This window comes from Pseudomonas sp. Van50 (assembly GCF_055390755.1).
Genome location: NZ_AP024343.1, coordinates 403,211 through 518,553 on the forward strand (window position 1 = coordinate 403,211; position 115,343 = coordinate 518,553).

Annotated in this window: 99 protein-coding genes, 2 tRNA genes and 5 pseudogenes (1 of these 106 cut by a window edge); 51 read left to right on the forward strand and 55 right to left on the reverse strand. The window is 61.8% G+C overall.

The annotated features are described in order from the left end of the window. Positions 1-297: 297 nt before the first annotated feature. The 7 genes from ACZ5M5_RS01725 to ACZ5M5_RS01755 form a co-directional block, all read right to left on the reverse strand. A tRNA-Thr gene (locus ACZ5M5_RS01725) sits at positions 298-373 on the reverse strand. Between the two features lie 75 nt (positions 374-448). Continuing rightward, positions 449-1,273 carry an FkbM family methyltransferase gene (locus ACZ5M5_RS01730; protein ID WP_464738496.1) on the reverse strand — a complete coding sequence of 275 codons (825 nt, stop codon included), beginning with the start codon at positions 1,271-1,273 and terminating at the stop codon, positions 449-451. 331 nt (positions 1,274-1,604) lie between these two features. Continuing rightward, positions 1,605-2,837: a methyltransferase gene (locus ACZ5M5_RS01735; protein WP_464738497.1), complete on the reverse strand. Its 1,233-nt coding sequence runs from the start codon at positions 2,835-2,837 to the stop codon at positions 1,605-1,607. Next, on the reverse strand, positions 2,818-3,507 hold the full coding sequence (locus ACZ5M5_RS01740; RefSeq protein ID WP_060739629.1) for an ABC transporter permease: 690 nt from the start codon (positions 3,505-3,507) through the stop codon (positions 2,818-2,820). The genes ACZ5M5_RS01735 and ACZ5M5_RS01740 overlap by 20 nt, the downstream gene beginning before the upstream one ends. Next, on the reverse strand, positions 3,504-4,199 hold the full coding sequence (locus ACZ5M5_RS01745; RefSeq protein WP_103310089.1) for an ABC transporter permease: 696 nt from the start codon (positions 4,197-4,199) through the stop codon (positions 3,504-3,506). Before ACZ5M5_RS01745 ends, ACZ5M5_RS01740 begins: the two co-directional genes overlap by 4 nt. Before the next feature lie 78 nt (positions 4,200-4,277). Then, positions 4,278-5,033: an ABC transporter substrate-binding protein gene (locus ACZ5M5_RS01750; RefSeq protein WP_060739627.1), complete on the reverse strand. Its 756-nt coding sequence runs from the start codon at positions 5,031-5,033 to the stop codon at positions 4,278-4,280. 13 nt (positions 5,034-5,046) lie between these two features. Beyond that, complete coding sequence (locus ACZ5M5_RS01755; protein ID WP_014336086.1) at positions 5,047-5,820, reverse strand: ABC transporter ATP-binding protein; 774 nt, start codon at positions 5,818-5,820, stop codon at positions 5,047-5,049. Between the two features lie 396 nt (positions 5,821-6,216). Between ACZ5M5_RS01755 and ACZ5M5_RS01760 the strand changes: the two genes are divergently transcribed. Beyond that, a complete protein-coding gene (locus ACZ5M5_RS01760) occupies positions 6,217-6,666 on the forward strand; it encodes a hypothetical protein (RefSeq protein ID WP_092173350.1) in 450 nt (149 codons plus the stop codon). 9 nt (positions 6,667-6,675) lie between these two features. Here the strand turns inward: ACZ5M5_RS01760 and ACZ5M5_RS01765 are convergent, their stop codons facing one another. From ACZ5M5_RS01765 to ACZ5M5_RS01810, 10 genes and pseudogenes are all read right to left on the reverse strand, one after another. Then, complete coding sequence (locus ACZ5M5_RS01765) at positions 6,676-7,122, reverse strand: hypothetical protein (RefSeq protein WP_192262078.1); 447 nt, start codon at positions 7,120-7,122, stop codon at positions 6,676-6,678. Between the two features lie 40 nt (positions 7,123-7,162). Then, positions 7,163-9,397, reverse strand: coding sequence for an ATP-binding protein (locus tag ACZ5M5_RS01770; RefSeq protein ID WP_464738498.1), 2,235 nt, complete (start codon positions 9,395-9,397; stop codon positions 7,163-7,165). After that, positions 9,394-9,999 (reverse strand): biliverdin-producing heme oxygenase, encoded by a 606-nt coding sequence (locus ACZ5M5_RS01775; RefSeq protein ID WP_464738499.1) that lies wholly within the window; start codon positions 9,997-9,999, stop codon positions 9,394-9,396. Before ACZ5M5_RS01775 ends, ACZ5M5_RS01770 begins: the two co-directional genes overlap by 4 nt. Positions 10,000-10,098: 99 nt before the next feature. Next, positions 10,099-10,371, reverse strand: a pseudogene (locus ACZ5M5_RS01780) (PDDEXK nuclease domain-containing protein); the annotation flags it as partial. 256 nt (positions 10,372-10,627) lie between these two features. After that, positions 10,628-11,035 carry a hypothetical protein gene (locus ACZ5M5_RS01785; RefSeq protein WP_103310082.1) on the reverse strand — a complete coding sequence of 136 codons (408 nt, stop codon included), beginning with the start codon at positions 11,033-11,035 and terminating at the stop codon, positions 10,628-10,630. A gap of 61 nt (positions 11,036-11,096) precedes the next feature. After that, positions 11,097-11,426: a DHCW motif cupin fold protein gene (locus ACZ5M5_RS01790; protein WP_464738500.1), complete on the reverse strand. Its 330-nt coding sequence runs from the start codon at positions 11,424-11,426 to the stop codon at positions 11,097-11,099. A 116-nt stretch (positions 11,427-11,542) separates the two neighbouring features. After that, positions 11,543-11,618: transfer RNA gene (locus tag ACZ5M5_RS01795), tRNA-Phe, on the reverse strand. A 102-nt stretch (positions 11,619-11,720) separates the two neighbouring features. Beyond that, positions 11,721-11,993, reverse strand: a complete 273-nt coding sequence (locus ACZ5M5_RS01800) for an oxidative damage protection protein (RefSeq protein ID WP_060739617.1) — start codon at positions 11,991-11,993, stop codon at positions 11,721-11,723. Beyond that, entirely contained in the window at positions 11,990-13,057 is a 1,068-nt protein-coding gene (gene mutY / locus ACZ5M5_RS01805) for an A/G-specific adenine glycosylase (protein WP_060739616.1), read from the reverse strand. Before mutY ends, ACZ5M5_RS01800 begins: the two co-directional genes overlap by 4 nt. Continuing rightward, a complete protein-coding gene (locus ACZ5M5_RS01810; RefSeq protein ID WP_060739615.1) occupies positions 13,054-15,279 on the reverse strand; it encodes an AsmA family protein in 2,226 nt (741 codons plus the stop codon). Before ACZ5M5_RS01810 ends, mutY begins: the two co-directional genes overlap by 4 nt. 506 nt (positions 15,280-15,785) lie before the next feature. On the opposite strand from ACZ5M5_RS01810, the gene ACZ5M5_RS01815 reads away from it, so the two are divergent. The 7 genes from ACZ5M5_RS01815 (at position 15,786) to ACZ5M5_RS01845 (ending at position 21,583) form a co-directional block, all read left to right on the forward strand. Next, positions 15,786-17,447: an OFA family MFS transporter gene (locus ACZ5M5_RS01815; protein ID WP_060739614.1), complete on the forward strand. Its 1,662-nt coding sequence runs from the start codon at positions 15,786-15,788 to the stop codon at positions 17,445-17,447. A gap of 280 nt (positions 17,448-17,727) precedes the next feature. Continuing rightward, positions 17,728-18,321 carry an imidazoleglycerol-phosphate dehydratase HisB gene (gene hisB / locus ACZ5M5_RS01820; protein ID WP_003186751.1) on the forward strand — a complete coding sequence of 198 codons (594 nt, stop codon included), beginning with the start codon at positions 17,728-17,730 and terminating at the stop codon, positions 18,319-18,321. Further along, positions 18,321-18,959 (forward strand): imidazole glycerol phosphate synthase subunit HisH, encoded by a 639-nt coding sequence (gene hisH, locus ACZ5M5_RS01825; RefSeq protein ID WP_024619262.1) that lies wholly within the window; start codon positions 18,321-18,323, stop codon positions 18,957-18,959. Before hisB ends, hisH begins: the two co-directional genes overlap by 1 nt. Further along, positions 18,959-19,213 carry a DUF2164 domain-containing protein gene (locus tag ACZ5M5_RS01830; RefSeq protein ID WP_003186749.1) on the forward strand — a complete coding sequence of 85 codons (255 nt, stop codon included), beginning with the start codon at positions 18,959-18,961 and terminating at the stop codon, positions 19,211-19,213. The genes hisH and ACZ5M5_RS01830 overlap by 1 nt, the downstream gene beginning before the upstream one ends. Before the next feature lie 42 nt (positions 19,214-19,255). Then, a complete protein-coding gene (gene hisA / locus ACZ5M5_RS01835) occupies positions 19,256-19,993 on the forward strand; it encodes a 1-(5-phosphoribosyl)-5-[(5-phosphoribosylamino)methylideneamino]imidazole-4-carboxamide isomerase (protein ID WP_060739613.1) in 738 nt (245 codons plus the stop codon). Between the two features lie 9 nt (positions 19,994-20,002). After that, entirely contained in the window at positions 20,003-20,773 is a 771-nt protein-coding gene (gene hisF, locus ACZ5M5_RS01840) for an imidazole glycerol phosphate synthase subunit HisF (RefSeq protein WP_003196830.1), read from the forward strand. A 63-nt stretch (positions 20,774-20,836) separates the two neighbouring features. Further along, complete coding sequence (locus ACZ5M5_RS01845) at positions 20,837-21,583, forward strand: substrate-binding periplasmic protein (RefSeq protein ID WP_464738501.1); 747 nt, start codon at positions 20,837-20,839, stop codon at positions 21,581-21,583. Between the two features lie 729 nt (positions 21,584-22,312). Here the strand turns inward: ACZ5M5_RS01845 and ACZ5M5_RS01850 are convergent. The 4 genes from ACZ5M5_RS01850 to gpmI all read right to left on the reverse strand — a co-directional run bounded on the left by ACZ5M5_RS01850 (position 22,313) and on the right by gpmI (position 27,480). Beyond that, complete coding sequence (locus ACZ5M5_RS01850) at positions 22,313-23,092, reverse strand: divergent polysaccharide deacetylase family protein (RefSeq protein WP_464738502.1); 780 nt, start codon at positions 23,090-23,092, stop codon at positions 22,313-22,315. A gap of 1 nt (position 23,093) precedes the next feature. Beyond that, entirely contained in the window at positions 23,094-24,410 is a 1,317-nt protein-coding gene (locus tag ACZ5M5_RS01855; RefSeq protein ID WP_060739610.1) for a S41 family peptidase, read from the reverse strand. Positions 24,411-24,442: 32 nt separating this feature from the next. Beyond that, a complete protein-coding gene (locus ACZ5M5_RS01860) occupies positions 24,443-25,735 on the reverse strand; it encodes a murein hydrolase activator EnvC family protein (RefSeq protein WP_464738503.1) in 1,293 nt (430 codons plus the stop codon). 215 nt (positions 25,736-25,950) lie between these two features. After that, positions 25,951-27,480 carry a 2,3-bisphosphoglycerate-independent phosphoglycerate mutase gene (gene gpmI, locus ACZ5M5_RS01865; protein WP_060739608.1) on the reverse strand — a complete coding sequence of 510 codons (1,530 nt, stop codon included), beginning with the start codon at positions 27,478-27,480 and terminating at the stop codon, positions 25,951-25,953. Positions 27,481-27,632: 152 nt separating this feature from the next. On the opposite strand from gpmI, the gene ACZ5M5_RS01870 reads away from it, so the two are divergent. The 3 genes from ACZ5M5_RS01870 to secB are packed head-to-tail and all read left to right on the forward strand — an operon-like array spanning position 27,633 to position 28,824. Continuing rightward, on the forward strand, positions 27,633-28,046 hold the full coding sequence (locus ACZ5M5_RS01870) for a rhodanese-like domain-containing protein (RefSeq protein WP_060739607.1): 414 nt from the start codon (positions 27,633-27,635) through the stop codon (positions 28,044-28,046). Between the two features lies 1 nt (position 28,047). Beyond that, on the forward strand, positions 28,048-28,302 hold the full coding sequence (grxC, locus tag ACZ5M5_RS01875; protein ID WP_060739606.1) for a glutaredoxin 3: 255 nt from the start codon (positions 28,048-28,050) through the stop codon (positions 28,300-28,302). A gap of 39 nt (positions 28,303-28,341) precedes the next feature. Further along, entirely contained in the window at positions 28,342-28,824 is a 483-nt protein-coding gene (gene secB, locus ACZ5M5_RS01880) for a protein-export chaperone SecB (RefSeq protein WP_060739605.1), read from the forward strand. A 203-nt stretch (positions 28,825-29,027) separates the two neighbouring features. Here the strand turns inward: secB and trmL are convergent, their stop codons facing one another. Then, positions 29,028-29,483: a tRNA (uridine(34)/cytosine(34)/5-carboxymethylaminomethyluridine(34)-2'-O)-methyltransferase TrmL gene (gene trmL / locus ACZ5M5_RS01885; RefSeq protein ID WP_192262088.1), complete on the reverse strand. Its 456-nt coding sequence runs from the start codon at positions 29,481-29,483 to the stop codon at positions 29,028-29,030. Here trmL and ACZ5M5_RS01890 point away from each other — a divergent pair. Beyond that, positions 29,482-29,922, forward strand: coding sequence for a hypothetical protein (locus tag ACZ5M5_RS01890; RefSeq protein WP_081015338.1), 441 nt, complete (start codon positions 29,482-29,484; stop codon positions 29,920-29,922). The two genes, trmL and ACZ5M5_RS01890, sit on opposite strands and share 2 nt — an antisense overlap. 551 nt (positions 29,923-30,473) lie before the next feature. Here ACZ5M5_RS01890 and ntrC read toward each other — a convergent pair. From ntrC to glnA, 6 genes are all read right to left on the reverse strand, one after another. Beyond that, entirely contained in the window at positions 30,474-31,910 is a 1,437-nt protein-coding gene (ntrC, locus tag ACZ5M5_RS01895) for a nitrogen regulation protein NR(I) (protein ID WP_060739603.1), read from the reverse strand. Continuing rightward, positions 31,907-32,992, reverse strand: coding sequence for a nitrogen regulation protein NR(II) (glnL, locus tag ACZ5M5_RS01900; RefSeq protein WP_053117539.1), 1,086 nt, complete (start codon positions 32,990-32,992; stop codon positions 31,907-31,909). The genes ntrC and glnL overlap by 4 nt, the downstream gene beginning before the upstream one ends. A gap of 253 nt (positions 32,993-33,245) precedes the next feature. Beyond that, a complete protein-coding gene (locus ACZ5M5_RS01905; protein WP_464738504.1) occupies positions 33,246-33,869 on the reverse strand; it encodes a DUF4124 domain-containing protein in 624 nt (207 codons plus the stop codon). After that, on the reverse strand, positions 33,866-34,384 hold the full coding sequence (locus ACZ5M5_RS01910; protein WP_464738505.1) for a DUF4124 domain-containing protein: 519 nt from the start codon (positions 34,382-34,384) through the stop codon (positions 33,866-33,868). Before ACZ5M5_RS01910 ends, ACZ5M5_RS01905 begins: the two co-directional genes overlap by 4 nt. A 188-nt stretch (positions 34,385-34,572) precedes the next feature. After that, positions 34,573-35,136, reverse strand: a complete 564-nt coding sequence (locus tag ACZ5M5_RS01915) for a chorismate mutase (RefSeq protein ID WP_464738506.1) — start codon at positions 35,134-35,136, stop codon at positions 34,573-34,575. Between the two features lie 120 nt (positions 35,137-35,256). Beyond that, positions 35,257-36,663, reverse strand: coding sequence for a type I glutamate--ammonia ligase (gene glnA / locus ACZ5M5_RS01920; protein ID WP_014336114.1), 1,407 nt, complete (start codon positions 36,661-36,663; stop codon positions 35,257-35,259). Positions 36,664-36,991: 328 nt separating this feature from the next. Here glnA and thiI point away from each other — a divergent pair, with 328 nt between their 5' ends. Both thiI and typA read left to right on the forward strand, forming a co-directional pair. Beyond that, positions 36,992-38,446 (forward strand): tRNA uracil 4-sulfurtransferase ThiI, encoded by a 1,455-nt coding sequence (gene thiI, locus ACZ5M5_RS01925; RefSeq protein ID WP_060739599.1) that lies wholly within the window; start codon positions 36,992-36,994, stop codon positions 38,444-38,446. Positions 38,447-38,584: 138 nt separating this feature from the next. After that, the gene (gene typA / locus ACZ5M5_RS01930; protein ID WP_003186725.1) at positions 38,585-40,405 is read left to right on the forward strand and encodes a translational GTPase TypA; all 1,821 of its coding nucleotides are present in this window, start codon (positions 38,585-38,587) and stop codon (positions 40,403-40,405) included. A gap of 226 nt (positions 40,406-40,631) precedes the next feature. Here typA and ACZ5M5_RS01935 read toward each other — a convergent pair whose 3' ends face one another. Beyond that, entirely contained in the window at positions 40,632-41,069 is a 438-nt protein-coding gene (locus tag ACZ5M5_RS01935) for a YkgJ family cysteine cluster protein (protein ID WP_025211360.1), read from the reverse strand. A gap of 252 nt (positions 41,070-41,321) precedes the next feature. On the opposite strand from ACZ5M5_RS01935, the gene ACZ5M5_RS01940 reads away from it, so the two are divergent. From ACZ5M5_RS01940 to ACZ5M5_RS01960, 5 genes are all read left to right on the forward strand, one after another. Continuing rightward, positions 41,322-43,772, forward strand: coding sequence for a glycogen/starch/alpha-glucan phosphorylase (locus ACZ5M5_RS01940; RefSeq protein ID WP_060739598.1), 2,451 nt, complete (start codon positions 41,322-41,324; stop codon positions 43,770-43,772). 289 nt (positions 43,773-44,061) lie between these two features. Further along, entirely contained in the window at positions 44,062-47,685 is a 3,624-nt protein-coding gene (locus tag ACZ5M5_RS01945; protein WP_103309358.1) for a DUF2339 domain-containing protein, read from the forward strand. Continuing rightward, on the forward strand, positions 47,682-49,064 hold the full coding sequence (locus ACZ5M5_RS01950; protein ID WP_060739596.1) for a DUF3999 domain-containing protein: 1,383 nt from the start codon (positions 47,682-47,684) through the stop codon (positions 49,062-49,064). Before ACZ5M5_RS01945 ends, ACZ5M5_RS01950 begins: the two co-directional genes overlap by 4 nt. A 235-nt stretch (positions 49,065-49,299) precedes the next feature. Further along, positions 49,300-50,310, forward strand: a complete 1,011-nt coding sequence (locus tag ACZ5M5_RS01955; protein WP_018607993.1) for a class 1 fructose-bisphosphatase — start codon at positions 49,300-49,302, stop codon at positions 50,308-50,310. 3 nt (positions 50,311-50,313) lie between these two features. Continuing rightward, a complete protein-coding gene (locus ACZ5M5_RS01960; protein ID WP_103309362.1) occupies positions 50,314-50,910 on the forward strand; it encodes a DUF924 family protein in 597 nt (198 codons plus the stop codon). 113 nt (positions 50,911-51,023) lie between these two features. Here ACZ5M5_RS01960 and ACZ5M5_RS01965 read toward each other — a convergent pair whose 3' ends face one another. After that, positions 51,024-52,916: a methyl-accepting chemotaxis protein gene (locus tag ACZ5M5_RS01965; RefSeq protein WP_218276795.1), complete on the reverse strand. Its 1,893-nt coding sequence runs from the start codon at positions 52,914-52,916 to the stop codon at positions 51,024-51,026. Positions 52,917-53,200: 284 nt separating this feature from the next. Between ACZ5M5_RS01965 and ACZ5M5_RS01970 the strand changes: the two genes are divergently transcribed. After that, on the forward strand, positions 53,201-53,455 hold the full coding sequence (locus tag ACZ5M5_RS01970) for a hypothetical protein (RefSeq protein WP_003186715.1): 255 nt from the start codon (positions 53,201-53,203) through the stop codon (positions 53,453-53,455). Between the two features lie 31 nt (positions 53,456-53,486). After that, positions 53,487-54,056, forward strand: a complete 570-nt coding sequence (locus ACZ5M5_RS01975) for a lipocalin family protein (protein ID WP_060739593.1) — start codon at positions 53,487-53,489, stop codon at positions 54,054-54,056. Positions 54,057-54,178: 122 nt separating this feature from the next. On the opposite strand, the gene ACZ5M5_RS01980 is transcribed toward ACZ5M5_RS01975, so the two are convergent. Next, positions 54,179-55,543 (reverse strand): formimidoylglutamate deiminase, encoded by a 1,365-nt coding sequence (locus ACZ5M5_RS01980; protein ID WP_464738507.1) that lies wholly within the window; start codon positions 55,541-55,543, stop codon positions 54,179-54,181. Positions 55,544-55,686: 143 nt separating this feature from the next. On the opposite strand from ACZ5M5_RS01980, the gene hutC reads away from it, so the two are divergent. From hutC to mdoH, 17 genes and pseudogenes are all read left to right on the forward strand, one after another. Further along, on the forward strand, positions 55,687-56,397 hold the full coding sequence (gene hutC, locus ACZ5M5_RS01985) for a histidine utilization repressor (protein WP_170842365.1): 711 nt from the start codon (positions 55,687-55,689) through the stop codon (positions 56,395-56,397). Then, positions 56,394-56,962: pseudogene (locus ACZ5M5_RS01990) on the forward strand (HutD/Ves family protein). Before hutC ends, ACZ5M5_RS01990 begins: the two are co-directional and overlap by 4 nt. A gap of 459 nt (positions 56,963-57,421) precedes the next feature. Next, positions 57,422-59,110: a urocanate hydratase gene (gene hutU / locus ACZ5M5_RS01995; RefSeq protein ID WP_039592729.1), complete on the forward strand. Its 1,689-nt coding sequence runs from the start codon at positions 57,422-57,424 to the stop codon at positions 59,108-59,110. A 150-nt stretch (positions 59,111-59,260) separates the two neighbouring features. Further along, positions 59,261-60,727, forward strand: coding sequence for a purine-cytosine permease family protein (locus ACZ5M5_RS02000; protein WP_464738508.1), 1,467 nt, complete (start codon positions 59,261-59,263; stop codon positions 60,725-60,727). A gap of 69 nt (positions 60,728-60,796) precedes the next feature. After that, entirely contained in the window at positions 60,797-61,765 is a 969-nt protein-coding gene (locus ACZ5M5_RS02005; protein WP_014336129.1) for an ABC transporter substrate-binding protein, read from the forward strand. Between the two features lie 71 nt (positions 61,766-61,836). Beyond that, entirely contained in the window at positions 61,837-62,688 is an 852-nt protein-coding gene (locus ACZ5M5_RS02010) for an ABC transporter permease (protein ID WP_003196893.1), read from the forward strand. Beyond that, positions 62,685-63,515 carry a quaternary amine ABC transporter ATP-binding protein gene (locus ACZ5M5_RS02015; protein WP_050586211.1) on the forward strand — a complete coding sequence of 277 codons (831 nt, stop codon included), beginning with the start codon at positions 62,685-62,687 and terminating at the stop codon, positions 63,513-63,515. Before ACZ5M5_RS02010 ends, ACZ5M5_RS02015 begins: the two co-directional genes overlap by 4 nt. Before the next feature lie 219 nt (positions 63,516-63,734). Continuing rightward, positions 63,735-65,258, forward strand: a complete 1,524-nt coding sequence (gene hutH / locus ACZ5M5_RS02020) for a histidine ammonia-lyase (RefSeq protein WP_464738509.1) — start codon at positions 63,735-63,737, stop codon at positions 65,256-65,258. Between the two features lie 129 nt (positions 65,259-65,387). Further along, the gene (gene hutH / locus ACZ5M5_RS02025; RefSeq protein WP_060739586.1) at positions 65,388-66,920 is read left to right on the forward strand and encodes a histidine ammonia-lyase; all 1,533 of its coding nucleotides are present in this window, start codon (positions 65,388-65,390) and stop codon (positions 66,918-66,920) included. A 110-nt stretch (positions 66,921-67,030) separates the two neighbouring features. Beyond that, the gene (gene hutI, locus ACZ5M5_RS02030; protein WP_464738510.1) at positions 67,031-68,233 is read left to right on the forward strand and encodes an imidazolonepropionase; all 1,203 of its coding nucleotides are present in this window, start codon (positions 67,031-67,033) and stop codon (positions 68,231-68,233) included. 11 nt (positions 68,234-68,244) lie between these two features. Next, positions 68,245-69,048, forward strand: coding sequence for an N-formylglutamate deformylase (gene hutG, locus ACZ5M5_RS02035; protein WP_060739584.1), 804 nt, complete (start codon positions 68,245-68,247; stop codon positions 69,046-69,048). A 261-nt stretch (positions 69,049-69,309) separates the two neighbouring features. Continuing rightward, positions 69,310-70,257, forward strand: a complete 948-nt coding sequence (locus ACZ5M5_RS02040) for a choline ABC transporter substrate-binding protein (RefSeq protein ID WP_464738511.1) — start codon at positions 69,310-69,312, stop codon at positions 70,255-70,257. A 154-nt stretch (positions 70,258-70,411) separates the two neighbouring features. After that, positions 70,412-71,323: an alpha/beta hydrolase gene (locus ACZ5M5_RS02045; RefSeq protein WP_464738512.1), complete on the forward strand. Its 912-nt coding sequence runs from the start codon at positions 70,412-70,414 to the stop codon at positions 71,321-71,323. A gap of 105 nt (positions 71,324-71,428) precedes the next feature. Further along, positions 71,429-72,400 (forward strand): prolyl aminopeptidase, encoded by a 972-nt coding sequence (gene pip, locus ACZ5M5_RS02050; protein WP_003196909.1) that lies wholly within the window; start codon positions 71,429-71,431, stop codon positions 72,398-72,400. Further along, complete coding sequence (gene dtd, locus ACZ5M5_RS02055) at positions 72,397-72,834, forward strand: D-aminoacyl-tRNA deacylase (protein WP_060739582.1); 438 nt, start codon at positions 72,397-72,399, stop codon at positions 72,832-72,834. The genes pip and dtd overlap by 4 nt, the downstream gene beginning before the upstream one ends. Positions 72,835-73,154: 320 nt before the next feature. Continuing rightward, complete coding sequence (locus tag ACZ5M5_RS02060) at positions 73,155-74,927, forward strand: glucan biosynthesis protein G (protein ID WP_060743089.1); 1,773 nt, start codon at positions 73,155-73,157, stop codon at positions 74,925-74,927. After that, positions 74,920-77,490, forward strand: coding sequence for a glucans biosynthesis glucosyltransferase MdoH (gene mdoH / locus ACZ5M5_RS02065; protein ID WP_060739581.1), 2,571 nt, complete (start codon positions 74,920-74,922; stop codon positions 77,488-77,490). Before ACZ5M5_RS02060 ends, mdoH begins: the two co-directional genes overlap by 8 nt. An 83-nt stretch (positions 77,491-77,573) precedes the next feature. On the opposite strand, the gene ACZ5M5_RS02070 is transcribed toward mdoH, so the two are convergent. From ACZ5M5_RS02070 to ubiE, 13 genes and pseudogenes are all read right to left on the reverse strand, one after another. Beyond that, entirely contained in the window at positions 77,574-77,882 is a 309-nt protein-coding gene (locus ACZ5M5_RS02070; protein WP_060739580.1) for a DUF6124 family protein, read from the reverse strand. An 842-nt stretch (positions 77,883-78,724) separates the two neighbouring features. Next, complete coding sequence (locus tag ACZ5M5_RS02075; protein ID WP_060738274.1) at positions 78,725-79,561, reverse strand: IS3 family transposase; 837 nt, start codon at positions 79,559-79,561, stop codon at positions 78,725-78,727. Beyond that, the gene (locus tag ACZ5M5_RS02080) at positions 79,558-79,863 is read right to left on the reverse strand and encodes an IS3 family transposase (RefSeq protein WP_060738273.1); all 306 of its coding nucleotides are present in this window, start codon (positions 79,861-79,863) and stop codon (positions 79,558-79,560) included. Before ACZ5M5_RS02080 ends, ACZ5M5_RS02075 begins: the two co-directional genes overlap by 4 nt. Before the next feature lie 551 nt (positions 79,864-80,414). Next, complete coding sequence (locus ACZ5M5_RS02085; RefSeq protein WP_060739579.1) at positions 80,415-82,331, reverse strand: methyl-accepting chemotaxis protein; 1,917 nt, start codon at positions 82,329-82,331, stop codon at positions 80,415-80,417. A gap of 129 nt (positions 82,332-82,460) precedes the next feature. Further along, positions 82,461-83,168, reverse strand: coding sequence for a 16S rRNA (uracil(1498)-N(3))-methyltransferase (locus ACZ5M5_RS02090; protein ID WP_103310992.1), 708 nt, complete (start codon positions 83,166-83,168; stop codon positions 82,461-82,463). After that, positions 83,165-83,962, reverse strand: coding sequence for a twin-arginine translocase subunit TatC (gene tatC / locus ACZ5M5_RS02095; RefSeq protein WP_060739577.1), 798 nt, complete (start codon positions 83,960-83,962; stop codon positions 83,165-83,167). The genes ACZ5M5_RS02090 and tatC overlap by 4 nt, the downstream gene beginning before the upstream one ends. Beyond that, positions 83,959-84,378: a Sec-independent protein translocase protein TatB gene (gene tatB / locus ACZ5M5_RS02100; RefSeq protein WP_464738513.1), complete on the reverse strand. Its 420-nt coding sequence runs from the start codon at positions 84,376-84,378 to the stop codon at positions 83,959-83,961. The genes tatC and tatB overlap by 4 nt, the downstream gene beginning before the upstream one ends. A gap of 10 nt (positions 84,379-84,388) precedes the next feature. Further along, positions 84,389-84,676 (reverse strand): twin-arginine translocase TatA/TatE family subunit, encoded by a 288-nt coding sequence (locus ACZ5M5_RS02105; protein WP_060739575.1) that lies wholly within the window; start codon positions 84,674-84,676, stop codon positions 84,389-84,391. A 24-nt stretch (positions 84,677-84,700) separates the two neighbouring features. Beyond that, a complete protein-coding gene (locus tag ACZ5M5_RS02110; protein WP_003186671.1) occupies positions 84,701-85,033 on the reverse strand; it encodes a phosphoribosyl-ATP diphosphatase in 333 nt (110 codons plus the stop codon). Further along, positions 85,026-85,424 carry a phosphoribosyl-AMP cyclohydrolase gene (gene hisI, locus ACZ5M5_RS02115; protein WP_003196931.1) on the reverse strand — a complete coding sequence of 133 codons (399 nt, stop codon included), beginning with the start codon at positions 85,422-85,424 and terminating at the stop codon, positions 85,026-85,028. The genes ACZ5M5_RS02110 and hisI overlap by 8 nt, the downstream gene beginning before the upstream one ends. 81 nt (positions 85,425-85,505) lie before the next feature. Then, positions 85,506-87,109 (reverse strand): annotated as a pseudogene (gene ubiB, locus ACZ5M5_RS02120) (ubiquinone biosynthesis regulatory protein kinase UbiB). Next, a pseudogene (locus tag ACZ5M5_RS02125) lies at positions 87,106-87,730 on the reverse strand (ubiquinone biosynthesis accessory factor UbiJ). The pseudogenes ubiB and ACZ5M5_RS02125 overlap by 4 nt, the downstream one beginning before the upstream one ends. After that, a complete protein-coding gene (gene ubiE / locus ACZ5M5_RS02130) occupies positions 87,730-88,500 on the reverse strand; it encodes a bifunctional demethylmenaquinone methyltransferase/2-methoxy-6-polyprenyl-1,4-benzoquinol methylase UbiE (protein WP_003196937.1) in 771 nt (256 codons plus the stop codon). The pseudogene ACZ5M5_RS02125 and the gene ubiE overlap by 1 nt, the downstream one beginning before the upstream one ends. A 155-nt stretch (positions 88,501-88,655) precedes the next feature. Here ubiE and ACZ5M5_RS02135 point away from each other — a divergent pair, with 155 nt between their 5' ends. The 3 genes from ACZ5M5_RS02135 to ACZ5M5_RS02145 all read left to right on the forward strand — a co-directional run bounded on the left by ACZ5M5_RS02135 (position 88,656) and on the right by ACZ5M5_RS02145 (position 90,542). Further along, a complete protein-coding gene (locus tag ACZ5M5_RS02135; protein ID WP_060739573.1) occupies positions 88,656-88,931 on the forward strand; it encodes a polyhydroxyalkanoic acid system family protein in 276 nt (91 codons plus the stop codon). Between the two features lie 266 nt (positions 88,932-89,197). After that, a complete protein-coding gene (locus ACZ5M5_RS02140; protein WP_464738514.1) occupies positions 89,198-89,620 on the forward strand; it encodes a phasin family protein in 423 nt (140 codons plus the stop codon). A 10-nt stretch (positions 89,621-89,630) separates the two neighbouring features. Continuing rightward, entirely contained in the window at positions 89,631-90,542 is a 912-nt protein-coding gene (locus ACZ5M5_RS02145; protein WP_060739571.1) for a phasin family protein, read from the forward strand. 207 nt (positions 90,543-90,749) lie between these two features. Here ACZ5M5_RS02145 and ACZ5M5_RS02150 read toward each other — a convergent pair whose 3' ends face one another. The 10 genes and pseudogenes from ACZ5M5_RS02150 to ACZ5M5_RS02195 all read right to left on the reverse strand — a co-directional run bounded on the left by ACZ5M5_RS02150 (position 90,750) and on the right by ACZ5M5_RS02195 (position 103,935). After that, a complete protein-coding gene (locus tag ACZ5M5_RS02150; protein ID WP_060739570.1) occupies positions 90,750-91,370 on the reverse strand; it encodes a TetR/AcrR family transcriptional regulator in 621 nt (206 codons plus the stop codon). 60 nt (positions 91,371-91,430) lie between these two features. Further along, positions 91,431-93,113, reverse strand: a complete 1,683-nt coding sequence (gene phaC / locus ACZ5M5_RS02155; RefSeq protein ID WP_060739569.1) for a class II poly(R)-hydroxyalkanoic acid synthase — start codon at positions 93,111-93,113, stop codon at positions 91,431-91,433. 112 nt (positions 93,114-93,225) lie between these two features. Continuing rightward, positions 93,226-94,082, reverse strand: a pseudogene (phaZ, locus tag ACZ5M5_RS02160) (poly(3-hydroxyalkanoate) depolymerase). A 261-nt stretch (positions 94,083-94,343) separates the two neighbouring features. Further along, positions 94,344-96,023 (reverse strand): class II poly(R)-hydroxyalkanoic acid synthase, encoded by a 1,680-nt coding sequence (gene phaC / locus ACZ5M5_RS02165; protein ID WP_060739568.1) that lies wholly within the window; start codon positions 96,021-96,023, stop codon positions 94,344-94,346. Between the two features lie 278 nt (positions 96,024-96,301). After that, a complete protein-coding gene (locus ACZ5M5_RS02170; protein ID WP_060739567.1) occupies positions 96,302-96,679 on the reverse strand; it encodes a gamma-butyrobetaine hydroxylase family protein in 378 nt (125 codons plus the stop codon). 165 nt (positions 96,680-96,844) lie between these two features. Further along, positions 96,845-98,182, reverse strand: coding sequence for an ATP-dependent protease ATPase subunit HslU (gene hslU / locus ACZ5M5_RS02175; protein WP_060739566.1), 1,338 nt, complete (start codon positions 98,180-98,182; stop codon positions 96,845-96,847). A gap of 50 nt (positions 98,183-98,232) precedes the next feature. Next, entirely contained in the window at positions 98,233-98,763 is a 531-nt protein-coding gene (gene hslV / locus ACZ5M5_RS02180; protein WP_003196958.1) for an ATP-dependent protease subunit HslV, read from the reverse strand. 256 nt (positions 98,764-99,019) lie between these two features. Next, on the reverse strand, positions 99,020-99,715 hold the full coding sequence (locus ACZ5M5_RS02185) for an SPOR domain-containing protein (protein ID WP_003196959.1): 696 nt from the start codon (positions 99,713-99,715) through the stop codon (positions 99,020-99,022). Position 99,716: 1 nt separating this feature from the next. After that, positions 99,717-101,453, reverse strand: a complete 1,737-nt coding sequence (argS, locus tag ACZ5M5_RS02190) for an arginine--tRNA ligase (RefSeq protein ID WP_060739565.1) — start codon at positions 101,451-101,453, stop codon at positions 99,717-99,719. Between the two features lie 262 nt (positions 101,454-101,715). Further along, positions 101,716-103,935, reverse strand: coding sequence for a primosomal protein N' (locus ACZ5M5_RS02195; RefSeq protein WP_464738515.1), 2,220 nt, complete (start codon positions 103,933-103,935; stop codon positions 101,716-101,718). Positions 103,936-104,224: 289 nt separating this feature from the next. On the opposite strand from ACZ5M5_RS02195, the gene rpmE reads away from it, so the two are divergent. From rpmE to ACZ5M5_RS02220, 5 genes are all read left to right on the forward strand, one after another. Further along, positions 104,225-104,449: a 50S ribosomal protein L31 gene (gene rpmE / locus ACZ5M5_RS02200; RefSeq protein WP_014336159.1), complete on the forward strand. Its 225-nt coding sequence runs from the start codon at positions 104,225-104,227 to the stop codon at positions 104,447-104,449. A 41-nt stretch (positions 104,450-104,490) separates the two neighbouring features. Further along, the gene (locus tag ACZ5M5_RS02205; protein ID WP_464738516.1) at positions 104,491-105,273 is read left to right on the forward strand and encodes a thermonuclease family protein; all 783 of its coding nucleotides are present in this window, start codon (positions 104,491-104,493) and stop codon (positions 105,271-105,273) included. 185 nt (positions 105,274-105,458) lie between these two features. Further along, positions 105,459-106,727: a malic enzyme-like NAD(P)-binding protein gene (locus tag ACZ5M5_RS02210; RefSeq protein WP_053117649.1), complete on the forward strand. Its 1,269-nt coding sequence runs from the start codon at positions 105,459-105,461 to the stop codon at positions 106,725-106,727. Between the two features lie 285 nt (positions 106,728-107,012). After that, the gene (locus ACZ5M5_RS02215) at positions 107,013-107,270 is read left to right on the forward strand and encodes a transposase (RefSeq protein WP_237140769.1); all 258 of its coding nucleotides are present in this window, start codon (positions 107,013-107,015) and stop codon (positions 107,268-107,270) included. After that, a complete protein-coding gene (locus ACZ5M5_RS02220) occupies positions 107,267-108,103 on the forward strand; it encodes an IS3 family transposase (protein ID WP_464737817.1) in 837 nt (278 codons plus the stop codon). The genes ACZ5M5_RS02215 and ACZ5M5_RS02220 overlap by 4 nt, the downstream gene beginning before the upstream one ends. 119 nt (positions 108,104-108,222) lie before the next feature. Here the strand turns inward: ACZ5M5_RS02220 and ACZ5M5_RS02225 are convergent, their stop codons facing one another. After that, positions 108,223-110,667, reverse strand: a complete 2,445-nt coding sequence (locus tag ACZ5M5_RS02225) for a penicillin-binding protein 1A (RefSeq protein ID WP_203225789.1) — start codon at positions 110,665-110,667, stop codon at positions 108,223-108,225. Positions 110,668-110,875: 208 nt separating this feature from the next. On the opposite strand from ACZ5M5_RS02225, the gene ACZ5M5_RS02230 reads away from it, so the two are divergent. The 5 genes in view from ACZ5M5_RS02230 to pilQ are tightly spaced (each overlapping or abutting the next) and all read left to right on the forward strand, a layout consistent with a single transcriptional unit that may run on beyond the window. Next, positions 110,876-111,940, forward strand: coding sequence for a pilus assembly protein PilM (locus tag ACZ5M5_RS02230; RefSeq protein WP_060739561.1), 1,065 nt, complete (start codon positions 110,876-110,878; stop codon positions 111,938-111,940). Then, on the forward strand, positions 111,940-112,506 hold the full coding sequence (locus ACZ5M5_RS02235) for a PilN domain-containing protein (RefSeq protein ID WP_060739560.1): 567 nt from the start codon (positions 111,940-111,942) through the stop codon (positions 112,504-112,506). Before ACZ5M5_RS02230 ends, ACZ5M5_RS02235 begins: the two co-directional genes overlap by 1 nt. Further along, the gene (gene pilO, locus ACZ5M5_RS02240) at positions 112,503-113,126 is read left to right on the forward strand and encodes a type 4a pilus biogenesis protein PilO (protein ID WP_060739559.1); all 624 of its coding nucleotides are present in this window, start codon (positions 112,503-112,505) and stop codon (positions 113,124-113,126) included. Before ACZ5M5_RS02235 ends, pilO begins: the two co-directional genes overlap by 4 nt. After that, complete coding sequence (locus ACZ5M5_RS02245) at positions 113,123-113,671, forward strand: pilus assembly protein PilP (RefSeq protein ID WP_060739558.1); 549 nt, start codon at positions 113,123-113,125, stop codon at positions 113,669-113,671. Before pilO ends, ACZ5M5_RS02245 begins: the two co-directional genes overlap by 4 nt. Next, positions 113,668-115,343, forward strand: the 5' portion of a protein-coding gene (gene pilQ, locus ACZ5M5_RS02250; protein ID WP_464738517.1) for a type IV pilus secretin PilQ. The gene runs 412 nt beyond the window's last position; only the first 1,676 of its 2,088 coding nucleotides appear in the window; its start codon is at positions 113,668-113,670; its stop codon lies off the right edge, out of view. The genes ACZ5M5_RS02245 and pilQ overlap by 4 nt, the downstream gene beginning before the upstream one ends.

The following is a 115,343-nucleotide window of genomic DNA, read 5'->3' on the forward strand; positions in this document are numbered from 1 at the left end:
TGCGCTGAGTGTAGGTCAGTCGTATTTTTTTGCTGAGCGGAGGATCAAGGCGCTGTTGTCTGTAGGGCAAAAGCTTTTTATGCGTCTGACTTACACAGCAAGGGGGAGGGGGCACTCATTGCGCTTCGATGATTGCCAATATTGGTTCTCATCACCAGAGCGTAGGGAAGGAAGAGAGACTCATGGGAAGCCGCGGTGCAAGCTCAAACAGGGCGAGGCAACTGGGGCGCAGGCGCAATAACACCATAGCCCAGAAACAACAAAGCCCTCGCATTTCTGCAAGGGCTTCGTTTTGTATGGTGCCGGCACCAGGAGTCGAACCCGGGACCTACTGATTACAAGTCAGTTGCTCTACCAACTGAGCTATACCGGCGTGTGGGCGACGATTATAGCGATTGGGTGCGTTCTGTAAACCCCTGAATTCTGACTATTTTTGCGCAGGTCCGGCTTAGGCGCGGTGAAGCAGGTTGCGCAGTTTGTTCAGGGCTCGCCAGGTGCGGCTGTTTTGGATGGCGTGGAGTTGGGCTTCGGCCTGTTCGGCGCGTTGCAGGGCGGCGTTGAGTTGTTGGTCGGTGTCGTCGATGGGGTGGCTGAATTTGTGGCCTTTGCAGAGTTGGAAGCCGTCGAGGTTGCACGGTGGGATGTCGAAGGCGGGTTTGAGGGCCAGGTGTTCTTCGGCGAGGTAGTAGGTGTTGATGCCGTCGAACAGGATGGATTGGTAGCCGGCGTCGGTGATCAGGTGCTCCCAGGTCTGGTTGCGGGCCCATGGGGTTTCGATGAGGATGATCCAGGGGCGCCAGCGGCTGAAGTCCATGCCGCGCAGCACGGTTTCTTCGTGGCCTTCGACGTCGATTTTCAGGAAGTGGATGGGGCGGTCCTGGGCGTATTGTTCGCAGATGGAGGCCAGGGTGCGGGATTGGACGGTCTGGTTGCGCACGTCCATGCCGGCGTCGCGATGCTGTTGGGCGACGCTGGCTTCTACCGTGGACAGGCCCGTGTCAGCGATGGTGTAGAAGGTCAGGCTTTCGGCGTTTTCGCCGGCCACGCATTGCAGGTTGGTGTCGTGGGGGCGTTGCTGACAGAGGGCGTCGTAGTAGGCCGGCACGGGTTCGATGTTGATGCCACGCCAGCCGCGGTCGTAAAACGCTCGGGTGACTGAATCATCTGTCGGATGGTTGGCGCCAACGTCGAGGTAAAAGCCGTTTTCCACCGATTGAAGGGCGCGCCACAGGCGTATGTCTTCGAAGTTTTGTGCGTAGGAAATGAACGTCACGGCCAGTCCTTGAGTGTGTCGGCATTGTGTCAATCACGATACGTGGGGCTGTTGTATAGCACGGGCGCGGCGGACGCAATTATTGGCGCGGGGCAGCACTGAATTCGGCGGTTATGTCGTTTTGCTTAGACGCTTATGCACAACGGGCTGGATGAGACGCAGGGCATCTTGCGATTTTGTGACCGCTTTCGCGTTTCGTCGCAAATGCCTGTTTTCATGGTTTTTTATCCATATGAACAAAAAATGACCAATGCTGATACGGTCAGGAAATCTCGGATTTCTTGGATCCGGGTTTATTTCATCAACAGAGTTATCCACAGGCTGTTTCGCCTCAGTAACGCTCTGCCAGCAACAGCAGATTGCGCGGCGTCAGTGGGGTTTCGCAGAAGGTGCCGAGGCGAACGTCGTAGCCTTTTTGCGTGAGGAAAAGCGCCCGGTCCAGTACCAGCCAAAGCTCCAGCGGCCGTCGAAAAAGACCTCTCAGCAACTCCAGGTTGCGTACCTCGGCCAGGCGCTGATGGCCTGCTGCTTCCAGGGCGACCCAATCAGGCGTGCCGACTGTGGATAAGGCTTTCAGGGCTGCCAGATCGGTGCAGTACTGGACGAAGGATTTTTCCAGCCATGCGCTGGGGAGTGACGGTGTGGGCAAGTACTCGTTGCACCCTCTGATTTGCCGTTGCAGCAAGTCGAAGCCCAGGCGCCAGGCCATGGAGTGGTCCCGTTGTCTTCTGACGCGTGCGCCAGCGGTGACGGTTTCGGTCAGCGGCAGGCTGAGATCGTCGAGCGACAGCTGTAGGGCGGAGCCCTTGGCGGCGTCGGACAGCGCTTGATAGCGCTCGGTGTTGATGCGGTTGTAACAGCACGGTGCGATAGCCAGTTGTGCACAGCCAACGGCGCTGGCCAACTGCATCAAGCGCACATGCAGGTCGCCACAGGCGTGCAGGGCTACGGGGGTGTGTTCGGGGTGGAGCGCCTGGGCGGCGTTCGCCGCTAGCACGTCTTGTTGCAGGTGCGTGGCGGGCAGGTGATGGCGCTGGCTCAGTTGTTGGCCGCTGGCGACCAGTGCGGGGTCGTATTCCAGGCAAGTCAGTTGCTTTTCACCGTGCAGCAGGCGTCGACCGAGGTGACCTTTGCCGGCGCACCAATCCAGCCAGTGGGTCGGTTGGGTGGTGAAGTGCAGTCGGCTGGCGAAGGCTTCGATCTGCTGCCATTTGCGCCCGGGTACGTCGACGTTCAGGCGATGGCTGGGGGCTTCGAGTGTGCTGGCGGGCAATTCTGCGACAGCGCTCAATGTGCGGGAGATAGCGGCCAATTCCGGAAACGGTGCGGGTGCGTCCTCCATCAACCATGGCTGATGATGATCATTTTCCGCCGCTTCCAGTGAACGCTGACGTAGCCATCGGGACAATTCCGGGTGGGACGTTTCCCAAGGGAGCTGCAGGTGGGTGAACGGACGTGGTTTCCACAGCGCCTGGTGCGCTGTGAGAAAAACGTCCAGCGCCGTGAAGCGGGCGAGCAATGCCTCGCCCGTCAGCACGCCGCTGTCAGCGCCCTTGGCAGGCATCGACGCGCAACCAGCGCTCCAGCTGCTTGAAGCCTTGCACCAACAGGAAGGACATCAGCAGGTAGAACATGCCGGCGGCGAAGAAGATCTCCACCGGCAGGTAGGTCCGGGCAATGATGGTGCGGGCCATGCCGGTGAGTTCCAGCAGGGTCACGGTGCTCGCCAGGGCACTGGCCTTGAGCATCAGGATCACTTCGTTGCTGTAGGCCGGCAGGCCGATGCGCGCCGCGCGGGGCAGCATGATGTAGAACAATGCCTTGGGCCGAGACATGCCCAGGGCCCGTGCGGCTTCGATCTCGCCCTTTGGGATGGCCTGGATCGCGCCGCGCAGGATCTCGGCGATGTAGGCGGCGGTGTGCAAGGTCATGGTGACCGTGGCGCACCAGAACGGGTCCCGCAGGTACGGCCACAGCGCGCTGCTGCGCACGGCGTCGAACTGCGCCAGGCCGTAGTAGACCAAAAACAGCTGGACCAACAGCGGCGTGCCACGGAAAAAGAAGATGTAGGCGTAGGGCAATGCCCGCACCTGCCACAGGCGCGAAGAGCGGGCGATGCCCAGCGGAATCGCCAGCAGCAGCCCGGCGATCACGGCGATGGCCACCAGCTCCAGGGTCAGTGTCGCGCCTTGGGCCAGCTTCGGCAGCCACTTGATGATGACGTCCCAGTTCATTGGGTACTCCTGGCAAATCCACGGGCGGCGCGTCGTTCCAGCAGGTGCATGCCGAGCATGGCGAGCACCGTCAGCCCCAGGTACATGAACGCTGCGACCATATAGAAGGTGAACGGTTGCTTGGACACGGTCACGCCAATCTGTGCGTGGCGCATGATTTCTTCCAGGCCGATCACCGAGACCAGCGCGGTGTCCTTCATCAGGATCATGAACAGGTTACCCAGGCCCGGCAGGGCGATGCGCCACATCTGCGGCATGATCAGTCGGGTGAAGATCCGCCACTTCGACAGGCCCAGGGCGACGCCGGCCTCACGGTGGCCCTTGGGAATTGCCAGGATCGCGCCGCGAAACACTTCCGTGGCGTAGGCGCCAAAGCACAGGCCCAGGGCAATGACACCGGCGGCGAAGGCGTTGAGGGCAAGGTCAGGCATGCCCAGGTACTCGCCCAGCGCACGCATCAGGTTGACGGTACCGAAGTAGATCAACAGCACCCAGAGCAATTCCGGAATGCCACGAACCAGTGTCGAGTAAGTGCCGCCAAGCCATTGCAATGGCTTGTACGGCGAGGTCTTGGCCAAGGCGCCGAGCAGGCCGAGCACCAGCCCCAGGCACAGGGCCGAGAGTGCCAGTTTGACGGTCATCAGTGCGCCAGCGGCGAGCGCCGGGCCGAATCCGTGGAGATCGATCATCATGGGTGTGTGTTCATATCGCGGCAGGCTTTGCTAAGGGCCGGCGCTGCGGTGTGGCAGCGTCGGCCGGGTACGTCAGCATCAATAGATGTTGAACGGAAAGTACTTGTCGTTGATTTTCTTGTAGGTGCCGTCGGCGACAATTTCCTTGAGTGCGGCGTTCAGTTTGTTGCGCAATTCGTTGTCGCCCTTGCGCACGGCGATGCCGATCTTGTCGCTTTCCACCACCGGGTCGCCCTTGAATTCGTAGGCGCGGCCGGCCTCGGTTTTCAGCCAGTCATAGTTGACGTATTTGTCCGCCAGGATCGCATCGACGCGGCCAGAGGTCAGGTCCAGATAAGCGTTTTCCTGCGTGTCGTAGAGCTTGGTGGTGATGTCGCTACCCAGTTCGTCTTCCAGCCAGGTGCCGGCCAGGGTCGCCCGTTGTGCGCCGATGACCTTGCCTTTGAGCGAGTCCTTATCGGTCTTGAACTCGGCGCTTTTCGGCGCGATGAACTGCAGTTTGTTGGAGTAGTACGGGTCGGTGAAGTCCACCGCCTGCTTGCGTTCCTCGGTGATCGACAGCGAGGAAATCAGGAAGTCGAATTTCTTGGCGTTCAGGGCCGGGATGATGCCGTCCCAATCGGAGGTGACGACTTCGCACTCGACTTTCATCTTGGCGCACAAGGCGTCGCCGATGTCTTTATCGAACCCCACGACCTGGCCGCTGGCGTCCTTGTTGTTGAACGGCGGATAGGCCGCTTCGATGCCCATCTTCAGTTTATCGGCCGCCATGGCGTTGGCCGAGAACACCAGGCTGACGGCTGCTGCCAGGAGGAATTTCTTGTAGGTCTGCATCTGTATTGCTCCGTTAGCGGTTGCTGGACATGAATTGTTTGCAGCGCGCCGAAAGCGGGTTTTCGAAGACCTGCTGTGGCGATCCTTGCTCCTCGACCAGGCCTTGATGAAGGAACACGACTTCGCTGGAAACCTGACGGGCGAAGCCCATTTCATGGGTGACCAGCAGCATGGTGCGTCCTTCTTCGGCCAGGGCGCGGATCACACTAAGTACTTCCTGGACCATTTCCGGGTCAAGAGCGGAGGTGGGTTCGTCGAACAGAATCACCTTGGGCTGCATTGCCAGGGTGCGGGCGATGGCGGCGCGTTGCTGCTGGCCGCCCGACAGTTCGGCCGGGTAGGCATGGCGCTTGTCGGCGATGCCGACCTTGGCCAGCAGTGCTTCGGCTACTTCGACGGCTTCGGCCTTGCTCTGGCCGAGCACCCGGCGCGGAGCTTCGATGATGTTATCGAGCACGCTCATGTGCGGCCAAAGGTTAAAGTTCTGAAACACAAAACCGATCTCGCTGCGCAGGCGGTTGATCTGTTTGCCGTCGGCGGCCACCAGTTCACCGTTTTTCGCGGCCTTGAGCTTGAGCTCTTCGCCGGCCACCAGGATCTGGCCCTGGTTGGGGTTCTCCAGCAGGTTGATGCAGCGCAGAAACGTGGACTTGCCGGACCCGGAGGATCCGAGGATCGAGATCACATCGCCGTCGCGGGCGGTCAGCGAGACGCCCTTGAGCACCTCCAGCTGTCCGTAGCGTTTGTGCAGGTTGCGGATTTCAAGCGCGGGCGTGGCCTGGGCCATGTGCGGTCCTCATGGTGTGTGCTCCCTTGCTGTTGGCTGCCTTCCTTGGCGAGGCGGCCAAGCTAGCATGCGTCCGAATGACAGCCAACAGCGTTTCGGCTGGTAAACCGGGGATGTGTGGCAGGTTGTCGCATCGGCACAGCAGTCTGTCGCGCCATCAACAACCGAACGGCCGTTTGAACCCTGTCTACCGGTGAAAAGCCCGGGGAGTCGCGTGAAAAAAGGCGCGATGGTGCCAGCTTTGGGCGGGGGTTGGAAGGGTTAACCGGATGAGCGTGTCGCTGTGCTTTGAGTGGTTACTTGGTTTCCGTTCATAGCCAATAGATCTAAACCTTGCCGCATAATCAAAATCAAAAGAGAACTCATGAGCTGTTTCCAGTATCTGGAGTCCTCGCCATGAAGCATAACCATTACTTTTTGCTGCCCTTCCTTCTGTTCGGCGCGCTGTTGTTCCCCATCATGCTCAACGCCACGAACCTGGCCCCGGTAGACAGTGCCGGCGTGCAGGTCCAGCCACAGCAACAGAACGGCATTACCTATCTGTCCGGCGGTATCGGCGAGGATGAAGCCCGGGCCATCGGGCAGGCCCATGGCTACAACCTGCACATGACGTTCGCGATCGGCCCGGAAAACAAATACGTCCCGGATGTGGACGTGACCGTGCAGAGCGCGTCGGGACAAACATTGTTGACGCTCAGCGATGCGGGGCCGCTGGTTTATGTGCAATTGCCGCCGGGCAAGTACAACGTGGTGGCGACGCGCAACGGGGAGGCGCGACGCGACACTGCTGAGGTAGGCAGCGGGGCCGCGCGCAACCTGGTGTTCCATTGGAACGGTGATGAATAGCCGACCCGCTTATTCGCTGGCGGGTGCTTCCATCGACTGGCGATAACGGTCCAGCGCTTCGCTGAAGTCCTTGATGAACTCCGGTGTGCTGAGCCAGCGCTGGGCGGTCTCGCGGTCCATGTCATCGACCCACATGCGGTAGTCCACCAGCATGTCGGCGGCCAGGTTGGTCGCCGCCATGCCTTCGTTTTCAGCGTTCTTCAGGTCGAGCAGGCCTGGGCGTTCGATGATCATCACGCTCAGGGACGTAAGCAGCGTATCGAGCATTTCACTGCGGCTGACGGCCTCGGCTTCGCGCAGCTTGGCGAACAGTTCCAGCACGTAGACCGGTGGCTGGGCGGTGGCGTGGGCCGGATCGCCATACATCGGGATCGATTTGCGCCCGGTCATGCGGATTTGCTTGGCTTTGTCTTTGGCGCGCTTGGCGCGTTTTTGCTGTTTGTTCAGTGAGGCCATTGGGCTTCGGTTTCCAATTCGTTAGGGGGCGGTGCCCGGCTCAGTCGATTCTCGGCACGGTAAAGCGGAATTCGCTGCCCTGGCCTGGCTGGCTTTCGGCATGCAGTTTACCGCCATGGGCCTGGACAATCCCCTTGGAAATGTACAACCCCAGCCCGGTGCCGTTTGGGTTGCCCTCCTTGCTCGTCCAGTAGCGCTCGAAAACATGAGGCAACTGCTCTGGCGTAATCCCTTCACCGGTGTCGCGGACGCTGAACACGATCTCCTTCCCGACCGACATCGCACTGATGCCCACGGAGCCTTGCTGCGGCGTGAACTTGATGGCGTTGCCGATCAGGTTGGACAGCACCTGGAACAGCCGCTCGGGGTCGGCATTGATCCTCAGGTTCGGTTCGGCATTGAAGGAGATGTCGATGGCCTTGGCAGCCGCCAGGGGCGTCAGTAGCGAGCAGGCGTCTTCGAAGATCTGGCTGACGTCCATCGGCTGGGGATTGATGGTGTAGCGCCCGGCGTCGATGCGCGAGGTATCGAGCAGGTCCTCCAGCAGGGCATTCATGCGGCTGGTAGCCTGTTGCATGGTGTCGATGGCTGAGGCGATACGCTTGGAGCTGTGGGAACCGTCGGAGCTGAAGGCCTTTTGCATCATGCCGCAGAGCATGGAAATGACCGTCATCGGGCTGCGCAGGTCATGAGACACCACGGCCACCAGTTCATCGCGGGCCTGCACGGCCAGGCGCTCCTTGTGCACCTGGCGGGCCAGGTCGTTTTCCAAGGCCGAGCGCCGCAAGTCGTTGGCGGCGAACAGATCGCCATGGCTCCATTTGGTACTGATACCGGCCATTTCGACTTTCCAGATCTCGAAAGACGTCCGGGGCCGCAGTCGCAGACCGGTCTCGCTGTTTTCCAGGTCCAGGGGTTTTTGTGGGTCGCCGCTCCATTGGAGGGTTTGCTTGACCTCGGGGCGGAACCACAGCACGCCGTTTTCCACAGGCTTGGGCAAGTGGATCGCCAGCACGCCGCTCGCCACGTCCTGATACGCCTGGGCCGCAGGGAACACACTGCTCAGGTTGTGGTGAGAGAACACCGGCTTGCCGGTTTCCAGGATCCATTTGTGCAGTTCGCGGATCTGCTCCGGTTCCGGGCACTGGCCATGGCGGTGCAGTTTGTTGTCCTCGAGAATCGCGACGCCACTGGCGCCGGTCAGGTCCATGAGGCGTTGCGGCTCGTGGGACAGGCCATCGAAGACGTTGTCGCTGGACTCGGCCATGACCGCGGCGAGGACCTTGAGGTCTTCCAGCTTGGCGTCCCGTTGCCGAGTCAGCTCCAGGGCTTGCATGGCGCTGATCTGCAATGACAGCACCTGGCCGATGGTCTGGCAGGCCATGCGCATTTCATGGGGCACCAGCAGCGGCTGGCGATTGCCGCAACTGATCAGCCCCCACAAGCGTTCGCCCTCCATCAACGAGATGCTCATGGACGACAGTACGCCCATGTTTTTCATGTACTGGCGGTGGATCGGCGAGACGCTGCGCAGCGTGGCAAAACTCAGGTCCAGGGGCGCCTGGGTATCGGGCCGCAATTGCGGAACCAGCGACACTGGCGTGTAGTCGGCGTTGGGGATGATCCGCAGCCAGTTGATGCGATACAGCTCTCGAGCCTGTTCGGGAATATCCGACGCCGGGAAAAACAGGCCCTTGTAGAGCTCCATCGATGGCGCGCTGGCCTCGGCAATCACTTGGCCGTGGCCTTCTTCCTCGAAGCGATAGATCAGCACCCGGTCGTAACCGGTCATGGCCTGGATTTCCCGCACGCTGATTTCGTACAGGGCCTGGAGGGTTTTCGCACTTTGCAGGCGTTGCAGCATGCGGCCCATGTTGGCCTCGCCGCTGACCCCTTCGGGGCGATAGTCGCTCAGGTGCTGTTCCAATTCGACGATCAGGGCGCCCTGATGGCGATGCACCAGGGCATCAAAACGCTGCTGGTTCACGACAATGGCCACGGGCACGTTGTCGCTTTCCGGGGCGGCGCGACAGGCGATGAGGATCGCCTCGGCCTGTTCCAGCCCCAGCAGGGCGTCGAGTGTCTGGCCCAGCAGCCTGTGGGGATCCTGCGCCATCAATTGCAACACGTTGGCGCTGACCTGACGGATTACGAAATCGGGCTCGGACAGCATCAGTAACACGCCATGAGGCTGGATGGTCCCGGGAAAGCGAATCGGTTCGTCTGCGCAATTGGCCAGCAGTTCTTCGAAGGCTTCCTGGTTTTCCGTGTTCATAACAATACCTTTTGGCTGTCCAGCCAGTGTTCAAAATGGGAGAACGTCGCCTTGGCGGCGCGTGTGACTTCGAACACCTGGGCCTGGCCAAGGTTCCTGTCGTCCAGGTATTGGAGGAAATCCTTCCAGCGTCGGCCAGTGAGTTCGCCATACACATTGAGGAAGGCCGCTCCGCTAGAGGCGTCAAGCCCCAGCTTCTCGGCCACCCTGCGCCGCAGGATCTGCCCCCCGAGCGTTGCACCTTCCAGCACATAGGACACGCCGAGTGCGGCGGCACGGGAGTCGATCAGCGGCAACGCCTGGCAGGTGGGCAGCGCTTCGATAGTAGCTGCTTCCAGACCCAGTGCCGTGAGATCCGCCCGCAGCACCGGAAGTTTGATCCGTAGGGATTGGTCCAGCCCGGTCGGCGTCAATGCAAGTACATGAAGACGTTGTTCCAACGGTTGATAGAAACCGTAGTAGGCCGCCATCAGGCGCCGATACAGATCGAAGTCCAGCTGTTCGGAGAAAAACGGCAGGCGTTTTTCCAGGGCGACGTGCAGTTCAGCGGTTTCGCTCCGCAATGCCTGGATCAGAGAAGGGTAGGGAGCGGCCGATGACATGCAGGATAGAGTTCTTTGACTGGAGCGTTGCTGAAAGAAACGCATAAATCTTACATGGGTTTTTGGGTATGCAGTCATCGGGTGTCGGCCCTCATTTCCTCAAGTCGCTGCGCCTGCTTGCTGCTCGCCGAGTCGCGCTCGTTCGCGATTCCGCTCATTGCGCAGCTCTTCTTCCGAGGGGAGCACCAGCTTGTATTGACTGGCGAACAATTGCTCATTGCCCTGCAATACGGAGTAACGCACCACCGATTCGTCTTTCTGGGCGCACAGAATGATGCCGACGGTGGGTTTGTCATCCGGGCCGCGCTTGAGGTCGTCGTAGAGGCGCACATACATGTCCATCTGCCCGATGTCCTGATGGCTCAGCTCGCCGAGTTCGTTGATCAAGGGGCGAGCTGAGGGTCATCTTGGGGCAGCAGTGGCGTCATCGCAGTGTCCAACCATTGAGAGGGGCGGACTGCAAGGATGCATCAAGCGATGTTTCGATGATGCCGGACGGGGCTGATTGCTTGGGAGGAAAAATAGTGGATTGACGCAGGACGGGTATGACGCCGTCCCATGTTGGTTGACCTTGGTTTGTAGGAGCTATCCCCGCAGGGCGTCATCCATCGTGGCCCCGGTCTGATAGTCAGTCCTGGCCTTGGGCCAGCGCCTGGGAGGCAGCCACATAATCGGCCTGGAATTGCTTGCTTTCCACCCAGTCCAGCGCGGTCTGCTCATCCACGCCCGTGGTCAGACGGCGGTATTCGATCAATGCGGTAATGATGAAATCGGTCGCTTCTTCCTCACCTTCCTGTTCCAGCACCAGCGCCAGCAGGGGATGGGCCAGGAACGCTTCGCACAGCGCCTTCTGGCTGACCTTTTCGGCGGCACTCATTATCTGGAACAGTTCCGTCAGGTCCACGGTTTCCAGATCGATGCGCTCGTCGTTCGGGTCCAGGAAATCGTTCGGCGCAGCAGCACGCCGAGTGCGGTTCTGCTTGGCTTTCGCCTTGGCGCGCTGGCTGCGCTTGTGCTGTTTGTTCGCCGATGACATGGTCGGATTCCTGATGGATAAGGCCATCTATCCTACAGCCTCAACGCCGACGCTTCGAATCTCAATCCACGACGAAGAGCGTAGCCCCCGATGAAGTGGAGGATCGATGGGGCTCGGCCTGGTCGGCCACCTGATAGCTCATGCCGGGCTTGAGCAAGAATTGCCGACCGTCTTCGAGTTCAGTATTGAGCTCGCCCTTGAGGCAAAACAGGATGTGGCCCTTGGTGCACCAATGGTCGGCCAGATACCCGGCGGTGTATTCCACCATCCGGACCCGAATACTCCCGAATTGCCGCGTGCGCCAATAGGCGGTTCCGGTGACGCCTCTGTGCTCGGTGGGTTCGATGGTTGACCAGTCGGTAGTACCGAAGGGGATGCCGGTGATGTCCATGTCGACTCGCTTGCCAGAGGGGAGCGGACGAATGTAGCTGAGTCGACAAGGCGGAGGAAGGAAATCCCGGGCAATAAAAAACCCCGATCAATTGCTTGATCGGGGTTTTCGGTATTTGGTGCCCAGAGACGGAATCGAACCGCCGACACGGGGATTTTCAATCCCCTGCTCTACCGACTGAGCTATCTGGGCAACGGGGCGCATTAAACGGGTTTTTCAGGGGGGCGTCAAGCAAGTTTTCAAAAAATATTTAACTATTACCGTCGCTTACGATCCGCCCCCACGCTGAACAGCTTATTCGGATGGCGGTACGTAGCCTTCGGCCTTGGCGTAATCTTCGCCGGAAAAGTACTTGTCCATCTCGCCCTGAAGGTATTTGCGATCTTCGGCGTTCATCATGTTCAGGCGTTTTTCATTGATCAGCAGGGTCTGGTGTTTCTGCCAGTCGGCCCAGGCCTTGGCCGAAACATTGTCGTAGATGTCCTGGCCCTTGGCACCCGGGAACGGTGCACGTTCCAGGCCTTCCAGTTGTTCTTTGTACTTGCGGCACATGATGGTGCGGGTCATTGCAACTCTCCTGCGTTCATTACGGCGGCCGCGCGTTCGAGCAAGGTTTTGACCGGGGCGGCAAGGCCCAGGCGCGGCGGGGTGGCGAGGTTATACCAGAGCCAGTCGGCCTCGGCCACGTGATGGCCGGTTTCCCGGACCCGGACCAGCCAGGGTTCGATCGCCAACTGGAAGTGGCTGAAGGTGTGCACCAGGCCTGGCATTTCGTGTTGGCTGCCCAGTTCCAGCGAGTGTTGCAGGGCCAGGTGTTGCAGGTCGTCGAGGTCGTCGAGTTCCGGCAGGCTCCACAGCCCGCCCCATAGTCCGGTGGAAGGGCGACGGTAAAGCAGGATCGCGCCCTCGTGGTTGGCCAGCATCGGCATCAAAGTGCGCTTTTTGGGCACCTCTTTACGGGGCTTGGGAATCGGGTAGCGGGTTTCCAGGCCCAGCATGTGGGCCTCGCAGCCCTGTTTCAGTGGGCAGAGCAGGCAACTGGGCTTGCTGCGGGTACAGAGTGTCGCGCCGAGGTCCATCATCGCCTGGGTGTAGGCGTTGACCCGGTCTTGCGGCGTGAAGCGCTCGGCGGTGGCCCACAGCTGTTTCGCCACCTTGGGTTCGCCCGGGTAGCCTTCCTGGGCGGTGAAGCGCGCCAGCACCCGTTTGACGTTGCCATCGAGGATCGGCGCTCGCAGGCCCATGCTGATGCTGGCGATGGCGCCGGCGGTGGACAGGCCGATCCCCGGCAACTCGGTGAGCTTTTCCACGTCCCGGGGGAATTCGCCGCCGTACTGCTCGACGACGATTTTCGCGGTTTTCTGCAAGTTGCGCGCACGGGTGTAGTAACCCAGCCCGGTCCACAGGTGCAGCACTTCGTCCTCCGGCGCGGCGGCCAGGGCTTGAACGGTGGGCAGCGAAGCCATGAACCGGTCGAAGTAATTGAGCACGGTACTGACCTGGGTCTGCTGCAACATGATTTCCGAGACCCACACCCGATAAGGGGTGATGTCTTGCTGCCAGGGCAAATCGTGGCGCCCGTGGCGGTCGAACCAGTCCAGTACCGCGGAGGAAAACTGCTCGGCTCTCATCGCTTGAACAGCCCCTTGAGCGCGTCTTTCAGCTCGGGACTGACCTTGTCGCCGAGCTTCTCCTCGATCTTGTCGCCGAGCCGGTCGCCGGCCAGTTTCGCCGCGACCTTGCCCAGCCCGTCATTGTCCAGGCGGCAGGCCTTCGCCCCCAGCTCCAGTGGGCCGCGGCAGCGCAACGGCCATTCGACGTCGACGTAGCGTTCGTTGACCTGGCAGGCCGGGTCGGGCATGTCGCTCTTGTCGCCTTCGACGATGACGCCGACGCGGTAATCCATGCCCAGCACCCGCAGGTCGATATCGCCGTTGCCGTTGACGGTCATGCCGGGGATGCGGACTTTCAGGTCCGGGTTGTGGGCAACGCCATTGTTGAAGGTGAGATTACCGTTGAGTTGCTGGAATGGCGTGTCCTTGCCCCGGGGTTCGCCGCTGAGGGACTTGCGATTGAGGGTGGCGATGCCTTTGCACAATTGCTGTTCGAGGTTGGCATTGAGCAGCACGCCATCGTTGATGACGAACCCGGCGTTGCCGTTGAGGCTGTCGATCAGGGCCTTCTGGCTATTACCGGTGGCGGTGATCGCACTGTTGACGGTGACCAGGCCTTTGACCGGCGGATTCTTGCCCTGGCTTTCGATGATCTTCTCGGCAGGGACCCGGTTGATACGGGTTTGCAGGCTCAACAGTGGAGTCGGTTGGCGCACATCCAGGGTGCCCTTGGTTTCGAAGTTGCCGCTGTACAGATCGCCCCGCAGGTTCTCCAGGGTCAGCAGGCCGCCCAGGCCGGTGGCCTTGAGCGCGGCGTTCTGGATCGGCAGTTTATCCAGGGTCAGTTGCCCGAAGGTCAGATCGGCATCGAGGTCCAGCTTGCTCAGGCGTTCTACCGGAAACAGCCGATCGTTGCTCCAGGCGCCCTGGGTCGGCGCGCTTGGCAGCGGTGAGTTGCCGACACCGGCCATGGCGCTGGCTTCGGTGTTGCTGACTTCGGCCTCACGGGCCGCCTTGGAGCTGTCGGCGTCGGCGGATTTTGGCGGCAGGTAGCGGTCGACATTGAACGTGTCGGCCTTGAGCTGCACGCGCAGGGCCTGCTTGGCAAAATCTTCCACGGCGATACGACCGCTGAAGGTGCTGTCGTCGAGCTTCAGGTTGATGTCGTTGAGTTCGACGCTGGTCGGCGTGCCGGCAATGCGGCTGGCCAGCTCGACTTTGCTCAGGCTGCCTTCGGCCATGGCCGGAAGTGTCTGGCCGACGCTGTCGACGAATTTAGCCAGATCGAACTGGGCGATCGACACCCCGCCATTCAATTGCGGAGTCTTGTCGAGGTCGTTGACCTTCAGTTCACCCAGGGCACGCAGTTGGTTGAGCGAAAGCTTGATGCCGGTCCATTCGGCGACGTTTGCCGCCTTGTCCAGGAACAGCTGGCCTTGGGCGGCGAAATTCAGGGTCTTGCCCTGCAAGGGGTCGCCGGTGGCTTCGCCGGACAGTTTCAGGTCTTCGAACTTGTAGCGTTGCAGGGCACGCTCGAAGCGCAGCTCACCCGTCACTTCGGTGCGTACGCGTACGGCAGGCTGGTTGCTGGACAGGAAAGCGGTCAGGGTGACCGGGATGTTGGTGGAGTCGTGGACCGGGCCGGTGCTCAGTTGGATGCTCTCGGCGGTGTACAGCTTGCCGGTCTGCTCGTCGGTGTATTCAACCCGGGCGTTGTTCACGGTCAGGCTGTCGATGTCCAGGCGGGTCGGCTGGGCAGGTTTTTCTGCCGGGGTGTTGGCGGGTGGGGCCGGTTGCTCGGCTGGCGCCGGGGTGTTCGCCGTCGTCGCCGAGGCTGGTGCCTTGCCGATGTCTTCCCAGTTACCGTGACCGTTCTTGTCGCGGTTGAGCCGCAGGTTCAGGCCCTCGACGCGCACATCGCTCATCTGCACTTCCCGGCGCAGCAGCGGGATCACCCGGACCGAAAGGCCGAGCATCTGCAGGTCGGCGAAAGGTTGGGTCGGATTGGCCAGGGTCGCGACACTGGCATCGTGCAATTCCAGACCCAGCCAAGGGAACAGGCTCCAGCCGATATCGCCATTGAGGGTCAGCTCGATGTGGGCCTTGTCGCGGGCTATCTGGCGGATCTCTTCTTTGTAGTCGTTGGGATCGAACAGGTGGGTCAGGGCAAAGCCCAGGGCCACGATGATCAGCAACAGCCCGAGAAGTACCAGACCCAGGATTTTGCCGAACGCTTTCATGGGCGAATCCTTGTAGGTTGAGTTCAAAATTTAGCCGGGAGTATAACGCTGTGGATTGGTGGTGGTGCGTTAGGTGCTCGTTATAAGTCCCGTCCGCAGATCCAGTGTGGGAGCGCGCTTGGCCGCCCATGCCTGGCATCGCGAAACGGTTCGAACAGCCAGTCCGGGGCATCCTGGTAGATTTCCCGCAGGTCCTGTTGGCCCTGACAGTTGGCGTCGGTAATGAGCTAGACAACGACGAGCATGAAAATTCCTGAAAAAATAAACCGTTAGCCCCCTACAGAAAGCGAGCGAGCGTGCGATAAGACAGATGGCACGAAAAAGGTGATATCACTTTGGTTTTTCTGCCACGAGCAAATGGTAACCTTTGCCCGTTCGTCCGTCCTTCTGCGACTTGATGTCGCACACTATGGAGCTTCACCAGAAAATACAGCCATGCCTGCGTGCAATGAAGGCTGAGGGTGACGCGTGGCTGACGGACCATTCCAATAACTGGGGGATACACAATGAGCACGAGCATCACGGCGGGCGGCGTCGCCGACCAGCCTGCGTTCCTCTCCAAGGAACGCATCATCGCCAAGCCCGGTTTCAACCGGTGGCTGGTTCCACCGGCCGCATTGGCCATTCACCTGTGCATCGGCATGGCCTATGGCTTTTCGGTGTTCTGGCTGCCACTGTCCAAGGCCTTGGGTGTCACCAAGCCTGTGGCCTGTGCACCGGATATGAGCTTCATCTCGCAAGTCTTTTCGTCCCAATGTGACTGGCCGATCTCGATGCTCGGCTGGATCTACACCCTGTTCTTCATCTTCCTGGGTTGCTCGGCAGCCATCTGGGGTGGCTGGCTGGAACACGCCGGGCCACGCAAGGCCGGCGTTGTATCGGCCTTGTGCTGGTGCGGTGGCCTGCTGATTTCCGCGTTGGGTATCTATACCCATCAGATCTGGCTGATGTGGGTCGGTTCCGGGGTGATCGGTGGTATCGGCTTGGGCCTGGGCTATATCTCCCCGGTGTCGACCCTGATCAAGTGGTTCCCGGACAAGCGCGGCATGGCGACCGGCATGGCGATCATGGGCTTCGGCGGTGGTGCGATGGTCGGTGCTCCACTGGCCGCGGCGCTGATGAACCATTTCGCTTCGCCAACGGGCGTGGGCGTATGGCAGAGCTTCCTGGTCATGGCTGCGATCTACTTCGTGTTCATGATCGGTGGCGCCTTGTCGTACCGCGTACCGCCGACCGGCTGGAAGCCTGAGGGCTGGACCCCGGCACCGAAGAAAGCCGCGAACGCGATGATCACCCATCGCCACGTTCACGTGAATGTTGCCTGGAAAACCCCGCAGTTCCGTCTGGTCTGGCTGGTGCTGTGCCTGAACGTATCGGCCGGTATCGGCATCCTGGGCATGGCTTCGCCACTGTTGCAGGAAGTGTTCGGCGGCAAGCTGCTCGGCAACGACCTGCCGTTCGGTCAACTGGACGCTACGCAACTGGGCCAGATCGCGGCCATCGCGGCCGGCTTCACCGGTCTGTTGAGCCTGTTCAACATCGGCGGCCGGTTCTTCTGGGCCTCCTTCTCGGATTACCTGGGTCGTAAAAACACCTATTTCGTGTTCTTCGCCCTGGGCTTTGCCCTGTACGCGCTGATCCCGAACCTGGGTCACCTGGGCAGCGTCGCGCTGTTCGTGGCGGCCTTCTGCATCATCCTGTCGATGTACGGCGGCGGTTTCGCCACCGTGCCGGCCTACCTGGCGGACCTGTTCGGTACGCAAATGGTCGGTGCGATCCACGGTCGCCTGCTGACCGCCTGGGCTGCGGCGGGCGTGCTGGGTCCGGTGCTGGTGAACTACCTGCGTGAATATCAACTGAGCATCGGCGTTGAACGCGCCGCGGCCTATGACATCACCTTGTACATCCTCGCCGGCCTGCTGGTGCTGGGCTTCCTCTGCAACCTGATGGTCCGTCCGGTCGCCGACAAGTACTTCATGACCGACGCCGAACTGGCCGCCGAACAGGCGCTGGGTCATGACAAAGGCGCCGACAGCAGCACGTCGCTGGAGTGGAAAGCCGCGCCGGGCACCAAGCCCCTGGCGATCGCCGCCTGGCTGGTGGTGGGCATTCCGTTGGCGTGGGGTGTGTGGGTGACCCTGCAGAAGACGGCGGTGTTGTTCCGCTAAGACCGTTGCCCTGACCAACAGGACAGGGCAATCCTTGTGGGAGCGAGCTTGCTCGCGATGAGGGTATGTCAGTCGACATCATGGTCGGCTGACCCACCGCCATCGCGAGCAAGCTCGCTCCCACAGTCGTTTTGGGTGATGGCAAAGACTTGTATGGACATGTCTATCACCGACAGCCCGGGGTTCAGCCCGTCAGTGATGTCACCTCTTGTGTTTCTGTTTGCCGCTCGCGCCCCTATAATGGCTGCCTTTTTCGCCCAATGATTTTGCGGAGCTGGTGATGGCCGAACGTAAGGCGTCTGTCGAGCGCGACACTCTGGAAACCCAGATCAAAGCCTCGATCAACCTGGATGGCACCGGAAAGGCCCGGTTTGATATCGGTGTACCTTTTCTTGAGCACATGCTGGACCAGATCGCCCGTCACGGGCTGATCGACCTGGACATCGTCAGCAAGGGCGACCTGCATATCGACGACCACCATACGGTGGAAGACGTGGGTATCACCCTGGGCCAGGCCTTTACCAAAGCCATCGGCGACAAGAAGGGCATCCGTCGCTACGGCCATGCCTACGTGCCGCTCGATGAAGCGCTGTCGCGGGTGGTCATCGACTTCTCCGGCCGCCCGGGCCTGCAGATGCACGTGCCGTATACCCGTGCCACCGTCGGCGGCTTCGACGTCGACCTGTTCCAGGAATTCTTCCAGGGCTTTGTCAACCACGCCAACGTGACCCTGCACATCGACAACCTGCGTGGGCACAACACCCACCACCAGATCGAAACCGTGTTCAAGGCTTTCGGCCGCGCGCTGCGCATGGCCGTGGAGCTCGATGACCGCATGGCCGGCCAGATGCCTTCCACCAAGGGCGTCCTGTAATGCAGACGGTCGCGGTTATCGACTACGGCATGGGCAACCTGCACTCGGTGGCCAAGGCCCTCGAGCACGTGGGCGCCGGCAAGGTGCTGATCACCAGCGATGCCGACGTGATTCGCGAAGCCGACCGGGTGGTGTTCCCCGGCGTCGGCGCGATTCGTGATTGCATGGCCGAGATTCGTCGGCTGGGCTTCGACAAGCTGGTGCACGAAGTCAGCCAGGACCGTCCGTTCCTCGGCATCTGCGTGGGCATGCAGGCCTTGCTCGACCGCAGCGAAGAGAACGATGGTGTCGATTGCATCTCGCTGTTCCCGGGCCAGGTGAAGTTCTTTGGCAAGGGCCTGCACGAAGACGGCGAGCACTTGAAGGTCCCGCACATGGGCTGGAACGAAGTGAAGCAGACGGTGGATCACCCGCTGTGGCACAACATTCCGGACTTGGCACGCTTCTACTTCGTGCACAGCTACTACATCGCCGCCGGCAATGCGCGGCAGGTGGTGGGCAGCGGTCACTATGGCGTCGATTTCGCCGCGGCCCTGGCCGATGGTTCGCGCTTCGCCGTGCAGTTCCACCCGGAGAAGAGCCATACCCATGGCCTGCAATTGCTGCAGAACTTCGCGGCGTGGGACGGGCGCTGGTAATGGCCCGCAAGAAACCGCCGATCCTCACCCTCACGCCCGAGCAGGAGAGTGAAGCGAACCGCAAGATCCAGCGGTTCATGGAGGAGCGTTTCGAACTGGACCTGGGTTCGTTCGAAGCGGCGGAAATTCTTGACCTGTTTACCCGCGAAATTGCTCCGCACTATTACAACAGGGCGATTTTCGATGTGCAGACGCACCTTAAAGAAAGGTTCGAAAGCATTGAAAGCGACTTGTGGGCGCTCGAGAAAAACTGATTTTCGAGCCAAGCTGAATATTCGTATTTGAAGGTTTGCCAGATGCTGATTATCCCCGCTATCGATCTCAAGGACGGCGCTTGCGTACGTCTGCGCCAGGGCCGCATGGAAGACTCCACGGTGTTTTCCGATGACCCGGTGAGCATGGCCGCCAAGTGGGTGGAGGGCGGCTGCCGTCGCCTGCATCTGGTCGACCTCAATGGCGCCTTCGAAGGGCAGCCGGTCAATGGCGAGGTGGTCACGGCCATTGCCAAGCGCTACCCGAACCTGCCGATCCAGATCGGCGGCGGCATTCGCTCGCTGGAAACCATCGAGCACTACGTCAAGGCTGGCGTGAGCTACGTGATCATCGGCACCAAGGCGGTGAAGGAGCCTGAGTTCGTTGCCGAAGCGTGCCGCGCGTTCCCGGGCAAGGTCATCGTTGGCCTCGACGCCAAGGACGGTTTTGTCGCCACCGACGGCTGGGCTGAAGTCAGCACCGTGCAGGTGATCGACCTGGCCAAGCGTTTCGAAGCCGACGGCGTGTCTGCCATCGTCTACACCGACATCGCCAAAGACGGCATGATGCAGGGCTGCAATGTCCCGTTCACCGCCGCCCTGGCTGCCGCCACCAAGATTCCGGTGATCGCCTCCGGCGGCATCCACAACCTGGGTGACATCAAGGCACTGCTCGACGCCAAGGCGCCGGGCATCATCGGTGCGATCACCGGTCGCGCGATCTACGAAGGCACCCTGGACGTCGCCGAGGCCCAGGCCTTCTGCGATTCCTACAAAGGCTGAGGACTCACCATGGCGCTGGCCAAACGCATCATCCCTTGCCTGGACGTGGACAACGGCCGGGTGGTCAAGGGCGTGAAGTTCGAGAACATCCGTGACGCCGGCGACCCGGTGGAAATCGCCCGTCGCTACGACGAACAGGGTGCGGACGAGATCACCTTCCTCGACATCACGGCCAGCGTCGATGGCCGCGATACCACGCTGCATACCGTCGAGCGCATGGCCAGCCAGGTGTTCATCCCGCTGACCGTGGGCGGTGGCGTGCGCACCGTGCAGGACATCCGCAACCTGCTCAATGCCGGAGCGGACAAAGTGTCGATCAACACTGCGGCGGTGTTCAACCCGGAATTCGTCGGGGAAGCGGCCCAGCACTTCGGCTCGCAGTGCATCGTCGTGGCCATCGATGCCAAGAAAGTCTCCGGCCCGGGTGAAACCCCGCGTTGGGAAATCTTCACCCACGGCGGGCGCAAGCCTACGGGCCTGGACGCCGTCGAGTGGGCGAAGAAGATGGAAGGCCTGGGCGCCGGTGAAATCCTGCTGACCAGCATGGACCAGGACGGCATGAAAAACGGTTTCGACCTGGGTGTCACCCGCGCCATCAGCGATGCCCTGGGCATTCCGGTGATCGCGTCCGGCGGCGTCGGCAACCTGCAACACCTGGCCGACGGCATCCTGGAAGGCCACGCCAGTGCAGTGCTGGCGGCGAGCATTTTCCACTTTGGCGAATACACCGTGCCGGAAGCCAAGGCCTACATGGCTCATCGCGGTATCTGCATTCGCTGACTGCTGGACACCATGGCGGGCCCAAGGCACTCTTGGGCACACCATGGATTGCGGTAGCCCGACATGCTCAAACGCCTCGTTCTTGCCTTTGCCGGTGCCACGTTGCTGCTCGCAGGCACTGTCCGCGCCGCTGATACATCGCTGGTGTTACTGACGGAAAACTTCCCCCCGTACAACATGGCCAAGAACGGCAAGAACTTCGCCCAGGACGAGAACATCCATGGCATTGCCGTGGACATCGTCCGCGAGATATTCAAGCGCGCCGATATCTCCTACAGCCTGACGCTACGTTTCCCCTGGGAGCGCATCTACAAACTCGCCCTGGAAAATCCGGGTTACGGTGTGTTTGTCATGGCGCGGTTGCCGGAGCGTGAGAAGCTTTTCAAATGGGTCGGCCCCATCGGTCCGGACGACTGGATCATGCTCGCCAAGGCCGACAGCAAGATCGCTCTCGACTCGCTGGAGCAGGCGCGTCAATACAAGATCGGTGCCTACAAGGGCGACGCAATTGCCGAGACGTTGACCAAGCAGGGACTCAAGCCGATTGTCGTGTTGCGCGATCAGGACAACGCCAGGAAGCTGGTCAACGGCCAGATCGACCTGTGGGCCACCGGGGATCCGGCTGGACGTTACCTGGCGCGCCAGGAAGGGGTGACCGATCTCAAGACCGTGCTGCGCTTCAACAGTGCCGAGCTGTACCTGGCCTTGAACAAGGACGTGCCCGACGACGTGGTCGCCCGGCTTCAGGCGGCCTTGGATGAGCTCCGCAAGGAAGGGGTGGTGGACGCGATCATGGCGCGGTATCTCTGATAGCTGGAACAAACCTGTGGGAGCGAGCCTGCTCGCGAAAGCGCTGGGTCAGCTTGCCGGGATGTTGAATGTGCCGCCGTCATCGCGAGCAAGCTCGCTCCCACAGGGATCTGCTGTGAACGCCAATCTTGTGCCCGATGCAAAACCACAGTGGGAGCGGGCTTGCTCGCGAAAGCGCTGGGTCAGCTTGTAGAGATGTTGAATGTGCCGCCGTCATCGCGAGCAAGCTCGCTCCCACAGGGATCTGCTGTGAACGCCAATCTTGTGGCCGATGCAAAACCACTGTGGGAGCGAGCTTGCTCGCGAAAGCGGTGGGTCAGCTTGTAGAGATGTTGAATGTGCCGCCGTCATCGCGAGCAGGCTAGCTCCCACAGGGATCTGCTGTGAACGCCAATCTTGTGGCCGATGCAAAACCACAGTGGGAGCGAGCCTGCTCGCGAAAGCGGTGGGTCAGCTTGCCGGGATGTTGCATGTGTCGCCGTCATCGCGAGCAAGCTCGCTCCCACAGGGGATCTGCTGTGAACGCCAATCTTGGGCCCGATGCAAAACCACAGTGGGAGCGGGCTTGCTCGCGAAAGCGCTGGGTCAGCTTGCCGGGATGTTGAATGTGCCGCCGTCATCGCGAGCAGGCTCGCTCCCACAGGGATCTGCTGTGAACGCCAATCTTGTGGCCGATGCAAAACCACTGTGGGAGCGAGCTTGCTCGCGATGGCGGCGACGCGGTCGCCGCTACCGATAAACCCCATCCTTCCCATGCCCAGCCATCGCCTGATTGCTGCGCAGGCTGATCATCGACTTGATGTCGATCCATTCGATGCCCTGGGCCTTGAGCTTGGGTAGCTCGCGTTCGAGTACCGCCAGGGTCTGCGGATAGGGATGGCCGATCATCACAGCCGAGCCTTGCCAGCGGGCCAGGTCGATGGCGGTTTGCAGCTGTTGGGCGATGGCGGTTTCGGTGCGCTCGTCGTCCAGGAACACATCTCGCGACACACTGGCGAGGCCGATCTTTTGTGCTTCGGCGGCGGCGACGGTCTGGGCGCTGGTGCGGCTGTCGACGAAAAACTTGTGGCGTTGCTGCAAGTTCGCCATCAGCCACGCCATGGCCTGGGGCTGGGCGGTCATGCGGCTGCCCATGTGGTTGTTGATCCCGCTGGTGTAGGGCACGGCGGCGAACGCGGCGTCGAGGCGCTTGCCCAGTTCTTCGATGGACAGTTCCGGATGCCAGGCGAACGGCCCGGTGGCCGGGTCCATGGGCATATGCAGCATGACCAGCTTGCCGGCGCGATGGGCTTCGCGGGCGAATTCGGCGGCGTGGGGTGTGTCGGGCATGATCGCGGCGGTGACCGGCCCGGGAAGGGCGAGCACCCGACGGTCCCGAGGCAGGTTTTGCCCCAGGTCGTCGATGATCAGGCTCAGGTACGCCTTGTGCGGCGAAGAGGGCGTGGCGGGCGCCGCGTTAACGGCCCCCGCCAGCAGGCACAGCAGGACGAAGGTGAAACGCAGGCCCATATCAGCGGCCGGACGTGATGTTCAACCCTTTGAGCAAGCTCAAGGCCTGGGCCAACTGATAGTCGTCATCCTGGGGCATCGGCTTGGCCTTGGCGCCGGAACCGGTCGGTTTGTCGGCGCCGCCGTTGCCGTTGCCCAGGTGACCTTGCAGGTCGGCTTCCTTGAAGTATTCGCTGTCCTGCTCGTTGGTGATCTTGGCCTTGCGCACTTCGATGTCCGGGACAATGCCCTGGGCCTGGATGGAACGGCCGTTGGGCGTGAAGTACAGCGCGGTGGTGATCTTCAGGGCACGGTCGTTGTTCAGTGGCAACACGGTCTGTACCGAGCCCTTGCCGAAACTGGTGGTGCCCATGACCACGCCGCGCTTCTGGTCCTGCAGGGCGCCGGCGACGATTTCCGAGGCCGAAGCGCTGCCGCCGTTGATCAGCACCACCAATGGCACGGCTTCGCTCAAGTCGTTGCCAGTGGCCGAGAAGCGCAGCTCGGAATTGGCGATACGGCCCTTGGTGTAGACGATCAGGCCCTTGGTGATGAAGTGATCCACCACTTCCACGGCCGATTGCAGTACGCCGCCGGGGTTGTTGCGCAGGTCCAGGACCAGGCCGTTGAGTTTCTTGCCGTTGTCCTTGCGCATCTTGGCCAGGGCCTTGGCGACTTCTTCGCCGGTCTTGACCTGGAACTGGGTGATGCGGATGTAGCCGTAGCCCGACTCCAGCAACTGGCTCTTCACGCTCTTGACCTGGATGACCGCACGGGTCAGGGTCACGTCGAACGGTGTACCACCGTCGCGCACCAGGGTCAGGGTGATCTTCTGGCCGATCTTGCCGCGCATCTTGTCCACGGCTTCGGTCATGCTCTGGCCGCGGGTCGGCTGGCCGTTGATCTTGACGATGAAGTCACCGGCCTGGATGCCGGCCTTGGAAGCTGGCGTGTCGTCGATTGGCGAGACCACCTTGACGAAGCCGTCTTCGCTGCCGACCTCGATGCCCAGGCCGCCGAATTCGCCGCTGGTGCTTTCCTGCAGCTCGGCGAAATCTTCCGGGCCCAGGTATGCCGAGTGCGGGTCAAGGTTGCTGAGCATGCCTTTGATGGCGTTCTCCAGCAGCATCTTGTCATCCACCGGTTCCACGTAGGCGGCCTTGATCCGGTCCATGACCTCGGCAAAGGTGCGCAGTTCGTCCAGCGGCAGCGGCGCCTTGGTGGTTGCGGCAGTGGCGGCGGGGGCCGACGGGGCCGGTTCGGCGGCGAAAGCCAGGGGCGCACCGATCACGAGGGCGATCGTCAGGGCCAGCGAGGTAAGGCGGGACAAATGCAGCATGTCGAACGAACTCCTTAATAGGATGGGCGCGCTTATCCTTGCGCACGACACCATTGGGCCGGGTCACTGGGGCGACCCTGCTGACGAATAGCGAAATACAGTGCTGGCGTATCCTGCCCGCCACTGTTACCGACCGTGGAGATGGACTCACCGGCCTTGACCACGTCGCCCGCCGACTTGAGCAGCGTCTGGTTGTGGCCGTACAGGCTCAAGTAACCGTTGCCGTGATCGAGGATCACCAGCAGGCCGGCGCCGCGCAACCAGTCGGCGAATACCACGCGTCCGCCATGCACGGCATGTACCTGGCTGCCGGCCGAGGCGCTGATCATCACCCCGTCCCACTTGGTGCGGATATCGTCGCCGCGGGTTTCACCGAAGCGCGCAAGCAATCGACCATTGACCGGCCAAGGAAGTTTGCCTCGGGCTGAAGCAAAAGCGCCGCCAAAGGTTTCGCCGTCACTGGAAACCAGTGCGCCGGGGCTGGATTTTGCCGGTTTGCGCGGTGCATCGCCGGCGTCTGCGTCGGCCTGGGCTTCACGCAAACGCTTTTTTTCGGCTTCCTGCTGGGCGATCAGCGCTTTCTGGCGCGCTTCTTCCGCCTCTCGGGCCTGGCGGGCCAGGGTCTCTTCGATGGTTTTCAACACATTGGCCAGTTCGGCCTGGTCCTGCTCGCGGGCCTTGAGCTTGCTGTCGCGGGCCTTCACGTCGTCATTGAGCTTGGCCAGGGCCACCTGGCGTTCCTTGCGAACCTTCTCGAGTTCTTCGCGCTGGGTGTCGAGGCTGCTTTTCTGCACCAGCAACTGGGCCTGCTGCAGCTCGATGTCTTTTTCGACATTGGCCAGTTGGCGCAAGGTTTCATTGAAGCTCTTGAGTTGTTCCAGGCGGGCCTGGCTCAGGTAATCGTAATAGGTGAGGGTACGGGCGAATTTCTCGGGGTTCTGCTGGTTGAGCAGCAGCTTGAGGTATTCCTGGTGGCCATTCTGGTAGGCGGCCCGGGCCTGGATGGCGATCAGCTTTTGCTGTTCAGTGCGCGCGCTCTGGAGTTTTTTTTTCTCTCCATCGAGCCGCTGCAGCTCGGATTCGCTTTTCTTCAGTTCTTTCTGCAGGGCGTCGACCTGCTTCTCCAGCTTGCCCATCTCGGTTTCGGTGCCGCGCAGGTCTTTCTGCACGCTGGATTTCTCTTCCTGCAACTTGCCCAGCAGTTTTTTCAGCTCGGCAATGTCCTGGCGCGTGGCTTCCAACTGCTGTTGGGTTTGCGCGCGCTCGTCGGCAAAGGCCGGTTGGAGCAAGCAGGTCAGAACGAGGGCTATCAGGACGCGAAGCATAGAGGCGGGCGACACCAGGGAAAGGGACGGCCTAGTATGCCCGCCCCACGCTGCAAAAAAAAACGCTCATTTGGGGCTGTGTGATAACTGGCCCGAAAAACACCAATAACCCATGTGGGAGCGAGCTTGCTCGCGATGGCGGTGCATCAGTCAACATCAAGGTTGGCTGATCCGGCGCTATCGCGAGCAAGCTCGCTCCCACAGGGTTTGCGGAATCAGACCAGGATCGAAGTCCCGGTCATTTCCGCAGGCTTTTCCATGCCCAGCAACATCAGCATGGTTGGCGCCACGTCAGCCAGCACGCCACCGTCGCGGACCTTGAAGTCCCGCTTGCCGACATAGATGAACGGCACCGGCTCGGTGGTGTGGGCGGTGTGGGCCTGGCCGGTGGATTCGTCGGACATCTGCTCGACGTTGCCGTGGTCGGCCGTGATCAGTGCTTCGCCGCCGACCTTTTCCAGGGCCTCGACGATGCGGCCAACGCAGGTGTCCAGGCATTCCACGGCCTTGACCGCCGCCTCGAACACACCGCTGTGGCCGACCATGTCGCCGTTGGCGTAGTTGACCACGATCACGTCGTAACGCTGGTTTTCAATGGCGTCGACGATGCGGTCGGTCACTTCCGGTGCGCTCATCTCCGGTTGCAGGTCGTAGGTGGCGACTTTCGGCGAGGGGATCAGGATGCGTTCTTCGCCCGGGAACGGTTCTTCACGGCCGCCGGAGAAAAAGAACGTCACGTGGGCGTACTTTTCGGTCTCGGCGATGCGCAGTTGGGTCTTGCCGTTTTTCGCCAGGTAGTCCCCCAGCACGTTTTCCAGGCTGCCGGCGGCGAAGGCCGAAGGCGCGGGAATGCTGGCGGCGTATTGGGTCAGCATGACGAAACCGGCCAGTTTTGGCTGGCGGGCACGCTCGAATTCCTTGAAATCGTCTTCGACGAACACGCGGGTCAGTTCGCGGGCGCGGTCGGCACGGAAGTTCATGAACACCACGGCATCGCCGTCTTCGACTTTCACCGGTTCGCCAATGGTGGTGGCCTTGACGAATTCGTCGCTTTCGCCGCGCTCGTAGGCGGCTTGCAGGCCTTCCTGGGCGGTGGCGGCGTTGAATTCGGCGCTGCCGTCGACGATCAGGTTGTAGGCCTGGGACACGCGATCCCAACGGTTGTCACGGTCCATGGCGAAGTAGCGGCCGACGAGGCTGGCGATGCGCCCCTTGCCGAGGGCCTGGAACGTTGCGTCCAGCAGCTCGATCGACGACGTGGCGCTTTTCGGCGGGGTGTCGCGGCCATCGAGGAACGCGTGCAGGTAGATCTTCTCGGCGCCGCGCTTGGCAGCCAGTTCGGCCATGGCGATCAGGTGGTCCTGGTGGCTGTGCACGCCACCGTCGGACAGCAGGCCCATGAAGTGCACGGCCTTGCCGGCGGCCACGGCTTTATCCACGGCGGCGCAGATGGTCGGGTTTTCGAAGAACTCGCCGTCGCGGATCGATTTGGTCACGCGGGTGAAGTCCTGGTACACCACGCGGCCTGCGCCGAGGTTCATGTGGCCGACTTCGGAGTTGCCCATCTGTCCGTCCGGCAGGCCGACGTCCATGCCGCTGCCGGAGATCAGGCCGTTGGGCACGCTGGCCCACAGACGGTCCAGCACCGGCTTGTTGGCCGAATACACGGCGTTGGATTCGTGGCTGTCACTGTGACCGAAGCCGTCGAGAATCATCAGGACCAAAGGTTTAGGCGTGGTAGTCATGGAATCCACTCGTGGCGGGTTAAAAGAAGACGATGGAAAAGGGACGGGCAGTTTAAAGGTAAGTTCCGGCGGCGTCACCGCCGGGCGGGGTTTGGCCGGCCTTGCGTGCTGTGTATACTGGCCGACATTTTAACGCCCTGGAACCTCCTTCGATGGTTGCTCACCTGATTCAATTTGCCACTAACCACTACATTCTCGTCGGTATCTTCGTCGTGCTGCTGGCGTTGCTGGTTGCCCACACGATGCAGGGCGGCGGTCGCAGCCTGAGCACTGGCGAGCTGACCGCACTGGTCAACAAGGATGCCGGCCTGGTGGTGGACATCCGCCCGAGCAAGGATTACGCCGCCGGTCACATTGTCGGGGCGGTGAACATTCCCCAGGACAAACTGATGGCGCGGATCGGCGAGCTGGAGAAACACAAGGCCAAGACGTTGATCCTGGTGGACGCCCAAGGCCAGCACGCCGGCACCCACGCCCGCGAGCTGATGAAGTCCGGTTTTACCGCCGCCAAGCTGTCCGGCGGCGTTGCCAGCTGGAAAGCCGACAATCTGCCCCTGGTGAAGTGAAATGTCCCACGTTGTTGTCTATTCCAGCGATTACTGCCCCTATTGCTCCAGAGCCAAGTCCCTGCTCCAGAACAAAGGCGTGGCCTTCGAAGAGATCAAGGTCGACGGCAAGCCGCAACTGCGCACCGAAATGACCCAGAAGGCCGGGCGCACCTCCGTGCCGCAGATCTGGATCGGCAGCACCCACGTGGGCGGTTGCGATGATCTGTTCGCCCTGGAGCGCGCCGGCAAGCTCGACGCGCTGCTCAAGGCCTGAATTTCCCACTAAAGAACCTGAAAGTAAGAAGGATCTGCGATGACTGACCAACAGAACACAGCTGCCAGCGAAGAAGAAGCCGCACCGCAATTCTCCTTGCAGCGCATTTATGTGCGTGACCTGTCCTTCGAAGCCCCGAAAAGCCCGGCGATCTTTCGCCAGCAGTGGGAGCCGAGCGTAGGCCTGGACCTGAACACCCGTCAGAAAGCCCTGGAAGATGACTTCCACGAAGTGGTGCTGACCCTGTCGGTCACCGTCAAGAACGGTGACGAAGTGGCGTTCATCGCTGAAGTGCAACAGGCCGGGATCTTCCTGATCAAGAACCTGGATGCTCCTTCGATGAGCCACACCCTGGGCGCGTTCTGCCCGAACATCCTGTTCCCTTACGCCCGGGAAACCCTGGACAGCCTGGTAACCCGCGGCTCGTTCCCGGCCCTGATGCTGGCGCCGGTGAACTTCGATGCCCTGTATGCGCAAGAACTGCAGCGCATGCAGCAGGAAGGCGGCGCGACCGTTCAGTAAGCGTCCACTGCCAGGCATAGCGCTCGACGGCCAGGCACAAAACCTGTGGGAGCGAGCCCTGTGGGAGCCGAGCCTGTGGGAGCCGAGCTTGCTCGCGATGAACGATGACACGGTTTTGCAGTTGAACCGTGTCGACCTCATCGCGAGCAAGCTCGGCTCCCACAGGCTCGCTCCCACAGGTGTTTCTGGCTGACAGGAACGGCTCAGGCGAACCCGTTCTGCCGCCACGCCTCATAAACCGCCACCGCCACGGTATTGGACAGGTTCAGGCTGCGGCAGCCTTCACGCATTGGCAGGCGCAGGCGCTGCTCGGTGGGCAGGGCGTCCAGTACGTCGGCCGGCAGGCCACGGCTTTCCGGGCCGAACAGGAACGCGTCACCGGCGACGAAGCTGGCGTCATGGAACGGCCGCGAACCCTTGGTGGTAAAGGCGAACAGACGCGGATGCCCGAGGCTTTCCAGACAACTGGCGAGGTCGGCGTGACGCTGCAAGGTGGCATACTCGTGGTAGTCGAGGCCGGCGCGGCGCAGGCGCTTGTCGTCCATGTCGAAGCCCAGCGGTTCGATCAAATGCAGGTGGCAGCCGCTGTTGGCGCACAGCCTGATGACGTTGCCGGTATTCGGCGGAATTTCCGGTTGAAAAAGGATGACGTGAAACATGCACGGCTCCGCAGATAAAGATGAGCGGCATTCTACGCCGCAAACCGACCGACGTTCGAAGCTAATGCCTCGGGTGATGGGCTCTTTGGCGATCTTCGGCGTGATGGTCGGGCTGATGATCGGGCGCCTGACCACGCCCGAGCCGAGCGCGTTGCAACAGATCGAGGTGACAGACGGAGCGCTGGTGGCCTGGTTCAACAATGAACCCAAGCTCCATGGCGAAATTGTCGACGGCTCAGTGGCGTTGCTGTTCCAAGCAGAAGGCCAGCCGCAGAAGGGCCAGCTCAAGCTCAACGGCAAGGATGTGAACTGGCGGGTGCGTTTGAGTGACGAGGGGTTGTTGCTGACGCTGGTGGCGGCGCGTCCATTGCGAGGGGCGTGGACCGGCAGCGAGGTGGATGATCGCTGGCGGCTGGAGGTCCGTCTCCAGGAGCAATAAAAGAGGGAATCCCCGGCCTGCCTGTACCAAGGTCCCCAAAACGGGAGGGCTCGCGCTAAGCGCATGGCCCTGGGTGTAAAGAAGGGAAACCTTGACCTGCCTGTATCAAGGCCCCCAAAACAGTGGGCTCGCTGAGCCCGGTATAAAATGGGGATTCCCCGGCCTGCCTGTACCAAGGTCCCCGAAACTGGGTAGTGATCTAGCTATTGCAGGGGGCGTGCCAGTTTTAAATTATTTGTCACAAAAACGCTTTCTGTGACGCAAAAGCCCCGTATTCCGGGGCTTTTGCTTTTGTTTGTGCGGTTTTTTTCGAGCTGGGCCGATTGGTTTTGGCGGGTGGTGCATGTGCAATTGCGGTTCGCAGTGCATTGATGCGGTGCATGAGGCCTTTAAAAGCATCGCGAGCAAGCTCGCTCCCACAGGATGGACTGCCCCCAAAAAGTTGGACACCCATCTGACTTTTGGGGGGCCGTCCAGGAATTGCGTTTCCCTTGTGGGAGCGAGCTTGCTCGCGATTGGGCCTTCAAATTCAGCGAAGGGCTAAAGACCGATCAGCCCTCATCCCCGTCATCATCATCCCCACCGTCGACCTTCATCCCCAATTCCTTGATCTTGCGGGTCAAGGTATTGCGGCCCCAGCCCAGCAGCACGGCGGCATCGCGGCGGCGGCCGGCGGTGTGCTTGAGGGCGGTTTCGATCATGATCCGCTCGAAGGCCGGTACCGCGCTGTCCAACAGGCTCGACTGACCGCGGGCCAGGGCCTGGTCGGCCCACTGGCGCAGGGCTTGCTCCCAGTTGGTCACGGGGGCCGAATCCTGGGGCAGGCTCAGCAGTTCCGGCGGCAGGTCGCTGATGTGCACTTCGCGACCTGAAGCCATCACCGTGATCCAGCGGCAGGTGTTCTCCAACTGGCGCACGTTGCCCGGCCACGGCAGGTTCTTGAGGTATTCCTCGGTTTCGCTCTTGAGCAGCTTGGGCTCGACCGCCAGTTCCTGGGCCGCGCGGCTGAGGAAGTGCCGGGCCAGGGTCGGGATGTCTTCGCGACGATCCGCCAGGCGCGGGATATGAATGCGGATGACGTTCAGGCGGTGGAACAAGTCCTCACGGAATTTGCCGGCGTGAACCAGGGTTTCCAGGTTCTGGTGGGTCGCGGCGATGATGCGCACGTCCACCTTGACCGGTGTATGGCCGCCGACCCGATAGAACTCGCCATCGGCCAGCACGCGCAGCAAGCGGGTCTGGGTGTCGGCCGGCATGTCGCCGATTTCATCGAGGAACAACGTGCCGCCGTCGGCTTGCTCGAAGCGTCCGCGCCGCAGGTTGGCCGCGCCGGTGAAGGCGCCTTTTTCGTGGCCGAACAGCTCGGACTCCATCAAGTCCTTGGGAATCGCCGCCATGTTCAGCGCGATGAACGGCGACGCCGCCCGTGGGCTGTGGCGGTGCAGGGCGTGGGCCACCAGTTCCTTGCCGGTGCCCGACTCGCCATTGATCAGCACAGTGATGTTGGAGTGGCTCAAGCGCCCGATGGCGCGAAACACTTCCTGCATCGCCGGCGCTTCGCCGATGATTTCCGGGGTGCGGGCCAGGGCCGGCACCTCTTCCATGCCTTGTTGTTCCTGGGCGTGCTGGTTGGCGCGCTTGACCAGCGATACGGCTTCGTCGACGTCAAATGGCTTGGGCAGGTATTCGAAAGCGCCGCCCTGGTAGGACGCCACGGCGCTGTCCAGGTCGGAATGGGCGGTCATGATGATCACCGGCAGTCGCGGATGCTGCTCGCGAATCCGCGCCAACAGGTCCAGGCCGCTGGCGCCGGGCATGCGGATGTCGGAGATGATGACGTCCGGTTGCTGACGCGCCAGGCGACTCATCACCCCGTCGGCGCTGTCGAAGCTCTGGGTGGTCATGCCTTCTTGTTGCAAGGCTTTTTCCAGGACCCAACGGATAGAACGGTCGTCATCGACGATCCACACGGTTTCACTACGGCTCATGTCGATGTGGCTCCTTGTTCCAGTGGCAGGAAGATCGAGAAAGTGGTGTGGCCGGGGTGGCTCTCACATTCGATCAAGCCCTGATGCTGACTGATGATGTTCTGGGTAATGGCCAGGCCCAGCCCGGTACCATCCGGACGGCCGCTGACCATGGGAAAAAAGATGGTTTCCTGCAGTTCGGCAGGGATGCCCGGGCCGTTGTCGATGATTTCGATCTTGGTCACCAGGCGATGGCGCACGTGGCCGATGGTGAACTGGCGCATGGCGCGGGTACGCAGGCTGATGCGACCCAGGCGCAGTTCGTTCTGGCTGCTGATGGCCTGCATCGCGTTGCGCACGATGTTCAGCACCGCCTGGATCATCTGCTCGCGGTCGATCAAGACGTCGGGAATGCTCGGGTCATAGTCGCGCACCAAAGTGATGCAACCCTGGCTTTCCGCTTCCACCAGGCTGCTGACGCGCTCCAGCACTTCATGAACGTTGCACATCGCCAGGGATGGCAGCTTGTTCGAACCGAGCATGCGGTCCACCAGGTTCCGCAGGCGGTCGGCTTCCTCGATGATGACGTTGGTGTAGTCCTTGAGGCTTTCTTCCGGCAGTTCACGGGCAAGCAACTGTGCCGCGCCACGTATTCCGCCGAGAGGGTTCTTGATCTCGTGGGCCAGGCCCCGCACCAGCATCTTGCTGGTTTCCTGCTTGGACAACTGCGCCTCCTCCTTGGTGATGCGCAGCAAGCGATCACGCGGGTGGACTTCCAGCAGCAACAGGGTAGCGCCGTTGTTCAGGATCGGCGTGACCGCATAATCCACGGTCAGGGTCTGGCCGGTCAGGGCGGTGAGCATCGCCTCGCGCTTGGTGAACGGGTGAGCCTGCTCTACCGCTTGGCGCAGGGAATTGAGCGCTTCGGCAGATTCGGTAAACAACTCGCTGATGAACTGCCCGTGGCTGCGCTGGCCGCTGACAGCCAGGAGCATCTCCGCCGCCGGGTTCATGTACTCGAGGCGCAGTTCGGCGTCGAGCAGGATGGTCGCGGTGGTGAGGTTGTCGAGCAGCAAGCGGTGTAGTGCGTCGCTAATGGTCATCAGGACCTCTTTTGGAGCGTAGCAACTCGGGACCGGTCCCAAATTGCGCGCGCGATTAATGCGCTGTCACAAGGAAAATGCAAAAACCAAACCAAGGCTCCGAAAAGAAGCGTTTAGAGCCTCAAAAGGGTGTTTTTCCCTCGCTTGCGTGGCGTTCTGCCAGCTTTTCCGGGTACTTTCGAACCAAAATGGGTTTTTGGACTGAGTAGCGTGCAAGCTATTGCACCAATATAGTGCGGTAGCCTGGGCGGTGTTAAAAAAACGGCAAGATGCTGCTTTTTTCTTCTTCAGGTTTTTCGGCGAGGGGGCACTCCGGGCGTTGACCGTAATCGGCTGTGGCACAGGGCTTGATGCGGCGCTTCTGCGCAAGGGATATGCGTTGCATGTGGAAGGGCTGGTTGGCGGTGCGTTCGACGATACGGTCCTGCTCGTCGAGGATTTCGACCGCCAGGTGATGGGTGCCTCGATCGATGTCGCTCAAGGCGAATACCGGGCTCGGTCCCGGCGCACCCGTTGGTTTGCCGTCGAGCAACAGGCGGTAGCGGTGGCCTTTTTTCAGGCCCGGCTCGCTGGTGACACTGACGATCAATTCGCCTGCGGTGCTGCGTATCGTCGCGTCCGGCTCGGGAATCAACAGCCTGAGCATTTCGTAATGAAACAACGGTTCGGGCCGGGCTTCGGTCGCGGGCGCCGAGGCTGTACCCGTGGGCGGCGCCGGCATCCGGTTGCCGGGTAGCAGTTGGACTTTCTTTGCGTTGCCGGGGCGCGGCTGATCGGTGAACACGCGATTGCCCTGGGCATCGATGTAGGTATAGACCTGCGCCACGCCGGGCATCGCCGTCAGCGCCAGGCCCAGCGTGAGCAGCCAGCGGATCATGGCTGGTGCACCCGTTGCACGGTGAAAGTGACGGTTTCGCTTTGCTGCACGAGGTTGTCGCCGTCGATGACTTGAACCGCGAGGCTGTGCTCGCCTCGGTCGATATTCACCAATTGCAGGCGCGGCACGTTGCTTGGTTGGCCGTAGGGCTGGCCGTCCAGCAGCAACCGGAACAGATGCGGGCTGCGCAGGCGCGGTTGAGCGTGTACGCCAACGGTGAAGGTGCCGTTGTTGGCGCGCAGGGCCTCGTCGGTGGGGATGTCGGTCAGTTCCAGGGTTTCGTAGGCATCGCGCGGCTTTTCGCTGTTGGCGGGAGGCGTCGGTGTGCCCGGGCTGGCCGGAGACTGGCGTTCGATGCTGTTGAGCGGCGGCAACTCCACCGTCTGGGCCGGGACGCCTTGGGGCGGCTGGTTGCTGTAGGCGGTATTGCCCTCGGCGTCGATGTACTTGTAGATCTGCGCGGCGGCGGGCAGTGCCAGCAGCAACAACAGGATGATTGAAAAACCGCGCCCCATAAAATCGACCGAAAACTGAAAGTGTTGAGTTGCAGCATAGGTCAGGGGGAGGGTTGGCCCAAGTTGTTGTGTGTTGGGCCATGACCTGCCCTGTGGGAGCAAGCTTGCTCGCGATGGCGGAGTGTCAGGCACTGAGGTGTTGAATGTGCTGGCCTCATCGCGAGCAAGCTCGCTCCCACAGGGGGGGCTTAGGCTTTTGTGGAGATACACAGCTCTGCGGTTGCTCGGATCAGGGCGAGCCGGTGCACCGGGTGCTGCTTGTCGTGGTGGGTGGCACGGGCCAGCCATTTCGGGCACTGCGGATCGGTGCGGTAGGGGGCGAAGTCGGCCAGTTGTTGCAGCAGGCGTTTCTGCAGGCGGTCGAGCTGCGGGCGGATCTGCCCCACCAGGTCCGGGCGCGGGAGGTCCGGGGCCTTGCCGTCCAGGGCCCAGTCGGACAAGTTGATGTACTGCACCATTTTGTTGGCTTCTATCTGGGCGGCAAAAAACGCCTCCACGGTTTCGCTGCTCAGTTTGTAGGCCGGTGCCTGGGCGACGGCGGCGGCGATGACTTCACGCTCGCGCTGACGGTCCTCTACGGGTTTGCCACTGTCCCATTTACTCAGCGCCACTTGATCGGCGATGGCCAGGCGCTCGCCAATGGCGTTAAGCAACGGGGTCAGGGCCTCTGGGGCGGGAGTCGAGGCGGCTGCGGCGGTGGAGGCCAGCAGCGCGGCAGACAGGGCAAGGCAGAGCTTGAAGCGCAAAGTCATGGGCAGTCTCGTCTTCTAGGGGGAGCGACGGGGCATCATGCACGTAACCGGCGCCCATAAAAAAGGCCTCCCGAAGGAGGCCTTTCTTTATTTCACGCCGTGCGTGGCGGCGCTACCGGATCAGCAGCTGTAGTACAGCTCATATTCCAGTGGGTGTACGAAGGTGCGAACCTTGATTTCTTCTTCGCTTTTCAGTGCGATGTAAGCGTCGATGAAGTCATCGCTGAATACGCCGCCTTTGGTCAGGAACGCACGGCCCTTGTCCAGCTCTTCCAGGGCTTCTTTCAAGCTGCCACACACCTGTGGGATTTCCTTGGCCTCTTCAGGCGGCAGGTCATACAGGTTTTTGTCAGCGGCATCGCCAGGGTGGATCTTGTTCTGGATACCGTCCAGGCCGGCCATCATCAGTGCAGCGAAGGCCAGGTACGGGTTGGCAGCCGGATCCGGGAAGCGTGCTTCGATACGGCGGGCTTTAGGGCTGTTCACGTAAGGAATACGGATCGAGGCGGAACGGTTGCGAGCCGAGTAGGCCAGCATGACCGGGGCTTCGAAGCCTGGTACCAGACGCTTGTAGGAGTTGGTCGACGGGTTGGTGAAGCCGTTCAGGGCCTTACCGTGCTTGATGATACCGCCGATGAAGTACAGGGCAGTGTCCGACAGACCGGCATAGCCTTCGCCTGCGAAGGTGTTCTTGCCGTCCTTGGAGATCGACATGTGAACGTGCATGCCCGAACCGTTGTCGCCGTACAGCGGCTTCGGCATGAAGGTCGCGGTGCGGCCGTAGGCGTCAGCAACGTTGTGTACGCAGTACTTGAGGGTCTGTACTTCGTCAGCCTTCTTGACCAGCGTGTTGAATTTCACGCCGATTTCGTTCTGGCCGGCAGTCGCCACTTCGTGGTGGTGAACTTCGACGGTCTGGCCCATTTCTTCCAGTGCGTTGCACATGGAGGTACGGATTTCGTGGTCGAAGTCGAACGGTGGAACCGGGAAGTAACCGCCTTTGATGCCTGGACGGTGACCTTTGTTGCCGCCTTCCACGTCCTGGTCGGACATCCACGAACCTTGTTCGGAGAAGATCTTGAACATGGAGCCGGAGATGTCGGACTTGAACTTGACCGAGTCGAAGATGAAGAACTCAGGCTCAGGACCGAAGAAAGCGGTGTCGCCGATGCCGGTGGACTTCAGGTATTCCTCGGCGCGGTGGGCGATGGCGCGTGGGTCGCGGTCATAGCCTTGCATGGTCGAAGGTTCGATGATGTCGCAGACCAGGATCAGGGTCGGCTCTTCGGTGAACGGGTCCAGGACGGCGGTTTCGTCGTCCGGCATCAGGATCATGTCGGAGGCTTCGATGCCTTTCCAGCCAGAGATGGAGGAGCCGTCGAACATTTTCCCGATTTCAAAGAATTCGTCGTCCAGCGCATCACGGGCCGGCATGGTCACGTGATGTTGAGTACCTTTGGTGTCAGTGAAGCGCAGATCAATCCACTTGACGTCATGATCTTTGATGAGTTGAACCGACTTCGACATATGTCCTCCGGGTGGCTTCGGGCGGGTAGTGGAGTGCCCTTAGATATGGGTGATGCCGGCGCGAATACTCTGCCAAGGCAACCTGCCTCACAAGGGAGCAAATTGCATGCCAGTGCCCCAGCATGGGTTTTTTGCACCAAATCCACGCTTTTAAAGGCGTAAATCAAAGATTGTCCGACAATAACGCACTGCAATGTGGCGTCGTCAATCGATAATGACCTGTTTTGGTGCGCGCAAAACCATCTGCACATTAACTGGTTAAACCTTGAGCAATTTCCGCTATAATCCGCGCCCCCCTTTTTCGGCTGGCCGTTCGCGCGCTGTTTTCATGAAACTAATCGTAAAAGTCTTCCCCGAGATCACCATCAAGAGCCGCCCGGTACGGATGCGTTTCATCCGCCAGTTGGCCAAGAACATCCGTGCCGTGCTCCGAGACCTGGATCCGGCCGTGGTGGTGAATGGCGTGTGGGACAACCTCGAACTGGAAACCCGTGTCAGCGAACCCAAGCTGCTGAAGGAAATGACCGAGCGCCTGAGTTGCATGCCGGGCATCGCGCATTTTTTGCAAGTCGATGAATACCCGCTGGGGGATTTCGACGACATCCTCGCCAAGTGCATGCTTCATTATGGTGATGCACTGGCCGGCAAGATCTTTTCGGTGCGTTGCAAGCGCGCCGGCAAGCACGCGTTCAGTTCGATGGATGTGGAGAAGTTCGTCGGCAGCCAGTTGCGCCGGCAATGTGGCGCGGCCGGTATTTCGTTGAAAGACCCGGAAATCGAAGTGCGCATCGAAATTCGCGACCAGCGGCTGTTCGTGATCCACAGCCAGCACAACAGCATCGGCGGTTATCCGCTGGGTTCGCTGGAGCAGACCCTGGTGCTGATGTCCGGTGGCTTCGACTCCACGGTGGCCGCCTACCAGATCATGCGTCGCGGGTTGATGAGCCATTTCTGCTTCTTCAACCTCGGCGGGCGTGCCCATGAACTGGGCGTGATGGAAGTGGCGCACTTCATCTGGAAGAAGTACGGCAGCTCCCAACGCGTGTTATTTGTGAGTGTGCCGTTCGAGGAAGTCCTGGGCGAGATTCTCGGCAAAGTCGATAACAGTCATATGGGCGTCATTTTGAAGCGTATGATGTTGCGCGCCGCTTCACGAATTGCCGACCGCCTGCAAATCGATGCGCTGGTGACCGGCGAGGCGATCTCCCAGGTGTCGAGCCAGACGTTGCCGAACCTGTCGGTGATCGACTGCGTGACCGAGAAGCTGGTCTTGCGTCCACTGATCGCCAGCCACAAGCAGGACATCATCGACCAGGCCAACGAAATCGGCACCGCCGAGTTTGCCCGGCACATGCCGGAATACTGTGGCGTCATCTCGGTCAATCCGAAGACGGCGGCCAAGCGCGGGCGGGTGGAGCACGAAGAGAAAGAATTCGACATGGCGGTACTCGAGCGAGCGCTCGAAAACGCCAGGCTGGTGCCGATCGATCGCGTTATCGACGAATTGGGCCAGGACATCAAGATTGAAGAAGTCGGCGAAGCGCTGGCCGGTCAGATCATCATCGACATCCGCCACCCGGATGACGCTGAAGACGACCCGCTGAGTGTCGCCGGCATCGAGGTAAAAACGATGCCGTTCTATGCCGTGAACGCGCGTTTCAAGGAACTGGACCCTACTCGCCAGTACCTGCTGTATTGCGACAAAGGCGTGATGAGTCGCCTGCATGCCCACCATTTGCTCAGTGAGGGGCATGCCAATGTGCGCGTTTATCGACCGAGCTAAGTGCCCGGGGCTGTTTGCCTGTGGCCTGCGTCACCGGCCCCCCGACGCCGCCGACAGGCTGTAACGGCTTTGTCGGACTCAACGTAAATCGCTGCCACGACCTGTCAGCACACCGAATCCTCTGATCGAGATACACAAGTGATCGAAAATCTACGCAACATCGCCATCATTGCTCACGTTGACCATGGTAAGACCACCCTGGTAGACAAACTCTTGCGTCAATCCGGCACCCTGGAGCGCAACGAGCTCAACGACGAGCGCGTGATGGACTCCAACGACCAGGAAAAAGAGCGCGGTATTACCATCCTGGCGAAAAACACCGCCATCAACTGGAACGGCTACCACATCAACATCGTGGACACCCCGGGCCACGCCGACTTCGGTGGTGAAGTAGAGCGCGTGATGTCGATGGTCGACTCCGTGCTGCTGCTGGTTGACGCTCAGGACGGCCCTATGCCGCAAACCCGTTTCGTGACCAAGAAGGCCTTCGAAGCCGGCCTGCGTCCGATCGTGGTCATCAACAAGGTTGACCGTCCAGGCGCGCGTCCGGACTGGGTTCTGGACCAGATCTTCGACCTGTTCGACAACCTGGGTGCCACCGAAGAACAGCTGGACTTCAAAGTCGTCTACGCCTCGGCCCTGAACGGCATTGCCGGTCTGGACCACACTGCCATGGCTGAAGACATGACCCCGCTGTACCAGTCGATCGTCGACGACGTACCAGCGCCGAAAGTCGACCGTGACGGTCCGTTCCAGATGCAGATCTCGGCACTGGACTACAACAGCTTCCTGGGTGTGATCGGTGTTGGCCGTATCGCCCGTGGTCGCATCAAGCCGAACACCCCGGTGGTTGCCATCGACGCCGACGGCAAGAAGCGCAACGGTCGTATCCTCAAGCTGATGGGTCACCACGGCCTGCACCGCATCGACGTCGAAGAAGCTGCGGCCGGCGACATCGTCTGCATCAGCGGCTTCGAGCAACTGTTCATCTCCGACACCCTGTGCGACCCACTGAACGTCGAAGCGATGAAGCCGTTGACCGTCGACGAGCCAACCGTTTCCATGACCTTCCAGGTCAACGACTCGCCATTCTGCGGTAAAGAAGGCAAGTTCGTGACCAGCCGTAACATCAAGGAACGCCTGGACAAAGAGCTGCTCTACAACGTTGCCCTGCGCGTTGAAGAAGGCGACTCGGCCGACAAGTTCAAAGTGTCCGGCCGTGGTGAGCTGCACCTCTCGGTACTGATCGAAACCATGCGTCGCGAAGGCTTCGAAATGGGCGTGGGTCGTCCTGAAGTGATCATCCGCATGGTTGATGGCGTCAAGCACGAACCGTACGAAAACGTGACCATCGACCTGCCGGAAGAATCCCAGGGCGCGATCATGGAGCAAATGGGCCTGCGTAAAGGCGACCTGACCAACATGGTTCCGGATGGCAAGGGCCGTGTGCGCCTTGAGTACAACATCCCGGCCCGTGGCCTGATCGGTTTCCGTAACGAGTTCCTGACCCTGACCTCCGGTGGCGGCATCCTGACCTCGATCTTCGATCGTTACGACGTGATGAAGTCCGGCGACATGTCCGGCCGTCAGAACGGCGTGCTGGTATCGGTTGCGACCGGCAAGGCCCTGACCTACTCGCTGGAAACCCTGCAAGCGCGCGGCAAGCTGTTCGTCGAGCACGGCCAGGATATCTACGAAGGTCAAATCGTCGGCCTGAACAGCCGCGACAACGACCTGGGCGTGAACCCGACCAAAGGCAAGAAGCTCGACAACATGCGTGCTTCGGGCAAGGACGAAACCATCGCCCTGGTTCCGCCGGTCAAGTTCACCCTGGAGCAAGCGCTGGAGTTCGTACAAGAAGACGAACTGTGCGAAGTGACGCCGAAGTCGATTCGCCTGCGTAAGAAAATCCTTGGCGAAAGCGAGCGTACCCGCGCTGCCAAGAAAAGCGGCAACTGAGTTTCGACTTAGTTAGCGGCTGAAAAAAAACGCCCCTGATTGTGAGATCAGGGGCGTTTTTTTATGCCTGGGATTTGTGCGGTGCTTGTCAGGGCCCCATCGCGAGCAAGCTCGCTCCCACAGTGGATTTGCAGTGGGTACAGATGTTGTGTCCGACAGGAATCCCCTGTGGGAGCGAGCTTGCTCGCGATGGCGTCGGCTCAGGCACCGCTGAACCCGCAGTCGATCAGAATTTGTCCAACGTCCGCGGATTCCGCTCGCGCTCCACTTCCTTGGGCTTGTAGGCACAATACCCCGGCCGTGGCCCAATCCGCGGATGGTTGCGGCAGGTGTCCGGGCGCTTCTCGTAAATGGTGCACAACCGGCTCTTGCGGTCCAGATAAAGGCAATCGTTGTTGCTCATGCGCTGGAGCGTGAAAATTTCCGACTTCTGGTTGTAGCGCTCGACGATCCCTTCCTTTTGCAGGCGCTTGGCGATGTTCTTCGGCGGGTCGCCCAGTTCGAACTCATCGACGATGCCGATGCGGATCAGGTCCTTGATCTTGGCTTCCACCGGCAGTGTGCAGCAGCTCGACACGCAGGAACCGCACATCGGGGCGGAGTACTTGGCCCAGGTATCGAGTCGGTCGATCTCCGCGGCGGCGATCAGGTTGGGCTTCATCATCACGGTTTACCAGCATGCATCAGGGCGCGCGATCATACCGGGACTGGTGAAATTTTGAACGACCATCTGCCGGTTTTTTTTCATTCGGGACAAACCGCTCCCGGACCGGCACGGCCCCTGCATTCATTCGCTTATCCGGCAATTCTCTGACGACGATTCTCCGTCACAGGGAAAAACCACCGAACCAGAGCCTGTGCCGTCTGTCAGACCGACTAGGCTCAGACAATTCCATGCTCGTTCGAGGTCTCATCAATGACTCAAGAACCACTTGTTCGCGAAGCTGAAGTCGCTGCATTTCGCGACGCTGTGTTGACCAAGCTCACTTACGCCGTCGGCAAGGACCCGGATCATGCGTTTGATCACGATTGGTTCGAAGCCATTGCCCTGGCCGCCCGCGATCACATGGTCGAACACTGGATGGACCACACGCGGCAGATCTACCGCAAGGGCCAGAAGCGCGTCTATTACCTCTCCCTGGAATTCCTCATCGGCCGCTTGCTCTACGACAGCCTGAGCAACCTTGGCCTGCTGGACACCGCGCGCGAGGCCCTGACCGAGCTGGGCGTGGACCTGGAGCGCATCCGCCTGCTCGAACCCGATGCGGCGCTGGGCAACGGTGGTCTTGGCCGCCTGGCGGCGTGCTTCATGGAAAGCATGTCCACACTGGGCATCGCTGGCCATGGCTACGGCATTCGCTATGAGCACGGCTTGTTCCGCCAGGCGATTGTCGATGGCTGGCAGCAGGAGCAGACCGAGCATTGGCTGGACTTCGGCAACCCGTGGGAGTTCGAGCGGCCGGAGGTGGTCTACCCGATCGGCTTTGGCGGCAGCGTCGAGACCGTGACCGATGAGGCCGGCAAGACCCGGCAAGTCTGGTCCCCGGCCGAAACCGTGCGGGCCATCGCCTACGACACGCCGGTGGTGGGTTGGCGCGGTGCCAGCGTCAACACCCTGCGGCTGTGGCGCGCCCGGGCCATGGAAGACCTGCACCTGGAACGCTTCAATGCCGGCGACCACTTGGGCGCGGTGGCGGAAGTGGCCCGGGCCGAAAGTATTTCCCGCGTGCTCTATCCGGCCGACAGCACCGAAGCCGGCCAGGAACTGCGCCTGCGCCAGGAGTATTTCTTTGTCGCCGCCTCGTTGCAGGACTTGCTGCGGCGCCATCGCAACATGCACACCTCGGTGCTGACCCTGGGCGACCATGCGGCGATCCAGCTCAACGACACGCACCCGTCCATCGCCGTGGCCGAACTGATGCGGCAACTGGTGGATGTCTATGACGTGGCCTGGGATGCGGCCTGGCAGATCACCCAGGACACGCTGTCCTACACCAACCACACACTGCTGCCCGAAGCCCTGGAGACCTGGCCGGTGGGGCTGATGGAGCGCATGTTGCCCCGGCACATGCAGATCATCTACCTGATCAACGCCCAGCACATCGATTCGCTGCGGGCCAAAGGCGTGCACGATTTCGACGTGCTGCGCTCGGTTTCGCTGATCGAAGAGGACAACGGTCGCCGGGTGCGCATGGGCAACCTGGCGTTCCTCGGTTCCCACAGCGTCAACGGCGTGTCCGGGTTGCACACCCAACTGATGCGCAGCACGGTGTTCTCCGAGCTGCACAAACTCTATCCGGACCGGATCAACAACAAGACCAACGGCATCACCTTCCGCCGCTGGTTGTTCCAGGCCAACGCCGAATTGACCTCGATGATGGTCGACGCCCTCGGCCCGAGCGTGCTCGACAATCCCGAGGAGCGCCTGATCGAACTGGAACCGTTTGCCGACAAGCCGGCGTTTCGCAAGCAGTTCGCCGAGCAGCGCCTGCACAGCAAGAAAGCCCTGGCTTACCTGATCCACGAGCGACTGGGCATTGCCGTCAACCCAGCCGCGATGTTCGACGTGCAGGTCAAGCGGATCCACGAATACAAGCGCCAGTTGCTCAACCTGATGCACACCGTGGCGCTGTACCAGGCGATCCGTGCCGAGCCGGAAGTGGACTGGGTGCCGCGGGTGAAGATCTTCGCCGGCAAGGCCGCCGCCAGTTACCACCAGGCCAAGCTGATCATCAAGCTGACCAACGACATCGCCCGAGTGGTGAACAACGACCCGACCGTGCGCGGTCTGCTCAAAGTGGTGTTCCTGCCCAACTACAACGTCAGCCTGGCCGAAAGCATCATTCCGGCGGCGGACCTGTCGGAGCAGATTTCCACGGCCGGCTTCGAAGCGTCGGGCACTAGCAACATGAAGTTCGGCCTCAACGGCGCACTGACCATCGGTACCATGGACGGCGCCAACGTGGAGATGCATGAGCGCGTCGGTGGCGAGCACATGTTCATTTTCGGCCTGACGGCTGAGCAAGTGGAAGCGCGCAAGCAAAACGGTGAGTTCAGCGCTGCGCCGGACATCGCCGCCTCCCATCGCCTGAACGATGTATTGCAGGCGATACGGGGCGGGGTGTTCTCGCCGGATGATCCGATGCGCTACGCCGGGCTTGTCGACTCGCTGGTGGACTACGACCGCTTCCTGGTCTGTGCCGACTTCGACTCGTACTGGAACGCCCAGGCCAAGGTCGAAGAGCGTTGGCATGACTCCAAGCAATGGTGGCGTTCGGCGGTGCTCAACACCGCGCGCATGGGCTGGTTCTCCTCGGACCGGACCATCCGTGAATACGCCACCGATATCTGGAAAGCCCTGGAGTAGTATTTGCTGCAAGAAATGTGAGCGAAGCCCAACGGCGGTTGGGCTTCGTCGATATACTAGGCGCCAGTTTCGCCGGGCTGTGTGGCCGGACTCAGCAATTGGCAGCGCCAACATTCCAACGTGGGAGCGAGCTTGCTCGCGATAGCGGTGTATCAGTCAACCTTAAGGTGTCTGTCATGCCGCTATCGCGAGCAAGCTCGCTCCCACAGGGTTTGGGGTTCCACTAGACTGATCCAGGCATCGCATCACCCCGGTCATGCCCGCAACGGGCCGCTTAGGGATATCAACCATGCAATGGATCTTGACGTTGTTGGGCCTGGCACTCGGCTGGGTGGTGGACGAGTCGTTCGCCGATGCGCTGATAGGCGCACTGGTGGGGCTTGGCATCGCCCAGGCGTTTCGATTGGGTCGCCTGGGTGTCCAGGCGGCCAAGCAACAGATCTTGTTGCAAGAGGCCCAGCAGAGCTTGCTCACATTGGAGGGCCGCCTGGCGGTACTCGAACGCGGCAAGGTGGCCGAACCGAGTGATCCGGCCCCTGTGCCCGAGGTTGTCGCGCCCCAGGCCGCGAAGCCCGCGACGCGCACCGAACCGGAGCTCGTCTGGGAACTACCGTCAGACCTCGAACCCGCACCCGCGATGGCCACCCAGGCCAGCCAGGCGTTGCCCGATGACATTTGGAAACCCGTGCCAGAGACGTCCAGTCGGCGTGCCGAGCGCGATTTTGCCCCTCTGCCTCTGGAGCCGATGGTGGCGGAGCCGGCGGCCCCACGTGGTCCGAATCTGTTCGACCGCGCCATTATCGGTGCGCGCAACTGGTTGTTCGGCGGCAATACGGTGCTGCGGGTCGGTGTGGTGTTGTTGTTCCTCGGCCTGGCGTTCCTGCTGCGCTATGCCACCGAAGGCATGGTGGTGCCGATCGAATTGCGTTACGCCGGCGTCGCAGCCAGTGCGCTGGGCCTGTTGGGCCTGGGCTGGTGGTTGCGCCAGCGCAACAACAGTTATGCGCTGATGCTCCAGGGCACCGGGATCGCCGTGTTGTACCTGACGGTGTTCGCCGCCATGCGCTTGCATCCGTTGCTCGATTCCAAGGCGGCCCTGGGCTTGCTGGTGGCGGTGACGGTGTTCTCGGCGATCCTGGCGGTTACCCAGAATGCCCTGGGCCTGGCTGCGGCGGCGGCACTGGGCGGGTTTGCCGCGCCGATCCTGACTTCTACCGGCAGCGGCAACCACGTCGCGCTGTTCAGCTATTTCATCCTGCTCAATGCCGGCATTCTCGCGATAGCCTGGTTCAAGGCCTGGCGCCTGCTCAACCTGATCGGTTTTGTCGGCACCTTCGGCATCGGTTTCGCCTGGGGCCTGCGTTCCTACACGCCAGAACTGCTCTGGAGCACCGAGCCGTTCCTGATTCTGTTCTTCCTCATCTACCTGGCGATCGGCTTGCTGTTCACCCGCCGCAAGCTGCTGGAAATGAACGACGCCCCCGAAGAGGGCAGCCGCGACGCGTTGTTGCGCTGGTCGGCGCGCAAGGGCGATTACGTCGACGGCACGATGCTGTTCGCCCCGCCGCTGGTGGGCTTCGGCTTGCAGTTCGCGTTGGTGCAGCACCTGGAGTTCGCCGCTGCCTTCAGCGCCCTGGCCCTGGGTATGATCTACATGGGCCTGGCGCGGCTATTGATGGGCGGCCGCGCCTTGTTGTTGGCGGAAACCTGCCTGGCCCTGGGGGTGATCTTTTCCAGCCTGGCGATTCCCTTGGGGCTCGACGCCCGTTGGACCGCCGCGGCCTGGGCCGTGGAGGGCGCGGGGATTTTCTGGCTGGGCCTGCGCCAGCAACGACCTTTCGCACGAGCCTTTGCTTTGCTGCTGCAATTGGGTTCGGCGCTGGCCTTCCTCAGCGAATTGCGATCTGGCGAAAGCAGCCTGCTCGACGGCTCACCGTTGGGGGCGTTGATGCTCGGCGGCGCTTTACTGTTCACGTTCTACCAACTGCGCAAGGCCGCCCCTGAACACTCTGCGGCTTGGGAGCGCCAAGGCCTGCCGGTGCTGGCGGTGCTGGGCTTGAGTTTCCTCTATCTGCTGGCACCGTTGTTCTTCTTCACCCACGGCACGGCCATCGCCTGGGCCCTGGCCGGATTGGCGACGTTGTTTGTCGGCCTGCGCCTGCAATCGCGCAGCTTCCTGTTCACCGCGTTCGCGGTGCAATTGCTCGGCGGCGCATTGTTCCTGTTGCGCCTGCAAGGCGCCGAGGGCGATTCGGCGGCGGTGTTCAGCGCGGGCTGGAGCGGTTTGCTCAGTGCTTCCCTGATCGGTCTGGCGTTGATCGGCGGCATGTTGCTGGCGGCGCGCGACGACATGGTGCGCAACGATGTCCGGTTGCTGCGCGGCCTGTCGGTGGTGCTGCTGGCGGGGCTGGTGCTGATCAATCTCGCGGTGCTGTTCGTCCTGCCCTGGCAAACCGCGAGTGGTGTGTGGGCGGCCAGCGGGCTGTTGATCATCTGGCTGAGCCTGTACCTGAAACAGCGCGTGAGCTTTGTCTTCGGTTTGCTATTGCAACTGCTCGGCGGCGCGTCGTTCCTGATGGCGGGGCCAGCACTGTTGGGGCCGCTCAATGCCGAGGACCTGCGACCCCTGGCCCACAGTGGGTTCTGGACGCCGCTGGTCCTGGGGCTGGCAGCGCTGGTGGGCGCATGGCGCCTGCAACGGGCGCACGCGGCGCAGGAGCTGGACGCCTTGAGCTTGCAGCGCCTGTCCGAGCTGTTGCTGATCTGGGGCGCGGGTTGGTGGGCGCTGGCGTGGGTCAGCGAAGTGCTGCGTTTTGCCCCGGCGAACCTGCAAGGCAGCTTGCTGTTGTTGGTCGCGGCCATCAGCGTGGCGGTGTGGAGCGTTTTGTCGCTGCGGTTGAAATGGCCAGCACTGGGGCTGCTGTGCACCCTGTTGATCCCGGCGGCGGGCTGTGTGCTTGTCGCAGCGTGGGATAGCCGCTACCACCCGGCGGCGGACTTTGGCTGGCTGGCCTGGCTGGCGGTATTCGCCGTGCATTTCCTCTCGCTCAAGCGCTTGGCGCCGGTGCTGCCGGCCCGGGCGCGCAGTACGGCCCACGTACTCGGGTGCTGGTTGCTGATGGCGGTGTTGATGCTGGAGTTGCGTTACGGCCTGCTGTTGCTGTCCGAGCAGTACAACGCCTGGCGCTGGTTGGCCTGGGCGATCCTGCCGGGTCTGTATCTGGTGCTGATGGCCACGCCGCGTACCTTGCCATGGCCGGTTTCGGCACAACCACGGGAATATCGTGTCTATGCGGCGGCGCCCATGGCGCTGTTGATGCTCGGTTGGTTCTGGCTGACCAACACCTTCAGCGATGGCAACTCAGAGCCACTGCCTTATGTGCCGTTGCTCAACCCCTTGGAGCTGGGCCTGCTGTTCGCCTTGTTCGGTATCTATGTGTGGGCTCGCAACGCCGTGGAGCAATCGACGAATGGCTGGAATCGCGTCGGGCACATCGCCCAGTTGATCGCCGGTGTGTCGCTGTTCGCGTTCTTCACCGCCCTGGTGATGCGCACGGCCCACCAGTGGATGGGGGTGCCCTACGAGCTGGACGCGCTGCTCGAGTCGATGTTCGTGCAGGCCGGGTTGTCCATTGTCTGGACCTTGATCGCCCTGGGCCTGATGATCGGTGGGCATCTGCGCCATCGCCGTGAAGTGTGGCTGATCGGTGCGGCGTTGATCGCCGTGGTCGTGGCGAAGCTGTTCTTTGTCGAATTGAGTAACCGTGGCGGTCTGGCGCGGATCGTGTCGTTCATCGGCGTGGGTGTATTGCTATTGGTGGTGGGCTACTTCGCGCCGCTGCCGCCCAAGCGCCCGGAGACGGTCGCCCAGGATGAGCCGCCTATGCCTGTCAGTGAGGGAGTGTCATCTTGAGTCGCAAGTTGAATCGGATCGGGCTGGGCGTGGTCGGATTGTGGGTGGCGTTGTCGGCTACGGCCCAGGAGCAACCGGCGGATTTCGCCCATCAAGTGCCGTTGGCCCTGAGCGGCGAAGGGCCGTGGTATCGCCTGCCGTTGCCACTGGACGTGCAGTTGCAGGCGCGGCAGACCGACCTGAGCGACCTGCGCGTCTTCAACGCCGCCGGCCAGGCCCAGGCCTACGCCTTGGTGCGCGAGTCGGCCCAGAGCCGGGAAAACCGCACCCTCACCGACGTGAAGTGGTTCCCGCTGTACAACGCCGCCGATGACAACGAGCGCGCGCCCAGTGTGCGGGTGCAATCGAACGCCAACGGCACCTTGGTGGAAGTCCAGCCCTCCAGCCGGCTCGAAGCCGGGGAGGAAGAGTTGCGTGGCTGGTTGTTGGATGCCAGCGCGATCAAGGCGCCGTTGCAGCAGTTGATCCTTGACTGGACCAGCGAGCGCGACGGCTTCCAGCGGTTCACCATCGAAGCCAGTGACGACTTGCAGCACTGGCAGTCGTGGGGCGAAGGTCAGGTGGCGCGCTTGACCTTTGCCGATGAGCGGGTCGAGCAGCATGAAGTGAACCTGCCGGGGCAGCCGGCGCGCTATCTGCGGTTGCTGTGGGATTCGCCGTCCTCCGCGCCGGTGCTGACCTCGGCCCAACTGCACAGCGCCAGCCGCGAAAGCCTGCCGTTGCCGCTGGTCTGGTCGCAACCGTTGGCCGGCAGCACGACGAAGGCCGGTGAGTACACCTGGCAGTTGCCCATGGGGCTGAACATCGAACAAGTGCAGGTCGAACTGAGCCAGGCCAACAGCCTGGCGCCGGTGACCCTGGCCGGTCGCCGTGAAAGCAGCCATCCGTGGCAGCCAATGGGCAGTGGCTTGCTCTATCGCCTGACCCAGAACGGCCAGGATGTGGTGCAAAACCAATTGCAACTGTCCGGCCAGACCGTGCAGCAGTTGAAACTGACCGTGGACGAGCGTGGTGGTGGCTTGGGAACCGAAGCCCCGGCCCTGCGCTTTGCCGTACGCCCGACCCAGGTGGTGTTCCTGGCGCGGGGCGAAGGGCCTTACCGCCTGGCGCTGGGCAGCGCGACAGTCAAAGCGGCCAGCTTGCCATTGAGCACGCTGGTGCCTGATTACAAACCGTCGCGCCTGGCGACGCTGGGGACGGCGACGGTGAACGGCGCGGCCATGTCGACGCCGGCTGCGACCCCTGCAACCGCCACCGCGCCTGCGACGGTCGATACCAACTGGAAGAAAATCGGCCTGTGGGCGGTGTTGCTGCTGAGCGTGCTGTTCCTCGCGGCGATGGCGTTCAGCCTGCTTCGCAAGCCGCCGGTCAAGAGCTGAGGTGCGTTCATCGCGAGCAAGCTCGCTCCCACAATAGACCGCGTTCGTCGAAACAACCCGGTCAACTGTGGGAGCGAGCTTGCTCGCGATGGCGTCCTCTCAATCGACAGAAATATCCAAGCGAGCCGCCACCCCGTGAACTCAATCCTCCATATCCCGTCTCATAGGAGGAATTAAGTCCCGACTCGCGCTAAACTGCGCTGGTTTTTCCGCCCCCTATTCTTCGGAGCCGTCCATGTCCCGCGTTACCTTGAGTCGCTATTTGATTGAGCAGACCCGCAGCAACAATACCCCTGCCGATCTGCGCTTTTTGATCGAAGTGGTGGCGCGTGCGTGCAAGGAAATCAGCCACGCCGTCTCCAAAGGCGCGTTGGGTGGTGTCCTGGGCAGCATGGGCACCGAAAACGTGCAGGGTGAAGTGCAGAAGAAGCTCGACGTGCTGTCCAACGAAATCCTGCTCGAAGCCAACGAATGGGGCGGTCACCTGGCCGGCATGGCGTCCGAGGAAATGGACAATGCCTACCAGATCCCGGGCAAATACCCCAAGGGTGCCTACCTGCTGGTGTTCGACCCACTGGACGGTTCGTCGAACATCGACATCAACGCGCCGGTCGGCACCATCTTCTCGGTACTGCGCTGCCCGAACGAGTACTTGAGCCAGAACGAAGCCTTGAATGAAAAGGCCTTCCTGCAGCCGGGCACCGAGCAGGTCGCCGCCGGTTATGCCATCTACGGCCCCCAGACCATGCTGGTGCTGACCCTGGGTGACGGCGTCAAGGGCTTCACCCTGGATCGTGAGATGGGCAGTTTCGTACTGACCCACGAAGACATCACCATTCCTGAAACCACCCAGGAATTCGCCATCAACATGTCCAACCAGCGTCACTGGGAAGCCCCGGTGAAACGCTATGTCGAAGAGCTGCTGGCAGGCGAAGAAGGCCCGCTGAAGAAGAACTACAACATGCGCTGGGTCGCCGCGATGGTTGCCGACGTGCACCGGATCCTGACCCGTGGCGGCTTGTTCATGTACCCGCGCGACAGCCGCGAGCCGTCCAAGCCGGGCAAGCTGCGCCTGATGTACGAAGCCAACCCGATGTCGTTCCTGGTGGAGCAGGCGGGCGGCGCTTCCACCGACGGTCACCAGCGCATCCTCGATATCAAGCCTGAAGGTCTGCACCAGCGCGTGGCCGTGTTCCTCGGTTCGAAGGAAGAAGTGGCTCGCGCCACGGCTTACCACAAGGAGTAAAGCATGGCCGAGCCTTGGCAGCCGTTGCTCGATTGGTGGTTTGGTGCAGCCCAGACACCGGACGAAATATCGGCTGACAGGGGCAAGCTGTGGTTCGGCAAAGGCCATGATCGCCAGGCGCAAGAGCGCTTCGGCGATCGGGTCGAGCAGGCACTGGCCGGCGGATTGACCGACTGGGCGCAACGCCCGGAAGGTTGGCTGGCCCTGGTGCTACTGCTCGATCAACTCCCGCGGATGATCTTTCGCGACACCCCCAAGGCTTTTTCCGGCGACCTGCGTGCCCAAGCGCTGGTGGCTCAAGGCCTGGCGGCGGGTTTCGACCGACAACTCAAGCCGATCCAGCGCGTATTCATCTATCTGGTACTCGAACACTGCGAAAACCTGGCGGTGCAGAACGAAGCCGTGTCGCGGTTTATCGACCTGGTCCGAGAGCAACCGGAAGCGGAACGGGCGGTGTTTGAAGACAACCTGGATTATGCCGAGCGGCACCAGAAGATCATTGCCCGGTTTGGACGGTTTCCCCATCGCAATGCGGTGTTGGGGCGCGAGTCCACGGCTGAGGAAATCGAGTTTTTGAACAGGCCTGGGTCCAGGTTCTGATTCTTTCGATCTAGCTGACGCCGCTATCGCGAGCAAGCTCGCTCCCACAGTTGACCGCGTTCGAAGTCATCAATGTGGGAGCGAGCTTGCTCGCGATGGGGCCCTTGAAAGCGCTAGATCCGGAAACTACCCACCAACTGCTTCAACCGCGCCGCCTGCTGTTCGAGGTCGGCACAGGCCCGCAAGGTGGCTTGCAGGTTTTCCACGCCTTCCTGGTTCAGCGTATTGATCTCGGTGATGTCGACGTTGATCGATTCCACCACGGCGGTCTGTTCTTCAGTGGCGGTGGCCACGGATTGGTTCATGCCGTCGATTTCACCGATACGCTGGGTCACGCTGCCCAGTCGCTCGCCGGCCTGGTTGGCGATGCCGACGCTGCTTTCGCTCTGGCGCTGGCTGTCGGTCATGGTCAGCACCGCTTCCCGTGCGCCGACTTGCAGCTCTTCGATCATCTTCTGCACTTGTTGCGCCGAGTCCTGGGTGCGGTGCGCCAGGTTGCGCACTTCATCGGCCACCACCGCGAAGCCGCGCCCGGCTTCACCGGCCCGGGCCGCTTCGATGGCGGCGTTGAGGGCGAGCAGGTTGGTCTGCTGGGAAATGCTGGTGATCACCTCAAGAATCTGGCCGATGTTCACTGTGTTGCTGTTCAGGGTTTCGATGTTGCCGCACGAATCGCTGATCTTGGCCGACAACTGCTGCATGGCCGCGATGGTTTTATCCACGACTTGCTGGCCGTCTTCGGCCAGGTTGCGGGCCTCGCTGGAATGTTGCGAGGCGAGGGCGGCGTTCTGGGCGATTTCCTGGGCAGCGGCGCCAAGCTGGTTGATGGCCGCAGCCACGCTGCTGGTGCGCGATGCCTGCTGGTCGGAGTTGAACATCGACGAGTTGGACGCGCTGACCACGCGCAAGGCGACTTCGTTGACCTGGCCGGTGGCCGAGGCCACTTCGCGGATCGAGGTGTGGATGCGTTCGACAAAACGGTTGAACGACGTGCCCAGTGCGCCGAATTCGTCATGGCCGTGAATGACCAGGCGCCGGGTCAGGTCGCCTTCGCCTTCGGCGATGTCATGCATGGCGCGGCCCATGGTCAGCAGCGGTTGCATCAGCACGCGGATCAACATGCCCAGCAGGGCGATGATGAACACCACCGCGATGATCATGGCGATCAGCGCCGACGTGCGGAACTCACTGAGCATCGCCAGGGCGGTGTCCTTGTCGAGCACCAGCGCCACGTACCAGTCGGCGCCCGGCACGCCGTTGACGCGGGTGAAGGAGATGAATTGGGTCTGGCCGTCGAGGTCGACTTCCTTCACCCCCGGGCTGATCTGCGGCGCGCCGTTGGGGTAGGCCTCGGCCAGGGTCTTGAGCACGCGCTTGCTGTCGGGGTGGATCAGGATCTTGCCGTCGGCGCTGACGATGAACGCGTGGCCGTGGCCGCCGAAGTTCAGCGAGTTGATGATGGCGCTGATGCTGGACAGGTCGATGTCCGCACCGGCCACGCCGATCATCTGCCCCTGGCGCTGTACCGGCGTGGCGACGGTGATCACCAGCTTGCCCGACGAGGCGGCGATGTACGGTTCGGTGACGATGGTTTGCTGTGCGCTGTTGGCGGCCTTGTACCAGCCACGGGCGCGCGGGTCGTAGTCGGCGGCGCGATTGCCGGCCGGTACCGAGAACATCACGCCGTCAGTGCCGCCGAAATAGCTGAGCTGAAAGTTGCCGGTGTACGCCGGCAGGCCCACGGCGCGCTTGAGGCTGTCGGCACTGTTGCCGTCCACGGCGATCTGCTGGGCCAGCGACTGTAGCAATTGGATACGGCCGTCGACCCACGTCTGGATGTTACGGCTGGTCAGGTTGCCGAGCTCCTGCATGGAGGTCTCGGTGCTGGTATGCAGGCTCTGGCGTTGACGATAGTCGTTGAACAGGATGAAACAGGCGAATGCGACGGCCACCACGAGGGCGGCAGCCAGCAGGATTTTATGGCTGAATTTCATGTTTCTGGTCATTAAGAACACTACTGCGAAGGGGCGGGTCAGGGAGGGCTGTCAATTTGCCATAGCGCGGGATTTTGCGCTGTGACTTTTTATCGGCGCCAAAGCCCGACCCATCAGGCGCCAGGGCCTCAGTCCCGACGAAAGGTACGACGGCGTCACAAACCGGGTGACTCATCGATGAAACACCTCTGCACAGCCAATAAATACTGGGGGTGTCAGGGAACCAGATAGGGGTTTTCTCTTCTAAGGATCAGGTTGGCACCCTGCCACCTCCCTTCCGTTCCAGGAGTTACACCATGTCGCTGCGATCTATCGCTCTGCTGTTTATGTGCGTCGTGTTGACCGCATGCAGCAAGGTCAACCAGGAAAACTATTCGAAACTGTCGGCTGGCATGCCCAAGGCCGAAGTCGAAACGTTGCTGGGGAAACCGACCGATTGTTCAGGCGCACTCGGCATGTCCAGCTGCACCTGGGGCGACCAGAAAAGCTTTATCAGCGTGCAATACGCCGGTGACAAAGTGTTGATGTTTTCCGGCCAAGGCCTGAAGTAAACCGAGGCCAGAGGCCTGCGGGAGAAAAATAATGATGCGGTTAGTTTTTGTGCTTTTGGCTGGCCTGGTATTGGCCGGCTGTGCCACTTCTGGCGAGGATCCGTTGGCGCCCAAGACGGTCAACAGCGTCAACCTCAAGCGTTACCAAGGGACCTGGTATGAGTTGGCCCGTCTGCCCATGTATTTCCAGCGCAATTGCGCGCAATCGGAAGCTCACTACATCCTCAAGCCAGACGGCAACGTGGGTGTGCTCAATCGCTGCCTGACCTCGGACTGGCAGTGGGAGGAGGCCAGGGGCACGGCCACGCCGCAGGTGCCGGGCAAGACCGACAAGCTCTGGGTCGAGTTCGACAACTGGTTTTCACGGATCGTGCCGGGCGTGGCGAAAGGGCAATACTGGGTGCTGTACGTCAGCGATGACTACAAGACCGCCATCGTCGGCGACCCGAGCCGCCGCTACATGTGGCTGCTGTCCCGCACACCGACCGTCAATAGCGTCGTGCGCGAGGAACTGCTGAGCAAGGCGCGCCAGCAGGGCTATGACACGACACGACTGATCTGGCGAGCGTCGGATCGGCAGATGGCCAAGACTTCGAATTGATCGGCTCCTGAGAACCCATGTGGGAGCGAGCTTGCTCGCGATGACGGACTTCCAGCCAACCTTAGTGTTGAATGTGAAGGCCTCATCGCGAGCAAGCTCGCTCCCACATCTTTTTATCCGCGTCAGTCTAGAAGTTCGCGCAATACCTGGGTGAACGCCCGAGCGCTTTCCTCTTCGCCGGCATGACGCCCATCACGCACAACCCACCGTCCACCGACCATCACATCCCGCACCTGACGATCGCCGCCGGCAAACAACCAGCGATTGAGAATCCCGTCGCCATTGGCCGTGGCCAGGTACGGGTCGTTGCCATCGAGCACCAGCCAGTCGGCGCGCTTGCCGATGTCGAGGGCACCGACCGGTTGCCCCAGGGCCTGGGCGCCGCCTTCCAATGCCGCGTCGAACAAGGTGCGGCCGACCATCGGCTGATCCGCCCGATACAAGCGGTTGCGCCGTTGGTCGCGCAGGCGCTGGCCATACTCCAGCCAGCGCAATTCTTCGACCACGCTCAAGGACACATGGCTGTCGGAACCGATACCCAGGCGCCCGCCCTGGGCGAGGAAATCCACGGCCGGAAAAATCCCGTCCCCCAGGTTGGCTTCGGTGGTCAGGCACAGGCCGGCAATCGCCCGGCTCTTGGCCATGAGGCTGACTTCCTGGGCGTTGGCGTGGGTGGCATGAACCAGGCACCAGCGCTGGTCGACTTCGGTGTTTTCGTACAGCCATTGCAGCGGGCGGGCGCCGCTCCAGCTCAGGCAGTCGTCGACCTCCTTCTGCTGCTCGGCGATGTGGATGTGCACCGGGCAATCACGGTCGCTGGCGGCCAGCACGTCCTGGATCTGCCCGGGTGTCACGGCGCGCAGCGAGTGGAAGCACAAGCCCAGGGCCTGGGCCGGTTGCCCGGCCAGGATCGATTGCAAGCGTGACTGAAGCTTCAAGTAGTTTTCGGTGCTGTTGATGAACCGGCGCTGCCCGTCATTGGGCGCCTGGCCGCCAAAACCGGAATGGCTGTAGAGCACCGGCAGCAGGGTCAGGCCGATGCCGGCGGCGCTGGCGGCGTGGCTGATGCGCAGGGCCAGCTCCGCCGGGTCGGCGTAGGGTGCGCCGTCGGTGTCATGGTGCACGTAATGGAATTCGGCGACCGAGGTGTAGCCGGCCTTGAGCATTTCGATGTACAGCTGGCGGGCGATGATGCCGAGTTGATCCGGGCTGATTTTTCCGACGAGGCGGTACATCAAGTCGCGCCAGGTCCAGAAACTGTCGTTGGGATTGCCCGCCACTTCCGCCAGCCCGGCCATCGCCCGTTGAAAGGCATGGGAGTGCAGATTCGGCATGCCCGGCAACAGCGGACCGCCCAGCCGTTCGGCGCCGTCTGCGTGGGAACCGGCCTGGATATGGGTCAGGACGCCCTTGGCATCGACCTCAAGACGTACATCATGGGCCCATCCACTAGGCAGCAGCGCGCGTTCGGCAAAGAAGGCGGACATGGTTCAACCTCATCGTGCGTAATTTGTATATACATATACAGACGTTTGCCTGGCCGGTAAACTCCGGCAAGCTAGCAACCTTATTCGCAGAACAGGGAACCGCCGTGCCGACTCCGCCTGCCAAACCGCCGCTGGCCGCACACATGGGTGACAGTCCGGCGCCCTTGTACGCCCGCGTCAAACAGATGATCACCCAGCAGATCGACAGTGGAAACTGGCCGCCGCATTACCGCGTGCCGTCGGAAAGCGAGCTGGTCAGCCAGTTGGGCTTCAGTCGCATGACCATCAACCGTGCCCTGCGGGAAATGACCGCCGACGGCCTGTTGGTGCGCATGCAGGGGGTCGGCACGTTCGTCGCCGAGCCCAAGAGCCAATCCGCGTTGTTCGAAGTGCATAACATCGCCGACGAAATCGCCTCCCGTGGTCATCGCCACACCTGCAAGGTGATCACGCTGGAGGAAGAGGCGGCCGGTTCCGAGCGAGCCCTGGCCCTGGACATGCGTGAAGGCCAGAAGGTGTTCCATTCGCTGATCGTGCATTTCGAGAACGACATCCCTGTGCAAATCGAGGACCGTTTCGTCAACGCACTGGTGGCGCCGGACTACCTCAAGCAGGACTTCACCTTGCAGACGCCCTACGCCTACCTGAACCAGGTCGCGCCGCTGACCGAGGGTGAGCATGTGGTCGAGGCGATTCTGGCCGAGCCGAGCGAGTGCAAACTGCTGCAGATCGAGCGAGGCGAACCCTGCCTGTTGATCCGCCGCCGCACCTGGTCCGGGCGCCAGCCGGTGACCGCCGCGCGCCTGATCCATCCGGGTTCCCGTCACAGTCTGGAAGGGCGCTTTCATAAATGAGCCAGTTGAAGGTTTTACGCGCAGCAGATTACCCCCGCATGCCGTGGAAAAACGGCGGTGGCAGCACCGAGGAAATCACTCGCGATGCCGGCACTGGCCTGGAAGGTTTCGGCTGGCGTCTGTCGATTGCCGATATCGGTGAGTCGGGTGGTTTTTCCACGTTTGCCGGTTACGAGCGGATCATCAGCGTCTTGCAGGGAGACGGTATGACGCTGAACGTCGATGGCCAGGCCACGGGGCCTTTGCGCCCGCTGGACCCCTTTGCCTTCAGCGGCGAGAGCCATGTGCATTGCACCTTGCTGGGCGGCCCCATTCGGGATTTCAACCTGATCTATGCACCGCAGCGTTACCGCGCGCGATTGCAGTGGGTGGGGGGCAGCAGCGATTCTTCAGCGAAGCGGAGACGTTGCTGGTGTTCAGCGCGGCCCCGGGATTGACCATCAGGATTGGCGAGTCTGCCGTTATCCTGGGCCTCTACGACTGCTTGCAATTGAGCGGTAACACCGGGCTGCTGGACATCACCAGCCACGGCCAATGCTGTGTGATCGAGCTGACGGCCCGCTGATTTCAGCTTCTTGAGTACCCTGTGGGAGCAAGGCTTGCCCGCGACGCAGGCGACTCGATTTTCTGGCAGGCCACATTGCCTTCGTCGCGGGCAAGCCTTGCTCCCACAGATAAATCCCCTCGCCACAAAGTGTCTACCTGCTGTTTCTTCTGCGCACCAACTTGTTACCGAATGCCCCAGCGTGGCGCAGAACCGCGCTTTCGTAACCTGCCTGTGTTCTTCATAAATCCCTCCTCCAGAAATTTCATCTGGCTCTCAAACCGCTCAATCACGGGGCTTTCAGCCAATCCTCACGTCATCCTGAAAACGTGTCCTCGACAAGTTGGCCGCTTGATTGCATATGCTTGTACATACAAGTAAAGACGTATGCGTATGAGTCACCGATCTTCTACGCAACGTTCGCTAAATCGCTGCCCACTGCCCGGGCTGGTCTGGATTGATCGCTGAGGAGTTTTTGCTGTGACCGACGCTACCCGCAAACCCGAAAAATACCGTGACGTTGAAATCCGCGCCCCTCGCGGTAACACGCTGACCGCCAAGAGCTGGCTGACTGAAGCGCCGCTGCGCATGTTGATGAACAACCTCGACCCGGAAGTGGCCGAGAACCCCAAGGAACTGGTGGTCTACGGTGGCATCGGCCGCGCGGCGCGCAATTGGGAGTGCTACGACAAGATCGTCGAAAGCCTGACCAACCTGAATGACGACGAAACCCTGCTGGTGCAATCCGGCAAGCCGGTGGGCGTGTTCAAGACCCACAGCAACGCCCCTCGTGTACTGATCGCCAACTCCAACCTGGTGCCGCACTGGGCCAGTTGGGAACACTTCAACGAACTCGACGCCAAGGGCCTGGCCATGTACGGCCAGATGACCGCCGGCAGCTGGATCTACATCGGCAGCCAGGGCATCGTCCAAGGCACTTATGAAACCTTCGTCGAGGCCGGTCGCCAGCACTACGACTCCAACCTCAAGGGCCGTTGGGTCCTGACCGCCGGCCTGGGTGGCATGGGCGGCGCGCAACCCCTGGCCGCGACCCTGGCCGGTGCGTGCTCGCTGAACATCGAGTGCCAGCAGGTCAGTATCGATTTCCGCCTGAAAACCCGTTACGTCGACGAGCAAGCCAAAGACCTCGACGACGCCCTGGCGCGCATCGAGAAATACACTGCCGAAGGCAAGGCGATTTCCATCGCACTGTGTGGGAACGCTGCCGAAATCCTGCCGGAAATGGTCCGTCGTGGTGTGCGCCCGGACATGGTCACCGACCAGACCAGCGCCCACGATCCCCTCAACGGTTACCTGCCGGCCGGTTGGACCTGGGACGAATACCGTGCCCGCGCCAAGACCGAGCCCGCAGCCGTGGTGAAGGCCGCCAAGCAATCGATGGCTGTCCACGTCAAAGCCATGCTCGCCTTCCAGAAAATGGGCGTGCCGACTTTCGACTACGGCAACAACATCCGCCAGATGGCCCAGGAAGAGGGCGTCGAAAATGCCTTCGACTTCCCTGGTTTCGTCCCGGCGTATATCCGTCCGTTGTTCTGCCGTGGCATCGGCCCGTTCCGTTGGGCTGCGCTGTCCGGCGACCCCCAGGACATCTACAAGACCGACGCCAAGGTCAAGGAACTGATCCCCGACGACGCCCACCTGCACAACTGGCTGGACATGGCCCGCGAGCGCATCAGTTTCCAGGGCTTGCCGGCACGTATCTGCTGGGTCGGCCTGGGCCAGCGCGCCAAGTTGGGCCTGGCCTTCAACGAGATGGTACGCAGCGGTGAATTGTCGGCACCGATCGTCATCGGTCGCGACCACCTGGACTCCGGTTCCGTGGCCAGCCCGAACCGTGAAACCGAATCCATGCAGGATGGCTCCGACGCCGTTTCCGACTGGCCCCTGCTCAATGCCTTGCTCAACACCGCCAGCGGCGCGACTTGGGTGTCGTTGCACCACGGTGGTGGCGTCGGCATGGGCTTCTCCCAGCATTCGGGCATGGTGATCGTCTGCGACGGTACCGACGAAGCGGCCGAGCGCATTGCTCGCGTACTGCACAACGACCCGGGCACCGGGGTGATGCGCCATGCCGATGCCGGTTACCAGATCGCCATCGATTGCGCCAAGGAACAGGGGCTGAACTTGCCGATGATCACCGGCAAATAACCCCGGCCCTTGTGGGAGCGAGCTTGCTTGCGATGAGGGCGTGTCAGTCAACAGCATTGTCTGCTGATACACCGCTATCGCGAGCAAGCTCGCTCCCACAGGGAAGCAGTGGCGCAAATGAATTCCAGAACAATCCACAGAGGTTGAACCATGGCTGTCACCCGCACACGCGCAAGCAGCAAGCCGTTGATCGAGAAACGCTCGATCGACTACATTCCGGAAGCGGAGAGACACGGTCGGCTGTTGAGCCAGTTCACCCTCTGGATGGGGGCCAACCTGCAAATCACGGCCATTGTCACCGGTGCATTGGCGGTGGTGCTGGGCGGTGATGTGTTCTGGTCGTTGATCGGTTTGCTGATCGGCCAAGTGCTCGGCGGTGGCGTCATGGCCTTGCATGCCGCGCAAGGGCCCAAGCTTGGCCTGCCGCAGATGATCTCCAGCCGGGTGCAGTTCGGTGTGTATGGCGCGGCCATCCCGATCGTGCTGGTGTGCCTGATGTACCTGGGTTTCACCGCGACGGGCACCGTGCTTTCCGGCCAGGCGCTGGGGCAGTTGCTCAGTGTCAGCGGCAGTGCGGGCATCCTGATCTTCGCCAGTGTCATCGTGCTGGTGACAGTGCTGGGTTATCGGGTGATCCATTTCATCGGCCGGGTTGCCAGCATCATTGGTGTGATTGCCTTCGTTTACCTGTTCGCTCGCCTGATCAGCCAGACGGACGTTGGCGCACTCCTGCAAATCCGCCATTTCAGCTGGAGCAGTTTCCTGCTGGCGGTGTCGCTCGCGGCCTCCTGGCAGATCGCCTTCGGCCCCTACGTGGCTGACTATTCGCGTTACCTGCCGAGCAAGACGTCCTCGGTGAAAACCTTTTTCGCCGCAGGCGCCGGCTCGGTCATCGGCGCACAGGTGGCGATGATCCTCGGCGTGTTTGCCGCCGCCTCGGCCAACGGGCAGTTCGCCGGTCACGAAGTGGCCTACATCGTTGGCCTGGGGGGCACCGGCGCCACCGCTGCGCTGCTGTACTTCAGCATCGCGTTCGGCAAGGTCACCATCTCCACGCTGAACTCCTACGGCAGCTTCATGTGCATTGCCACCATCATCAGCGGTTTCCGGGGGCATCTGAACGTCACGCGCTTGCAGCGTCTGGTCTTCGTGCTGTTCATCGTCGGCGCCGCGACCCTGATCGCGCTGCTCGGCCAGCACTCGTTCCTCGGTGCGTTCAAGTCTTTCATCCTGTTCTTGCTGGCGTTCTTTACGCCTTGGAGCGCGATCAACCTGGTGGACTACTACTGCATCACCCGCGAGCGCTATGACGTGCCGGTACTGGCCGACCCGAACGGCCGCTACGGTCGGTGGAACGCCTTGGGTATCAGCGTCTATGTCTTCGGTGTACTGGTTCAATTGCCCTTCATCGCCACCAAGTTCTATACCGGTCCGCTGGTGGGAGCCATGGGCGGTGTGGATATCTCCTGGATCATCGGTCTGGTGGTCCCGGCGGCGCTGTATTACGTCCTCGCCAAGAAGTGGCACAGCGCAGTACCCGATCAATTGATCCTGCCGCTCGAGCAGGACGCGGTTGACGCACAACCGAGCAGGGCGGGCCGCATTCAAGCGGTCTGATGGACGTTGACAGGGCTGGATGCCTCTTGACTGCCGTAAGCCAATCCAACTGATTAGGAGCGTCACATAATGAAGTCGAACAAGACCCTGCTGACCACATTGCTTTCCATGGGCCTGCTGGCCAGCGCCGGCGCCACGCAAGCGGCGGGTTGGTGCGAGTCGGGTAAACCGGTGAAGTTTGCCGGCCTGAACTGGGAAAGCGGCATGCTGCTGACTGACGTCCTGCAAGTGGTGCTGGAAAAAGGCTACGACTGCAAGACCGACAGCCTGCCGGGCAACTCCATCACCATGGAAAACGCCCTGAGCAGCAACGACATCCAGGTGTTCGCCGAAGAATGGGTCGGCCGCAGCGAGGTGTGGAACAAGGCCGAGAAGGCCGGCAAGGTGGTCGGCGTCGGTGCCCCGGTGGTGGGCGCCATCGAAGGCTGGTATGTGCCGCGCTACGTGGTTGAAGGCGACGCCAAGCGCAAGCTCGAAGCCAAGGCCCCGGGCCTGAAGAACATTGCCGACCTGGGCCAGTATGCCGCCGTGTTCAAGGACCCGGAAGAACCGTCCAAGGGCCGTTTCTATAACTGCCCGGCCGGTTGGACCTGTGAGCTGGACAACAGCGAAATGCTGAAAAGCTACGGCTTGGAAAAAACCTACACCAACTTCCGGCCAGGCACCGGCCCGGCCCTGGATGCGGCGGTGTTGTCGAGCTACAAGCGTGGCGAGCCGATCCTGTTCTATTACTGGTCGCCAACGCCACTGATGGGCCAGGTGGACCTGGTGAAACTGGAAGAAAAACCGGGTGTGGATAAAAGCGTGAGCATCAAGGTCGGCCTGTCCAAGACGTTCCACGACGAAGCCCCGGAACTGGTGGCGGTGCTGGAAAAGGTCAACCTGCCGATCGATATCCTGAACCAGAACCTTGGGCGCATGGCCAAAGAGCGGATCGAGTCGCCGAAACTGGCGAAGATCTTCCTGAAGGAACATCCTGAAGTCTGGCACGCCTGGGTCAGTGAAGACGCTGCCAAGAAAATCGACGCGGCTCTGTAGGTCGAATCTTTCCCGGCCAACCGTGGGGCTGGCCGGGACGTTCACCGCATCCACTTGATCGAGAGTCTCTTATGTTTCCCGAAAGCTTTACCTTCTCCATCGCCGATTGGGTCAACGGTTGGGTCGACTCCCTGGTGACCAACTATGGCGATGTGTTCCGGCACATCTCCGACACCCTGCTGTGGGCCATCGTCAATCTGGAAGGCCTGTTGCGCATGGCGCCCTGGTGGCTGATGCTGGCCATTGTCGGTGGCATTGCCTGGCACGCCACCCGCAAGGTCGTGGCCACGGCAGTCATCGTCGGCCTGTTGTTCCTGGTGGGTGCGGTAGGCCTGTGGGACAAACTGATGCAGACCCTCGCCCTGATGCTGGTGGCGACGCTGATCTCGGTGTTGATCGGCATTCCCCTGGGCATTCTTTCGGCGCGCAGCAACCGCCTGCGTTCGGTGTTGATGCCGTTGCTGGACATCATGCAGACCATGCCGAGCTTCGTGTACCTGATTCCGGTGTTGATGTTGTTCGGCCTGGGCAAGGTCCCGGCGATTTTCGCCACGGTGATCTACGCCGCGCCGCCATTGATCCGCCTGACCGACCTGGGCATCCGCCAGGTGGACGGCGAAGTGATGGAAGCCATCAACGCCTTCGGCGCCAACCGCTGGCAGCAGCTGTTCGGCGTGCAACTGCCCCTGGCCCTGCCGAGCATCATGGCCGGGATCAACCAGACCACCATGATGGCCCTGTCGATGGTGGTCATCGCCTCGATGATCGGTGCCCGTGGCCTGGGCGAAGATGTGCTGGTGGGCATCCAGACCCTCAACGTCGGGCGCGGCCTGGAAGCGGGGCTGGCCATCGTGATTCTCGCCGTGGTCATCGACCGCATTACCCAGGCCTATGGTCGTCCTCGGCATGAGGTGAGCAAATGAGCAACGCAGCCATCAGCAAGATCGAAGTCAAGAACGTCTTCAAGATTTTCGGCAATCGCTCCAAGGAAGCCCTGGAGCTGATCCGCCAGAACAAGACCAAGGACCAGGTGTTGGCCGAAACCGGCTGCGTGGTCGGCGTCAACGACCTGTCGCTGAGCATCGGCACCGGTGAGATCTTCGTGATCATGGGCCTGTCCGGCTCCGGCAAGTCCACCCTGGTGCGCCACTTCAACCGGCTGATCGATCCTACGAGTGGCGCGATCCTGGTGGACGGCGAAGACATCCTGCAACTGGACATGGACGCCCTGCGCGAATTTCGCCGGCACAAGATCAGCATGGTGTTCCAGAGCTTCGGCCTGCTGCCCCACAAGAGCGTGCTGGACAACGTCGCCTATGGCTTGAAAGTGCGTGGCGAGAGCAAGCAGGTGTGCGCCGAGCGGGCGCTGCACTGGATCAACACCGTGGGCCTGAAAGGCTACGAGAACAAATACCCGCACCAGCTCTCCGGCGGCATGCGCCAGCGTGTGGGCCTGGCCCGGGCCTTGGCGGCGGACACCGATATCATCCTGATGGACGAAGCCTTCAGCGCCCTCGACCCGCTGATCCGTGCGGAAATGCAGGACCAGTTGCTGGAGCTGCAAAAGACCCTGCACAAGACCATCGTCTTCATCACCCACGACCTCGACGAGGCCGTGCGCATCGGCAACCGCATCGCGATCCTCAAGGACGGCAAGCTGATCCAGGTCGGCACGCCCCGGGAGATCCTGCATTCGCCGGCGGATGAGTATGTCGATCGGTTTGTGCAGCGCAGGGCTGCGGTGGTGTAAGGCTGTGGTGGCCGGTATGTGCTTTTGTGGCGAGGGAGCTTGCTCCCGCTCGGGCGCGCAGCGGCCGCTTTTTTGGGCCTGCTGCGCAGTCCAGCGGGAGCAAGCTCCCTCGCCACAAGGGCGCCCTACTTTGGAATGCGTACCCTGTGGGAGCGAGCTTGCTCGCGATAGGGCCGGCAAAGCTGCATCAATATTCAAGTTGCACAGACGAGGTTGAGGATGTCCCAGGCTGAAAAAATCGTAATCACCGGCGCTCCGTTGCGCTGGCAGGACGTCGTCGCCGTCGCCCGCTTCGGTGCCGAGCTTGAGCTGTCGACCCAGACCTGGGCGCGGATCGACAATGCCCAGGCCATCGTCCAGCGCATTGTCGAAAGCGGCGAGCGCGCCTACGGCGTCAATACCGGCCTGGGGGCCTTGTGCAATGTCTCGCTCAAGGACGAACAACTCAGCCAACTGTCACGCAACACCCTGCTCAGCCATGCCTGTGGCGTCGGCGCGCCGCTGACGGATGAACAGACCCGGGCGATCCTCTGCGCCGCCATCCTCAACTACAGCCAGGGCAAGTCCGGCATCCATCGCCGGGTGGTGGAGGCGTTGTTGGCACTGCTCAATCACGGCATCACACCGCAAGTGCCGTCCCAGGGTTCGGTGGGTTACCTGACCCACATGGCCCACATCGGCATCGCGCTGCTGGGGGTTGGTCAGGTCAGCTATCGCGGACAAATAGTCCCGGCGCAACAAGCCTTGGCCGCCGAGGGTTTGCACCCGGTGCAACTGGGGGCCAAGGACGGTCTGTGCCTGGTCAACGGTACGCCGTGCATGACCGGCCTCAGTTGCCTGGCCCTGGCCGATGCGACGCGGCTGGTGCAATGGGCCGACGTGATCGGCGCCATGAGCTTCGAGGCCCAGCGCGGCCAGATTGCCGCCTTCGATGCCGAGATCATCGCCCTCAAGCCGCACCCGGGCATGCAGCAGGTCGGGGTCAACTTGCGGGCCTTGCTCGACGGCAGCGAGGTCATCGCCGCGAGCCTGGGCATTCGCACCCAGGATGCCCTGAGCATCCGCTCGATCCCCCAGGTGCACGGCGCGGCTCGCGATCAGTTGGCCCACGCCCGGCAACAGATCGAAACCGAACTCAATGCGGTCACCGATAACCCGCTGTTGCTGGGTACGCCGGAAAACTTCCGGGTCATGTCCCAGGCCAACCCCCACGGTCAGTCGGTGGCCTTGGCGGCGGACCTGCTGGCGATTGCCATGGCCGAAATCGGCTCCATCGCCGAGCGTCGCCTCGACCGCTTGATCAACCCCCACGTCAGCGGCCTGCCAGCCTTCCTGGTGGCCAATCCCGGCGTGAACTCGGGGATGATGATCGTGCAATACGTCGCCGCGTCGCTGTGCGCGGAGAACAAGCAACTGGCGCAACCGGCGGTGCTGGACAATTTCGTCACCTCCGGTTTGCAGGAAGACCACCTGAGCATGGGCACCAACGCCGCCCTGAAGCTGCACCGGGCGCTGGAAAACTGCACGCAGATCCTCGCCATCGAGTACCTGCTGGCGGCCCAGGCCTTTGAGTTTCTCAAGGCCCAGCGTTTCGGCGCCGGCACCGACATCGCCTGGAAACTGCTGCGCGAGCGCGTGCCGCCCTACGACCAGGATCGCTGGCTGGCGCCGGACATCGCCAGTGCCGCCGGCCTGCTCAAAGACCCAAACGTGCTGCACAACGTATTACCGAATTTGAATTGATCAAAAAAGCGCCAGCGTGCCAAGGCACCTCTTGCCCACAAGGCATCGCCCAAAAAGCGAAGGTGACGGATAACGGAACATTCCGGAGCGACTGGCGGGTGAAAACAAAACTCTCAAAAGGAGCAATACATGACTGCCTTAAACCTGATTCCCGGCCAATTGAGCCTGGCTCAATTGCGTGACATCTATCAGCACCCGGTGACCTTGAGCCTGGATGCCAGTGCCTCGGCGCAGATCGAGGCCAGCGTCGCCTGCGTGGAACAGATCCTCGCCGAGAACCGCACCGCCTACGGCATCAACACCGGTTTCGGCCTGCTGGCCTCGACCCGCATCGCCAGCGAGGACCTGGAAAACCTGCAGCGTTCCCTGGTGCTGTCCCATGCCGCCGGCGTGGGCGAGCCGATCAGCGATGCGCTGGTGCGGCTGGTCATGGTGCTCAAGGTCAACAGCCTGAGCCGGGGCTTTTCCGGCATCCGTCGGCAGGTGATCGATGCGCTGATTGCGCTGGTCAATGCCGAGGTCTACCCGCACATTCCGCTCAAGGGGTCGGTCGGTGCGTCCGGTGACCTGGCGCCGCTGGCCCACATGTCCCTGGTGCTGCTGGGTGAAGGCAAGGCCCGCTACAAGGGCGAATGGCTGCCGGCCGTCGAGGCGCTGAAAGTCGCCGGCCTTGCGCCGCTGACCCTGGCCGCCAAGGAAGGCCTGGCGCTGCTCAACGGCACCCAGGTCTCCACTGCGTTTGCCCTGCGTGGCCTGTTCGAAGGTGAAGACCTGTTCGCCGCGGCCCTGTCCCTGGGCAGCCTGACGGTGGAAGCGGTGCTCGGTTCGCGCTCGCCGTTCGACGCGCGGATCCATGCCGCTCGCGGCCAGAAAGGCCAGATCGATGCCGCCGCCGCTTACCGCGATCTGCTGGGCGAGCGCAGCGAAGTCTCCGATTCGCACCAGAACTGCGACAAGGTCCAGGACCCGTACTCCCTGCGTTGCCAGCCGCAAGTGATGGGCGCGTGCCTGACCCAGTTCCGCCAGGCCGCTGAAGTGCTGGTGATCGAAGCCAACGCGGTGTCGGATAACCCGCTGGTGTTCGCCGCCGAGGGTGACGTGATTTCCGGCGGCAACTTCCACGCCGAACCGGTGGCGATGGCCGCCGACAACATGGCCTTGGCGATTGCCGAAATCGGCTCCCTGAGCGAGCGCCGGATTTCGTTGATGATGGACAAGCACATGTCGCAGTTGCCGCCGTTCCTGGTGGCCAATGGCGGGGTGAACTCCGGCTTCATGATCGCCCAGGTCACCGCGGCGGCCCTGGCCAGTGAAAACAAGGCGCTGTCCCATCCCCATTCGGTGGACAGCCTGCCGACCTCGGCCAACCAGGAAGACCACGTCTCCATGGCCCCGGCCGCCGGCAAGCGCCTGTGGGAAATGGCCGAGAACACCCGTGGGATTCTGGCGGTGGAATGGCTCGCGGCCTGCCAGGGGCTGGACCTGCGCGGCGGTTTGAAGACCTCTTCCAAACTGGAGCGGGCCCGTGGTCTGTTGCGTGCAGAAGTGCCGTTTTATGAGAAGGACCGCTTCTTTGCGCCGGACATCAATGCGGCCAGTGAGTTGCTGGCGAGTCGGTGCCTGAACGAATTGGTCACGGCGCAGTTGTTGCCGAGCCTGTAAGGGCCTCATCGCGAGCGAGCTCGCTCCCACAGGGGTTTTGAGTGCATCAGAAATCCTTGTGGGAGCGAGCTCGCTCGCGATTCGATTTTGAACGCGACGAGGAAACCGGGATGAAAACCCTCTGGCAAAACTGCCACGCCGCCACCATGGCCCAGGGCGTCTACTCGATCATCGAAGACGCCGCCATCGTCACCCAGGGCGAGCACATTCACTGGATCGGCCCGCGTGCCGAATTGCCGATGGGGGACTACCCGGCGGTCAACGACCTCAAGGGCGCCTGGGTCACGCCGGGGTTGATCGACTGCCACACCCACACGGTATTTGGCGGCAACCGCAGCGGTGAGTTCGAACAGCGCCTGCAAGGCGTCAGCTACGCCGAAATCGCGGCGGCCGGCGGTGGCATCGCCAGCACCGTGCGCGCCACCCGCGCCGCCAGTGAAGACGAACTGTTCGCCAGCGCCGCCAAACGCCTGAAAAGCCTGATGCACGACGGCGTGACCACGGTGGAGATCAAATCCGGCTACGGCCTGGACCTGGCCAGCGAACGCAAGATCCTTCGCGTCATTCGCCGTCTTGGCGCCGAGTTACCGGTCAGCGTACGCAGTACCTGCCTGGCGGCCCACGCCTTGCCACCGGAGTACAAGGATCGCGCCGATGACTACATCGAACACATCTGCACCGAGATGCTGCCAGCCCTGGCGGCCGAGGGGCTGGTGGATGCGGTGGATGCCTTTTGCGAATACCTGGCGTTTTCCCCGGCGCAGGTCGAGCGAGTGTTTATCACCGCGCGACAACTGGGGCTGCCAGTGAAGCTGCACGCCGAACAATTGTCGTCTCTGCACGGTTCCAGCCTGGCGGCGCGCTACCAGGCGCTGTCGGCCGATCACCTGGAATTCATGACCGAGGACGACGCCAAGGCCATGGCCGCTTCCGGCACCGTGGCGGTGTTGCTACCGGGGGCGTTTTATTTCCTGCGGGAAACCCAACTGCCGCCCATGGATGCCCTGCGCAAGCACGGGGTGAAAATCGCCGTGGCCAGCGACCTCAACCCCGGCACCTCGCCGGCGCTGTCGCTGCGCTTGATGTTGAACATGGCCTGCACCTGTTTCCGGATGACCCCGGAAGAAGCCCTGGCAGGGGCGACGATTCATGCGGCCCAGGCCTTGGGCATGGCGCAAACCCACGGTTCGCTGGAAGTCGGCAAGGTCGCGGATTTTGTCGCCTGGCACATCGACCGCCCGGCCGACCTGGCGTACTGGCTCGGTGGCGATCTGGAAAAACGCGTCGTGCGTCACGGCGTGGAAATCGATTGAGGAGATTGGTTGTGGAGAAGGTCCTGAATTTCAAGCAAGGGCGCGTGCCGCTGTTGGTCAGCATGCCCCACGCCGGCCTGCGCCTGACCCCGGCGGTGAAGGCCGGGTTGATTCCCGAAGCCCAGAGCCTGCCGGACACCGACTGGCACATTCCCCAGCTCTATGAGTTCGCCAATGAGTTGGGCGCCAGCACCCTGGCCGCCGAATATTCACGGTTCGTCGTCGACCTGAATCGCCCCTCCGATGACAAGCCGATGTACGTCGGCGCCACCACCGGTTTGTACCCGGCGACGCTGTTCGATGGCGTGCCGTTGTTTCGCGAAGGGCTGGAACCGTCGGCCGAGGAACGGGCGACGTATCTGCAGCAGGTCTGGATGCCGTACCACCAAGCACTGCGGCAGGAACTGGCGCGGCTCAAGGCCGAGTTCGGCTACGCCTTGCTGTTCGACGCCCACTCGATCCGTTCGGTGATCCCGCACCTGTTCGACGGCAAGCTGCCGGACTTCAACCTCGGCACTTTCAACGGTGCCAGTTGCGACCCGACCCTGGCCAGCCAGCTCGAAGCCATCTGCGCCCGCCACGGCCAGTTCACCCATGTGCTCAACGGGCGTTTCAAGGGCGGACACATCACGCGGCACTACGGCAACCCGGCCGAAGACATCCATGCGGTGCAACTGGAACTGTGCCAGAGCACCTACATGGAAGAATTCGAACCGTTCAACTACCGCCCGGATCTGGCGGCGCCGACCCAGGTGGTGCTCAGGGAGTTGCTGGAAGGTTTCCTGGCGTGGGGGCAGAAGACCTACAAACATTAATCCCTGGCAAGGCAGCTTTGGTGGCGAGGGAGCTTGCTCCCGCTCGAGTGCGTAGCGCTCGTGAAATCTGGGGGCCGCTGCGCAGCCCAGCGGGAGCAAGCTCCCTCGCCACAAAAGCATTCATGCCTGCCTACCTGTCGCCACCGTGCAAAACCGAGTCGCCACAGTTCATCTTGACCCCCTCGACGCTGCGTAATGTTCCGGTCACGGTGCGCCAAGACACCGCCCTACAATAATCCGCTGCCGCACGAGACCCTCGCGATGAAAAGACTGTTCAAACGCTGTCTGTCGTTCCTCTGCGGTACCGTTCTACTCAGCACCGGGGCGATGGCCGCCGAGCCTGCGTCCTGCCAGGCCGTACGCATGGGCGTGGTCAACTGGACCGATGTGATCGCCACCAGCGGCATGGCCGATGTGCTGCTCACCGGTCTGGGCTACGACAGCAAGCAGACCAGCGCCGTGCAACAGATCATCTTCGCCGGCATCCGCGACAAGCGGCTCGACATCTTCCTGGGGTATTGGAAGCCGGCGATGGACAAGAACATCGCCCCGTTCCTGGCGGCCAACCAGGTGAAGGTACTGGACAAGCCAAGCCTGGCCGACGCCCAGGCTACATTGGCCGTACCGGATTACGTGGCGGCGGCGGGGCTCAAGACCTTTGCCGACATCGCCCGGTTCAAGGATCAGCTTGGCGGCAAGATCTACGGCATCGAGCCGGGCAGCGGTGCCAACACCACCATCAAGACCATGATCGAGACCAACCACTTCGGCCTCAAGGATTTCAAGCTGATCGAGTCCGGTGAAGCAGGCATGCTGGCGGCGGTGCAGCGGGCGGTGAACCGCAAGGAGTTTGTGGTCTTCGTCGGCTGGACCCCGCACCCGATGAACATCAACATGAACATCACGTACCTGACCGGCAGCGAGGACGTCTATGGTCCGAACGAAGGCGCCGCGACCGTCTCTATCGTGACCGCGCCGGACTACGCCCAGCGTTGCCCGAACGTGAGCCGGCTGTTGGAAAACCTCACCTTCACCGCCGCCCAGGAAAGCCAGTTGATGGTGCCGATCATGGAGCGCAAGACACCCCAGGACGTCGCCCGCCAATGGCTGCGCGAGCATCCCGAGGATCTTCAGCGCTGGCTGGCGGGTGTCACGAGTTTCGATGGCAAGGAGGGCGTGGCGGCGGTGCAGGCCAGTCTCAAGAACTGAGGCGATTTTCCGGGCACTGATAACCCCTGTGGCGAGGGAACTTGCTCCCGCTTGAGTGCGCAGCGCTCACAAGATTCTTGGGGCGGCTGCGCCACCCAGCGGGAGCAAGCTCCCTCGCCACAAAAGCCTCGGAGCCACACCACGGCAAACCACGATGACCTACCCACTCTCCCAGGCAATGTCAGCCTTCATCGACAAAACCCTGAGCTTCACCAGCCCGGACGATAGCCTCGTCGCTTCGCGCAAGGCCTACAGCCAGATGTGCCGGGCGTTCACTCCACCTTGCCCGCCGACGCTGGCCATCGAGGATTTCGAACTGGCCGGCGTGGCGGTGCGGGCCTATTACCCGCAACGTGCGGCACCGCTCGCCGGCTGGCCATGCGTGCTTTACCTGCACGGTGGCGGTTGGGTCGTGGGGGATCTGGATTCCCATGACTTCATCTGCATGGAGCTGGCCGCTGAGCTGAGCGCGTGGGTGGTGGCGGTGGATTACCGGCTGGCCCCGGAGCATCCGTTTCCGGCCGGCTTCGAAGATTGCCTCGCGGTGTGGCGCCACTTGGCGGACGCCCCGTTCGCCATCGACCCCCGTCGCCGGCTGGTGGTCGGTGACAGCGCCGGCGGCAATCTCGCTGCCGCGTTATGCCTGGCCTTGCGCGATGCCGGGCAACCGTTGCCCTGGGCCCAGGTCTTGATTTATCCGGCGCTCGGTGGCCCTGCGGATCTGCCGTCGCGTCACGAGTGCTTCGATGCCCCGCTCCTGAGCAGTCGCGATCTGGAGCGCTATGAGGCGCTGTACCTGGGTGGCGCTCGTCCTTCGCCTTATGCCATGCCGTTACTCGCCGACAACCTGGACGGTTTGCCGCCAGCGCTGGTTGCCGTCGCGCAATGGGATCCACTGCGCGACGACGGCGTCCTTTATTGCGAGCGGCTGAACGCCGCAGGGGGAGACGCCGTGCTGTATGTCGGCAATGGGCTGGTCCACGGTTGCCTGCGTGGCCGGGGCCAGGTGCCGGAGGTCGATCAGATGTATCGCACGCTGCTGGCGTACCTGGCTGACATGCTTTGACTGCGTAGGGGACATGCTCATTAAGGTCATTCGGGTTTATGATGCCGGACGGCAGACTAAATAGAAGTCCCTACAGGGATGACTCGACCCCTTACGGAGCGCGCAATGCAGACTTTGTACCCGCAGATCAAACCCCATGCCCGGCACGATCTGGCTGTCGATGACACCCACACGCTCTATGTCGATGAAAGCGGTTCCCCAGAAGGCCTGCCAGTGGTGTTCATTCACGGCGGCCCGGGTGCCGGCTGCGATGCGCAGAGCCGTCGCTACTTCGATCCGAACCTGTACCGCATCGTCACCTTCGACCAGCGCGGTTGCGGTCGATCCACCCCCCACGCCAGCCTGGAAAACAACACCACCTGGGATCTGGTCGAAGACCTGGAGCGTATCCGCAAGCACCTGGGTATCGAGAAATGGGTGCTGTTCGGTGGTTCCTGGGGCTCGACCCTGGCCCTGGCCTACGCCCAGACCCATCCAGAGCGGGTGCATGGCCTGATCTTGCGTGGGATCTTTCTCTGCCGTCCGCAGGAAATCGAGTGGTTTTATCAGGCGGGTGCCAGTCGCCTGTTTCCCGACTACTGGCAGGACTACATCGCACCGATCCCGTTGGACGAGCGCGACGACCTGCTCAGCGCTTTCCACAAGCGCCTGACCGGCAACGACCAGATCGCCCAGATGCACGCGGCCAAGGCCTGGTCCACCTGGGAAGGTCGTACCGCCACCCTGCGTCCGAACCCGCTGGTGGTCGATCGCTTCTCCGAGCCGCAGCGGGCGCTGTCGATCGCCCGGATCGAATGCCACTACTTCACCAACAACGCTTTCCTCGAGCCCAACCAGTTGATTCGCGACATGGGCAAGATCGCCCATTTGCCAGGCGTCATCGTGCACGGCCGCTACGATGTGATCTGCCCGTTGGACAATGCCTGGGAACTGCATCAGAACTGGCCCAACAGTGAATTGCAGGTGATCCGCGACGCCGGCCACGCCGCCTCGGAGCCGGGGATTACCGACGCGTTGGTACGCGCCGCCGCGCAAATGGCCCGGCGCCTGCTCGACTTGCCGCCCGAAGAAGCATGAAGGGGCTGTTGCAACGGGTGCGCGGCGCCCGGGTCGAGGTGGCGGGCGAGATCGTCGGGGCTGTGGACCAGGGCTTGCTGGTGCTGGTGGCCGTCGAGCCCGGGGATACCCGGGCCAATGCCGACAAACTCCTGCACAAGCTGCTTAACTATCGAGTGTTCAGTGATACCGAGGGCAAGATGAACCTGTCCTTGGCGGATGTCGGTGGTGGATTGCTGCTGGTGTCGCAATTCACCCTGGCGGCGGACACCAAGAGCGGTCTGCGCCCGAGTTTTTCCACGGCTGCGCCTCCGGCCCTGGGCGAAGAATTGTTCAACTATTTGCTGAGTCAGGCGAAACAGGTGCATGGCACTGTGGCATCAGGTAGATTCGGCGCCGACATGCAGGTTCATCTGGTCAATGATGGCCCGGTAACCTTCCTGTTACAGTCCTGAAAGCGTTAGAAACATCTTTTCGGTTCTGTTTCGAGGTAAAACGGTGAGTTTTCTCGATAAATACTTTGCTACCCCTGATGCGTTGTCACGCGGGCTACTAGATAATCGCGCGCTACGGGGGATCAGCGTTCGCTGGTCCATTTGACTTAGGTAGAGAGTTGTCCTGGACCGTTTGGGGAATCATTTTGCCCCGTCGGAGTCGGAACAATGCTCGCCAACTTGGCAAGAGTGGTCAGCAGGAGCGGTTTTTCAGCACCGTTACCGTGCAGATACTTTATCTGGCCGTTGGTTTTTTGATCAGTTTTCGGCGAGGGTTGCTCGTGATTGTTAGTCCCTGTAATGCACCAAAAATGACGGCCAAACGGTTGAGAAGCGCCCTGGTAACGGGCTCGGCCCTGTTGTGCCTGCTCGGCGCGGGCCAACTGTGGGCATTCAGCCTGGATGATGTATCGGCGAAGGCACAAGAATTGGCCGGGCAGAAGTTCGAAGCCCCGCGCAGCAATTTGCCGAACGAATTCCGCGAAATGAAATTCGCCGATTATCAGAAAATTCGTTTCCGCACCGAAAAAGCAGAATGGGCCGACCAGAAGACCCCGTTCCGGCTGTCCTTCTATCACCAGGGCATGCATTTCGACACGCCGGTGAAGATCAACGAAATCACCGCGACCACCGTCGACGAGATCAAGTACGACCCGACACGTTTCGATTTCGGCGACGTGAAGTTCGATCCCAAGGCCACCGAACAGCTGGGCTACGCCGGTTTCCGCGTGTTGTACCCGATCAACAAGGCCGACAAGCAAGACGAAATCATGACCATGCTGGGCGCGAGTTATTTCCGCGTCATCGGCAAGGGCCAAGTCTATGGCTTGTCCGCTCGTGGCATGGCCATCGACACTGCGCTGCCATCCGGTGAAGAGTTCCCGCGCTTTCGCGAATTCTGGATCCAGCGTCCGAAACCGACCGACAAGCACCTGGTGATCTTCGCCCTGCTGGATTCGCCACGGGCCACTGGCGCCTATCGCCTGACCGTGCGTCCGGGCACCGACACCGTTGTCGACGTGAAATCACGGGTGTTCCTGCGTGATCGTGTCAACAAGCTGGGTATCGCCCCGTTGACCAGCATGTTCCTGTTCGGCGCCAACCAGCCGTCCAAGGTGCTGAACTACCGTCGTGAACTCCACGATTCCAGTGGCCTGTCCATCCATGCCGGCAACGGCGAGTGGATCTGGCGTCCGCTGAACAACCCGAAACACCTGGCCGTGAGCAACTTCTCGGTAGAAAACCCGCGTGGTTTCGGCCTGCTGCAGCGTGGTCGTGACTTCAGCCACTACGAAGACCTGGACGACCGTTACGAAAAACGTCCAAGCGCCTGGATCGAACCGAAAGGCGATTGGGGCAAAGGGACTGTCGATCTGGTGGAAATCCCGACCGCCGACGAAACCAACGACAACATCGTTGCGTTCTGGAGCCCGGAAAAACTGCCTGAGCCAGGCCAGCCACTGGACTTCGCCTACCGTCTGCACTGGACCCTCGACGAAGCCAACCTGCACTCGCCAGACAGCGCCTGGGTCAAGCAGACCCTGCGTTCGACCGGTGACGTGAAGCAGTCCAACCTGATCCGTCAACCGGACGGCAGCGTGGCCTACCTGGTGGATTTCGAAGGGCCGTCCCTGCAAGCGCTGCCTGAAGAGGCCGAGGTGCGCAGCCAGGTGAGCGTTGGCGACAACGCCGAGATCGTCGAGAACAGCGTGCGCTACAACCCTGAAACCAAGGGCTGGCGCCTGACGCTGCGCATGAAGATCAAGGACCCGAGCAAAGCGACCGAGATGCGTGCCGCATTGGTCAGGCCGCTTGTTCCTGTCGAGCTGCCAGCCACCGCGCATTCCGTGACCACGCTGGCCAAGGCCGACAAGGTCGCCAAGCAGCAGAGCGAAAAAGAGCAAGCCAACGAGCAGGCCGGCGAGCAGAAAGAGGCCAAGGCCGTCAAGTCGTCCACCGCTGCCGCCGAGCCGACCCCAACCCCACAGGAACCGGAGCAGACTGAACAAGTCCTGACCGAGACCTGGAGCTACCAGTTGCCTGCCGATGAGTAATACGTCCGTACAACCAGAATCTCTCAGTGAGTATCTGGCCCATTTGCCGATGACCGACGAGCAGCGCGCCGAGCTGGCGGGCTGCACGTCATTCAGCGAATTGCACAAGCGCCTGGCTTCTTCGACATTCGACGCACCCAACGAGGCGGCGCAAGCCTCGGTGGGCCGTCGCCTGACGCTAAGCACTGCCGAGGAACTCGAGGACGCCGAAATGCTGGCCCTCGATGCCAACGGCCGGGTGTGCTTGAAGGCGACGCCGCCGATTCGCCGGACCAAGGTCGTGCCGGAACCGTGGCGCACCAATATTCTGGTGCGCGGCTGGCGGCGCCTGACCGGGCGTACCAACCCGCCGAAGCCGCCCAAGGATGAGCGCGTGCTGCCCCATGCACGCTGGCGTACCGTGGGTTCGATCCGCCGTTACATCCTGCTGATCCTGATGCTCGGCCAGACCATCGTTGCCGGTTGGTACATGAAAGGCATCATGCCGTACCAGGGCTGGTCGCTGGTGGATCTGGACGAAGTCTTGCACCAACCGCTGCTGCAGACGGCCACGCAAGTGCTGCCGTATGCGTTGCAGACCAGCATCCTGATTCTGTTCGGGATCCTGTTCTGCTGGGTGTCGGCGGGTTTCTGGACCGCGCTGATGGGCTTTCTCGAATTGCTCACCGGCCATGACAAATACCGCATCTCCGGCGCCAGCGCCGGCAACGAGCCCATTCCCAAGGACGCCCGCACTGCGCTGGTGATGCCGATCTGCAACGAAGACGTGCCGCGGGTATTCGCCGGTTTGCGCGCGACCTTCGAGTCGGTGGCCGCCACCGGTGACCTGGATCGCTTCGACTTCTTCGTGCTCAGCGACAGTAACGAGACCGATATTTGCGTGGCCGAACAGCAGGCCTGGCTGGATGTCTGCCGTGAAGCCGGGGGCTTCGGCAAGATCTTCTACCGCCGTCGTCGCCGTCGTGTGAAACGCAAGAGCGGTAACCTCGACGACTTCTGCCGTCGTTGGGGCAGTGACTACAAGTACATGGTCGTGCTCGACGCGGACTCGGTGATGAGCGGCGAATGCCTGACCAGCCTGGTGCGCCTGATGGAAGCCACGCCGGACGCCGGCATCATCCAGACCGCGCCGCGGGCCTCGGGCATGGACACGCTGTATGCGCGCATGCAGCAGTTCGCCACGCGGGTGTACGGTCCGTTGTTCACCGCCGGTTTGCACTTCTGGCAGTTGGGCGAATCCCACTACTGGGGCCACAACGCGATCATCCGCATGAAACCGTTCATCGAGCACTGCGCCCTGGCGCCGTTGCCCGGTAAAGGCGCGTTCGCCGGTGCCATCCTGTCCCACGATTTCGTCGAAGCCGCGCTGATGCGCCGTGCCGGCTGGGGCGTGTGGATTGCCTATGACCTGCCGGGCAGCTACGAAGAGCTGCCACCGAACCTGCTGGACGAACTCAAGCGTGACCGTCGCTGGTGCCACGGCAACCTGATGAACTTCCGGCTGTTCCTGGTCAAGGGCATGCACCCGGTGCACCGTGCAGTGTTCCTGACCGGTGTGATGTCCTACCTGTCGGCGCCGCTGTGGTTCTTCTTCCTGGTGCTGTCCACCGCGCTGCTGGCGGTGAACACATTGATGGAGCCGCAGTACTTCCTCGAGCCACGCCAGCTTTATCCGTTGTGGCCACAATGGCACCCGGAAAAAGCTATCGCGCTGTTCTCGACGACCATCGTGCTGCTGTTCCTGCCCAAGTTGTTGAGTATCGTGCTGATCTGGGCCAAGGGCGCGAAGGCGTTCGGTGGCAAGTTCAAGGTGACGTTGTCCATGCTGCTGGAGATGCTGTTCTCCATGCTGCTGGCGCCGGTGCGAATGATCTTCCACACCCGTTTCGTGCTCGCCGCGTTCCTGGGCTGGGCCGCGACCTGGAACTCGCCGCAACGTGACGACGACTCCACGCCATGGAGCGAAGCGGTCAAGCGCCACGGCCCGCAGACTTTGCTGGGCTTCTTCTGGGCCTTGCTGGTGATCTGGCTGAACCCGAGCTTCCTCTGGTGGCTGGTGCCGATCGTGGGTTCGCTGATGCTGTCGATCCCGGTGTCGGTGATCTCCAGCCGCGTGGGCCTGGGCTTGAAGTCCCGTGATGAAAGCCTGTTCCTGATTCCTGAGGAATACGCACCGCCGCAGGAGCTGCTGTCGACGGACCAGTACACCCATGAGAACCGTTGGCATGCACTGAACGACGGTTTCATCCGGGCGGTGGTCGATCCACAACAGAACGCCTTGGCGTATGCGCTGGCGACCTCCCGTCACGGCAAGGCCGAGCCGATCGAATGGCTGCGTGTCGAACGCGTTCGTCACGCCCTGAAGGTCGGTCCTGCCGGTCTCAGCAATGCCGAGCGACTGGCCCTGCTGAGCGATCCGGTGGCCTTGTCTCGCCTGCACGAGCAGGTCTGGAGCGAGGCGCATCCCGAGTGGCTGGCGGCATGGCGTGAGTCGGTCAAGGCCGACCCTCATGCACCGCTGCTACCGCTACAGCCGGTGAGCGTGCAGCCTCAAGTGGCCTGATACGCAAAAAGCCCCGCTTCTGAAAGGAAGCGGGGCTTTTTGTTGGGCGCTGTTTCAGTAGGTGAACACCGCTCGTGGTGAGGTCAGGGTTGTGTGTTGACGTTGTCCAGTGCCCGATTTGCCAGCAAGCCACTCAGTTCGATCAGTTGCTGGATGCCAAGGGCAACATGGCGTCGTGAGCCTTTCAGGTCGAACGCCAGGTCGCTGACCATGGCATCGGCTGAGGCCAGGGTTTCGCTGAGGTTGGCCAGGAGGCTTTCGGTGTCGATGCCGTCGACGATGGTGAAGAGCTGGCCTGGCGACGGTTTATTCTCGGATTTGGCCTGTTTGGGGTTCAGTAGCCTTGGGATGACGGATCTTGGGAGTGGGGATTTTGTGTGTATATCCGTTATTTGGGTAACGGCTGCTTAGGGTTCCGCCCTTACGGCGGGTCACTTTCGAAAAGCGCGAAAGTAACCAAAGCGCTTCATGCCCCACCACTCGGCACCTCGCCTAGGCTCGGTGTGCCCGAACGCAGGCATTGCTCCGTGGGCCCGCCGCGAAGGGCCATCCATGGCCCAGCGCGGCTCTCCCGGCATCCATGCCGGGATGCCCACTCCACAATGCCTGCGTTCGGCCAGCGTGGTTAACGGGGCGCCGAGATCAACGTCCGACGCGAGGCGGCCTTATAGCCGACCTGGTTCATCCAGTCGTACTCCGATCCAATTGTGGGAGCGAGCCTGCTCGCGAAGACGGCGGCACATTCAGCATCGATGCAAGCAGACCCACCGCCATCGCGAGCAAGCTCGGCTCCCACAGGGCTCGGCGGTGGACACTGATCCTATGAGCGACCAAAAATCTGTGTGGGAGCAAAGCTTGCTCGCGAGGCGGCCGGATAGACGACCTGCTCTTACGGGTGTACCCAATCCAATTGTGGGAGCGAGCCTGCTCGCGAAGGCGGCGCTACATTCAGCATCGATGCAAGCAGGCCCACCGCTATCGCGAGCAAGCTCGGCTCCCACAGGGCTCGGCGGTGGACACTGATCCTATGAGCGACCAAAAATCTGTGTGGGAGCAAAGCTTGCTCGCGAGGCGGCCGGATAGACGACCTGCTCTTACGGGTGTACCCAATCCAATTGTGGGAGCGAGCCTGCTCGCGAAGGCGGCGCTACATTCAGCATCGATGCAAGCAGGCCCACCGCTATCGCGAGCAAGCTTGAACTGGTCAAGTAATCCCGGACACCGATTACGGTGTTTATGCCGCTTTTTGCTCCATGGCTATTGGCGACAGGTAGTTGTTGTAGCTGTGGAGCCTGGTGCGGTTGTAGTACATGAAGAAACGCACCATGTCCGTTTTTGCCTCCTCGATCAGGCTGTAGCCGTTGCGAGGTACCCACTCTGACTTCAGTGTGCCGAAAAAACGCTCTATTGGAGCGTTGTCCCAGCACTGTCCCCGATGACTCATGCTTTGCACAATGCCGTGGCGGGTCAGTTCTTCTTGAAACTTGCGACTGGTGTACTGACATCCTTGGTCTGAGTGAAACATCAGCCCTGGAGGACACGTTCGTACAGCTGTCGCCATGCGTAGCGCTTTGCTGACTAGGTTGGCCTCATTAACCAGAGAAAAAGCCCAACCAATAACCCTGCGAGCAAACAAATCGATCACGATGGCCAGATGAATCCAGCGTTTACCCACCATCAGGCTGGTAACGTCGCCACACCAAACCTGATCGATTGCAGTCGGTTTGAAGTTGCGTTTGAGCCGATTAGGCGCGACAAATGCCTCCACGCCTTTGGATCTAAATGGATGCGGCTGGCGTTGTTTACTGACAATGTTGGCTTCCCTCATCAGCGCTCTGACCAGGCTTCTTCCCGCTGCAATATTTTGCGATTTCAGGCCCTTGCTGATCATCCTGGAGCCCATGGCTTCGCGACTTTCACTGTGCAGTTCAACGACTTTCAGCCTGAGTTCTTCACGTCTGATCCGCGGCTTGGATCGCCGCTGAATCCACTCATAAAAGCTGCTGCGCTTCACGCCGAAAACACGACACACCACGGCCGTCGGAAATGACTCTCTTAGCTCTGCGATCATCGGAAACGATCGGGATCCGACATCAAGAGAGCGGTAGCCTTTTTTAGGATTTCAGCTTCCATCTCCATGCGCTTGATCTTGGCTTTTAGCTCCTGGATCTGGCGCTGATCGTCAGTAATCGCCTTGGTGCCTTTAACTGGCTGGCCCTCGCGTTCCTTACGAACCTGATCAACCCAGCGCCGTAAAGCGGTGGGTCCGATGTCCAGAGATGCACAAACTTCTGGTACCGGGCAGTTATCATCAAGCACCATGCTGGCAGCATGCAGCTTGAACTCGCGGGTATAGACCTTTCTTTCGTTCATGGAACCTCCAAGTTGGCGAAATCATATCGCCCTTAAGAGGTGTCCGGAATTATTAGGCCAGTTCAGCTCGGCTCCCACAGGGCTCGGCGGTGGACACTGATCCTGTAAACGACCAAAAATCTGTGTGGGAGCCAAGCTTGCTCGCGAGGCGGCCGGATAGCCGACCTGCTCTTACGGGTGTACCCAATCCAATTGTGGGAGCGGGCTTGCTCGCGAAGACGGCGGTACATTCAGCATGGATGCACGCAGACCCACCGCTATCGCGAGCAAGCTCGGCTCCCACAGGGCTCGGCGGTGGACACTGATCCTATGAGCGACCAAAAATCTGTGTGGGAGCAAAGCTTGCTCGCGAGGCGGCCGGATAGACGACCTGCTCTTACGGGTGTACCCAATCCAATTGTGGGAGCGAGCCTGCTCGCGAAGGCGGCGCTACATTCAGCATCGATGCAAGCAGGCCCACCGCTATCGCGAGCAAGCTCGGCTCCCACAGGGCTCGGCGGTGGGCATGAATACTGTGTCCACTGAAGAGCACGGGTATCCCCACACCCAAGTTAAACCCGGAACCGCCCAACCAACGTCTGTAAATGAACCCCCAACCGCGCCAACTCGGCACTGGAGGCCGCAGTCTCTTCACTGGACGACGCCGTCTGCTCCGACACATCACGCACATTCAGTACGCTACGGTTGATCTCCTCAGCCACCGCACTCTGTTGCTCGGCCGCAGCCGCGATCTGCTGGTTCATCGATTGGATCGCCGAAACCGTGCGAGTGATGTTCTCCAACGAGCCTCCCGCGCGACGGGTCAGTTCGACGCTGCTGTCGGTCAGGCTGCGGCTGTTGTCCATGATGGTCGCGACCTGTTCAGTACCGGCTTGCAGGCCCACGATCAGTTCTTCGATCTCTTCCGTGGACTTCTGGGTGCGCTGGGCCAGGCTGCGGACTTCGTCGGCCACCACCGCGAAACCACGCCCGGCTTCGCCGGCGCGGGCCGCTTCGATGGCCGCGTTGAGGGCCAGCAGGTTGGTTTGCTGGGCCACGGACTTGATCACGTCCAGGACGCTGCCGATCTTGTCGCTTTCACGTTTCAAATCGCCCATGGCTGCGGTGGAGTTGCCCACTTCCTTGGCCAGCCGTTCGATCTGAGCGATGGCTTCGCCGACGACCTTGTCGCCTTCACGAGCCTGCTGATCGGCTGCGACGGCCGCTTCGGAGGCTTCCTCGGCGTTGCGCGCGACTTCCTGCACCGTGGCGGTCATTTCGTGCATGGCGGTGGCGACCTGATCGGTTTCCACTTTTTGGCTGTTGACCCCGGCGCTGGTCTGCTCGGTCACGGCTGAAAGCTGTTCGGCGGCACTGGCGATCTGGGTAACGCCTTCGCTGATGCCGCCGATCAATTGCCGCAGGCCCACGGTCATGCTTTGCATGGCGCGTTGCAGTTGGCCCAGTTCGTCGCGACGGTCAGAGGTGAGGTTGTGGGTCAGGTCGCCAGCAGCCACGCGCTCGGCAACCTTCAAGGTCTCGCCGAGCGGGCCCACGATCTGCCGGGTGATGAACAGCGCGGCGATCACGCCAAACAGCAGCGCCAGGGCGGCCGCTACGATCAGGACCATCTTGGCTTGGGCGGCGTCGCGGTCACGCACGGCTGTCTGGGACACGGTCAGCTTCTGGCTGGCATCCATCAGTATCTGACCCTGCTCGCTCATGCGCTGGAGGGCAGCGGCGTTGTCGATTTGCGAGTCGCGGAACTGGGCGACCGCCGCGCGATAGAGGTTGAACGAGTCGCTGGCCTGCTGCAGGTTGGCTGCGTGTTCCTGGGGCAACTGGTCTGGCAGGCGCGCAAGCAGTTTGAGGACGGCGTCGATGGCATCGAGGGCGGGTTGCTGGGCGTCGCTCTTGCCGCTGTAGGTGTAGCCGCGGACCTGGTAACGGGCTTGCTGGATGGCCTTGCTCAGGGTGACCACGCTGTTGAACGACGTGACGTCGCCGGCTTGCAGCATCAACTTTTCAACTTCGGCGACGCGGGCCACGGCGTTGTCGGCGCTGGCACCGAGTTTACTGCGTGCATCTTCGCGGCTTACGGTAGCGCGGGTCATCTGGGCGAAGGCGCCTTTGTATTCGGCGACGGCGGCCAATTGCTTGTCGATCAGCGCGACGTCGGCCGGCTGTTCGATCAACTCGCGAGCGGTTTTCAGCCCGGCCTCGAGCTTGCCAAGCAGATCGTTGACCGCTTGCGGTCCTTTCTCGCCCCGCGTGGTGTTGTAGTCGATGCTGGCCAGGTTCAAGTCTTTGCTCAAGTCGTTGAGACTGGCAATGAACCCCAATTTATCGCCCCGGCTGATGACATTGCCCAGGCTGGACCAGCCGGTGAATGCGATCATCAAGGTGAGGAACAACACCAAGCCGAAGCCTGCGCCGAGTTTGCGATTGACGCTTACATTTCCCAGACCCTGGGCAAGCCACCGGAACATGCTGATACTCCCTGGAGCGTTGAATTGGTTTTATGGATCTGTATCGGCGGCTTTGGAGGGATCTGTAGAAAATAGGCGCTGGGTGCTCCCTCGCCACAAGGATCATGTGCCTGTGTGAGTGTTGCCGGGTCAGAACAACCGGGCAAGCAGCGCCGTAACCGCAGTCTCGACCCGCAGGATTCGTTCGCCCATTTGAACCGGTTGCAGGCCGGCCTTGCCCAGCAGGTCGATCTCGTAGGGAATCCAACCGCCTTCGGGGCCGATGGCCAAGGTCACCGGTTCTATCAGCGCTCGCGGGCAGGGCGGGTGGTTGCCAGGGTGGCCGACCAGGCCGAGGGTGCCATTCGCGATGGCCGGCAGGCGGTCCTCGACGAAGGGTTTGAAGCGTTTTTCGATGATGATCTCTGGCAGCACGCTGTCCCGGGCTTGTTCCAGGCCCAGGATCAGTTGCTCGCGGATGGCCTCGGGCTCCAGGAACGGCGTCTGCCAAAAGCTCTTTTCCACGCGATAGCTGTTGACCAGCACTACCCGCGGCACGCCCATGGTGGCGACCGTCTGGAACACTCGCCTGAGCATTTTCGGACGCGGCAGCGCCAGCACCAGGGTCAACGGCAACTTGGCCGGCGGCGGCTGGTCGAGGGTCACTTGCAGTTCGGCCTCGCGAGCTTCCAGGCGCAGCACCTGGGCCGAGCCCATCAACCCACCGATGCGCCCGACCCGCAGGCTGTCCCCGACGGCACTGCGATGGACTTCCTGCATGTGGGTCAACCGGCGATCGCTGAGGATGACGCGGTCAGGCCCGATGAAATCGGCCTCTTCGAGCAGCAGCAGGTTCACGCTTGGGTCGCTGGCGGCTGGTCGTTGTGGTCATCGACCGGCTGGTCCTCGGGTTCTTCTTCCCGGCGCTTGCGCACCAGCCCACCGAACAGGATGCCGATCTCGAACAGCAGCCACATCGGCACCGCCAGCAGGGTCTGGGAGAAAATGTCCGGCGGGGTCAGGATCATGCCGACCACGAAGCAGCCGATGATCACGTAGGGGCGGATCTTCTTCAGGTAGGCCACGTCGACCACGCCGATCCACACCAGCAGTACCACGGCCACGGGGATTTCGAACGCCACGCCGAAGGCGAAGAACAGCGTCATGACGAAATCCAGGTAGCTGCTGATGTCGGTCATCATCTCCACGCCCGCCGGGGTGGCGGCGGCGAAGAACTTGAAGATCAGCGGGAACACCAGGTAATAGGCGAAGGCCATGCCGGTGTAGAACAGCAGGATGCTGGACACCAGCAGCGGCACGGCGATGCGCTTTTCATGCTTGTACAGGCCCGGTGCGATGAAGCCCCAGATCTGGTGCAGGATCACCGGGATCGCCAGGAACAGCGAGACCATCATCGTCAGCTTCAATGGCGTCAGGAACGGCGACGACACGTCGGTGGCGATCATTGTCGCGCCTACCGGCAGGTACTGGCGCAGTGGCGTGGAGACGAAGGTGTAGATCTGCTGGGTGAAGGAAAACAGCCCGGCGAAGATGATGAACACCGCCGCGACGCAACGCAGCAGGCGGGTGCGCAACTCGGTGAGGTGCGATACCAGCGGCATCGGCTGGTCGTTTTCAGGGATATCGCTCATGGGGCTCGCGGCGGCAAAGTAGGATCGTTAGGCGCAGGGGCAGCGGGGGGCGCTGTATCCGCGACCGTCGGTGTCACTGGCGCCGGTTCAGTCACCAGTGCGCCACCTTCTGGCACTTGGGGAGCCACCGTCGGCTCGGCCTCAGGCTGAACTGGCGTCGGTTCCTGCTGGGTGGGCGTGAAGATTTTCCGCGCCTCCTGCTCCAGGGACAGAATGTGTTCGTTGTGCAGTTGCCGACGGATGTCGTCGGCACCGATTTCACGTTCAACTTCCTGTTTGATCGCATTGAAGCTGCGCTTCAGGCGCCCGATCCAGAGACCGGCGGTGCGCGCGGCCCCCGGCAGGCGCTCGGGGCCCAGTACCAGCAGGGCGACGAGGCCGACGAGCAGCAGTTCAGTGAAGCTGATACCAAACATTAGTCAGTGCTCACGAGTCTTTGCGGATGGGCTCTTCGACTTTTTGGGCCTGCACGTCGATGGTATTCGGCGCATTCACAGGCTGGGTGGCCTGTGGGTGTACCGGTTGGGTCGGTTGTGCGGGCTGAGCCTGGTTTGTCGTCGGATCGGCCGGTTTCTCGTCATCGTTCATGGCCTTGCGAAAACCCTTGATCGACTCGCCGACATCGGTGCCGAGGTTCTTCAGTTTCTTGGTGCCGAACACCAGCACCACGACGACCAGGATGACGACCCAGTGTTTCCAGTCAAAGATACCCATGTGGCTACTCCTCTCAAAAATGGATCAGGCGGACGGGCGCGAGGCTTTCTCGACGTGCCCGGACAGACCGAAGCGACGGTCCAGTTCATCCAGTACGGCCTGCGGATGCTGCCCCAGTTGGGCCAACATGACCAGGCTGTGGAACCACAGGTCGGCGGTCTCGTAGATCACGTCGCTGCAGTCGCCGCTGATGGCGGCGTCCTTGGCGGCGATGATGGTCTCGACGGATTCTTCGCCGACTTTTTCCAGAATCTTGTTCAAGCCCTTGTGGTACAGGCTGGCGACATAGGAACTGTCGGCCGCGGCGCCCTTGCGCTCTTCCAGCACCTGGGCCAGGCGGGTCAGGGTGTCACTCATGGGTATGTCCTGAATAAATGGCATGCGGGTCCTTGAGCACCGGGTCGACGGTTTTCCAGTCGCCGTTCTCGAAGACGCGATAGAAGCAGCTTTGACGGCCGGTGTGGCAGGCAATCTCACCGACCTGCTCGACCATCAGGATGATGACGTCGCCGTCGCAGTCCAGGCGCATCTCATGCAGATGTTGCACATGCCCGGACTCTTCACCCTTGCGCCACAGCTTGCCACGGGAACGTGACCAATAGATGGCTCGGTTCTCGGCGGCGGTCAGGGCCAGTGCTTCACGGTTCATCCAGGCCATCATCAATACGCGCCCGGTCTTGTGGTCCTGGGCGATGGCCGGCACCAGGCCGTCAGCGTCCCACTTGATCTCGTCCTGCCAGTTTTTCATCGTTGACTCCGACCATGGGCCGCGCACCTGACGTCGGCGGGCCCAGCGTTGAAACAGTGTGCCAGCGCGAACCGGTGCTGGCTATCGGCGAACGACCAGATACAGACCGACCGCCATCATGATACCGGCCGGCCAGTGACCCAGTTGGCTCAACGGCCCGCCGGTCGCCAGCACTGCGCCGCCGCCCAGGTGAGCCGCGCCAAGCAGGCGCAACAGCCAATCGTCCTTGCGTCGGTGCCACGGTGGCGCCGGGTCGTGGGCGTGGGGTTGGGACATGCGTTCGAGCAGGTCGCGGGTCATGTTGGCCAGGTGCGGGATCTGCTCGAACTGGCTCTGCACGTTGCCCAGCAAGGCGCGCGGGCTGACACGCTCGCGCATCCAGCGTTCGAGGAACGGTTGGGCGGTGTTCCACAGGTCGAGGTCCGGGTACAGCTGGCGACCGAGGCCTTCGATGTTCAACAGGGTTTTCTGCAACAGCACCAACTGGGGCTGGACCTCCATGTTGAAGCGTCGCGCGGTCTGGAACAGGCGCATCAGTACCTGGCCGAAGGAAATATCTTTTAACGGTTTTTCGAAGATCGGTTCGCACACGGTACGGATCGCCGCTTCGAATTCGTTGAGCTTGGTCTCGGCCGGCACCCAGCCCGAATCGATGTGCAGTTGGGCGACACGGCGGTAATCACGCTTGAAGAAGGCGAACAGGTTGCGGGCCAGGTAGTCCTGGTCCTCGGGAGTCAGGCTGCCGACGATGCCGCAGTCGATGGCGATGTATTGCGGGCTCCACGGTTGCACGGTGCTGACGAAGATGTTGCCCGGGTGCATGTCGGCGTGGAAGAAACTGTCGCGGAACACCTGGGTGAAGAAGATTTCCACGCCGCGCTCGGCCAGCAGTTTCATGTCGGTGCGCTGGTCGGCCAGGGTCGCCAGGTCTGTCACCTGGATGCCGTAGATGCGCTCCATCACCAGTACTTTCGGCCGGCACCAGTCCCAATAGACCTGCGGCACATAGAGCAGCGGCGAGCCTTCGAAGTTGCGGCGCAGCTGGCTGGCGTTGGCAGCCTCGCGCAGCAGGTCGAGTTCGTCGTAGATGGTTTTTTCGTAGTCCTGGACCACGTCCACCGGGTGCAGCAGGCGGGCATCGGCCGACAACCGTTCGGCGGCGCGGGCGAGGATGAACAGCCACGCCAGGTCCTGGGCGATGATGGGCTTGAGGCCCGGGCGGATGACCTTGACCACCACCTCTTCGCCGCTCTTGAGCTGGGCGGCGTGAACCTGGGCCACGGAGGCCGAGGCCAGGGGCTCGACGTCGAAACGGCTGAACACTTCGCTGATCTTCTTGCCCAGTTGTTCCTCGATCAGCGCCACCGACAGCTTGGAATCGAACGGCGGCACGCGGTCTTGCAACAGCATCAGTTCATCGGCGATGTCTTCGGGCAGCAGGTCGCGACGGGTCGAGAGGATCTGCCCGAACTTGATGAAGATCGGTCCCAGGTCCTGCAAGGCCAGGCGCAGGCGGGCGCCACGCGTCAGGTCCAGGGTTCGTCGGGGAACCAGCGCCACGGCAGCACGAAGCGCAGCGCCAGGAGAAACCAGGGCAGCGGCAGGGCGAACAGCAGGTCATCGAGGCGGTAGCGGATCACGACGCGCTGGATGCGCAACAAACGGCGGACGGCAAGCAGCTTCATGCGTTATCGCTTGGTTTCAAGGGATCGGGAAAGGCGCTCGAAACGCGCCTCGAGACGTTCCAGGTCAAGCTTGACCTGGTCCAGTTCATCAAAACGGGCCTGGGCCTCGCGTTGGCCTACGAGGGTACGCGATTCTTCGGCCAGGTATTCACTCAGATTCTGTCCCAGGCTGGCGAAGCCCTGGCCATACCAGCGACGGCGGCTGTGCAAATGGCCGCTGAGCAACTGGGTCGCCACCGGGCCGATCCAACGGGACACTTCGTACTCCCAGTCCAGCTCCAGGTCCTGGAGAATCGCCGCCAGCTCCAGCAGCACGCCACTGTCGCCGTCGAGCTCGACTTCGGGGCTGTGCAGCACCGCGCTCTTGTCCTTGCCCAGGGCCAGGTTCAGCAGGCTCGCGGCAGGGGCGCGCAGGGTGCAATCCGCTTCGGCTTCCCAGTGGGCGGCGAGCATCAGGCCTTCGTCGCTGGGCAGGATGAACAACTGCAACGCCGGGCTGCGGCAGTCGACGGCGATCACCTTACCGCTCAAGTGCGCCAGGCGCGCGAGCGCCGTGCTGTCCAGGCGCAGTACCCGGTTGATGCCGAGTTCGACACTGGCGAGCAGGCCGGTGAGCAACATCAGGGCTTGATACCGCGGTGCAGGGCGACGATACCGGCGGTCATGTTGTGGTAGGTCACGCGGTCGAAACCGGCCTCGACCATCATCGACTTCAGGGTTTCCTGGTTCGGGTGCATGCGGATCGATTCGGCCAGGTAGCGATAGCTTTCCGAGTCATTGGTGATCAGCTTGCCCATCAGCGGCATGAAGGCGAACGAGTAGGCGTCATAGGCCTTGGACATCAGCGCGTTGGTCGGCTTGGAGAACTCCAGCACCAGCAGGCGGCCGCCGGGCTTGAGCACGCGCAGCATCGAGCGCAGGGCATCTTCCTTGTGGGTGACGTTGCGCAGGCCGAAGGCGATGGTCACGCAGTCGAAATGGTTGTCGGGGAACGGCAGCTTTTCGGCGTCGGCCTGGACGAACTCGACATTGCCGGCCACCCCCAGGTCCAGCAGGCGGTCGCGGCCGACCTTGAGCATGGATTCGTTGATGTCGGCCAGCACCACCTGGCCGGTCGGCCCGACGATGTGGGAAAACTTCTTCGTCAGGTCACCCGTGCCGCCAGCGATGTCCAGCACGCGATTGCCGCTGCGCACGCCCGACAGCTCGATCGCGAAACGCTTCCACAGGCGGTGCATGCCGCCCGAGAGCAGGTCGTTCATCAAGTCGTACTTGGCGGCTACGGAGTGGAAAACCTCAGCGACTTTTTCCGCTTTCTGGCTTTCCGGCACGTTCTTGAAGCCGAAGTGAGTGGTGGGTTCGGCATCGCTGCCTTTGCGCTGATCAGTCATATCGCGGTCACCAAAAAAGAATGCGGGACATTCTAATCCCGGTGGAGGGCTTTGTCTTGGCAAGGCTGAAGGTAAGATGGGCGACCGCCGGGACGTTTTGACGCAGCCAGGGTCTGAAACGTTCAGGCAAGTCCCGATAAAACAGGAGTCACCCGATGGCCCGTATAACTGTTGAGCGTGCCCATGGCCTGGGCAAGGAAGCGGCGCGAGAGAAAGCCGACAAGCTGGCGCAGAAGTTGTCCGACAGCTATGGCCTGGAGCCGCAGTGGGTGGGCGACACCCTGAAACTCAAGCGTTCCGGGGTCAAGGGCGAAGTGCATGTGGGCGAGGATTCGATCCGCGTCGACGTGGAACTGGGCATGTTGATGTCGGCCATGAGCGGCACGATCAAGACGGAAATTGAAAAGGCGTTGGACAAGGCGTTGGCTTGATCGACCGAAAGGGAGGTGAACGCAAAGTTGAAATTCACCACCCCACCCTGTGGGAGCGAGCTTGCTCGCGATTGCATTGTTTCAGTCACATCAAGGTTGGCTGACACTCCGCCATCGCGAGCAAGCTCGCTCCCACCGGGATAGTCATCGCCCTCAGGTTTTGTGTCAGTTGTTAGGGTGCCGTTTCTAATTATTGTCACTACTTTGTGCCTGAGCCCGTCCATGTGCGGGCAGTTCCTCAAACCTTTTTTCGAGTGAGGTGCACCATGGCCAAAGTTATTCTGAAGAAAAAAACCGACGTTGAATCTTCCACGCTCAGCGACGTGAAAACGTACGCGCGCAAGATCTGGCTGGCTGGCCTGGGCGCCTACACGAAGGTCGGCCAGGAAGGCAGCGGGTACTTCCAGGAGTTGGTAAAGGCTGGCGAAGTTATTGAAACCAAAGGCAAAAAGAAAATTGCCGGGAAACTTGAAGCGGCCAACAGCGAATTGATTGAAGCCAAGAGTGACGTCAATACTTTCAAGGCCCGGGTTGAAGTACAACTCGATAAAGTCGAGAAGGTATTCGATGCTCGTGTTGCAAGTGCCTTGAATCGTATCGGCATTCCGTCTAAACATGACGTTGAGGCACTCTCTGCTAAGCTCGATGAGCTGACAGCATTGCTCGAACGTGTCGCGCGTAAACATTAAGGAGAACGGGATGGCTGGCAAAAAAATCACAGAAAAAGAGGGCAGCTCGTGGGCCGGGAAGATTGAAAAATATTCCCGCAAAATCTGGCTTGCTGGTTTAGGCGTGTACTCGAAGATCGACACTGACGGCAGCAAGCTCTTCGAGTCCCTGGTTAAGGACGGCGAAAAGGCCGAAAAACTCACCAAGACGGCGGTCGGCAAACAGGTCGATGCCGCCAAGGACTCTGCCGAGTCCGCCAAGTCGCGCATCGGCGGCGTGAAGGATCGGGCACTGGGTAAATGGGACGAACTGGAAGGGGCTTTCGACAAGCGCCTGAACAGCGCGATCTCGCGCCTGGGCGTGCCGAGCCGTAATGAAGTCAAGGCGCTGCACAGCAAGGTCGACACCCTGACCAAGCAGATCGAAAAACTCACCGGCGCCAAAGTCGCACCCGTGGCGACCAAGACGGCGGCGGCCAAACCGGCCGCTAAAACGGCAGCCAAACCACTGGTCAAGGCTGCGGCAAAACCCGCCGCCAAACCCGCGGCGAAAGCAGCGGCCAAGCCTGCGGCTAAAACCGCAGCGGCCAAACCTGCTGCCAAGGCTGCGGCCAAACCGGTAGCGGCGAAAGCGGCAGCCAAGCCCGCCGCGAAACCAGCTGCCAAGCCAGCGACCAAGACGGCTGCAGCTAAACCCGCAGCGGCCAAGCCAGCGGCTAAGCCTGCAGCCAAGCCAGCGGCAAAAGCGGCGGCCAAACCCGCTGCGGCGAAAAAGCCTGCCGTGAAAAAACCGGCCGCGCCAAAAGCTGCCGCACCCAAGGCGCCAACCGCGGCCGCCAAACCGGCAACCCCGACGAGCACGGCGAACTCCGCCGCCGCTCCGACTCCGGTCGCCACTCCAGCACCAGCGGCGGCTCCAACGACGCCTTCCACCCAGTCCTGATTCTGCGGGACATGCAAAAACGCCCGGCCTGTGAAGGTCGGGCGTTTTTGTTTGTACGCGGGTCAATCTCGAACCTTGAAATCACCCGGAAAACAATGTGGGAGCGAGCTTGCTCGCGATAGCGGTGGGTCAGCAGTATTGATCTTGACTGATACACCGCTATCGCGAGCAAGCTCGCTCCCACAATGGATCTTCCACTGCTGGTCGTCAGTCGTGCTCTTCCAGGTACCGCAACGCCAGTCGCTCCGTCGCCACCTTGGTCGCGGGCGGCAGGTGTGGTGCCACCAGCATCATGATCTGGTAGACCACCAGTCGAACCTCGCCCTCGCGGTCCAGGATCCGCTGGTAGTCCAGGGAGAACAGCAACGTCATGGTGATCTGCTCCACCAGTTGCCCCAGGGCCTGGGTATCGCTGACCAGCAGATCCTGGGCCTTGAGCTGCGCCAGCAGTGAGGCGAGGGTTCGCTTCAGGGCATTGAGCAATTGACGGATGCCCTTGGCCAGCTTCGGCAGGCGCCCGGCCAGGTTCGACAGGTCCTGGAACAGAAACCGGTACTGGGCCAGGCGCTCGACGATCAAGTGCAGGAACAGCCAGTAGTCTTCCGGCGCCAACTGCGCATCCGCCGGTGGGTCCAGCAGCGGTGCCAGTTCGCTCTGGAAGCGCTCGAACAACCCGAGGATCAGCGGTTCCTTGCCATGGAAGTGGTAGTAGAGGTTGCCTGGGCTGATGCCCATTTCGTTGGCAACTTCCATCGTGGATACGTTCGGTTCGCCCTTTTCGTTGAATAATTGCAGGGCGCATTCAAGGATGCGGTCGCGGGTTTTCATCCGGTCTTCTTAATGATCGAGTCATGCCACGGCCAATCGCCTGGCCGTGGGGTAGGGCCTTCAGCGCACGCGAACATAGGTGCCGGGGGCGGCGTCCAGAGGCGGGTAGTTCGCGTTGCCCAAGGTCATCTGGGTTTCGTGCTGGGCGCCGGAGCGCTCCTGGATCCAGCCCAGCCATTGCGTCCACCAACTCCCTTCGACGTGGGCGGCGTCGTAGTACCAGGCCCGTGGGTCGCTGCTCATTTTTGCGCTTTCGATGTAGTTGGCCTTGGGGTTGCCCGGCGGGTTGAGAATGCTCTGGACATGGCCACTGTTGGAAAGCACGAAGCGTTTGTCGCCACCGAGCAACAGCGTCGAGCGATAGACGGCGTCCCAGGGCGTGATGTGGTCGTTGATGCCGGCCACGCTGAAGCTGTCCACCGTCACTTTCTGCAGGTCGATGGGCGTGCCGCACACTTCCAGGCCGCCGGGGTGGGTCAGTGGGTTGTGCTTGAAGAAGTCCAACAGATCGCCGTGGTAAGCCGCCGGCAGCCGGGTGCAGTCGTTGTTCCAGTAGAGGATGTCGAAGGCCGGCGGCTCTTTGCCCAGCAGGTAGTTGTTGATGAAGTAGGTCCAGATCAGGTCGTTGGGACGCATCCAGGCGAACACCCGGGCCATGTCGCGACCATCGAGAATGCCCTTCTGGTAGGAGCGGCGCTTGGCGGCCTCGAGGGTCTGCTCGTCGATGAACAGCGTGGCCTGGCTGTCGATCTGACTGTCCAGCAGGCTCACCAGGTACGTCGCACTGGCGACCCGCCGCAGCTGGCGCTTGGCTTGCAGGTGGCCTTGCAGGGCGGCGATGGTCATGCCACCGGCACAGGCCCCCATCAGGTTGACCTCTCGGGCGCCGGTGATCGCCCGGCAGACGTTCATGGCCTCTTCCGTGGCCTCGACATAGCTGGACAAGCCCCATTCACGGTGGCGTACGTCAGGGTTGCGCCAACTGATGATGAACACCTGCAAACCGTTTTTCAGGGCGTACTGGACGAAACTGTTGGAGGGGCTGAGGTCGAAAATGTAGAACTTGTTGATCTGTGGCGGCACGATCAGCAATGGTTTGGCGTACTGCTTTTCGCTCATGGGCCGGTACTGGATCAGTTCGAGCAATTCATTGCGAAACACCACTGCGCCGGGTGTGGTCGCCAGGGTCTTGCCGACTTCAAAGGCATGGGGCGTGGTCTGGCGCGGCAAGCCGTCGTTGTGCAGCAGGTCGTCCACCAGATGGCTGATGCCTCGAACCAGGCTGGCCCCGCCGGAGTTGAACAGCTCCTTGACCGCCAGCGGGTTGAGCAAGGTATTTGACGGCGATACGGCGTCGTTGAGCAGGGCGAAGGCGAAGTGGGCGCGGGCGCGGTCATCCTGGCTCATGTCGCTTTCGTCAATCCAGCTCTTGACCTGTTTTTGCCAGCTCAGGTAGGCCTGCAGGCTGCGGCGGTAGAATGGATTGAGCTGCCAGGTGGGGTCGGCGAAACGCGGGTCGTTGGGGTTGGTGGGGTGCAGGGTTTCGCCCAGCAACACACGGCCCAATTGACTACCCAGTTTCAACGCATGCCGGGCACTGTGCACCGGGTTGCGCAAGCCGTGTGCGGCCACGCTGCGCAAAGTGGACAGCAGGTCCCTGCCACGCAGGCCGGTGACCGCACTTTGTGCGTTGATGAAACTGGCAGGGGCGGGCATGGAACCCTTCGCCGGTCTGTCGCGCATGAGTCAACTCCTTCGTCATCAGGCTAAAAACAAACACACCGAACCAGACAACATAGTCGCTGTTTCGGGTCGCTGCGCGATCCGGCGTCCTGCCAGGCGCAAATGGGCGGTTTCAGCCGCCCCCCAGCGGCGAGGGATGCGGATGCATCACGGCACGCTGACGTTCTTCCTCCAGGAACTTCATGATGATCGGCGCCACCGCCTCGGCCCGGGTGATCAGGAACAGATGGCCGTCATCGATGATATGCAATTGGGCGTTGGGAATGCGCCAGGCCAGCATGCGCATGTTGATCAAAGGAATCAGCGGGTCGTCATCGCCGGCCAGCACCAGTGTCGGCTGGTGGATCTTGTGCAGCCAATGGATGCTGGTCCAGCCGAGGCCGGCGAACAGTTGCCAGTAATAACCGAGCTTGCCCGCCGAGCGAACCTTGGCCGCGTGGCTGGCCGCCAGGCTCGGGTCACGGCGAAACGAACCGCCATAGATCAACGGTGCGATACGCATCACATGGGAAGGCTGAACGTAGCGCCGGGGACTGGCCATCATCCACAGCACCTTCGGTTTGCCCGGCACCATCACCGCCCCGGCCGCCGTGGCCGCCAGCACCAGCTTCTTGCAGCGCTCCGGGTAGTCGTAGGCAAACTGCTGGGCCAGGGCGCCCCCCAGGACACGCCGATCACGTTGACCTGCCCGTAGTCGAGGTAGTCGAGCATCCGCGCGGTGAGCTTGGCCAGGCCCGGAAAGCGATACGGCCGGTTGGGCGTCGATGAACCGCCGACACCGGGCACGTCAAAGGCGATGACTTCCAGGTCCGGGTCCAGGGCCTGGATGAACGGGAACACCAGCTCGAGGTTGGCGCCGATGCCGTTGAAAATCAGCAAGGGCGTCAAGTGAGGCTTGCCGGGACGTACCGCGGTGCGCAAGGTCTGGCCATCCAGATCGACGGTACGGAAGATGTACGGTTGCGGCATGCTTCAAGCCCTGTGGGTTGGGTCGCTGTCTTTCATTTTTCCCCGATCCCCTGTGGGAGCGAGCTTGCTCGCGATAACGGTGTGTCAGCCTACATTGATGTTGGATGTACCGCCGTCATCGCGAGCAAGCTCGCTCCCACAGGGGGATCTGCTGTGAACATGGATTTTATGTTCGCCAGCGCTGTGGGCCTTGCATTCAGTGTCGGCTGGCGGGATGTATTCGTGAGCAAGCCCACCCCCGCAGCAGACGAGTTGCATCCCTTACCGCTCGTGCACATAGGTGCCGGGCGCCGCTTCACCGGCCGGGTAGGCCTTGTTGCCCAGCACGGTCGGGGCTTTTTTCAGTTTGCCCGAGCGCTCGGCCTGCCAGGCTTGCCAGTGCAGCCACCAGGAGTCGGTGTGCTTGGTTGAATTCTCCTGCCAGTCTTCGGCCTTGGCCGGCATGTCATCACTGGTCATGTAGCGCGACTTGGGGTTGCCTGGCGGGTTGAGGATGCTCTGGATATGGCCGCTGCTCGACAGCACGAACTCCACCTTGCCGCCAAACAACTGCGCCGACTTGTAGCAGGATTTCCACGGCGTGATGTGGTCGTTGGTGCCGGCCAGGGAGAAGATGTCGGCGGTGACCTGCTTGAGATCGATGGGGGTGCCGCACACTTCCAGTGCGTTGGGGCGGATCAGTGGATTGTTCTTGAACATTTCGATGAGGTCGCCGTGGAACGCCGCCGGCAGCCGCGTGGTGTCGTTGTTCCAGAACAGGATGTCGAACACGGGCGGTTCGTTGCCCAACAGGTAGTTGTTGACCCAGTAGTTCCAGATCAGGTCGTTGGGGCGCATCCAGGCGAAGACCTTGGCCATGTCGCGGCCTTCGAGTACGCCGGCCTGGTAGGAGTGGCGCTTGGCCGCTTCGAGGGTCTGTTCGTCGACGAACAGCGCCACGTCGGTGTCCAGGGTGGTGTCGAGCACGCTCACCAGCAAGGTCAGGGCATTGACCTTTTTCTCGCCGAGGGCGGCGTAGTGGCCCAGCAGCGCGGTGCAGGTGATGCCGCCCGAGCAGGCGCCGAGCATGTTCACGTCCTTGCTGCCGGTGATGGCCGTGACCACATCCACCGCTTCCTTGAGCGCCTCGATGTAGGTCGACAGGCCCCACTCGCGTTGCTCCTTGGTGGGGTTGCGCCAGCTGACGATGAAGGTCTGCACGTTGCTGCGCAGGCAGAAGCGCGCCAGGCTCTTGTCCGGGCTCAGATCGAATACGTAGAACTTGTTGATCTGTGGCGGTACAACCAGCAGGGGGCGCTCGTGGACCTGCTCGGTGATGGGCCGGTACTGGATCAGCTCCAGCACGTCGTTGCGAAACACCACGGCGCCTTCGGTCACGCCCAGGCTCTTGCCGACCTCGAACGCGCCCATGTTCACCTGGCTCGGCATTCCGCCGTTGTGCACCAGGTCCTTGGCCAGGTGGGACAGGCCGTCCAGCAGGCTCTTGCCACCGGTTTCGAAGAAGCGCTTGACCGCCGCCGGGTTGGCCGCCGAATTGGTCGGGGCCATGGCTTCGGTCATCAGGTTGATCACGAAATGCCCGCGGCTGATGTCCGCGGGCGAGAGGCTGCTGTCGTCGATCCAGGCGTGCAGCTCCTTGCGCCACGCCAGGTAGGTTTGCAGGTAGCGTTTGTAGAGCGGGTTCTGGCTCCACGCCGGGTCGGCGAAGCGACGGTCGTCGCCGGCCGGTTGCAGTTCGGATTTGCCGAACAGGACATTCTTGAGTTCGACGCTGAAATGGGCGACATGCTTGACGCTGTGCAGCGGTTGCCTGATGGCCTGCTTCAGCACCATGCGGGCAGAGGCCAGCAGGTCTTTCCTGCGCAAGCCGACGACGGGATTCAACCCCAGGGTGTTTTCCGAGGCCTGGTACTTCAGGTCATCGTTGTTCTTGTTGCTCATCTACGACGCTCCATTGTCCTTCAGACGAGTACCCGGTTGGTGCCATGAAGCCACACATCCGATACCAGGTACGCTGCTCGGGTGACCATTAATTCCGCATCGAGGGCCAATGAGGAAACGTATGCCAGGAACTCGCCGGTTCCTTTGCAGGGAACTTGCCAGCTCCATTGGTTACCCGAGTTTAATTTTTTTCGCAAGCAGGCCAGTCATTGACGTTGCTGCGCGGGCATTCAAGCAGATGAGTCTAGAAAAATCGCCCTAAAGCGCCAGCCCTTGAGCTAGAGCATCAGCTTGACGACGGACGCGTTCGGATCGCGGGTTTTTCCGGCAGCCTTGAGTTCGCCAAGATAATCGTTCCACAAGTCTTGCTGGCGCACCGCCAACTGGTAGAGATAGTCCCAGGTGAACAATCCGCTGTCGTGGCCGTCGTCGAAGGTCAGTTTCAGTGCGTACTGGCCGGCCGGTTCGACCTTGGTCAGGGCAACGTTGAGCTTGCCGTATTGCAGAATGGGTTTGCCATGGCCCTGGACCTCGGCGGAAGGCGAGTGCACCCGCAGGAATTCGGCGGGCAGGTGGTACTCCTCGTCCGGCGCGTATTTGAGCGTCAGGGTCTTGGAGGCTTTGTGCAGGTTGATGGCGGTGGGGAGTTTGGTCATGGCCTGTGATCCGTCTCGGAAGGATGCCTTCTGCAAAAGCGACACGGTCCATGTGGGAGCGAGCTTGCTCGCGATAGCGGTTTGACAGTCAACTCATGGGTTGAATGTGATGCCGCCATCGCGAGCAAGCTCGCTCCCACAGGTCCCGGGAAATCTGTCGGTGGGTTACAGGATATACCGCGACAGGTCTTCGTTCTGCGCCAATTCACCCAGGTGGCTGTTGACGTACTCGGCGTCGATGAGGATCGGCGCTTCGTTGTGGGCGCTGGCCAGGTCGCCGGCGCTGAACGACACTTCCTCGAGCAAGCGCTCGAGCAGCGTGTGCAGGCGACGGGCACCGATGTTCTCGGTCTTCTCGTTGACCTGCCAGGCGATCTGGGCCAGGCGCTTGATGCCTTCTGGCGTGAACTCGATGCTCAGGCCTTCGGTCTTGAGCAGCGCGCAGTACTGTTCGGTCAGGGACGCGTGGGGCTCGCTCAGGATGCGCTCGAAGTCTTCCGGCGTCAGCGCCTTGAGTTCGACGCGGATCGGCAGGCGGCCTTGCAGCTCCGGCACCAGGTCGCTCGGTTTGCTCAGGTGGAACGCACCGGAAGCGATGAACAGGATGTGGTCGGTCTTGACCATGCCCAGCTTGGTGTTGACCGTGCAACCTTCGATCAGCGGCAGCAGGTCGCGTTGTACACCTTCGCGGGACACATCGGCGCCGCCGACATTGCCACGCTTGGCGACCTTGTCGATTTCGTCGATGAACACGATGCCATGCTGCTCGACCGCTTCCAGGGCCTTGGCCTTCAATTCCTCTTCGTTGACCAGGCGACCGGCTTCTTCGTCGCGCACCAGCTTCAGCGCGTCCTTGACCTTGAGCTTGCGGCTTTTCTTCTTGCCCTTGCCCATGTTGGCGAACAGGCTTTGCAACTGGTTGGTCATTTCTTCCATGCCCGGCGGCGCGGAAATGTCGACGCCGGCCATCTCGGCCACTTCGATCTCGATTTCCTTGTCGTCCAGCTGGCCTTCGCGCAGGCGCTTGCGGAACAGCTGGCGGGTGTTGGAATCCTGGGTCGCGGCGGCGTCGGCGTTGAAGCCCATGCGCGCCGGTGGCAGCAGGGCGTCGAGGATGCGCTCTTCGGCGGCGTCTTCGGCGCGGTGGCGGACCTTGGTGATTTCCTGTTCGCGCAGCAGCTTGATCGCGGCATCGGCCAGGTCACGGATGATCGACTCGACGTCGCGGCCGACATAGCCGACTTCGGTGAACTTGGTGGCTTCGACCTTGATGAACGGTGCGTTGGCGAGCTTGGCCAGGCGCCGGGCGATTTCGGTCTTGCCGACACCGGTCGGGCCGATCATCAGGATGTTCTTGGGGGTCACTTCGACGCGCAGCTCTTCGGGCAACTGCATCCGGCGCCAGCGATTACGCAGGGCGATGGCGACGGCGCGCTTGGCATCGTCCTGGCCGATGATATGGCGATTGAGTTCGTGGACGATTTCGCGGGGAGTCATGGACATAATAATTGGCGGTCCTCAAGCAAGAATGAGCCGGTGCACGGGTGGCAGGCTTATTCGGCGAGGTCCTGCTCCTCAATGGTCTGGGTGTGGTTGGTGAAGACACAAATGTCGCCGGCGATGCCCAAGGCGGTCTCGACGATCTCGCGGGCCGACAGGTCGGTTTTTTTCAGCAGGGCGCTGGCCGCGGCCTGGGCGTAGGCACCGCCGGAACCCATGGCGATCAAGCCATCCTCGGGCTCAACGACGTCGCCGTTGCCGGTGATGATCAGCGAGGCGTCCTTGTTGGCGACCGCGAGCATGGCTTCGAGGCGGCTCAGGGAGCGGTCGGTCCGCCATTCCTTGGCCAGCTCCACAGCGGCGCGGACCAGATGGCCCTGGTGTTTTTCAAGCTGGCCTTCGAAGCGTTCGAACAGGGTGAAAGCGTCGGCGGTGGCGCCGGCGAACCCGGCGATGACCTCGCCGTGATACAGGCGGCGGACTTTTTTCGCGTTGCCTTTCATCACGGTGTTGCCCAGTGAAACCTGGCCGTCGCCGCCCATGACGACTTTGCCATGACGGCGGACTGAAACGATGGTGGTCAAGGGAGAGTCTCCACGCAGCGGGGCGAAAATGCCCGGATGGAACTCATATGGGGGTGGCGTGGGGTTTTTCAACTGTGGGGTGGGGGAGGGGACGAGCGGCATCTGGCCGTTTGTGTCAAAGAAATGCTCTGTGGCGAGGGAGCTTGCTCCCGCTGGACCGCGTAGCGGTCCCAGGCTTTTGAGGGCTGCTGCGCAGCCCAGCGGGAGCAAGCTCCCTCGCCACAAAAGCCATAGCCACAGGCGTTCTCGGTGGGAATCAGCGGCTCTGGCGTTGTTGTAACAACAGGTTGCTGAAACCACTGCCCGCCAGTTGTTTCTGGGCCTTGGTCAGTTCCTCGCGGTTGCTGAACGGGCCGACCAGTACCCGGTACCAGGTTTCGTCCTTCACCGTCCCGGATTCCACGGACACGGATTGGCCCAGCAGAATGATCTGCGCGCGGACCTTGTCGGCGTCGGCTTCCTTGCGGAACGAGCCGGCCTGCAGGAAGAACTTCGTCACCGGCGCGGCTTTCTGCACCGGAGGGGCCGGTGGCGGCGTGATGCCGGCCAGGGCCGCCTGGGCGCGAGCGGTGTCGATCTTCGCCGCTTCGGCCGGGGTCACCGGTGTGGTGGGTACTTGCGGCGTCGGCAGGGTTTTCTCCGGCACGGCATCGGGCGGCACGATGACTTCCGATTCCGGCAGCAACGTGTAGAAGTCGTACTTCGGCTTCACCGGTTGTGTCGGGCTCGGCGGGGTCTTGTTGGCCTCGGCGATGCGGGTGGCTTTCTGCTGCTCTTGCCGGACGCGCTTGACGTCATCACCCTGGCCCGGCTCCAGCTTCATCAAGAACACAATGAACGCGCCGACGGTCAGGCCGATGGCCATCCACAACCAACCTGGAATCGGTTTTTTGGCTGGAGGCTGGTAACGACTGGCGCCGCGCTTGGGTGCAGGTTTTTTCTTGGCGGCCAACTTACATGCGCTCCAGGGTTTCCAGGCCCAGCAGTTCCAGGCCTTGCTTGAGCGTGCGCCCGGTCAGCGCGGCGAGGCGCAGGCGGCTCTGCATTTGCTCCGGGGTTTGCGCATTGAGGATCGGGCAGTTCTCGTAGAAGCTGGAGAACAGGCCGGCCACATCGTACAGGTAGGCGCACAGGGTGTGCGGCGTGCCCTTGTCGGCGACGTTGTTCAGGACCTCGCCGAACTGCGCCAGCTTCGCCGCCAGCTCCTGTTCCTGAGGGGCCTCGAGCACAATCTGGCCGTCCACTTCGTTAAAGCCCTTGCCGAGCTTGCGGAACACCCCCGCCACGCGGGTGTAGGCGTACAGCAGGTACGGTGCGGTGTTGCCTTCGAAGTTGAGCATCAGGTCGAAGTTGAAGCTGTAGTCGCTGGTGCGGTGCTTGGACAGGTCGGCGTATTTCACCGCGTCGATGCCCACCACCTTGGCGATCTTGCGCAGCTCGTCCTCGGCCAGGTCCGGGTTCTTGCCCTTGACCAGGGTGTAGGCGCGGTCCTGGGCTTCGGTCAGCAGGTCGATCAGCTTCACCGTGCCGCCATCGCGGGTCTTGAACGGGCGGCCGTCGGCGCCGTTCATGGTGCCGAAGCCCATGTGCTCCATTTCCATCGGACGGGTCACGAAGCCGGCCAGGCGCGCCACTTCGAACACTTGCTGGAAGTGCAGGGCCTGGCGCTGGTCGACGAAATACAGCACTCGATCGGCCTTGAGCACGCTGTTGCGGTAGCGCACGGCCGCCAGGTCGGTGGTGGCGTAGAGGTAGCCGCCGTCGGCCTTGACGATGATCACCGGCAGTGGCTCGCCGTCGGCGGTCTTGAACTGGTCGAGGAACACGCACTGGGCGCCGTTGCTTTCCACCAGCATGCCCTTGGCCCTGAGGTCGTTGACCACGTTGACCAGGTCGTCGTTGTAGGCGCTTTCACCCATCACGTCGGCCATGGTCAACTTGACGTTCAGCAGCTCGTAGATTTTCTGGCAGTGGGACAGGGAGATGTCCTTGAACTTGCTCCACAGCGCCAGGCACTCGGCATCGCCGGCCTGCAGCTTGACCACCAGGCCACGGGCACGGTCGGCGAACTCGGGCGACTCGTCGAAGCGTTGCTTGGCGGCGCGGTAGAAGTTCTCCAGGTCCGACAGTTCGTCGCTGGTGATCGGATTTTCCTGCAGGTAGGCCATCAGCATGCCGAACTGGGTGCCCCAGTCGCCAACGTGGTTCTGGCGGATCACGGTGTCGCCAAGAAACTCCAGGACCCGGGCCACGCCGTCGCCGATGATGGTCGAGCGCAGGTGGCCGACGTGCATTTCCTTGGCGAGGTTGGGGGCCGAGAGGTCGACCACGGTGCGCTGCAACGGGCCGGCCTTGCGCACGCCAATGCGTTCGTCGGCCAGGGCCGCATCCAGGCGCGAAGCCAGGGCCTGGGTGTTCTGGAAGAAATTGATGAACCCGGGGCCGGCGATGTCAGCCTTGCTGACGTTTTCGTCGGCCGGCAGCGCGGCGATGATTTTTTCCGCCAGGTCGCGAGGTTTCATGCCGGCCGGCTTGGCGAGCATCATCGCGATGTTGCTGGCGAAGTCGCCGTGGGTCTTGTCGCGGGTGTTCTCGACCTGAATCGCCGGCGACAGGCCTTCTGGCAGCACACCTTCAGCGACGAGTTGGGCGATGGCTTGCTGGATGAGCTGGCGAATGGTGTCTTTCATGGTCTTCTCTTTCAACCGCAGGCGCGGCGGCGCTTCGATGCGCTGGTGGAAAAACTGGGCATTATCCGTGGCCCGGACGAGCTTGCCAACTGTAGCGGGTCGGTTGGGGATGTGTGGTGACTATTCTTGCTGGCCTGGATGCACGCGATCCCCTGTGGGAGCGAGCTTGCTCGCGATAGCGGTGGGTCAGTGACGGTAGTGTCGACTGTATCGTCGCAATCGCGAGCAAGCTCGCTCCCACAGGGGCAGGTTTGTGGTCCATTCAATACAAATCCACCGGATCCACATCCAGCGACCAGCGCACCGCCCGTCCGCTGGGCATCTGCTCCAGCGCCAGCAGCCAGGCACTCAGCAGTCGATGTAGCGGGGCCCGGGCGTTGGCCTGCAATAAAAGCTGCGCGCGATAGCGCCCGGCCCGGCGCTCCATCGGCGCCGGCACCGGCCCCAGGAGTTCGATGCCGGTGAGGCTCTGCTCTGCCAGCAAACGCTCCGCCTCGCTGCAGGCCTCATCGAGGAAGCCTTCGGCCTGCCCGGGCTTGTGGGCTTCCGCCCGTAGCAGCGCCAGGTGGGAAAAGGGTGGCAGGCCGGCGCTGCGGCGTTCACTCAAAGCCTGTTCGGCGAAGGCGAAATAACCCTGCTCGGTCAGTTGGATCAACAGCGGGTGATCGGCCAGGTGCGTCTGGATAATCACTTTGCCCGGTTCCTCGGCCCGCCCGGCCCGGCCTGCGACCTGGACGATCAGCTGCGCCATGCGCTCGCTGGCGCGGAAGTCGCCGGAGAACAGCCCACCATCGGCATCGAGGATCGACACCAGCGTGACCCGCGGGAAGTGATGCCCCTTGGCGAGCATCTGCGTGCCCACCAATATGCACGGCTGGCCCTTCTGGATCGTTGCGAACAACTGGTTCATCGCGTCCTTGCGCGAGGTGCTGTCGCGATCCACCCGCAAGACCGGGTAGTCCGGAAACAGGATGCCCAGCCGTTCCTCGGCGCGTTCGGTGCCGGCGCCGACCGGGCGCAAGTCCACTTTGCCGCACTGCGGGCAATGCCTTGGCACGCGTTCGACGTGGCCGCAATGGTGGCAACGCAGTTCGCCATGGCGTTGATGCACGGTCATCCGCGCGTCGCAGCGTTCGCAGCCAGACATCCAGCCGCAGTCGTGGCACAGCAAGGTCGGGGCAAAACCGCGGCGATTGAGGAACACCAGGACCTGTTGCCCGGCGGCGAGGGTCTGGCCGATGGCTTGCTGCATCGGCCCGGAAATACCGCTGTCCAGTGGACGACTTTTCACGTCCAGGCGCAGGAACCGCGGTTGCTTGGCGCCGCCGGCCCGTTCGTTGAGGCGCAGCAGGCCGTAGCGGCCGGTGTAGGCGTTGTGCAGGCTTTCCAGCGAGGGCGTGGCCGAGCCGAGGACGATCGGGATGTTTTCCTGGCGGGCGCGTACCAGCGCCAGGTCGCGGGCGTGATAGCGCAGGCCTTCCTGCTGTTTATAAGAGCCGTCGTGTTCTTCGTCGATGATGATCAGGCCGGGGTTTTTCATCGGCGTGAACAGGGCCGAGCGGGTGCCGATGATGATATCGGCCTCGCCGTCGCGGGCGGCGAGCCAGGCTTCCAGGCGTTCGCGGTCGTTGACTGCCGAGTGCACCAGGGCGATCCGCGCATTGAAGCGTTGCTCGAAACGCGCCAGGGTCTGGGGGCCGAGGTTGATTTCCGGAATCAGCACCAGGGCCTGCTTGCCGGCCTCCAGGGTCTGGCGGATCAGTTGCAGGTAGACCTCGGTCTTGCCGCTGCCGGTGACGCCCGCCAGCAGAAAGGCGTGATAACTGTCGAAACCTGCGCGAATCGCTTCGCAAGCGGCGCGCTGTTCGGCGTTGAGCGGCAGTTCCGGCTGGGCCAGCCAATGTTCGTGGCGGGCGCCGGGGGCGTGCCGGCGGATCTCCACCTGGACCAGGTCCTTGGCCAGCAATAGGTCGAGGCTGTCCTTGCTGAGCATCAGTTTGCTCAGCAGTTGGTGGGCCACGCCATGGGGGTGTTGGGCGAGGGTCGCCAAGGCCTCGCGCTGGCGCGGCGCGCGGGCGATGCGCGGATCGTCCAGCGAGGCCCCCGGGGCCACCGACCAGAACCGCTCCTGGCGCGCCTCGGCCAGCTCGCCCTGGCGCAGCAGCACCGGCAGCGCCCAGCTCAGGGTGTCGCCGAGGCTGTGCTGGTAATACTGGGACGTCCACAGGCACAACTTGAACAGCGCGGCGGGCAGCGGCGGCGTGGCATCGAGCAGGGCCAGGGCTGGTTTGAGCTTGTCGACCGGGACCTCGCTGTGATCGGTGACCTCCACCAGGATGCCGATCATTTCCCGCCGGCCGAACGGCACCCGCAGGCGCATGCCCGGCTGCAACTGGGCGCGCAGGACCCCGGCGGGGACGCGGTAGTCGAACAGGCGGCGCAGGGGTGAAGGCAGGGCGAGGCGCAGGATGGCGTTGGGCACGCGGGGAATCTCGATAAGCGGACAAGTTCGCAAGGCTGAGCGCGATTCAATGTGGGAGCGAGCTTGCTCGCGAAAGCGGTGGCACAGCCAACATCACCGCAACTGACCCATCGCTATCGCGAGCAAGCTCGCTCCCACAGGGATTGTGCTTGAGGGCGCGAGCCTAGCAGACGGTTGGTATAAGCGACAGCTTGCGCGAATGACGATGTCTGGTAGAATCCGCGGCCTAATTACGTGCGGTATTCAACAATAGTGTTGGGTGGCGGCACGCTAGCCTGAGGAAAACAGCATGAAAACCGATATCCATCCGGAATACCCAGCAATTGCCGTAACCTGCAGCTGCGGCAACAAGTTCGAAACGCGTTCGACCTACGGCAAAGCCCTGGCGATCGACGTTTGCAACGAGTGCCACCCGTTCTACACCGGTAAGCAAAAGACTCTGGATACCGGCGGCCGCGTTCAGAAGTTCGCCGATCGTTTCGGTGCTTTCGGCAAAGTTACTCCAAAAGCCTGAGGCTGATCATTTTGGATGGTCGTCTCGACTGCTCCAGATTGATGAAGAAGGCGTCCCTTGCGGGCGCCTTTTTTGTGTCTGCGATTTGGCTCTGTGGTGCCCAGGGGGCCTGTCCTTTGCCGGGCAGCCTGCCCCAGGTGGCGGTGCAGCGCGTGGTGGACGGCGACACCTTGTACCTGGAGGATGGTCGCCGCATTCGGATGATCGGTCTCAACAGCCCTGAGCTGGGCAAGCGCGGCCGCGCCGACGAACCCTTCGCCGTGGCGGCGCGCCAGCGACTCGAAGCCCTGGTGGCCGCCAACGATGGCCGGGTGGGCGTATTGCCTGGCAAGGACGACCGTGATGATTACGGTCGTACCCTGGCCCACGTCTACAGCGCCCGGGGCGAGAACCTCGAGGAGCGGTTGATTGCCGAGGGGCTGGGGTTTCTGGTGGCGGTTGCGCCGAACGTCGACCTGGTCAGTTGCCAGCAAGTGGCTGAGCGTCATGCGCGGCAAGCCGGGGCAGGCCTCTGGAAGAAATCCCCTGTCGTCCGGGCGGAACAGATCGATGCCCCAGGTTTCGTGCTGATGAGCGGGCGTGTGGAAAGTGTGCGGCGCAATCGCGGTGGCATCTGGATTGAATTGCAGGGGCCGGTTGTCCTGCACATTGCGCCGGGTTTGCAGAGGCGCTTCGACGCCTCGGCCCTGGAGCGGCTCAAGGGGCGGAAAATCGAGGCCCGGGGCTGGGTCGTCGACCGCGCCCGGCGTGGCGGGAACAAGGCTGGCCAGGCGCGTTGGATGCTGCCGCTGACCGATCCGGCCATGTTGGAAGCGGTCCTGTAAGAAAATAATTGTAGACATTATTTGGTCGGATTGTATGCATGTAGCCCTTGTGTTTCGCGGCTCTTGGTCCAAAGTCGTAGAGTAGGGCGCTTGACAGCAGTGACTGGTCAGTCTTGTAGGGACTTTGCGAGGCGCGTATCCTCGGCGGTCCGTCTGTCCAACACAGTAAAAAGCGGAATGCCCACATGTCTGATCTGAAAACTGCCGCTCTCGAATATCACGCGCATCCTCGTCCAGGAAAGCTGAGTGTCGAGCTCACCAAGGCCACCGCTACTGCTCGCGACTTGTCGCTGGCCTACAGCCCCGGCGTAGCCGAACCAGTCCGCGAAATCGCTCGCGACCCTGAACTGGCCTACAAATACACCGGTAAAGGCAACCTGGTTGCAGTCATTTCCGATGGCACCGCGATTCTCGGCCTGGGTAACCTCGGCCCATTGGCTTCCAAGCCAGTCATGGAAGGCAAGGGCGTACTGTTCAAGCGCTTCGCCGGTATCGACGTATTCGACATCGAAGTCGATTCCGAGAGCCCGCAAGCCTTTATCGACACCGTCAAGCGCATCTCCATCACCTTCGGTGGCATCAACCTGGAAGACATCAAGGCACCTGAGTGCTTCGAGATCGAGCGCGCCCTGATCGAACAGTGCGACATCCCGGTGTTCCACGATGACCAGCACGGCACCGCCATCGTCACCGCGGCCGGCATGATCAACGCCCTGGAAATCGCCGGCAAGACCCTGCCGGAAGCCAAGATCGTCTGCCTGGGTGCCGGCGCTGCGGCCATCTCCTGCATGAAGTTGCTGGTGAGCATGGGCGCCAAGATCGAAAACATCTTCATGGTCGACCGTACCGGCGTGATCCACTCCGGCCGTGACGACCTGAACCAGTACAAGGCCGTCTTCGCCCACGCGACCGACAAGCGCTCCCTGGCGGACGCCCTGGACGGTGCCGACGTGTTCGTCGGCCTGTCGGGTCCGAACCTGCTGAGCCCGGAAAACCTGCTGCGCATGGCGCCGAACCCGATCGTGTTCGCCTGCTCGAACCCGGACCCGGAAATCTCCCCGGAACTGGCTCACGCGACTCGCAACGACGTGATCATGGCCACTGGCCGTTCGGACTACCCGAACCAGGTCAACAACGTCCTGGGCTTCCCGTTCATCTTCCGTGGTGCCCTGGACGTTCGCGCCAAGCGCATCAACGAAGAGATGAAAGTCGCGGCCGCCAACGCCCTGCGCGAACTGGCCAAGCTGCCGGTGCCTCAGGAAGTGTGCGACGCCTACGGCGGCATCAAGCTGGAATTCGGTCGTGAGTACATCATCCCGAAACCAATGGACGCCCGCCTGATCACCCTGATCTCCGACGCCGTGGCCAAGGCCGCCATCGAGACGGGCGTGGCCACCCTGCCGTACCCGAAGAACTACCCGCTCAAGAGCGTGGATGACGTGTTCAACGGCTAAGCCGTTGTAGCGCTTCAACAAAAAGCCCCGGCTCCTGAGAGTCGGGGCTTTTTGTTGGTCGCCGCTTTTGTATGACCGTCACAGACCCCTGTGGGAGCGAGCTTGCTCGCGATGACGGCCTGGCATTCAACATCGATGCAAGCTGATCCGACGCTATCGCGAGCAAGCTGAACTGGCCTAATGATTTTGGACACTTCAATCGGGCGCTATGATGGCGCCCAAATCTGAGGTGTTTTGGTTATGCGTAAATCTTACTCCAGTGAGTTCAAACTCAAAGCGGCCAGCATGGTGCTGGACGAGGGACAGTCGGTTCCCGAAGTCTGCGCCAGCCTGGATATTGGGCCCACGGCGCTTCGCCGCTGGGTCGATCAGGTTCGCAAGGAACGCTTGGGTTCGACCCCGGTGGGCGCCAAGGCGATTACCGCTGATCAGCGTGAAATTCAGCAGCTCAAAGCGTTGCTCAGGCAAAAAGACCTGGACATTGAAATCCTAAAAAAGGCCAGTGCTCTCCTGCTTTTGGACTCCAAAGATCATTCTCGTTGATCAATGAGCTGGACGAGCAGTACGGCGTTAACAATTGCTGTCGGGCGTTTGGAGTCAACCGCAGCAGCTTTTACGCCTGGCGTCAGCGCCAAGGCAAAGTGAAGCCCGAGCGGGAGAAACTTAAAGCCGTGCTGGTCGAGCATCACAAGGAGTCCAGAGCATCCGCGGGGTCTCGCACCCTTTCCAAGGAGCTGCAAGCAAAGGGACATCGTGTCGGGCGGCATATGGCTCGCAGCTTGATGCGCGAAGCCGGTGTTGCCAGTCGTCAGCGCCGGCGGCACAGGTACAAATCTTCCGGCGTGGAAGCGTTGGTGGCGCCGCACGTGCTCAAGCGCAAGTTTGATGTCACGGCGATCAACCAGGTGTGGTGTGGCGATGTGACGTACATCAAGGTCGGCAAGCGCTGGATGTATTTCGCGGCGGTGCTGGATCTGTTTGCTCGCCGGATCGTGGGCTGGTCGTTTTCAATGATTTCCGATGCCTCGCTGACCTGCGAAGCGTTGCGAATGGCGGTGCAATTGCGAGGTTGCCCAAAAGAGGTGCTGTTTCATTCCGATCAAGGCTGCCAATACACCAGCCACAAATTCAGGAATGAAATGCGCAAGCATGGACTCCTGCAAAGCATGAGTCGCAAAGGTGAGTGCTGGGACAACGCCCCGATGGAGCGTTTCTTTGGGAGCCTGAAGTCAGAGTGGGTGCCAGAAGATGGCTACAGCTCGGAGCATGAAGCCCGCGTGGATGTGCAGCGTTATGTGATGCGTTACAACAACGTCAGACTCCATAGCTACAACGACTACCGGTCGCCGGTAGCTATGGAGAAACTGGCAGCATGAAACCGTAACTGGTGTCCAAAATTAGTTGACCAGTTCAAGCTCGCTCCCACAGGTAGTGGTGTCATTGAGAACAAAAGCCCCGCACTTCTTTCGAAGGCGGGGCTTTTGGATGAGACCGGTCAGAACAGATCGATCGGCGCCGCTTCGTCCGCTGGCAGCGGGCTGCCCGGTGCGACACCGTTGCCCAGCTCGTTGACGGAGGGCGGAGTGTCTTCGCTCTTGAACAGCTCGAAGTACGCACCCGGGGTGCCTGGCGTGGCCGCGCGGCCGCTGACCGGGTCGACCCGCAGGCTGAGGATGCCTTCCGGTTCCGGCTGGGTGTGCGGCGGCTTGTCCTTGAGGGCGGCGCCCATGTAGGTCATCCAGATCGGCAGCGCCACGGTGCCGCCGAACTCACGGCGACCCAGGCTTTCAGGCTGGTCGAAACCGGTCCAGACCGTGGTCACGTAATCGGCGTTGTAGCCGGAGAACCAGGCGTCCTTGGACTCGTTGGTGGTACCGGTCTTGCCCGCCAGGTCGGTACGGCCCAGGGCCAGGGCGCGACGGCCGGTGCCGAGCTTGATCACGTCCTGCAGCATGCTGTTGAGAATGAAGGTGGTGCGGCCATCGACAATGCGTTCCGCGACGGCGGGCGCTTGCGGCAAGCCTGGGGCCGTGGTGGCTTCGCCTGGCGTCGCATTGACCGTGAACGTGTCGGTGGACGGTGCGGCGACGCCATCGCTGGCCTGCTCGCCTGTGGGGACCCGTGGCGGGTTGGCCACGAACAATGTCTCGCCGTTGCGGCTTTCGATCTTGTCGATGATGTACGGGGTGATCTTGTAGCCGCCGTTGGCGAACGTGCTCCAGCCCGTGGCGATTTCCATCGGCGTCAGGGTCGCGGTGCCCAGGGCCAGGGACAGGTTGCGCGGCAGGTCCTGCTTGTTGAAGCCGAACTTGCTGATGTAGTCGATGGTGCGATCCACGCCCAGCGCCTGCAACAGGCGGATCGATACCAGGTTGCGGGATTTGTACAGCGCCTCGCGCAGGCGAATCGGGCCGAGGAACGTATTGGTGTCGTTCTTCGGCCGCCAGACCTTGTCCAGGTACTCATCGACGAACACGATCGGCGCATCGTTCACCAGGCTGGCGGCGGTGTAGCCGTTATCCAGGGCGGCGCTGTAGACGAATGGCTTGAAGCTTGAGCCCGGCTGGCGCTTGGCCTGCAGTGCACGGTTGTAATTGCTTTGCTCGAAGGCGAAGCCACCCACCAACGAACGAATGGCGCCGTCCTGCGGGTCGAGGGACACCAGGGCGCCCTGGGCTGCCGGGATCTGGCTGAACTTGAGCGTGTTGTCCGCCTGGCGCTGGACGCGGATCAGGTCACCGACCTGGGCAACGTCCGACGGCTGCCGTGGGGCGGCGCCCATGCTGTTGGTATTGAGGAACGGACGGGCCCATTTCATGGTGTCCCAGGCCACGTGTTCTTCCTGCTCGCCGTTGCGGGTCAACACCTTGATGCCGTCCTTGTCCACCGAGGTGACGATCGCCGGCTCCAGGCTGCTGATGGTGCGCTGCTTGGTCAGCTCCAGGGCCCAGGCTTCCTTGGTCTTGCCCGGCAGGCGCGATTCAGGGCCACGGTAGCCGTGGCGCTGGTCGTAGGTCATCAGGCCCTCGTGCAGCGCGGTGTTGGCCATTTCCTGCAAGTTGCTCGGCACCGTGGTGGTCACGCGGAAACCTTCGGTGTAGGCGTCGCTGCCATAGCGTCCGACCATCTCGGCACGGGCCATCTCGGCGATGTACGGGGCGTTCACTTCCGGGGTCGGCACGTGATAGCTGGCGTTCAGCGGCTCATTGATCGCGGCGGTGTAGTCGGCCTCGCTGATCTTGCCGAGCTTGTACATGCGCCCCAGGATCCAGTCGCGACGCTCCTTGCTGCGCGCCGGGTTGGCCAGCGGGTTGAAGCGCGACGGTGCCTTGGGCAGGCCGGCGATCATCGCCATCTGCGCCAGGCTCACGTCGCGGATCGACTTGCCGTAATACACCTGTGCCGCCGCCTCGATGCCGTAGGCGCGGTTGCCCAGGTAAATCTTGTTCACGTACAGCTCGAGGATTTCATCCTTGGTCAGCTGCCGCTCGATCTGCAGGGCCAGGAGGATCTCGGTGGTCTTGCGCGAGAAGCTGCGCTCGCTGGTCAGGAAGAAGTTCTTGGCCACCTGCATGGTGATGGTGCTGCCGCCGGACTGGATGTGCCCGCTCTTGACCAACTGGCTGGCGGCGCGCATCAGGCTGCCGGGGTCGACGCCATAGTGGTTGGCGAAGTTATCGTCTTCAGCACTTAGTAACGCATTGATGAAATTAGGGGGAATGTCGGCGAAACGGATCGGTGTGCGGCGCATTTCGCCAAATTCGGCGATCAGCTTGTTGTCGCTGCTGTACACCCGCAAAGGAATCTGCAACTGAATACTTCTCAGTGCCTCCACGGACGGCAATCCCGGACTAAGGTAAAGAAAGGCACCGCTCAGGCCCAAGAGCAGTCCGCAGAAAACGGCGACGATGGACCATCCGAAAAATTTCAGCAGACGAATCAAGGCTTTTGGATATCCAGGCAAAGAATGAAAAAGGCGCCAGGTGCAGGGAAGGACCCGTGCTTGCAACAAAGCGAAAAAAAACGCTGGGCATTATAAGCATTTTTTTTCGTCGGGAATGCCATCCAGACGTCCGTCGGACGGCCGTGATTGAACGCAATGCATATTAGAGAGTCCGTAACTCACGGATAGTCATAGGGAATTGGTAGTGCTACGACTCTTCAATAAAAAAGCCCATGCGCTTCTGGGGATCGACATCAGTTCGACGTCGGTGAAGCTGCTCGAGTTGAGTCGCCAGGGCGAGCGATACCGCGTCGAGTCCTACGCGGTCGAACCGTTGCCGGCCAACGCCGTGATCGAGAAGAACATCGCCGAGCTCGAAGGGGTGGGCCAGGCGTTGTCGCGGCTGTTGGCCAAGGCCAAGACGCCGTTGCGCAGCGTGGCGGTGGCCGTGGCGGGTTCGGCGGTGATCACCAAGATCATCGAGATGGATGCGGGCCTGTCCGACGACGACATGGAGAACCAGCTCAAGATCGAAGCCGATCAGTACATTCCCTATCCGCTGGATGAGGTGGCCATTGATTTCGAGGTGGTGGGCGTTTCGCCGCGCAGCGCCGAGCGCGTCGAAGTGCTGCTGGCGGCCTGTCGCAAGGAAAACGTCGAGGTTCGCGAGGCCGCGTTGGCGCTCGCCGGGCTGACGGCCCGGGTGGTCGATGTGGAGGCTTATGCGCTGGAGCGAGCGTTTGGCCTGCTCGCCACGCAATTGGCCGCGTCCCAGGAGCGGCTGACGGTGGCGGTCATCGACATCGGCGCCACCATGACCACCCTCAGCGTGTTGCACAACGGGCGCATCATCTATACCCGCGAACAATTGTTCGGCGGCCGCCAGTTGACCGAGGAGATCCAGCGCCGCTACGGCCTGACACCCGAGCAGGCCGGCCTGGCAAAGAAGCAGGGTGGGTTGCCGGACGATTATCTCAGCGAAGTGCTGCAACCTTTTCGCGAGGCCCTGGTGCAGCAGGTCTCGCGCTCCCTGCAATTCTTCTTCGCCTCGGGCCAGTACAGCGCGGTGGACCACATTCTGCTGGCCGGGGGCACGGCTTCGGTCGCTGGCCTGGATCGGCTGATCGAGCAGCGCCTGGGCACGCCGACCCAGGTGGCCAACCCGTTTACCAACATGGCCCTGAGCAGCAAGGTCAATGCCGGTGCCCTGGCCAGTGATGCTCCGGCACTGATGATTGCCTGTGGGCTGGCCCTCAGGAGTTTCGACTGATGGCGCGGATCAACCTGCTTCCCTGGCGCGAAGAGCTGCGCGAAGAGCGGCGCAAGCGCTTTCTGCTGGCCTTGGTGGCGGCGCTGGTCGGGGCGGTCGGCGTGGTCCTGGTCGCCGTCCGCTACATCGACAGTGCCATCGACCACCAGGTCGCCCGCAATAGCCACCTCTCCGAGCAGATCGCCGTGCTGGACGAGCGCATCAAGCAGATCAGCGAATTGAAAGCCCGTCGCCAGCAATTGCTGGAGCGCATGCGCATTATCCAGGACTTGCAAGGGAATCGACCGGTCAGCGGGCGCATCTTCGACCAGTTGGTGAGGACTTTGCCGGACGGGGTGTATTTCACCGAAGTGAAGATGGAGGACCGGACGCTCTTCATCAAAGGGGCCGCGGAATCGAACAACCGGGTCTCGGACCTGATGCGCAACCTGGACTCGTCGGACCTGTTCGATGCGCCCAGCCTGACGGAGGTCAAGGCCACCACCGCCGGTCAGCTCGACCAGGCCAACGTTTTCCAGCTGACGGTTCGCCAGACCCGGTCGGCCGATGAGGGGGACGCCCAATGAGGCCGGGGGAATGGCTCGACGCGTTGCGCAAGATCGACGTCAGTGACCTGGACACCAACAACATCGGTTCCTGGCCGGCGCCCATCAAATGGCTGGCGGGCATCCTGCTGGTGGCCCTGGTGCTGGGGCTGGGCTATAACTTTGCCTTGAGCGACCTGGAAAACCAGTTGCAGCAGGTGCGCGAGGAAGAAAGTACCCTCAAGGCACAATTCGCGGGCAAGGCCCACATGGCCGCGAACCTGGAACGCTACACCGAGCAGATGAAGCAGATGGAAACGTCTTTCGGTGTACTGTTGCGGCAATTGCCCAGTGATACCGAGGTGCCGGGCCTGCTGGAAGACATTACCCGCACCGGCCTGGGCAGCGGCCTGGAGTTCGAGGAAATCAAGCTGCTGCCGGAAGTCACCCAACCGTTCTACATCGAGCTGCCGATCCAGATCACCGTGACCGGCGGCTACCACGACCTGGCGACATTCGTCAGTGGAGTGGCCGGACTGCCCCGGATCGTCACGCTGCACGATTTCGAAATCGCCCCGATGGAGCCCGAGGCCGGCACGAAGCTGCGCATGAGCATCCAGGCCAAGACCTACCGCTACAACGAGCAGGAGGCGCAGCCATGAGGCCGCTGGTGTGTCGCCTCTGCCTGCTGGCGGGCCTGGTCGCGCTGGCGGGTTGCAACGACGACAACGGTTTCAGCGACCTGGACGCTTACATGAACGAAGTGCGCCTGCGTCCGCCCGGCAAGATCGAGCCGACCCCGACGTTCAGGCCCTACGAGACCTTTACCTACAGCGCTGCGAACCTGCGCAGCCCGTTTTCCCGGCAGGTCCGCGTGGACCAGGCCGACCGGCAGCGCGGCTCGCACAACGTCCGGCCCGACCCCAACCGGGTCAAGCAGTACCTGGAAGGCTTCAACATCGAGCAGTTTGAAATGGTCGGTACGATCTCCAACGCCAGTGGCTCCTTCGCACTCCTGCGGGGCGCGGGCGGGGTGCATCGGCTCAAGGTCGGTGACTATCTGGGGCGCAACGACGGGCGAATCTTCGCCATCGGCGCCACCCAGGTCGATGTGATCGAAATCGTTCCCGATGGCGAGGGTGCCTGGCTGGAGCGACCTCGGACCATTCCTTTGAAAGAGCACTCAATAGTGGAACCCCAACAATGAACAGGTTTTTGTCAGCCTTCGGTATTTCGCTATGGATAGCGCTGTTGTCGCCGATGGTTCACGCGGCCAGTCTGAAGACGCTGGATGTCGCGGCGTTGCCGGGCGACCGCGTCGAGTTGAAGCTCACCTTCGACGGGCCGCCGCCGCCCCCTCGGGGCTACACCACCGAACAACCGGCCCGGATTGCCCTGGACCTGCCAGGCGTGACCAATCAACTGGCCAGCAAGCACCGCGACCTGGGCGGGGGCAATGCGCGCAGCGCCACCGTGGTCGAGGCAGGCGATCGCACCCGGTTGATCATCGGTCTGACCCAGCTGGCGCCGTACGACACCCGGGTCGAAGGCAATAGCCTGTTCGTGGTGGTTGGCAAGGGCGCCGCGGCGAAGAACACTGCTGGGAAGAGCGTCGCCCAGGCCCCGCGCCCGGCGGTGGCCAACGCGGTGCCCGCGAGGGCCGGTAGGCCGGTGGGCAAGGCGATTCGTGGGGTGGATTTCCAGCGGGGAACCCAGGGCGAAGGCAATGTGGTGATCGATTTGTCCGATCCGTCCATCGCCCCGGACATCCAGGAACGCGAAGGCAAGATCATCCTCAATTTCGCCAGGACCCAATTGCCCGAACCATTGCGGGTGCGCCTGGACGTCAAGGACTTCGCCACCCCGGTGCAATTCGTCAATGCCAGCGCCGGCAGCGACCGGGCGACCATCAGCATCGAGCCCAGTGGCACCTTCGACTACTCGACCTACCAGACCGACAACAAACTCACCGTCAGCGTCCGGCCCATGACTGTCGACGACCTGCAAAAACGCAATGCTGACCGCGCGGCCTACAGCGGCGAGAAGCTCTCGCTCAACTTCCAGGACATCGAAGTGCGTTCGGTCCTGCAACTGATTGCCGATTTCACCAACCTGAACCTGGTGGCCAGCGACACGGTGCAGGGCGGCATTACCCTGCGCTTGCAGAATGTGCCTTGGGACCAGGCGCTGGACCTGGTGCTCAAGACCAAGGGTTTGGACAAGCGCAAGGTCGGTAACGTGCTGCTGGTGGCCCCGGCCGATGAAATCGCCGCGCGTGAACGCCAGGAACTGGAGTCGCAGAAGCAGATCGCCGACCTGGCACCGCTGCGGCGTGAGCTGCTGCAGGTCAACTATGCGAAGGCGGCGGACATCGCCAAGCTGTTCCAGTCAGTGACCAGTGCCGAGGCCAAAGCCGACGAGCGCGGCACGATCACGGTGGATGAGCGAACCAACAACATCATTGCCTACCAGACCCAGGACCGGCTCGACGAACTGCGCCGGATCGTGGCGCAGCTGGATATTCCGGTGCGCCAGGTGATGATCGAGGCACGGATTGTCGAAGCCAACGTCGACTACGACAAAAGCCTGGGCGTGCGCTGGGGAGGGTCGATCCAGAACAAGGGCAACTGGAACTCCTCGGGGGTGACCACTGGCACCTCCACCACCATCGGCACGCCGGGCAGTACCGGCACCAACCAGCCGTTCGTCGACCTGGGTGCCTCGGGCAATACGTCGGGGATCGGCATTGCGTTCATCACCGACAACGTCTTGCTGGACCTTGAGCTGACGGCCATGGAAAAAACCGGCAACGGCGAAATCGTCTCCCAGCCCAAGGTGGTGACGTCCGACAAGGAGACGGCAAAGATCCTCAAGGGCAC

Coding starts and splice junctions, on each gene's coding strand:
- ACZ5M5_RS01735 (WP_464738497.1), bottom strand. CDS start 2,837: ATGCCTGCCAAGGGCGCTGACAGCGGCGTGCTGACGGGCGAGGCATTG.
- ACZ5M5_RS01740 (WP_060739629.1), bottom strand. CDS start 3,507: ATGAACTGGGACGTCATCATCAAGTGGCTGCCGAAGCTGGCCCAAGGC.
- ACZ5M5_RS01745 (WP_103310089.1), bottom strand. CDS start 4,199: ATGATGATCGATCTCCACGGATTCGGCCCGGCGCTCGCCGCTGGCGCA.
- ACZ5M5_RS01750 (WP_060739627.1), bottom strand. CDS start 5,033: ATGCAGACCTACAAGAAATTCCTCCTGGCAGCAGCCGTCAGCCTGGTG.
- ACZ5M5_RS01755 (WP_014336086.1), bottom strand. CDS start 5,820: ATGGCCCAGGCCACGCCCGCGCTTGAAATCCGCAACCTGCACAAACGC.
- ACZ5M5_RS01760 (WP_092173350.1), top strand. CDS start 6,217: ATGAAGCATAACCATTACTTTTTGCTGCCCTTCCTTCTGTTCGGCGCG.
- ACZ5M5_RS01765 (WP_192262078.1), bottom strand. CDS start 7,122: ATGGCCTCACTGAACAAACAGCAAAAACGCGCCAAGCGCGCCAAAGAC.
- ACZ5M5_RS01770 (WP_464738498.1), bottom strand. CDS start 9,397: ATGAACACGGAAAACCAGGAAGCCTTCGAAGAACTGCTGGCCAATTGC.
- ACZ5M5_RS01775 (WP_464738499.1), bottom strand. CDS start 9,999: ATGTCATCGGCCGCTCCCTACCCTTCTCTGATCCAGGCATTGCGGAGC.
- ACZ5M5_RS01785 (WP_103310082.1), bottom strand. CDS start 11,035: ATGTCATCGGCGAACAAACAGCACAAGCGCAGCCAGCGCGCCAAGGCG.
- ACZ5M5_RS01790 (WP_464738500.1), bottom strand. CDS start 11,426: ATGGACATCACCGGCATCCCCTTCGGTACTACCGACTGGTCAACCATC.
- ACZ5M5_RS01800 (WP_060739617.1), bottom strand. CDS start 11,993: ATGACCCGCACCATCATGTGCCGCAAGTACAAAGAACAACTGGAAGGC.
- mutY (WP_060739616.1), bottom strand. CDS start 13,057: ATGAGAGCCGAGCAGTTTTCCTCCGCGGTACTGGACTGGTTCGACCGC.
- ACZ5M5_RS01810 (WP_060739615.1), bottom strand. CDS start 15,279: ATGAAAGCGTTCGGCAAAATCCTGGGTCTGGTACTTCTCGGGCTGTTG.
- ACZ5M5_RS01815 (WP_060739614.1), top strand. CDS start 15,786: ATGAGCACGAGCATCACGGCGGGCGGCGTCGCCGACCAGCCTGCGTTC.
- hisB (WP_003186751.1), top strand. CDS start 17,728: ATGGCCGAACGTAAGGCGTCTGTCGAGCGCGACACTCTGGAAACCCAG.
- hisH (WP_024619262.1), top strand. CDS start 18,321: ATGCAGACGGTCGCGGTTATCGACTACGGCATGGGCAACCTGCACTCG.
- ACZ5M5_RS01830 (WP_003186749.1), top strand. CDS start 18,959: ATGGCCCGCAAGAAACCGCCGATCCTCACCCTCACGCCCGAGCAGGAG.
- hisA (WP_060739613.1), top strand. CDS start 19,256: ATGCTGATTATCCCCGCTATCGATCTCAAGGACGGCGCTTGCGTACGT.
- hisF (WP_003196830.1), top strand. CDS start 20,003: ATGGCGCTGGCCAAACGCATCATCCCTTGCCTGGACGTGGACAACGGC.
- ACZ5M5_RS01845 (WP_464738501.1), top strand. CDS start 20,837: ATGCTCAAACGCCTCGTTCTTGCCTTTGCCGGTGCCACGTTGCTGCTC.
- ACZ5M5_RS01850 (WP_464738502.1), bottom strand. CDS start 23,092: ATGGGCCTGCGTTTCACCTTCGTCCTGCTGTGCCTGCTGGCGGGGGCC.
- ACZ5M5_RS01855 (WP_060739610.1), bottom strand. CDS start 24,410: ATGCTGCATTTGTCCCGCCTTACCTCGCTGGCCCTGACGATCGCCCTC.
- ACZ5M5_RS01860 (WP_464738503.1), bottom strand. CDS start 25,735: ATGCTTCGCGTCCTGATAGCCCTCGTTCTGACCTGCTTGCTCCAACCG.
- gpmI (WP_060739608.1), bottom strand. CDS start 27,480: ATGACTACCACGCCTAAACCTTTGGTCCTGATGATTCTCGACGGCTTC.
- ACZ5M5_RS01870 (WP_060739607.1), top strand. CDS start 27,633: ATGGTTGCTCACCTGATTCAATTTGCCACTAACCACTACATTCTCGTC.
- grxC (WP_060739606.1), top strand. CDS start 28,048: ATGTCCCACGTTGTTGTCTATTCCAGCGATTACTGCCCCTATTGCTCC.
- secB (WP_060739605.1), top strand. CDS start 28,342: ATGACTGACCAACAGAACACAGCTGCCAGCGAAGAAGAAGCCGCACCG.
- ACZ5M5_RS01890 (WP_081015338.1), top strand. CDS start 29,482: ATGCACGGCTCCGCAGATAAAGATGAGCGGCATTCTACGCCGCAAACC.
- trmL (WP_192262088.1), bottom strand. CDS start 29,483: ATGTTTCACGTCATCCTTTTTCAACCGGAAATTCCGCCGAATACCGGC.
- ntrC (WP_060739603.1), bottom strand. CDS start 31,910: ATGAGCCGTAGTGAAACCGTGTGGATCGTCGATGACGACCGTTCTATC.
- glnL (WP_053117539.1), bottom strand. CDS start 32,992: ATGACCATTAGCGACGCACTACACCGCTTGCTGCTCGACAACCTCACC.
- ACZ5M5_RS01905 (WP_464738504.1), bottom strand. CDS start 33,869: ATGATCCGCTGGCTGCTCACGCTGGGCCTGGCGCTGACGGCGATGCCC.
- ACZ5M5_RS01910 (WP_464738505.1), bottom strand. CDS start 34,384: ATGGGGCGCGGTTTTTCAATCATCCTGTTGTTGCTGCTGGCACTGCCC.
- ACZ5M5_RS01915 (WP_464738506.1), bottom strand. CDS start 35,136: ATGACTTTGCGCTTCAAGCTCTGCCTTGCCCTGTCTGCCGCGCTGCTG.
- glnA (WP_014336114.1), bottom strand. CDS start 36,663: ATGTCGAAGTCGGTTCAACTCATCAAAGATCATGACGTCAAGTGGATT.
- thiI (WP_060739599.1), top strand. CDS start 36,992: ATGAAACTAATCGTAAAAGTCTTCCCCGAGATCACCATCAAGAGCCGC.
- ACZ5M5_RS01935 (WP_025211360.1), bottom strand. CDS start 41,069: ATGATGAAGCCCAACCTGATCGCCGCCGCGGAGATCGACCGACTCGAT.
- ACZ5M5_RS01940 (WP_060739598.1), top strand. CDS start 41,322: ATGACTCAAGAACCACTTGTTCGCGAAGCTGAAGTCGCTGCATTTCGC.
- ACZ5M5_RS01945 (WP_103309358.1), top strand. CDS start 44,062: ATGCAATGGATCTTGACGTTGTTGGGCCTGGCACTCGGCTGGGTGGTG.
- ACZ5M5_RS01955 (WP_018607993.1), top strand. CDS start 49,300: ATGTCCCGCGTTACCTTGAGTCGCTATTTGATTGAGCAGACCCGCAGC.
- ACZ5M5_RS01960 (WP_103309362.1), top strand. CDS start 50,314: ATGGCCGAGCCTTGGCAGCCGTTGCTCGATTGGTGGTTTGGTGCAGCC.
- ACZ5M5_RS01965 (WP_218276795.1), bottom strand. CDS start 52,916: ATGACCAGAAACATGAAATTCAGCCATAAAATCCTGCTGGCTGCCGCC.
- ACZ5M5_RS01970 (WP_003186715.1), top strand. CDS start 53,201: ATGTCGCTGCGATCTATCGCTCTGCTGTTTATGTGCGTCGTGTTGACC.
- ACZ5M5_RS01975 (WP_060739593.1), top strand. CDS start 53,487: ATGATGCGGTTAGTTTTTGTGCTTTTGGCTGGCCTGGTATTGGCCGGC.
- ACZ5M5_RS01980 (WP_464738507.1), bottom strand. CDS start 55,543: ATGTCCGCCTTCTTTGCCGAACGCGCGCTGCTGCCTAGTGGATGGGCC.
- hutC (WP_170842365.1), top strand. CDS start 55,687: ATGGGTGACAGTCCGGCGCCCTTGTACGCCCGCGTCAAACAGATGATC.
- ACZ5M5_RS02000 (WP_464738508.1), top strand. CDS start 59,261: ATGGCTGTCACCCGCACACGCGCAAGCAGCAAGCCGTTGATCGAGAAA.
- ACZ5M5_RS02005 (WP_014336129.1), top strand. CDS start 60,797: ATGAAGTCGAACAAGACCCTGCTGACCACATTGCTTTCCATGGGCCTG.
- ACZ5M5_RS02010 (WP_003196893.1), top strand. CDS start 61,837: ATGTTTCCCGAAAGCTTTACCTTCTCCATCGCCGATTGGGTCAACGGT.
- ACZ5M5_RS02015 (WP_050586211.1), top strand. CDS start 62,685: ATGAGCAACGCAGCCATCAGCAAGATCGAAGTCAAGAACGTCTTCAAG.
- hutH (WP_464738509.1), top strand. CDS start 63,735: ATGTCCCAGGCTGAAAAAATCGTAATCACCGGCGCTCCGTTGCGCTGG.
- hutH (WP_060739586.1), top strand. CDS start 65,388: ATGACTGCCTTAAACCTGATTCCCGGCCAATTGAGCCTGGCTCAATTG.
- hutI (WP_464738510.1), top strand. CDS start 67,031: ATGAAAACCCTCTGGCAAAACTGCCACGCCGCCACCATGGCCCAGGGC.
- ACZ5M5_RS02040 (WP_464738511.1), top strand. CDS start 69,310: ATGAAAAGACTGTTCAAACGCTGTCTGTCGTTCCTCTGCGGTACCGTT.
- ACZ5M5_RS02045 (WP_464738512.1), top strand. CDS start 70,412: ATGACCTACCCACTCTCCCAGGCAATGTCAGCCTTCATCGACAAAACC.
- pip (WP_003196909.1), top strand. CDS start 71,429: ATGCAGACTTTGTACCCGCAGATCAAACCCCATGCCCGGCACGATCTG.
- dtd (WP_060739582.1), top strand. CDS start 72,397: ATGAAGGGGCTGTTGCAACGGGTGCGCGGCGCCCGGGTCGAGGTGGCG.
- mdoH (WP_060739581.1), top strand. CDS start 74,920: ATGAGTAATACGTCCGTACAACCAGAATCTCTCAGTGAGTATCTGGCC.
- ACZ5M5_RS02075 (WP_060738274.1), bottom strand. CDS start 79,561: ATGATCGCAGAGCTAAGAGAGTCATTTCCGACGGCCGTGGTGTGTCGT.
- ACZ5M5_RS02080 (WP_060738273.1), bottom strand. CDS start 79,863: ATGAACGAAAGAAAGGTCTATACCCGCGAGTTCAAGCTGCATGCTGCC.
- ACZ5M5_RS02085 (WP_060739579.1), bottom strand. CDS start 82,331: ATGTTCCGGTGGCTTGCCCAGGGTCTGGGAAATGTAAGCGTCAATCGC.
- tatC (WP_060739577.1), bottom strand. CDS start 83,962: ATGAGCGATATCCCTGAAAACGACCAGCCGATGCCGCTGGTATCGCAC.
- tatB (WP_464738513.1), bottom strand. CDS start 84,378: ATGTTTGGTATCAGCTTCACTGAACTGCTGCTCGTCGGCCTCGTCGCC.
- ACZ5M5_RS02105 (WP_060739575.1), bottom strand. CDS start 84,676: ATGGGTATCTTTGACTGGAAACACTGGGTCGTCATCCTGGTCGTCGTG.
- ACZ5M5_RS02110 (WP_003186671.1), bottom strand. CDS start 85,033: ATGAGTGACACCCTGACCCGCCTGGCCCAGGTGCTGGAAGAGCGCAAG.
- hisI (WP_003196931.1), bottom strand. CDS start 85,424: ATGAAAAACTGGCAGGACGAGATCAAGTGGGACGCTGACGGCCTGGTG.
- ubiE (WP_003196937.1), bottom strand. CDS start 88,500: ATGACTGATCAGCGCAAAGGCAGCGATGCCGAACCCACCACTCACTTC.
- ACZ5M5_RS02135 (WP_060739573.1), top strand. CDS start 88,656: ATGGCCCGTATAACTGTTGAGCGTGCCCATGGCCTGGGCAAGGAAGCG.
- ACZ5M5_RS02140 (WP_464738514.1), top strand. CDS start 89,198: ATGGCCAAAGTTATTCTGAAGAAAAAAACCGACGTTGAATCTTCCACG.
- ACZ5M5_RS02145 (WP_060739571.1), top strand. CDS start 89,631: ATGGCTGGCAAAAAAATCACAGAAAAAGAGGGCAGCTCGTGGGCCGGG.
- ACZ5M5_RS02150 (WP_060739570.1), bottom strand. CDS start 91,370: ATGAAAACCCGCGACCGCATCCTTGAATGCGCCCTGCAATTATTCAAC.
- phaC (WP_060739569.1), bottom strand. CDS start 93,113: ATGCGCGACAGACCGGCGAAGGGTTCCATGCCCGCCCCTGCCAGTTTC.
- phaC (WP_060739568.1), bottom strand. CDS start 96,023: ATGAGCAACAAGAACAACGATGACCTGAAGTACCAGGCCTCGGAAAAC.
- ACZ5M5_RS02170 (WP_060739567.1), bottom strand. CDS start 96,679: ATGACCAAACTCCCCACCGCCATCAACCTGCACAAAGCCTCCAAGACC.
- hslU (WP_060739566.1), bottom strand. CDS start 98,182: ATGTCCATGACTCCCCGCGAAATCGTCCACGAACTCAATCGCCATATC.
- argS (WP_060739565.1), bottom strand. CDS start 101,453: ATGAAAGACACCATTCGCCAGCTCATCCAGCAAGCCATCGCCCAACTC.
- rpmE (WP_014336159.1), top strand. CDS start 104,225: ATGAAAACCGATATCCATCCGGAATACCCAGCAATTGCCGTAACCTGC.
- ACZ5M5_RS02205 (WP_464738516.1), top strand. CDS start 104,491: ATGAAGAAGGCGTCCCTTGCGGGCGCCTTTTTTGTGTCTGCGATTTGG.
- ACZ5M5_RS02210 (WP_053117649.1), top strand. CDS start 105,459: ATGTCTGATCTGAAAACTGCCGCTCTCGAATATCACGCGCATCCTCGT.
- ACZ5M5_RS02215 (WP_237140769.1), top strand. CDS start 107,013: ATGGTGCTGGACGAGGGACAGTCGGTTCCCGAAGTCTGCGCCAGCCTG.
- ACZ5M5_RS02235 (WP_060739560.1), top strand. CDS start 111,940: ATGGCGCGGATCAACCTGCTTCCCTGGCGCGAAGAGCTGCGCGAAGAG.
- pilO (WP_060739559.1), top strand. CDS start 112,503: ATGAGGCCGGGGGAATGGCTCGACGCGTTGCGCAAGATCGACGTCAGT.
- ACZ5M5_RS02245 (WP_060739558.1), top strand. CDS start 113,123: ATGAGGCCGCTGGTGTGTCGCCTCTGCCTGCTGGCGGGCCTGGTCGCG.